This is a genomic window from Tunturiibacter gelidiferens (assembly GCF_013410115.1).
Lineage (GTDB): Bacteria > Acidobacteriota > Terriglobia > Terriglobales > Acidobacteriaceae > Edaphobacter > Edaphobacter gelidiferens.
This window is the reverse complement of record NZ_JACCCV010000002.1, coordinates 1,786,663-1,902,005: the sequence shown is the minus strand read 5'-3', so window position 1 is coordinate 1,902,005 and position 115,343 is coordinate 1,786,663. Positions and strand designations below refer to the sequence as shown.

Annotated in this window: 103 protein-coding genes and 1 tRNA gene (2 of these 104 only partly in view); 58 read left to right on the top strand and 46 right to left on the bottom strand. The window is 58.5% G+C overall.

Annotated features, from left to right (window positions below; translation table 11 throughout):
• Both fdhF and HDF12_RS20010 read right to left on the bottom strand, forming a co-directional pair.
• Positions 1–1,915, bottom strand: partial view of a formate dehydrogenase subunit alpha gene (gene fdhF / locus HDF12_RS20015; RefSeq protein WP_179586289.1) — the 5' portion only. It extends 1,112 nt beyond the left edge of the window; 1,915 of the gene's 3,027 nt are visible here — the first part of the coding sequence; its start codon is at positions 1,913–1,915; the stop codon falls past the left edge of the window.
• A 172-nt stretch (positions 1,916–2,087) separates the two neighbouring features.
• Positions 2,088–3,476 carry a CCA tRNA nucleotidyltransferase gene (locus HDF12_RS20010; protein WP_179586287.1) on the bottom strand — a complete coding sequence of 463 codons (1,389 nt, stop codon included), beginning with the start codon at positions 3,474–3,476 and terminating at the stop codon, positions 2,088–2,090.
• A gap of 20 nt (positions 3,477–3,496) precedes the next feature.
• Here HDF12_RS20010 and tsaD point away from each other — a divergent pair, with 20 nt between their 5' ends.
• The 4 genes from tsaD to HDF12_RS19990 all read left to right on the top strand — a co-directional run bounded on the left by tsaD (position 3,497) and on the right by HDF12_RS19990 (position 8,787).
• Positions 3,497–4,738 carry a tRNA (adenosine(37)-N6)-threonylcarbamoyltransferase complex transferase subunit TsaD gene (gene tsaD, locus HDF12_RS20005; RefSeq protein WP_179586285.1) on the top strand — a complete coding sequence of 414 codons (1,242 nt, stop codon included), beginning with the start codon at positions 3,497–3,499 and terminating at the stop codon, positions 4,736–4,738.
• Between the two features lie 113 nt (positions 4,739–4,851).
• Positions 4,852–6,333 carry a cysteine--tRNA ligase gene (gene cysS / locus HDF12_RS20000; protein ID WP_179586283.1) on the top strand — a complete coding sequence of 494 codons (1,482 nt, stop codon included), beginning with the start codon at positions 4,852–4,854 and terminating at the stop codon, positions 6,331–6,333.
• Positions 6,334–6,382: 49 nt separating this feature from the next.
• Positions 6,383–7,138 (top strand): hypothetical protein, encoded by a 756-nt coding sequence (locus HDF12_RS19995; protein WP_179586281.1) that lies wholly within the window; start codon positions 6,383–6,385, stop codon positions 7,136–7,138.
• A gap of 32 nt (positions 7,139–7,170) precedes the next feature.
• On the top strand, positions 7,171–8,787 hold the full coding sequence (locus tag HDF12_RS19990; protein ID WP_179586279.1) for a formate--tetrahydrofolate ligase: 1,617 nt from the start codon (positions 7,171–7,173) through the stop codon (positions 8,785–8,787).
• A 134-nt stretch (positions 8,788–8,921) separates the two neighbouring features.
• Here the strand turns inward: HDF12_RS19990 and HDF12_RS19985 are convergent, their stop codons facing one another.
• Together HDF12_RS19985 and HDF12_RS19980 are read right to left on the bottom strand one after the other, a co-directional pair.
• Positions 8,922–9,494, bottom strand: a complete 573-nt coding sequence (locus tag HDF12_RS19985) for a cupin domain-containing protein (protein ID WP_218892511.1) — start codon at positions 9,492–9,494, stop codon at positions 8,922–8,924.
• A 54-nt stretch (positions 9,495–9,548) separates the two neighbouring features.
• Positions 9,549–10,514, bottom strand: coding sequence for an EamA family transporter (locus HDF12_RS19980; protein WP_179586275.1), 966 nt, complete (start codon positions 10,512–10,514; stop codon positions 9,549–9,551).
• A gap of 75 nt (positions 10,515–10,589) precedes the next feature.
• Between HDF12_RS19980 and HDF12_RS19975 the strand changes: the two genes are divergently transcribed.
• A complete protein-coding gene (locus HDF12_RS19975) occupies positions 10,590–11,300 on the top strand; it encodes a hypothetical protein (protein ID WP_179586273.1) in 711 nt (236 codons plus the stop codon).
• 25 nt (positions 11,301–11,325) lie between these two features.
• On the opposite strand, the gene HDF12_RS19970 is transcribed toward HDF12_RS19975, so the two are convergent.
• Together HDF12_RS19970 and HDF12_RS19965 are read right to left on the bottom strand one after the other, a co-directional pair.
• Positions 11,326–13,989, bottom strand: coding sequence for an ABC transporter permease (locus HDF12_RS19970; RefSeq protein WP_179586271.1), 2,664 nt, complete (start codon positions 13,987–13,989; stop codon positions 11,326–11,328).
• Positions 13,986–14,327 (bottom strand): PadR family transcriptional regulator, encoded by a 342-nt coding sequence (locus HDF12_RS19965; protein ID WP_179586269.1) that lies wholly within the window; start codon positions 14,325–14,327, stop codon positions 13,986–13,988. The genes HDF12_RS19970 and HDF12_RS19965 overlap by 4 nt, the downstream gene beginning before the upstream one ends.
• A gap of 599 nt (positions 14,328–14,926) precedes the next feature.
• On the opposite strand from HDF12_RS19965, the gene HDF12_RS19960 reads away from it, so the two are divergent.
• Positions 14,927–16,366, top strand: coding sequence for an acetyl ornithine aminotransferase family protein (locus tag HDF12_RS19960; protein ID WP_179586267.1), 1,440 nt, complete (start codon positions 14,927–14,929; stop codon positions 16,364–16,366).
• 211 nt (positions 16,367–16,577) lie between these two features.
• Here the strand turns inward: HDF12_RS19960 and HDF12_RS19955 are convergent, their stop codons facing one another.
• From HDF12_RS19955 to HDF12_RS19945, 3 genes are all read right to left on the bottom strand, one after another.
• On the bottom strand, positions 16,578–17,402 hold the full coding sequence (locus tag HDF12_RS19955) for an SDR family NAD(P)-dependent oxidoreductase (protein ID WP_179586265.1): 825 nt from the start codon (positions 17,400–17,402) through the stop codon (positions 16,578–16,580).
• A gap of 130 nt (positions 17,403–17,532) precedes the next feature.
• Entirely contained in the window at positions 17,533–19,161 is a 1,629-nt protein-coding gene (locus HDF12_RS19950; protein ID WP_179586263.1) for a hypothetical protein, read from the bottom strand.
• Between the two features lie 135 nt (positions 19,162–19,296).
• Positions 19,297–19,887, bottom strand: coding sequence for a TetR/AcrR family transcriptional regulator (locus tag HDF12_RS19945; RefSeq protein ID WP_179586261.1), 591 nt, complete (start codon positions 19,885–19,887; stop codon positions 19,297–19,299).
• A 358-nt stretch (positions 19,888–20,245) separates the two neighbouring features.
• Here HDF12_RS19945 and HDF12_RS19940 point away from each other — a divergent pair, with 358 nt between their 5' ends.
• Positions 20,246–21,754, top strand: coding sequence for a hypothetical protein (locus tag HDF12_RS19940; protein WP_179586259.1), 1,509 nt, complete (start codon positions 20,246–20,248; stop codon positions 21,752–21,754).
• A 202-nt stretch (positions 21,755–21,956) separates the two neighbouring features.
• Here HDF12_RS19940 and HDF12_RS22065 read toward each other — a convergent pair whose 3' ends face one another.
• Both HDF12_RS22065 and HDF12_RS19930 read right to left on the bottom strand, forming a co-directional pair.
• Positions 21,957–22,220: a hypothetical protein gene (locus tag HDF12_RS22065; RefSeq protein ID WP_218892510.1), complete on the bottom strand. Its 264-nt coding sequence runs from the start codon at positions 22,218–22,220 to the stop codon at positions 21,957–21,959.
• A gap of 367 nt (positions 22,221–22,587) precedes the next feature.
• Complete coding sequence (locus HDF12_RS19930) at positions 22,588–23,124, bottom strand: hypothetical protein (RefSeq protein ID WP_179586255.1); 537 nt, start codon at positions 23,122–23,124, stop codon at positions 22,588–22,590.
• A gap of 254 nt (positions 23,125–23,378) precedes the next feature.
• On the opposite strand from HDF12_RS19930, the gene HDF12_RS22550 reads away from it, so the two are divergent.
• From HDF12_RS22550 to HDF12_RS19915, 3 genes are all read left to right on the top strand, one after another.
• A complete protein-coding gene (locus HDF12_RS22550; RefSeq protein ID WP_373563972.1) occupies positions 23,379–23,975 on the top strand; it encodes a winged helix-turn-helix domain-containing protein in 597 nt (198 codons plus the stop codon).
• A gap of 66 nt (positions 23,976–24,041) precedes the next feature.
• On the top strand, positions 24,042–24,989 hold the full coding sequence (locus HDF12_RS19920; RefSeq protein WP_179586253.1) for a hypothetical protein: 948 nt from the start codon (positions 24,042–24,044) through the stop codon (positions 24,987–24,989).
• Between the two features lie 627 nt (positions 24,990–25,616).
• Entirely contained in the window at positions 25,617–26,675 is a 1,059-nt protein-coding gene (locus tag HDF12_RS19915; RefSeq protein ID WP_179586251.1) for a hypothetical protein, read from the top strand.
• A gap of 34 nt (positions 26,676–26,709) precedes the next feature.
• On the opposite strand, the gene HDF12_RS19910 is transcribed toward HDF12_RS19915, so the two are convergent.
• From HDF12_RS19910 to HDF12_RS19895, 4 genes are all read right to left on the bottom strand, one after another.
• Positions 26,710–27,795 (bottom strand): GGDEF domain-containing protein, encoded by a 1,086-nt coding sequence (locus tag HDF12_RS19910; RefSeq protein WP_179586249.1) that lies wholly within the window; start codon positions 27,793–27,795, stop codon positions 26,710–26,712.
• Between the two features lie 157 nt (positions 27,796–27,952).
• Positions 27,953–29,035, bottom strand: a complete 1,083-nt coding sequence (gene moaA, locus HDF12_RS19905; protein WP_179586247.1) for a GTP 3',8-cyclase MoaA — start codon at positions 29,033–29,035, stop codon at positions 27,953–27,955.
• A gap of 384 nt (positions 29,036–29,419) precedes the next feature.
• Positions 29,420–29,704 carry a hypothetical protein gene (locus HDF12_RS19900; protein WP_179586245.1) on the bottom strand — a complete coding sequence of 95 codons (285 nt, stop codon included), beginning with the start codon at positions 29,702–29,704 and terminating at the stop codon, positions 29,420–29,422.
• 173 nt (positions 29,705–29,877) lie between these two features.
• Positions 29,878–30,150 carry a hypothetical protein gene (locus HDF12_RS19895; protein WP_179586243.1) on the bottom strand — a complete coding sequence of 91 codons (273 nt, stop codon included), beginning with the start codon at positions 30,148–30,150 and terminating at the stop codon, positions 29,878–29,880.
• 143 nt (positions 30,151–30,293) lie between these two features.
• Here HDF12_RS19895 and HDF12_RS19890 point away from each other — a divergent pair, with 143 nt between their 5' ends.
• The 6 genes from HDF12_RS19890 (at position 30,294) to HDF12_RS19865 (ending at position 35,580) form a co-directional block, all read left to right on the top strand.
• Positions 30,294–30,476 (top strand): hypothetical protein, encoded by a 183-nt coding sequence (locus tag HDF12_RS19890; RefSeq protein ID WP_179586241.1) that lies wholly within the window; start codon positions 30,294–30,296, stop codon positions 30,474–30,476.
• Positions 30,473–31,204 carry an SIMPL domain-containing protein gene (locus HDF12_RS19885; RefSeq protein WP_179586239.1) on the top strand — a complete coding sequence of 244 codons (732 nt, stop codon included), beginning with the start codon at positions 30,473–30,475 and terminating at the stop codon, positions 31,202–31,204. The genes HDF12_RS19890 and HDF12_RS19885 overlap by 4 nt, the downstream gene beginning before the upstream one ends.
• A 52-nt stretch (positions 31,205–31,256) precedes the next feature.
• Positions 31,257–32,069: an acyltransferase gene (locus HDF12_RS19880; RefSeq protein WP_179586237.1), complete on the top strand. Its 813-nt coding sequence runs from the start codon at positions 31,257–31,259 to the stop codon at positions 32,067–32,069.
• Positions 32,070–32,363: 294 nt separating this feature from the next.
• On the top strand, positions 32,364–33,065 hold the full coding sequence (locus HDF12_RS19875) for a site-2 protease family protein (protein WP_179586235.1): 702 nt from the start codon (positions 32,364–32,366) through the stop codon (positions 33,063–33,065).
• Between the two features lie 329 nt (positions 33,066–33,394).
• On the top strand, positions 33,395–34,504 hold the full coding sequence (trpS, locus tag HDF12_RS19870; RefSeq protein WP_179586232.1) for a tryptophan--tRNA ligase: 1,110 nt from the start codon (positions 33,395–33,397) through the stop codon (positions 34,502–34,504).
• 5 nt (positions 34,505–34,509) lie between these two features.
• Complete coding sequence (locus HDF12_RS19865; RefSeq protein ID WP_179586230.1) at positions 34,510–35,580, top strand: segregation and condensation protein A; 1,071 nt, start codon at positions 34,510–34,512, stop codon at positions 35,578–35,580.
• Between the two features lie 196 nt (positions 35,581–35,776).
• Here the strand turns inward: HDF12_RS19865 and HDF12_RS19860 are convergent, their stop codons facing one another.
• Positions 35,777–36,388 (bottom strand): PEP-CTERM sorting domain-containing protein, encoded by a 612-nt coding sequence (locus HDF12_RS19860; RefSeq protein WP_179586228.1) that lies wholly within the window; start codon positions 36,386–36,388, stop codon positions 35,777–35,779.
• 382 nt (positions 36,389–36,770) lie between these two features.
• Between HDF12_RS19860 and HDF12_RS19855 the strand changes: the two genes are divergently transcribed.
• From HDF12_RS19855 to msrA, 6 genes are all read left to right on the top strand, one after another.
• On the top strand, positions 36,771–38,375 hold the full coding sequence (locus HDF12_RS19855; RefSeq protein WP_179586226.1) for an inorganic phosphate transporter: 1,605 nt from the start codon (positions 36,771–36,773) through the stop codon (positions 38,373–38,375).
• Between the two features lie 203 nt (positions 38,376–38,578).
• Positions 38,579–39,838, top strand: a complete 1,260-nt coding sequence (gene scpB, locus HDF12_RS19850) for an SMC-Scp complex subunit ScpB (RefSeq protein ID WP_179586224.1) — start codon at positions 38,579–38,581, stop codon at positions 39,836–39,838.
• Positions 39,838–40,020: a hypothetical protein gene (locus HDF12_RS19845; RefSeq protein ID WP_179586222.1), complete on the top strand. Its 183-nt coding sequence runs from the start codon at positions 39,838–39,840 to the stop codon at positions 40,018–40,020. The genes scpB and HDF12_RS19845 overlap by 1 nt, the downstream gene beginning before the upstream one ends.
• A 178-nt stretch (positions 40,021–40,198) precedes the next feature.
• Entirely contained in the window at positions 40,199–40,804 is a 606-nt protein-coding gene (locus HDF12_RS19840) for a hypothetical protein (protein WP_218892509.1), read from the top strand.
• A 173-nt stretch (positions 40,805–40,977) separates the two neighbouring features.
• Complete coding sequence (locus HDF12_RS19835; RefSeq protein ID WP_179586220.1) at positions 40,978–41,931, top strand: pseudouridine synthase; 954 nt, start codon at positions 40,978–40,980, stop codon at positions 41,929–41,931.
• Positions 41,932–42,154: 223 nt separating this feature from the next.
• Positions 42,155–42,631 (top strand): peptide-methionine (S)-S-oxide reductase MsrA, encoded by a 477-nt coding sequence (gene msrA / locus HDF12_RS19830; protein ID WP_179586218.1) that lies wholly within the window; start codon positions 42,155–42,157, stop codon positions 42,629–42,631.
• An 86-nt stretch (positions 42,632–42,717) separates the two neighbouring features.
• On the opposite strand, the gene HDF12_RS19825 is transcribed toward msrA, so the two are convergent.
• Both HDF12_RS19825 and HDF12_RS19820 read right to left on the bottom strand, forming a co-directional pair.
• Positions 42,718–45,231: an ABC transporter permease gene (locus HDF12_RS19825; protein WP_179586217.1), complete on the bottom strand. Its 2,514-nt coding sequence runs from the start codon at positions 45,229–45,231 to the stop codon at positions 42,718–42,720.
• Positions 45,232–45,504: 273 nt separating this feature from the next.
• Complete coding sequence (locus HDF12_RS19820; RefSeq protein ID WP_179586215.1) at positions 45,505–46,050, bottom strand: hypothetical protein; 546 nt, start codon at positions 46,048–46,050, stop codon at positions 45,505–45,507.
• A 421-nt stretch (positions 46,051–46,471) separates the two neighbouring features.
• Between HDF12_RS19820 and HDF12_RS19815 the strand changes: the two genes are divergently transcribed.
• From HDF12_RS19815 to HDF12_RS19780, 8 genes are all read left to right on the top strand, one after another.
• Complete coding sequence (locus HDF12_RS19815) at positions 46,472–47,995, top strand: DEAD/DEAH box helicase (protein ID WP_179586213.1); 1,524 nt, start codon at positions 46,472–46,474, stop codon at positions 47,993–47,995.
• A gap of 106 nt (positions 47,996–48,101) precedes the next feature.
• Positions 48,102–48,617: a VIT1/CCC1 transporter family protein gene (locus tag HDF12_RS19810; protein WP_179586211.1), complete on the top strand. Its 516-nt coding sequence runs from the start codon at positions 48,102–48,104 to the stop codon at positions 48,615–48,617.
• A 124-nt stretch (positions 48,618–48,741) separates the two neighbouring features.
• On the top strand, positions 48,742–49,881 hold the full coding sequence (locus tag HDF12_RS19805) for an acyltransferase family protein (RefSeq protein ID WP_179586209.1): 1,140 nt from the start codon (positions 48,742–48,744) through the stop codon (positions 49,879–49,881).
• A gap of 119 nt (positions 49,882–50,000) precedes the next feature.
• Complete coding sequence (locus HDF12_RS19800; protein ID WP_179586207.1) at positions 50,001–50,300, top strand: acyltransferase family protein; 300 nt, start codon at positions 50,001–50,003, stop codon at positions 50,298–50,300.
• Positions 50,291–51,079 (top strand): acyltransferase family protein, encoded by a 789-nt coding sequence (locus HDF12_RS19795; protein ID WP_373563971.1) that lies wholly within the window; start codon positions 50,291–50,293, stop codon positions 51,077–51,079. Before HDF12_RS19800 ends, HDF12_RS19795 begins: the two co-directional genes overlap by 10 nt.
• A gap of 189 nt (positions 51,080–51,268) precedes the next feature.
• On the top strand, positions 51,269–52,906 hold the full coding sequence (locus tag HDF12_RS19790; protein ID WP_179586203.1) for an ABC-F family ATP-binding cassette domain-containing protein: 1,638 nt from the start codon (positions 51,269–51,271) through the stop codon (positions 52,904–52,906).
• A 238-nt stretch (positions 52,907–53,144) separates the two neighbouring features.
• Positions 53,145–53,546 (top strand): DUF2237 family protein, encoded by a 402-nt coding sequence (locus HDF12_RS19785; RefSeq protein WP_179586201.1) that lies wholly within the window; start codon positions 53,145–53,147, stop codon positions 53,544–53,546.
• Positions 53,547–53,819: 273 nt separating this feature from the next.
• Entirely contained in the window at positions 53,820–57,206 is a 3,387-nt protein-coding gene (locus HDF12_RS19780) for a TonB-dependent receptor (RefSeq protein ID WP_179586199.1), read from the top strand.
• A gap of 100 nt (positions 57,207–57,306) precedes the next feature.
• Here HDF12_RS19780 and HDF12_RS19775 read toward each other — a convergent pair whose 3' ends face one another.
• Together HDF12_RS19775 and HDF12_RS19770 are read right to left on the bottom strand one after the other, a co-directional pair.
• Positions 57,307–57,630 carry a hypothetical protein gene (locus HDF12_RS19775; RefSeq protein ID WP_257025749.1) on the bottom strand — a complete coding sequence of 108 codons (324 nt, stop codon included), beginning with the start codon at positions 57,628–57,630 and terminating at the stop codon, positions 57,307–57,309.
• A gap of 439 nt (positions 57,631–58,069) precedes the next feature.
• A tRNA-Arg gene (locus tag HDF12_RS19770) sits at positions 58,070–58,146 on the bottom strand.
• 123 nt (positions 58,147–58,269) lie between these two features.
• Here HDF12_RS19770 and HDF12_RS19765 point away from each other — a divergent pair.
• Positions 58,270–58,842 carry a DUF2911 domain-containing protein gene (locus HDF12_RS19765; RefSeq protein WP_179586195.1) on the top strand — a complete coding sequence of 191 codons (573 nt, stop codon included), beginning with the start codon at positions 58,270–58,272 and terminating at the stop codon, positions 58,840–58,842.
• 55 nt (positions 58,843–58,897) lie between these two features.
• Here the strand turns inward: HDF12_RS19765 and HDF12_RS19760 are convergent, their stop codons facing one another.
• From HDF12_RS19760 to HDF12_RS19710, 11 genes are all read right to left on the bottom strand, one after another.
• Positions 58,898–59,179: a hypothetical protein gene (locus HDF12_RS19760; RefSeq protein ID WP_179586193.1), complete on the bottom strand. Its 282-nt coding sequence runs from the start codon at positions 59,177–59,179 to the stop codon at positions 58,898–58,900.
• A gap of 1 nt (position 59,180) precedes the next feature.
• Positions 59,181–60,725, bottom strand: coding sequence for an aminomethyl-transferring glycine dehydrogenase subunit GcvPB (gene gcvPB, locus HDF12_RS19755; RefSeq protein ID WP_179586191.1), 1,545 nt, complete (start codon positions 60,723–60,725; stop codon positions 59,181–59,183).
• A 14-nt stretch (positions 60,726–60,739) separates the two neighbouring features.
• Positions 60,740–61,075 (bottom strand): hypothetical protein, encoded by a 336-nt coding sequence (locus tag HDF12_RS19750; RefSeq protein ID WP_218892508.1) that lies wholly within the window; start codon positions 61,073–61,075, stop codon positions 60,740–60,742.
• A 3-nt stretch (positions 61,076–61,078) separates the two neighbouring features.
• A complete protein-coding gene (locus HDF12_RS19745; protein WP_179586189.1) occupies positions 61,079–61,423 on the bottom strand; it encodes a hypothetical protein in 345 nt (114 codons plus the stop codon).
• A 2-nt stretch (positions 61,424–61,425) separates the two neighbouring features.
• Positions 61,426–62,769: an aminomethyl-transferring glycine dehydrogenase subunit GcvPA gene (gene gcvPA / locus HDF12_RS19740; RefSeq protein WP_179586187.1), complete on the bottom strand. Its 1,344-nt coding sequence runs from the start codon at positions 62,767–62,769 to the stop codon at positions 61,426–61,428.
• Between the two features lie 3 nt (positions 62,770–62,772).
• Entirely contained in the window at positions 62,773–63,162 is a 390-nt protein-coding gene (gcvH, locus tag HDF12_RS19735; protein WP_179586185.1) for a glycine cleavage system protein GcvH, read from the bottom strand.
• Between the two features lie 49 nt (positions 63,163–63,211).
• Positions 63,212–64,348, bottom strand: a complete 1,137-nt coding sequence (gene gcvT, locus HDF12_RS19730) for a glycine cleavage system aminomethyltransferase GcvT (RefSeq protein ID WP_179586183.1) — start codon at positions 64,346–64,348, stop codon at positions 63,212–63,214.
• Positions 64,349–64,606: 258 nt separating this feature from the next.
• Positions 64,607–65,173 (bottom strand): hypothetical protein, encoded by a 567-nt coding sequence (locus HDF12_RS19725; protein WP_179586181.1) that lies wholly within the window; start codon positions 65,171–65,173, stop codon positions 64,607–64,609.
• A complete protein-coding gene (locus HDF12_RS19720) occupies positions 65,173–65,622 on the bottom strand; it encodes a hypothetical protein (RefSeq protein ID WP_179586179.1) in 450 nt (149 codons plus the stop codon). The genes HDF12_RS19725 and HDF12_RS19720 overlap by 1 nt, the downstream gene beginning before the upstream one ends.
• A gap of 69 nt (positions 65,623–65,691) precedes the next feature.
• Complete coding sequence (locus HDF12_RS19715; protein ID WP_257025748.1) at positions 65,692–67,320, bottom strand: acyl-CoA mutase large subunit family protein; 1,629 nt, start codon at positions 67,318–67,320, stop codon at positions 65,692–65,694.
• A gap of 71 nt (positions 67,321–67,391) precedes the next feature.
• The gene (locus HDF12_RS19710) at positions 67,392–67,898 is read right to left on the bottom strand and encodes a hypothetical protein (RefSeq protein WP_179586177.1); all 507 of its coding nucleotides are present in this window, start codon (positions 67,896–67,898) and stop codon (positions 67,392–67,394) included.
• 460 nt (positions 67,899–68,358) lie between these two features.
• On the opposite strand from HDF12_RS19710, the gene HDF12_RS19705 reads away from it, so the two are divergent.
• Positions 68,359–68,679 (top strand): hypothetical protein, encoded by a 321-nt coding sequence (locus HDF12_RS19705; RefSeq protein WP_373563970.1) that lies wholly within the window; start codon positions 68,359–68,361, stop codon positions 68,677–68,679.
• 218 nt (positions 68,680–68,897) lie between these two features.
• Positions 68,898–70,187 (top strand): glucose-1-phosphate adenylyltransferase, encoded by a 1,290-nt coding sequence (glgC, locus tag HDF12_RS19700; protein ID WP_373563991.1) that lies wholly within the window; start codon positions 68,898–68,900, stop codon positions 70,185–70,187.
• A gap of 188 nt (positions 70,188–70,375) precedes the next feature.
• Here the strand turns inward: glgC and HDF12_RS19695 are convergent, their stop codons facing one another.
• Positions 70,376–71,164: a hypothetical protein gene (locus HDF12_RS19695; RefSeq protein ID WP_179586171.1), complete on the bottom strand. Its 789-nt coding sequence runs from the start codon at positions 71,162–71,164 to the stop codon at positions 70,376–70,378.
• 171 nt (positions 71,165–71,335) lie between these two features.
• On the opposite strand from HDF12_RS19695, the gene HDF12_RS19690 reads away from it, so the two are divergent.
• Both HDF12_RS19690 and HDF12_RS19685 read left to right on the top strand, forming a co-directional pair.
• On the top strand, positions 71,336–71,548 hold the full coding sequence (locus HDF12_RS19690; protein ID WP_179586169.1) for a Sec-independent protein translocase subunit TatA/TatB: 213 nt from the start codon (positions 71,336–71,338) through the stop codon (positions 71,546–71,548).
• Between the two features lie 260 nt (positions 71,549–71,808).
• Positions 71,809–72,615, top strand: a complete 807-nt coding sequence (locus tag HDF12_RS19685) for a polyphosphate kinase 2 family protein (RefSeq protein ID WP_179586167.1) — start codon at positions 71,809–71,811, stop codon at positions 72,613–72,615.
• A 389-nt stretch (positions 72,616–73,004) separates the two neighbouring features.
• Here HDF12_RS19685 and HDF12_RS19680 read toward each other — a convergent pair whose 3' ends face one another.
• The 3 genes from HDF12_RS19680 to HDF12_RS19670 form a co-directional block, all read right to left on the bottom strand.
• Positions 73,005–73,886 (bottom strand): EamA family transporter, encoded by an 882-nt coding sequence (locus tag HDF12_RS19680; RefSeq protein WP_257025824.1) that lies wholly within the window; start codon positions 73,884–73,886, stop codon positions 73,005–73,007.
• Positions 73,887–73,917: 31 nt separating this feature from the next.
• Positions 73,918–75,228, bottom strand: coding sequence for a VWA domain-containing protein (locus HDF12_RS19675; protein WP_179586163.1), 1,311 nt, complete (start codon positions 75,226–75,228; stop codon positions 73,918–73,920).
• A 93-nt stretch (positions 75,229–75,321) separates the two neighbouring features.
• Positions 75,322–75,516 carry a hypothetical protein gene (locus tag HDF12_RS19670; RefSeq protein WP_179586161.1) on the bottom strand — a complete coding sequence of 65 codons (195 nt, stop codon included), beginning with the start codon at positions 75,514–75,516 and terminating at the stop codon, positions 75,322–75,324.
• Between the two features lie 187 nt (positions 75,517–75,703).
• On the opposite strand from HDF12_RS19670, the gene HDF12_RS19665 reads away from it, so the two are divergent.
• Positions 75,704–76,741 (top strand): VWA domain-containing protein, encoded by a 1,038-nt coding sequence (locus tag HDF12_RS19665; RefSeq protein ID WP_179586159.1) that lies wholly within the window; start codon positions 75,704–75,706, stop codon positions 76,739–76,741.
• Positions 76,742–76,983: 242 nt separating this feature from the next.
• Here HDF12_RS19665 and HDF12_RS19660 read toward each other — a convergent pair whose 3' ends face one another.
• Positions 76,984–77,556 (bottom strand): GNAT family N-acetyltransferase, encoded by a 573-nt coding sequence (locus HDF12_RS19660; RefSeq protein ID WP_179586157.1) that lies wholly within the window; start codon positions 77,554–77,556, stop codon positions 76,984–76,986.
• A gap of 477 nt (positions 77,557–78,033) precedes the next feature.
• Here HDF12_RS19660 and HDF12_RS19655 point away from each other — a divergent pair, with 477 nt between their 5' ends.
• Complete coding sequence (locus HDF12_RS19655) at positions 78,034–79,032, top strand: aldo/keto reductase (protein WP_179586155.1); 999 nt, start codon at positions 78,034–78,036, stop codon at positions 79,030–79,032.
• A 96-nt stretch (positions 79,033–79,128) separates the two neighbouring features.
• Here HDF12_RS19655 and HDF12_RS19650 read toward each other — a convergent pair whose 3' ends face one another.
• On the bottom strand, positions 79,129–79,374 hold the full coding sequence (locus HDF12_RS19650; protein ID WP_179586152.1) for a hypothetical protein: 246 nt from the start codon (positions 79,372–79,374) through the stop codon (positions 79,129–79,131).
• A 101-nt stretch (positions 79,375–79,475) separates the two neighbouring features.
• Between HDF12_RS19650 and HDF12_RS19645 the strand changes: the two genes are divergently transcribed.
• Entirely contained in the window at positions 79,476–80,177 is a 702-nt protein-coding gene (locus tag HDF12_RS19645; protein ID WP_179586150.1) for a 1-(5-phosphoribosyl)-5-[(5-phosphoribosylamino)methylideneamino]imidazole-4-carboxamide isomerase, read from the top strand.
• 218 nt (positions 80,178–80,395) lie between these two features.
• Here the strand turns inward: HDF12_RS19645 and HDF12_RS19640 are convergent, their stop codons facing one another.
• Together HDF12_RS19640 and HDF12_RS19635 are read right to left on the bottom strand one after the other, a co-directional pair.
• On the bottom strand, positions 80,396–80,698 hold the full coding sequence (locus HDF12_RS19640; protein WP_179586148.1) for a hypothetical protein: 303 nt from the start codon (positions 80,696–80,698) through the stop codon (positions 80,396–80,398).
• A gap of 64 nt (positions 80,699–80,762) precedes the next feature.
• Entirely contained in the window at positions 80,763–81,533 is a 771-nt protein-coding gene (locus HDF12_RS19635) for an AAA family ATPase (protein WP_179586146.1), read from the bottom strand.
• 151 nt (positions 81,534–81,684) lie between these two features.
• Here HDF12_RS19635 and HDF12_RS19630 point away from each other — a divergent pair, with 151 nt between their 5' ends.
• Positions 81,685–82,476, top strand: coding sequence for a hypothetical protein (locus HDF12_RS19630; protein ID WP_179586144.1), 792 nt, complete (start codon positions 81,685–81,687; stop codon positions 82,474–82,476).
• 254 nt (positions 82,477–82,730) lie between these two features.
• Here the strand turns inward: HDF12_RS19630 and HDF12_RS19625 are convergent, their stop codons facing one another.
• A complete protein-coding gene (locus HDF12_RS19625; protein WP_179586142.1) occupies positions 82,731–83,444 on the bottom strand; it encodes a hypothetical protein in 714 nt (237 codons plus the stop codon).
• A 439-nt stretch (positions 83,445–83,883) separates the two neighbouring features.
• Here HDF12_RS19625 and HDF12_RS19620 point away from each other — a divergent pair, with 439 nt between their 5' ends.
• Positions 83,884–84,549, top strand: a complete 666-nt coding sequence (locus HDF12_RS19620) for an acyloxyacyl hydrolase (protein WP_179586140.1) — start codon at positions 83,884–83,886, stop codon at positions 84,547–84,549.
• Between the two features lie 44 nt (positions 84,550–84,593).
• On the opposite strand, the gene HDF12_RS19615 is transcribed toward HDF12_RS19620, so the two are convergent.
• Complete coding sequence (locus HDF12_RS19615) at positions 84,594–85,154, bottom strand: GNAT family N-acetyltransferase (RefSeq protein ID WP_179586138.1); 561 nt, start codon at positions 85,152–85,154, stop codon at positions 84,594–84,596.
• Between the two features lie 11 nt (positions 85,155–85,165).
• Entirely contained in the window at positions 85,166–86,119 is a 954-nt protein-coding gene (gene trxB / locus HDF12_RS19610; RefSeq protein WP_179586136.1) for a thioredoxin-disulfide reductase, read from the bottom strand.
• Positions 86,120–86,203: 84 nt separating this feature from the next.
• Between trxB and HDF12_RS19605 the strand changes: the two genes are divergently transcribed.
• The 4 genes from HDF12_RS19605 (at position 86,204) to HDF12_RS19590 (ending at position 91,719) form a co-directional block, all read left to right on the top strand.
• Positions 86,204–86,404, top strand: a complete 201-nt coding sequence (locus HDF12_RS19605) for an allantoinase (protein WP_179586134.1) — start codon at positions 86,204–86,206, stop codon at positions 86,402–86,404.
• 90 nt (positions 86,405–86,494) lie between these two features.
• The gene (locus HDF12_RS19600; RefSeq protein WP_179586132.1) at positions 86,495–87,262 is read left to right on the top strand and encodes a hypothetical protein; all 768 of its coding nucleotides are present in this window, start codon (positions 86,495–86,497) and stop codon (positions 87,260–87,262) included.
• Positions 87,249–90,185, top strand: a complete 2,937-nt coding sequence (locus HDF12_RS19595) for an IPT/TIG domain-containing protein (protein ID WP_179586130.1) — start codon at positions 87,249–87,251, stop codon at positions 90,183–90,185. The genes HDF12_RS19600 and HDF12_RS19595 overlap by 14 nt, the downstream gene beginning before the upstream one ends.
• 151 nt (positions 90,186–90,336) lie before the next feature.
• Positions 90,337–91,719: an NAD(P)/FAD-dependent oxidoreductase gene (locus tag HDF12_RS19590; RefSeq protein ID WP_179586128.1), complete on the top strand. Its 1,383-nt coding sequence runs from the start codon at positions 90,337–90,339 to the stop codon at positions 91,717–91,719.
• Positions 91,720–91,817: 98 nt separating this feature from the next.
• Here the strand turns inward: HDF12_RS19590 and HDF12_RS19585 are convergent, their stop codons facing one another.
• A complete protein-coding gene (locus tag HDF12_RS19585; RefSeq protein WP_179586126.1) occupies positions 91,818–92,687 on the bottom strand; it encodes an aldo/keto reductase in 870 nt (289 codons plus the stop codon).
• A 3-nt stretch (positions 92,688–92,690) separates the two neighbouring features.
• Entirely contained in the window at positions 92,691–93,566 is an 876-nt protein-coding gene (locus HDF12_RS19580) for an MBL fold metallo-hydrolase (protein ID WP_257025747.1), read from the bottom strand.
• A 330-nt stretch (positions 93,567–93,896) separates the two neighbouring features.
• Here HDF12_RS19580 and HDF12_RS19575 point away from each other — a divergent pair, with 330 nt between their 5' ends.
• Positions 93,897–94,835, top strand: a complete 939-nt coding sequence (locus HDF12_RS19575) for a YihY/virulence factor BrkB family protein (protein WP_373563969.1) — start codon at positions 93,897–93,899, stop codon at positions 94,833–94,835.
• Positions 94,836–94,837: 2 nt separating this feature from the next.
• On the opposite strand, the gene HDF12_RS19570 is transcribed toward HDF12_RS19575, so the two are convergent.
• Entirely contained in the window at positions 94,838–96,721 is a 1,884-nt protein-coding gene (locus HDF12_RS19570; protein ID WP_179586122.1) for a M61 family metallopeptidase, read from the bottom strand.
• A 125-nt stretch (positions 96,722–96,846) separates the two neighbouring features.
• Between HDF12_RS19570 and HDF12_RS19565 the strand changes: the two genes are divergently transcribed.
• The 3 genes from HDF12_RS19565 to HDF12_RS19555 all read left to right on the top strand — a co-directional run bounded on the left by HDF12_RS19565 (position 96,847) and on the right by HDF12_RS19555 (position 101,126).
• Entirely contained in the window at positions 96,847–98,898 is a 2,052-nt protein-coding gene (locus HDF12_RS19565) for a M13 family metallopeptidase (RefSeq protein ID WP_179586120.1), read from the top strand.
• 95 nt (positions 98,899–98,993) lie between these two features.
• Entirely contained in the window at positions 98,994–100,442 is a 1,449-nt protein-coding gene (locus tag HDF12_RS19560; RefSeq protein WP_179586118.1) for a sodium:solute symporter family protein, read from the top strand.
• A 327-nt stretch (positions 100,443–100,769) separates the two neighbouring features.
• The gene (locus tag HDF12_RS19555; protein ID WP_179586116.1) at positions 100,770–101,126 is read left to right on the top strand and encodes a hypothetical protein; all 357 of its coding nucleotides are present in this window, start codon (positions 100,770–100,772) and stop codon (positions 101,124–101,126) included.
• A gap of 141 nt (positions 101,127–101,267) precedes the next feature.
• Here the strand turns inward: HDF12_RS19555 and HDF12_RS19550 are convergent, their stop codons facing one another.
• Positions 101,268–102,254, bottom strand: coding sequence for a 2-hydroxyacid dehydrogenase (locus HDF12_RS19550; protein WP_257025746.1), 987 nt, complete (start codon positions 102,252–102,254; stop codon positions 101,268–101,270).
• 268 nt (positions 102,255–102,522) lie between these two features.
• Here HDF12_RS19550 and HDF12_RS22545 point away from each other — a divergent pair, with 268 nt between their 5' ends.
• The 10 genes from HDF12_RS22545 to HDF12_RS19505 all read left to right on the top strand — a co-directional run.
• A complete protein-coding gene (locus HDF12_RS22545) occupies positions 102,523–102,939 on the top strand; it encodes a carboxypeptidase-like regulatory domain-containing protein (RefSeq protein WP_373563968.1) in 417 nt (138 codons plus the stop codon).
• Positions 102,869–105,973: an outer membrane beta-barrel protein gene (locus HDF12_RS19545; RefSeq protein WP_257025745.1), complete on the top strand. Its 3,105-nt coding sequence runs from the start codon at positions 102,869–102,871 to the stop codon at positions 105,971–105,973. Before HDF12_RS22545 ends, HDF12_RS19545 begins: the two co-directional genes overlap by 71 nt.
• A gap of 24 nt (positions 105,974–105,997) precedes the next feature.
• Positions 105,998–106,939: a metallophosphoesterase family protein gene (locus HDF12_RS19540; protein WP_179586114.1), complete on the top strand. Its 942-nt coding sequence runs from the start codon at positions 105,998–106,000 to the stop codon at positions 106,937–106,939.
• Positions 106,940–106,997: 58 nt separating this feature from the next.
• Positions 106,998–108,143: a phosphatidylinositol-specific phospholipase C1-like protein gene (locus HDF12_RS19535; protein WP_257025744.1), complete on the top strand. Its 1,146-nt coding sequence runs from the start codon at positions 106,998–107,000 to the stop codon at positions 108,141–108,143.
• Between the two features lie 262 nt (positions 108,144–108,405).
• The gene (gene efp, locus HDF12_RS19530) at positions 108,406–108,981 is read left to right on the top strand and encodes an elongation factor P (protein WP_179586112.1); all 576 of its coding nucleotides are present in this window, start codon (positions 108,406–108,408) and stop codon (positions 108,979–108,981) included.
• Positions 108,982–109,073: 92 nt separating this feature from the next.
• Positions 109,074–110,141, top strand: a complete 1,068-nt coding sequence (locus HDF12_RS19525) for an NADH-quinone oxidoreductase subunit B family protein (protein WP_179586109.1) — start codon at positions 109,074–109,076, stop codon at positions 110,139–110,141.
• Positions 110,142–110,172: 31 nt separating this feature from the next.
• On the top strand, positions 110,173–111,765 hold the full coding sequence (locus tag HDF12_RS19520; RefSeq protein ID WP_179586107.1) for a PAS domain-containing sensor histidine kinase: 1,593 nt from the start codon (positions 110,173–110,175) through the stop codon (positions 111,763–111,765).
• A gap of 3 nt (positions 111,766–111,768) precedes the next feature.
• Positions 111,769–112,458 (top strand): response regulator, encoded by a 690-nt coding sequence (locus tag HDF12_RS19515; protein WP_218892507.1) that lies wholly within the window; start codon positions 111,769–111,771, stop codon positions 112,456–112,458.
• 337 nt (positions 112,459–112,795) lie between these two features.
• Positions 112,796–113,860, top strand: a complete 1,065-nt coding sequence (locus HDF12_RS19510) for an NADH-quinone oxidoreductase subunit B family protein (protein WP_179586105.1) — start codon at positions 112,796–112,798, stop codon at positions 113,858–113,860.
• 21 nt (positions 113,861–113,881) lie between these two features.
• Positions 113,882–115,343: the 5' portion of a nickel-dependent hydrogenase large subunit gene (locus HDF12_RS19505; protein WP_179586103.1), read on the top strand. The gene runs 335 nt beyond the window's last position; only the first 1,462 of its 1,797 coding nucleotides appear in the window; the start codon lies at positions 113,882–113,884; the stop codon falls past the right edge of the window.

Sequence of the window (115,343 nt, the reverse complement as noted above, 5' to 3'; positions counted from 1 at the left end):
CCTCGAACTTTGCCCGGACCTCCGGGTCATCTACCTTCTGATAGCCGCTGAAGACATTCGGCATCGACCCGTAGTCGCTCGCTCCCTGCACATTATTGTGGCCGCGCAGAGGATAAGCTCCAGCTCCGGGCCGCATGTAGTTTCCAGTGACCAGCAGCAGATTCGAGAGCGCCGTCGCCGTATCCGATCCGCCGCAATGCTGCGTCACGCCCATCGCAAACAGGATGCACGTCCCATCCGCCGCCGCAATCTCATGTGCCACAGTCGTCAACGTGGCAGCGGGAACGCCGGTAATCTTTTCCGCATACTCCAGGGTGAACGGCTCAAGCGACTTCTTGAACTCATCGAAATGATTCACCCATTTGTTGACGAAGTCCATCTTCGCCAGGCCGCTGTCGATGATGTACTTCGACACCGCACACATCCACACGGCGTCGGTCGACGGGTTCGGACGGAAGAAGATATCGGCGCGTTCGGCCATCTCATGCTTGCGCAGGTCGGCGACAATCAGCCGCTGCCCACGATGCTTATGCGAACGCTTCACCCGCGTGCAAAGTACAGGGTGATTCTCCGCAGGATTCGCCCCAACGATCAACACCAGCCCGGCTTTTTCGATATCTGCAATCGAACCCGAGTCGCCGCCGTAGCCAACGGTGCGCTGCAGTCCCATCGTTGCAGGGTTCTGGCAGTAGCGAGCGCAGTTGTCGACGTTGTTGGTGCCGATCACCGCGCGAGCCAGCTTCTGCATCACGAAGCTCTCTTCATTGGTGCACTTGGAAGAGGCGATAAACGCCAGCGCATCCGGCCCATGCTCGTTCTTGATGCGTTTGAAGGTGTGCTCGATGATGGCGAGTGCCTCGCTCCACTCGATCTCGCGGAAGCTCTCTCCATCGCGCAGCAGAGGCTTCACCAGCCGATCATCGGAGTTGATATGACCCCACGCGAACTTGCCTTTCACGCAGGTCGAGATCCCATTCGCAGGTCCATGTGTCGGCTCTATCTTCAGAATGTGACGTTCCTTGGTCCATACCTCGAAGCTGCATCCGACCGCGCAGTAGGTGCACACCGTCTTGGTGCGCTTGGTGCGCTCGTTGCGCATCTCCGACTCCATCTCGGAAAGCGACAGGATCGGCCCATATCCGATCGGCGGCTCGACACCCTTCACCACGTCGATCATGTTGTTCAACGTAGCGGCCGGGAGGTCGGTCATGTAGCCCGCTTCGCCCAGCATCGACTTCTCCATCAGCGCGTTGCACGGACAAACCGTCACGCAGTGCCCGCATGAGACACAGCTCGAGCCCTCGATCTGCGTTCCGCCATCCCACAGCACCCGCGGATGATCGCTCTCCCAGTCGATCGACAGCGTCTCATTCACCTGCACGTTCTGGCACGACTCAACACACCGCCCGCACAGAATGCACTGGTCCGGATCGTAGCGGTAGAACGGGTTCGACATGTCCTTTTCATACGGCTTCCGCTTGTACTCGCGGTGCTGGTGCTTCACATCCAGAACCGCCGTCGTATTGTGGATCGTGCAGTTCTGATTGTTGTTGTCACATACCGTGCAGTACAACATGTGATTCTCGAGGATGCGGTCGAAGGCCTCGCGCTGTGCGATGTCGACAGTCTCCCCGGCGGTCTCCACCTTCATTCCCGCGACGACTCTGGTCGAACACGCCCGAGCCAGCTCTCCATTCACCTTCACCAGACAGGTGTCGCAGCTTTCGATAGGCCCCATCTGCTTCATGTAGCAGACCTGCGGCACAGGCTTCTGTGCACTCACCGCGGTGCGCCGATTCAGCAGGTCGATCAACAGTTCACCGGATCGCCCAGGCACCTGCAGTCCATCAATGGTCAACTGTGTATTCGGAGTGTGCTCGGCAGGAGTGTTCAGCAGCGATTTCGTAGTAGCCATAGGCCCTCTAAGATGCAAAGCAGAATAGCAGGCGATGCTCTGTCTGACCACTCCATCTCTCTCAACATTACACCCGAATTCGCGATGACAAATTCGTTACAAAAATGCACCGGCAAACGCTTCTGTCGCATCCAAACTGGCTCGGCTGCCAGACAACTTTTTCATGGGGAGTCTACGCGTCGCGCGGTTCACCCCACCGCGCCCTCACGACGGCCAGACCCTCTTCGGTTGTAGTCGCTAAACCCTCAAGCTGAGCATCCTCCGCAGCCTCCAGCATCTCTTTAAACTGCGGGCTCGGGCGATATCCCGCAGCAATCAGATCCCGTCCCGTTACGAGCAGCTTCGGTCGCATCTCTTCGACAGGTGCGGCTTCATACCGGTCCTTCGCAAACTCGTACAGCCGAAGGTCCCCATGCGCCGACATGCAATCCATCCAGTGCAGCCCAAGATGTTCGTCGAACTTCGGCAGCCGAAGAAACCGTTTCAGCGTCGACTCGCGCATCTGCAGAATGTCTCCAAAGCGCATGTGGTTCTTCACCAGTGCGACGATATGCTCAGTGTCTTCATTAGAAAATCGCAGCCGCGCAAGAATCGTCTCGGCGATGCGGACTCCCACCTCAACGTGTCCATCGAACCGGATGCGGTCCCCCGGCTTCTTGGGATCAGGTGGACGAAATGTAGCAGGCTTGCCGATGTCGTGCAGCAGCGCTCCCCACGCGAGCGTTGGCGATACACCCGGCTTCAGCTTCTCAAGCAACAACATTGTGTGCACCCACACATCGCCCTCCGGATGAAACTGTGGCGGCTGCTCTACGCCGCGCATCTTCACGGCCTCAGGCAGAATGTGCTGCAACAAGCCGTACTCATACAGCATCTCGAACGCCCGCCGCGCATGTCCCTCCGTCAACATCAGCGTCAACTCATCGCGAATCCTCTCCAGGCTGACCTGCGTAATCTCTGCTGCCAACTCCTTGACCGCCGCAGCAGTCGCGGAATCTATTTCGAACTCCAGCCGAGCCGCAAACCGTACTGCCCGCAACATCCGCAGCTTGTCTTCGCTGAAGCGATCCTTCGCAGTGCCAATAGTCCGCACCCGATGCTTCGTCAGGTCCTCACGCCCACCAACGAAGTCAAGAATCGCCTCCTCGCCCGGCCCTGCCAGCGGATCGAACAGCATCCCGTTGATCGTAAAGTCGCGCCGCTGCACATCCTCACGCGGATCGGTCGAAAACCGCACCGCATCCGGCCTCCTCCCGTCGCTGTAAGCCCCATCATGCCGAAACGTAGCGACCTCAGTTGCAATCTCGCCGCCGTTTTCATCTGGCGTGCAAACCAGCACCACCCCAAAGTGCGCACCAACCGAATAAGTCTTCGCAAACATGCTCATTACCACATCCGGCGTCGCGCTCGTCGCTACATCAAAGTCCTTCGCCTCAACTCCAAGCAGCAGATCCCGCACGCAACCACCCGCGAAGTAGGCTTTATACCCCGCCGCTCGCAGAGACACCACGATCTCTCGCGCTGCCCTGTACCTCGAGTTCTCGCCCCAAAGCTCGCTCATGCTTCCCCTATGATAGAGAGATGCGCGAAAGTCCCCAGTGTGGCGAAACGAGTGGCCAAGCAATCGGCACCGGCCTCATCCTCGGCATCGAAAGTTCCTGCGACGAGACCGCAGCCGCTGTCGTCCGCGCAGGCAGCGAAGCCCTGTCAAATGTCGTCGCCTCGCAGATGTCGCTCCACGCAAACTACGGCGGTGTCGTTCCCGAACTCGCCTCCCGAGAGCACTTGCGCAACATCGTACCGGTCGTCCGCGAGGCCATGTCCCGCGCCAGCGCTGCGGCTGGTCATCCAGTCACCTTCTCCGACCTCGACGCCGTAGCCGTCACCGCAGGTCCTGGACTCGCCGGAGCACTCCTGGTCGGCATCACCTACGCGAAGGCGCTCACCTTCGGCCTCGACAAGCCCCTCATCTCCGTCAACCATCTCGAAGGCCACATCCACGCCGTCCTCATGGAGACGCGTCAGTTAAACGAACTTCCCATGGAGCTCCCCTTACTCGCGCTCGTCGTCTCCGGCGGCCACACTCACCTCTACCTCGCCACCCACGAGCAGGGTGGCGAGACCAACTGGACCTATCGCAACGTAGGCCGCACCGTCGACGACGCCGCCGGCGAAGCCTACGACAAGGTCGCCAAGCTCCTCGGCCTCGGCTATCCGGGCGGCCCCTGGATCGACGCCCTCGCCCCTCACGGCAACCCCCGCGCCGTCCCCTTCACCTTCGGCGAGATCAAACATCGCGTCCCTCGTGAGGGAGTCACCAACAAAAAAGCCCCCACAAACACCGAAGGCCCGCACTTCGACTTCTCCTTCAGCGGCATTAAGACCGCAGTCCTCCGCTATGTCGAAACCCACAACATGCGCGACAGCATTGAAGCCCGACGTGCTGTCCTCGCCGCCGACCCAACCCTGACCCCAAAGTCCGAAGCTGTCATCAAGCTCTGTGACCAGCAGACGCTCGACCTGATCGCCTCCTTCCAATACGCCGTCGTCGGTAACCTCCAGCGCCAGACCTTCGCCGCCGCCGAAGCCCTCGGCGCGCGCAGCATCGTCGTCTCCGGCGGAGTAGCCGCCAACAGCGAACTGCGCCGCCGCCTTCAGGCCGAAGCCGACCGTCGCAACCTCCCCATCGCCTTCCCGTCGTTAGCCCTCTCCACCGACAACGCCGCCATGATCGCCGCCGCCGCGTGGCCAAAGCTCCTGGCCCGGGACTTCGCCTCCGAAGACCTGGGCGCAACCCCCCAGCTCCTCCTCGGCCAGCAGTAACCCTCGCTCGCCAACAATTCGTCCGGCTAAATCAGCTAAAATCATCAGGGAATCTCAAGCGAGAGCAGTCTGCACCGCGCCACGAGCCGGCTGCGGCAGGATACTAGAGCAACGTGGCAACCATAGAACTCTTCAACACCCTCGGCGGAAAGATCGAAACCCTCGCCCCCGTCGACCAAAAAGCTCTGCGAATGTACTGCTGCGGTCCCACCGTCTACGACTACGGCCACATCGGCAACTTCCGCACCTTCCTCCACGTCGACGTGCTCCGCCGTGTCATTCGCCAGCAGGGCATTCCTGTCGAGCACGTCATGAACATCACCGACGTCGATGACAAGATCATCCGCAACGCAGCCGCCGCCGGCGTCCCCATCGCTCAGTACACCGAAAAGTTCGAGCGCGCCTTCTTTGAGGACCTCGATGCCCTTGGCATCCAGCGCCCTGAGTACATCTCCCACGCCACCGCCTGCATCCCCGACATGGTCTCGCTCATCGAGCAGCTCGCGGCCAAAGACATCGCTTACCAGGCCGAAGACGGCTCCTGGTACTTCCGCATCGCGCGCTTCCCCGACTACGGCAAGCTCTCTAAAAAAGACTTTGACGGCATCGAAGACGGAGCCCGCGTCGACCTCGACGAGTACGAGAAGGATGCTGCCCGCGACTTCGCCCTCTGGAAGGCCGTCAAACCCGGCGAACAATCTTGGGAGACAGCACTCGGCACCGGCCGCCCCGGCTGGCACATCGAGTGCTCCGCCATGGCCACCAAATTTCTCGGCGAGAATATCGACCTCCACGCCGGCGGCGAAGATCTCATGTTCCCGCACCACGAGAACGAGATCGCCCAATCCGAGTCTGCCTCCGGAAAGCCCTTCGTCCGCCACTGGATGCACGTCCGATTCCTGCTCGTCGAAGGCAAGAAGATGTCGAAGTCCGAGGGCAACTTCTACACTCTCCGCGACCTGCTCCTCAAAGGCCACCGCGCCTCAGCCATCCGCTTCCTGCTCATCTCCGTGCCCTACCGCCACCAGATGAACTTCACCTTCGACAGCCTCATCGAATCGACCAACGCCATCGACCGCCTGCGCACCTTCCACCAGCGCATGTTGAAGGGTGGCTTCTCTCAAGGATGCGACCAGGCCCTCTCGCTGCTCACCGGTGAGGCAAGGATGGCGTACACCATCGCCCTCGCGAACGACCTCAACACCGCGGAAGCCCGCGCCGCCATCTTCGATCTCGTTCGCGCAGCCAACACCGCTGCAGACACAGGCACACTTCGCAGCGAAAACGCCGCCGAGATCCTCGACGTCCTCAATCTCTTCGACGCAGTCTTCGCCGTCCTTGAAGACAAGGACGCTGCCATCACCCGCGCCGCGCTCGCGTGGGCCGAAGCCGAGGGTCGCATCGACGAAGCCGCCCCCGAACTCGTTGCCACGCTCGCCTTCTCCGACTCCGATATCGACGCCCTCGTCGCCGAACGCACCCAGGCCAAAAAGACCCGCAACTTCGCCCGCGCGGACGCCATCCGCAACGACCTGCTCGCAAAGGGCATCCTAATCGAAGACTCCAAAGATGGCGTCCGCTGGAAGAGAAAATAAATAAGCCGGAAGAGAGCACTTCGTAAGACAAGCCGCTGGAGCGGAATCAATGACCTTCACAACCCGTACTCTCGTCGCAAGTTTATTCCTCGCTGCATCTCTTACCGCAGCCGCTCAGACCCCGGCCTCCAACACCACCGAGTGGGAGAACGAAGCCCTCAAGTTACGGCTCTTCTATCCCTCCGACCTCGTCAAGTCCGACCCCGAAAAGGTGTTGCACGACGGCCACCTTACCCTCTTCAACATCGACAACCCAAAGCTGGCCGCCGAGACCCACTGCCTGCGCCCCGCACTTTTGCTTGAACTTCCGCAGTCCGGCCCAGCGCAAACCACTGAGACTCAACCCAGCGCAGACGGCGGCACACAGGTCACCATCAAACCCGCCATCACCGCATCCATCCTTCTCGCCGAACTCGATGTTGACTGCCTCAACGCCGAGCACGAGAGCAGCAGCACCACCCTCCTCGCAGACCTCGCCGAGATCGTCACCAAGGTCCCCGGTATGAAGCCCATTGCACAGCCCTCCTGGTATAACGTCGGTTGGCAGAAGGTCCACATGGCTGCTGCGCAAGGTCCGGCGCCGACCCCGCCTCAAACCGCCGATCAAAAAGACTCCCAGCCCATAGTTCCTCAGCCGCTTTACACCATGGGCCTCTCCACCAACTGGAATAGCCATTTGCTCGTCTGGTACTTCTCCTCGAACAACATCGACACGCTCAATCGCATCACCAAGACCACCGTCCGCTTCGGCCGCGCCGAGGCCGCGCCGCTCTATCCAGTCCCCATGGGCACCGCAGCCCCATAACTCCTTCAAACCTTCGCCATCTTCTGAGGCCCATGACCAAAGATCTTCTCCCCATCGAAGCCATCGTCGAAAAGCTGAACCTGCCCGAAAAGTACGTCGAACGCCTCGGCCGCTACGGCGCAAAGCTCACCCTCGATCTCCTCGACGACCCCACCTTTCCCGTGCGCGGCAAGTTCATCCTCGTTACTGCGACCACACCCACCCTCTCGGGCGAAGGCAAAACAGTCACCTCCATTGGCCTCGTGCAAGGCCTCGAAAAAATCGGCAAGAAGGCCATCATCACCTCGCGCGAACCCTCCCTAGGCCCGGTCTTCGGCATGAAAGGTGGAGCCGCAGGCGGCGGCCGTTCCCAGGTCGAGCCCGCAGAAAAAATTAACCTCCACTTCCACGGCGACTTCCACGCCATCACCTCTGCGCACAACCTCCTCGCCGCGCTCATCGACTCGCACCTCTTCCACGGCAATCCACTCGAACTCGATCCCGATGCAGTCACCTGGCCCCGCACGCTCGACATGAACGACCGTGCTCTCCGCCACATCATCGTGCAGGCAGGCGGCAAACGCGACGGAGCCAATCGCCACACCGGCTTCCTCATCACGGCCGCCAGCGAAATCATGGCCATCATGACGCTAGCTACAAGCCGCGAAGACCTCCGCACCCGCCTCGGCCGCATTGTCATCGGCGCCACACGTGCAGGGAAACCCGTCCTCGCCGAAGACCTCAAGGCCACAGGCCCCATGATGGCGCTCCTCAACGAAGCCATCCTGCCAAACCTCGTCCAGACCACCGAAGGCACGCCCGCGTTGGTCCACTGTGGCCCATTCGCCAACATCGCCCACGGCACCAGCTCCGTTCTCTCGCAGCAGATGGGCCTTCGCCTCGCCGACTACGTCGTCAACGAAACCGGCTTCGCCTCCGACCTCGGCTTCGAAAAGTACATGGATATCGTCATGCCGTCGTCCGGCATCAAGCCCTCCGCCGCGGTTCTCGTCACCACCGTGCAGTCGGTTCGCAACCAGGGTGCGGGCGACCTCGAAGCCGGCTTCGAAAACCTGAAGAAACACATCGCCATCGTGCGCGGCTTCAACCTTCCCGCCATCGTAGCCATCAACCGCTTCCCCAACGACACCGAAGAAGAGCTGAAGTTCCTCGAAAAGTATTGCGAGGCCCAGGGCGCAGCCTTTGCACTCTCCGAAGCCTTCGCGAAAGGCGGAGCCGGAGCCACCGCACTCGCCGAAAAAGTCGTTAGTGTCATCGACGCCAACCCCAACGTCGTGCCCACCAGCACCTACGCCCCAGGCGCCTCTGCGCTCGAAAAAATTATCGCTGTAGCGCAAAAAGTCTACGGTGCAGCGAATGTTAAACTCACACCCCAAGCCGAAGAAAAACTAGCCCGCTTCACAAGGTGGGGCTACGGCGCGCTTCCCGTCTGCATCGCGAAGACACAGTATTCCCTAACCGATGACCCCAAACTCATGGGCGCACCCACGGGCTGGACCCTCCACATCTCGGACGTCGTTCTCTCCGCTGGCGCAGGCTTCCTCGTCGTCATCTCGGGCAGCATGATGCTGATGCCCGGCCTGCCCAAGTCCTCCCGCGCCATGGACATCAACGTCAACGCAGCAGGCGAGATCACCGGCATGTCCTAGCCCCGCTTCTAGGCTCCTGGAGCAGCCATCCTGAGCGAAGTCGAAGGATCTGCTGTTGCTTCTGTTTTTTGCTTGTTCTTTTGTTTGTCATTTCGCAGCGCAGCGGAGAAATCTGCTGATACTGGGCCCGCTCTTTATGGAATCCAGTTCGGCCCGATAAACTCCCGCAGCGTCTTTGGCGTGGCCCAGGGCGCTGCCCCCGCAAACCGCTTCACCCACTCCGTACCCTCGCCAATCCTCACGCGATCCGGCGTAAACTCCGGCGAGAGCGTATTCACCATCAGCGCGAAGCTCGCTCCCTCGTGCAGCCGCAGTGCCTTCCAGCAACCACCCGGCACCGCAACGACCGGCCTCTGCCCCGCCGCATAGTCGAACCCCAGCGTCACCTTCTCCACACGTCCCTCCGGATGAAAGATGAAGTAGTCCACCGGCCCGCCCTCCACCAGAATGTGCGTGTCGTCCGGCTCCAGCCAGTGCAAGTAGTTGATCGGCCTCTCCCGCGTAAGCATGTAGTAGTTCTGGCTCTGCACCGCGAGCATGCGTCCGCCCACGCTCACCTTCCGCGTAGAGACTCCGATGATCCCCAGATATCCCGACTCCTTCGGCAGTACCGACAGCTTCAGCGTACGGATCAACTCCCTCGCGCGTGCGTCCGTAGCCGCCGGAGTCGCAGCCTGCATCCCGCTCATCGCTGCTACACACAACACCGCAAGCAAAAATCTCCTCATGGCCGCCAGACTAGCAGACCCAAGCCAGCGAAACTAAGCCTCTTGCCCAGCGGCAATATCATCATTCACCACCGACGCAGCGCCGCTCTTCATCTTCGAGCTGGTCACCAGAAACACCGCCACCAGAATCGCCGCCATCCCCACGTACTCCACCGCGACAAAGCGCTCGTGCAGAAGGATCACCCCAAGAACGACGGCAATCACCGGATTCACATACGCATACGTCGCCACCTTCGACACTGCCACATGATCCAGCAGATAGACGTACGCGCTGTAAGTAAGAATCGATCCAAACGCCACCAGATAGAGCGTTGAAGCCCAGGCCTGCAATCCCCACTGCGCCCCGTGGTATCCCTTCGTCGCCACCAACATCAGCACGTTGAACACTCCGCCAAAAAGCATCTCCCACCCCGCCGCCGCAAATCCGCTAATCCGAAAAGTAGACCGCCGCGAGATCACCGACGCGCTCGTCCAGCACATCGCGCCGCCCAGCGTCACTCCAGCCGCTACGATCTGCCGCGAGTCGCCACGCAGTCCCTCCCGCAACCCAGGCCACAGCAGAAATACGAGTCCGACAAACCCGATGCAAACGCCGACCCATCCCTTCACACGCAGCCCTTCCCCTCTGGGCAGCACAATCTCAATCAGCGCCGCATACAAGGGCACCACCGCCACCAGCAGCGCCGCCAGCCCCGTCGGAAGATACTGCTCCGCCCAGATCACTGACGTGTTCCCGCACCCCAGCATCAGTACCCCAATCACCACCAGCCGCACCAACTCCTGCCGGTTCGGCCACATCTTCCCCTTCACCACAGCCGACGCCACCAGCATCAGCACACCAGCCATCAGAAACCGCACGCTCCCCAGCACAAACGGCGGCAGCACCTCCACCCCATACCGCATCGCCAGGTACGTCGATCCCCAGAAGAGATAGACGCACGCGAAACACAGCAGAATCTTCGTTCGGTTGGGCGCTGAAGTTGCCGAGTTGACGGGCATTCTTCAATGGTATCGCGCCTTTGCCTCGGGTCCCCGAGCCTGTATTCAGAGCCCGCCCGGTGCTACGATAAGGAGATGGTGCTTCGTCGTGCGGCCTCATTGCTCATCTTTCTTGTCTGTGTCTCGGCACTCTCCCAAGCTCCCGACCAGTCCTCCGCTCAGCCCAATCCCAACCTGCCGCGAAGCTTCCACGACCAGGATCTGAACATCACCTACTTCTATCCCGGCCGTTTCGTCCCCGACCCCGCAAGCGTCGAAAGGACCCCGGCTCAAGCATCTTCCAGCTCTACCACCACCGCGACGCCCAAGTGCGCCCGCTCCACCTTCTTTGCCAACTCGGTCACCTCAGCCGACACCGCATCCTTCGTCCTCTCCACCATCGACAACACCTGCCCCAACGTCCTCCGCGGTGCCACCACGCTCGGCCCCTTTATCCGCGAACAGATCATCCGCCAGCTCAAGCAGTACGGCGAACCCACCGTCACTCAGGAAGCCACCCGCTACACCATCGACGGCCATCCCGCAGCCATCGTCCTGGCCTCGGTCCCCATGCCAGCCGCCGCCGGCAAGATCCCCCAGACCACCTACGCCGCCAAGGCCTGCTTCCTCGGCAATATTCCCGTCAAGGCGAAGAAGAAGTCCGACCCAGCCGACCCCACGCGCCACGTCCTCTGCTTCGACTACACCACCCTGCACAGTGATCTCTACCATCTCCTGTTCGCCTTCAGCCTGCAGTTCGACAACGACACCCCTCAGCCCATGGTCCCCGGCAGCGTCATCCGCTAGTCTTCAACAAGACGAAGCCCAGACTTTATTCCTCCCGCAACAGGATCAAAGGATCGGTCCCCAGCGCACGCCTGGCCGGAACGCATCCAGCCAGCAGACCAAGGAAGAGCATCGTCAACAAGACTCCGCCCAACACGATCGGATCCCACGGCGTAGCCTGAGACACGATAAAAGCAATCACCTTACCCGCCGCCAGTCCCAATAACAGTCCCACAGCCGAGCCGAACGCCAGCAGCCGGAACGTACGCCCCAGTGCCGCATGCAACAGCTCTTTCTTTTGCGCGCCTAAGGCAATGCGAATCCCAAACTCCCGCAGCCGCTTGCTCACAGAATACGAAGCCATGCCGAAGATCCCAACTACTGACAGCATCGCGCCCATCACCCCCAGCACGCCGAGCGAAATCGTCGCCATCCGTGGTCCAAATAGAAACGCGTCCAGAGCTTTATAGCGCGTCTGGATATAAACCGGCAGTCCGGCATCCATATTCCGCAACGTGTCTCTGATAGCCTGTGCCAGCTGCTCCGGATCGCGGCTCGACCTCACCACGAGATACGCCGAGTTGGATGGCGATTGCAGAATGGGAAGAAACATCACCGGCTGCGGATCTTCCGTGAGGCTTGCATATTTTCCATCCTCCGCCATCCCCACAACCTGAATGCGCGCTCCATCCGGCATCTTGAAGTACGCGCCCATAGCTTTCGCTTCGGAGCCAAAGATCTTCCGCGCGAACTGTCGATTCACTACGGCGACGCGCGGTTTGTCTCTGTTCTCCTGCCAGGTGAAGGCTCTTCCCGACACCAGCGCTGTACCTGCCGCCTGAAAGTATTCAGGCGAGACCTTGAACATCAGCGCATCTGACGCAGCATTCGCAGGCCGAAGATCCGTCGTACTGTCGGCGAAGACATTCGAGTCCGGTTGCGCATCCCCCAACGGCACCTGATCGGCCAGGCCCACGGACTCAACGCCAGGAATCGCCGCCAACGCATCAATCATGCGTTTTTGCATGGGCGGCACTTTGTCGCCCCGGTAGCCCGCCATATTTAAGTCTGTCTCAACCAGCATCGTGTTCTGCAGCTCGAAGCCGAAGTTGTTGTGCAGCGAATGCGCCAATCCGCGCACGGCGACGATCGAAGAAGTGACAAGAACGGCACAGATTGCAATCTGCACCACAAGCAGCAGATCGCGGAAACTCATCCGCAAGCCAAACCTGCCGCGCTTCGTCTCGACGCTGCCACCCTTCACCGCCTCATACGGATCGGTGCGAAGAACCTGCCCCACCGGCACTGCGCCGAACAGTAATCCACTGGCCAACGCCAGAAACAAAGCAACCGCGTACACCTTTACATCCGGATTTACGGACATATGAAGCGGCCACCGGGAGATTGGCTGCCACACGCTCAACGCCCTCAACAACACCACGCTGCCTGCAAGTCCAACTGCCCCGCCCACCAGCGAAATCAGTACAGCCTCTGCAAAGAGCCCACGCAGAATCCGTTTGCGGCTCGACCCAAGCGCAAGCCGCAGAGCGATCTCACGCGATCGATCAGCAGCGCGCGCGGCAAACAGGCTGCCGAGGTTGGCACACGCAGCCAGCAGGATCAATCCCGCCAACAACATCAGTGCCGTCATAAACGTCCGCACCGGCCGGCCAATGTAATCCCCATAAAGACCCGGACGCGCTAGTTTAAAACTCATCTTGGGATCGTCTTTGGGATAAGCCTTCTCAAGAGAAGCTCCCACCGAGTTCAGATCCGCAATCGCCTGTGCCGGAGTTACTCCCGCCTTCAGGTGTCCCAACGTCATAAAGACCCAGCGATCGCCCCGGTTGTTTAGGTCGTTCTCATCGAACTGCGCGTGATTCACAATCGGCACAAAAAAATCCGGATTGAAGAACATCAGGGTGCCATGAAACTCAGGCGGCCCCACCCCGATGATGGTGTAGGGAAATTTGTTCAGCCGGACGACGCGACCGATGACGCCGGGATCGCCCTGAAAGTGGCTGTGCCAGAAGTCATAGGTCAGCACAATGTAGGGTGCGCTGTTCGGTCCGTGCTCATCGGAGCCATGAAAGAACCGGCCCAGGTACGGTTTAAGTCCAAGAGCATCGAAGTAATTTCCGGTGGCCTCATCGACCCAGGCGCGTGAGGGATCGTTGCCCGTATCCAGCGCCGCCTGCATGACGTTGTAAGCTGCCAGACTCTCAAAGCTGTGGTTGCGGTCCCGCAGATCGAGATAGTCCGGATAGGACTCGGCCATGTCGTTGCTGGACAGGCGCCACAGCCCGTAGAGGCTCTCCGACTGGGGCACATTCAGCGGCCGCAGGATGAACGCGTTCAAGACCGCAAACACAACCGCATTCGCCCCGATCGCAAACGCCAGCGTCAGGATCGCAACAACCGCAAAACCTGGTTTCTTGGCCATCCTGCGCAGCGCGAAACGAATATCCTGAAGCAGCCCTGCGCCGAATTGGCCGCCAAGCGCCTCGCGGCTCTCTTCCTTCAATCGTTGATACCCACCAAACTCGATGCGCGCACGACTCTCTGCCTCCGCGCGCGGAAGACCACCACGCTCAAGATCATCGGCACGATGCTGAATGTGCGAGCGAAGCTCCTCGTCGATCTCACGATCAATCTCAGCACGATGAAACAGCGTCGAAACAAAGGAGCGTAGAGAGGCGAAGGGTCTCATATTTCCTCCGGTTGCGTAGCAAGTGCGCTGGCGATCGCGGTAGCCAGACGGTTCCAGCTGTCCGTCTCTTCCTGCAGGCGCTTACGACCCACTGCAGTCAACTCGTAAAACTTGGCCCTGCGATTGTTCTCGGAAGTTCCCCAGTCCGCCTTCAGCAGACCCTGCCGCAGCAGACGAAACAACCCCGGATACAAAGCGCCTTGCTCAATCAGTAGCGCGCCGCCCGAGATCTGCTCAATGCGCAGAAGCACGCCATAGCCATGCAACGGCCCAAGCGAGACCGCGCGAAGAATCAGCAAATCAAGTGTGCCGGGAAGAAGTTGGGCCTGGGTGGTCAAGTGTCCCCCTAAGATGATTAGGAGGCTAGACCCACTTCCCTAAGCTGTCAAGGAGAGTTTTTGTCCTGCCGGACGAGCCTCCTGCGCGGAGCGCGGTTACTTCGTGACGGGTATACCGGTCTTGGCAGCGCCAGCAGCATAGGGTCTCCCGCTGGTCGGCATCATCATCTTCCCTCCGACCAACGGGAGGACCACGCGAAGCTCTAAAAAGGCGTGCGAACGCCCGCCTCCCGCGTAGGGAGCCCGTCCGGCAGGACACCGGTGTTCGAGTGTCACCACGATAAGGTATACTCACCGCCAAAGGCAGACTCCCCAATGAAATCGCTGTTCGACACAGCCCGGACCAATCGCAGCGCAGCTTTCCAGTGCCGCTCCAGGCGCCACCAGATGCCGCGTCGCCATCTCCGCGTCCTGCCCAGCCTCACGCGACCTAGTCTCTTCGCCGGCGACTAAGCGCAAAAAACCCTCCAGCCGGCGAAGTCCTCGCCACCAGCGCAAACCGTTCTCTCTGCAACCACAGAGCGCCACCGTCCCTCATCCGGACGGACACCAGCACGGACGGAAAGACCAAACGCACCGCTGCCCCCAAGGAGATTCGCATGACCACCCTGACCGAAAAGACCCTCGAAGACCTGAAGCAAAACTCCGCACAAGGCGTCACCCCCGCCGCCGGCGAAGCCATCCGCTCGAAGCACTACGCCGAGTTCGGCCCCAGGCTCAAGACCGCCCTCCCTGGCCCCAACGCCAAAAAGATCGTCGCCGACGACGACCGCCTCATCTCCCCCAGCTACACCCGCAGCTATCCAATGGTTGCAAAATCAGGCCGGGGCATCCGAGTCACCGACGTCGACGGCAATGAGTTCATCGACTTCGCTGCCGGCATCGCTGTCAACTCCACCGGCCATTGCCACCCCGAAGTAGTCAAGGCAATTCAGGATCAGGCCGCCGAACTCATCCACATGTCCGGCACCGACTTCTACTACGAAAACATGACCACCTTCGCCGAGCGCCTCTCCGCTATCGCGCCCATGCCCGGCCCGCACAAGTTCTACTACGGCAACTCAGGCGCCGAAGCCGTGGAGTGCGCGATGAAGCTCGCCCGCTACCACACCGGCCGTCAGAACATCATCAGCTTCTTCGGAGCCTTCCACGGCCGCACCATGGGCGCGCTCTCGCTCACCGGCTCCAAGCCCCAGCAGAAGCGTCGCTTCGCCCCCTTCGTCCCCGGCGTCCACCACATCCGCTACCCCTACGCCTATCGCGGCTGTCCCAACGGCACGCCAGAGGAGCAGGAAGCGTTCGCCCTCGACTGCGCCCGCTACATCGAAGACCGCCTCTTCAAGACCATCCTCCCACCCGAAGAGGTCGCCGCCATCATCCTCGAGCCCATCCAGGGTGAAGGCGGCTACGTCGTAGCTCCCACCAACTTCCTCCAGGAGATTCGCCGCATCTGCGACCGTCATGGCATTCTCCTCATCGCCGATGAGGTCCAGTCCGGCGCCGCACGAACAGGGAAGTGGTGGGCCATCGAACACTCCGGCGTCCAGCCCGACATCGTCTGCATCGCCAAAGGCATCGCCAGCGGAATGCCGTTGGGCATCTGCATGTCCAAGGCCGACGTCATGGACTGGGTTCCCGGCTCGCACGCCAGCACCTTCGGCGGCAACCCCATCTGCATCGCAGCTGCCCTCGCCACCATGGACATCCTCGAGCGCGAAGGTCTCCAAAATGCCGCCACCGTAGGCGAAAAGATGCTCGACCGCCTCCGTACCTGGGTCCCCAAGCATCCGACCGTAGGCGACGTCCGCGGCCGCGGCCTTATGATCGGCGTCGAACTTGTCAAAGACAAGCAGTCCCGCACCCCGGTAGGCCCCATGCGCGACAAGGTCGTCGATCTAGCCTTCGAGCGCGGCCTCTTGATCCTCGGCTGCGGCGAGACTACCATCCGCCTCTGCCCCCCGCTCATCGTCAACGAGCAGGAGGCTGAGGTCGCCCTCGACATCCTGGAAGAGTGCATCGCTCTCGCTGCCAAAGCCTGAGTCCTGCCGGACGGGCTCGCTACGCGGGAGGCGGTCACTTCGTGACGCGTCTACCGGTCTTGACAACGCGAGAGCATAGATCCTCCCGTTGGTCGGAATCAAAATGCCGACCAACGGGAGGCCCCGCGCCCCTAACCCACCCGGACAAGGGTATACAAGTCACGAAGTGACCGCGCCGCGCGCAGCGGGCCCGTCCGGCAGGACAGTGCTCTTACGAGCGCACTCCATACCGCTTCGCCGCATGCTTATGCGAGAGGTTCGGCCCCAGCGCCACACGAGCAGCATTGAACTTCTCCCAATCCGCAACATCAGGCAGTGCCGGAATCGTAACCAGCTCGCCGCTATCAAACGCAGCCAGAGAAGCGTCCACCATCTCCTCCGAGCTCATCACAATCTCCGACGGCAGATTCTCATGCCCGCCAATCCCCGCACGGCCCCAGAACTCCGACGCCGTAGCCCCAGGCAGCACCGCCTGCACCTGAATACCCTTGCCGCCCACCTCTTTATGCAGCGACTGCGTAAGATTCAGCACATAAGCCTTCGTCCCGCTGTACACGCCATTCAGCAGCTCCGGAGCCACTGCAACAACCGAAGAGATGTTGATGATCGCGCCCTTGCCTCTCGCCAGAAACCCTGGCACCACCGCATAGGTCAGCCGAGTCAACGCCGTCACGTTCAACTCAATCATGTTCTCCAGCTCATCGATCTCCGAGTCCACCAGCGAAGTCGTCCCGCCAAATCCCGCATTGTTCACCAACGTCGTAATCGATTGATCCGAGCGTAGCCGCTCCTCGACTTTGCGCAAATCCGCCTTATTCGTAAGGTCTGCCGCGAGAACATCAACCGAACGGCCAGTCGCCGAAGTCAGCGAAGCCGCCAACTCCTTCAGCTTCTCGCCATTGCGAGCCACCAGGATCAGGTCATAGCCGCGGCGCGCCAGCCGATCCGCATAAACTGCACCGATTCCCGTCGATGCGCCGGTGATAAGAGCCTTGCCAAGAGTAGTGCCTTTAGAAGAAGTAGCTGAGGTAGTCATAAAGTCTCCGTCCCTGCGAAAGTGTGAACCAGAAACTGATTCGCTTACCTTAGAGTAGACCGGTTGGTTAGTAGATTCAAAAAGAGACTCTCTCCTACAAAGAAAGTCTTTCTTTCTCGTCCTAACTCTCCTAATCCTGTCCGGACACGCCACTGCGCGCTTCGACCAGCTCCCGACGTCCAGGTAGGTCGGCACGCTCGGCAACCTTGAGCAGCTCGTTGAAGTACCTCTTCGCCCCCTGTTGATCGCCGCTGCTCTTCGCCGCCTCAGCCGCCCCATACAGGGACCAGAAGCGATTCGGCTCCCTCTTGAGTGTCGATTCAAACTCCACGAGCGCTTCAACGGGTCGCTTCGACTCCAGCAGCAGCTCTGCCAGCAGCTCGCGTGCCGGAGCGAGTGGCCCTGGCGTAACCACACTCTTTTCGGTCGCGTCCTCCATCTCGGCAGCTCTGCGCATTCCGGCCAATGCGTCCTCGGATTGTCCCTGCGAAGACGCCAGCCATGCAACAACTTCCAATCGCTGAATCTCCACCTGATTCGCCCAGAAGTCCTCTTTCATCGTGTTCAGCCGGTCGCGACACTGCGCCAGAGCATCGATTGCAGCACGTGCCGCCGCAGTGTCCTTCAAATGCGCAGCCCCCAGGCCTCGGGCAAAGTAGGTCATGGCCTCGGTGTAAGGAAGCGGACTTGGCAGCGGCTGGAGCTTTGCAGCGTTCACCCAGTCCCGCCGTTCCAGATCGTATCGAGCAGGTATCGCCGCCCTCGCAAAGTAGGCCGCCGTTGCCCCGCCCGCTCCACCAATCTGCATCTTCGGATCGAAGCGCGAAAAAATCTGATCAGCCGACTCCACCACACGCCTCGATGCATTGTCCTGGGCCGTCTGCAGATAGGCGTACTCCAGATAATCGCTCGCATGCAACTCGTCCGCCGGCTGTCCTGCGTTGCGTGCAGCAGCCGCAGAGGCAACATTAGCGTCAATCGAAGCCTGCCAGTCTCCCACTCGCGTAAACGTATGCGAGGGCATATGCAGCGCGTGAGGAGTTGAAGGCGCAATCTCGCTATAGTGCTGCGCCGCTCCAGCCGCCCGTGCAGCCAGCGGTGGAACGTCATACGTGTGGATGATGTAGTGCGCCAGCCCAGGATGATCGGGATACTGAACGTACAGGCGATCCAGTATCTCGCCGGCCTTCAGTTGCCGGGCATAAGTCTTATCAGTCGGTTCCGCGGCGGAGGATACAGCCAGCGCATAGAAGATGGCCGCCTCAATGTCCTCAGGGTAAGCAGCGCTCACCGCAGCCATCGCGCTCTCATACGCCAGTTTGCGAGAGCGCTGATCGACAGTCGCTGTGTCGGTATAGAGACGCGCAACAGCCTCGAGATAAGCAAGCTCCCGTTCAGCCTTCGGATGTAATCCTCGTCCCTGCTCGACTGCCTTCAGACCCGCATCAAGTTGTGCCTGCGACTTGATGCCCGTAGCGAAGGGATTGCCCCAGTCGCTCAATGCAATACCCCAGTAAGCCATCGAACACGTCGGATCGCTCCCAAGAATCCCATGGAACGCTTCAATCGCACTCGCAAATTGAAACGAATGCATCAGCGCCACCGCCCGATTGAACTGCGGCTGCACTGCACTGCTGCATGACGTGCTGAAGCTCACCGTCCCCAACTTCTCGGAGGTGCCGTGATGGCCTACCTGCGCGAAGTCCACCGCCGACAGCATGGCAAGAGCCACAATAGACAAGGTGAAGCGAGTTTGCATCCCAGTTCGCATCGTAGTCACTATCGCCGAAACATAGTCAGCGCGCGATCGACTCGATCATAGCCCACACTTACCGCGGAACGTTACCGTGGGCAGCCCGGGCATCTTCCTCACCAGACTCAAGCGCAGGTCAGCCTACTTCTTCAGCAACACATCAAACGCAAAGTGAAGAAAGTTCTCAAGCGGCCTGTCGCTCTTCTCCGCCTTCATTCGTATCAACGACCCCTCATAGCTGTTCAACAGAAACCCCGCCAAAGCGTCCGGATCCGTAGCCTTCGCCAGATCTCCCCGCTCCGCCGCCTCACGCAGCACATCGGCAACGCTCTTCTGCCAGACCGCAAAGACCCCCTTCAGTTCTGACCGCAACCGCGGGCTGTGGTCCGCAACCTCGAGGCTGAGATTCCCCACCAGGCATCCACTGATCTCTCCGCGTTGTCCAAACACCGAGATCAGCTCTTCAAAGTACCGCCGCAGCCGCTTCAACGGAGCAACCTTGCGATCTCCAAGTACCCGCTCCGATCGCTCCGCCTCGCCCTTTGCGTAAAGGTGAAACACCTCCACGGCAAACTCCTCCTTGCTCGGAAAGTAGTGGTAGAACGAGCCCTTGGGAACCTTCGCCAGATCGAGCACCTCCTTCACCCCGGTCGCGGTATATCCGGTCGAGCGAAGCCGCTCCAGCCCCACCGCAAGCAGATGATCGCGAGTTGAGGGCGGTGCAGTGCCCATAGCTAATCGATAATAGACTGGTCGTCTAGCAGAGTCAACGAATGTTCGCAATATCAATTCCCGTTTACTAACCTGATCCATAGACACTGTCTAGACTGTCTTTTTTTCATCCGTTTTTAGACGAATTGCCGTGCTGACCACTAGGGAAGGCGATCTCCTCAGCGTCAATCACACGTCAGACGAGTTCAGCGCTACAGCTTGGCTCGGCCCATCGTTCGGGGCCTCGCGAATTAATTTCTAACTAAGTGTTCCGCAGAATTGACGGTCGGTATCTACGGTGCTATACCAATTACCGACCTTGGGCCACCGGCTTCTAAATTCACAGAGCGGGGTGTTTGCCATGTCCGTAGCACGCAGAATGCTTCTCGTTAATGCGGCCCTGAGCTTGTTGATCTTCTCGTCAGCTTCATCAGCTCAGTCGTTCAAGCCCATCGGCGGCCTGGACTGTAATGGCCATAGCAAAATTCAAAAACCACTCAGACCACAGGATACTTGCACTGACTTTCACGATGAATACGGCAAACGGGGCTACGACAACGGTTATTACATCGGGCATGACGAGCCGAGTGTCGGTTTCATCTCCACGGTTCCTCACTCCGGTAACAATGTGCAATGGGAGTTCACGTTGCCGCGTGAACGCCCCGTGCCGGCTACTCAGTCTTTCGAGAACTTCATCACGTTCTGGCTCTCCATGGCGCTCTGCGATCCTAATTCAGGTTTTGTGCGCGGGCCTTGCATCCCGGATAGCGACAAGAACAATCCCACCTCTGCTGGGTCTGCATTCCTCGAGATGCAGTTCTATCCCCCCGGCAATCCCCCCTTTATCACCCAGATCAGTTGTGACCTGACCCACTGGTGTGCGTCGCTGCACATCAACAGCCTCGAAACGATGGATAACGGAGATCTCAATCCCAATTGCACTGAGACTACGAACTTTGCGTTCATCCAGACCGATGGAATTCCTATCGGGCCGCCCGGTCCCAACACTATGACCAACGCGAGCTACATTCCAAACAGTCGTACCTTGCTGATGAACCAGGGCGACCGGCTGCGCGTCACCATCCTCGACGTACCGGGCGATGTCCTGGGAGGCGTAATGACGATGATCCAGGATCTCACCACGGGTCAGTCCGGGTTCATGGTAGCTAGCGCCCACAACGGCTACCAGACCACGAATCCGAACACCTGCGTCGGGACAAACTTCAGCTTCCACCCTGAGTTCGACACTGCGAAGTTTGGCAACTTTACTTCCTGGGCCGCACTGCAAGCCAATGTCAATTTTTCCATGGAACTCGGTCACTTCACCCCCGGCGCCCATGGCGACAACGATTCCGACGACGCGCCGTGCTTCCCAGGACCCACGGTCGCTGGCTGCTTAAACTTCGCCACAGGAGGGGACATCGATTTTGACGGTAGCTCCTACTTGTTCGACTGGCCAGATGGCACGCGCAACAACGCCACTTCGGTTGCAATCCAATCTGCCAAAGGTGGCGGCATCGGCCCACTCAGTCCGTCTGACGATACTGGCAAATACGACCAGCCCTTTCCAATCATTCAGATCGAGACCGACGTCGCAGCCTCAGAAAGCACCTGCAAACCGAACGGAGTCGGCTGCGTCGTCCCGCCAGTGGGCGCACAATTCTATCCCTTCTACGCGATAACAAAGAACGGAGGCAACGACGACCGCTACGATGACCGAGAAAACTGCACCTTGGTCTTCGGCAACTTCACAAACCCGGACTTCAATACTTTTGGCCGCGATTCGCAGTATGGCACCTCCAACCTGTATTGGTTCTTCGGTCAGAACACCAGTGGCCCGCGAACCAATCCATGCATCCCGCATCCGAAGGGCCAGGACGAGCGTTGACGCTTCCTTTGCTTAGTTGAGTGAATCCTCTCTGTATGGAGCTCCATTCGAGACGTTTTGTACGAATCGGACGGAGCTCCATCTGACCAGGCTTTGCGTTCCCGAGCGCCTCTCCGTCCTCGGAGCGATCTTCCAGGCAGGCCCGCCCGCTCCGAGCTTCTCAACGTGTTCTATGGGCCTTCGCTTGGCGGGACGGCCTACATCAGATAACTGCGCGAAGGGCAACCGTCATGCCTGCACGTGCGGTCTTGAGAGCACCAGCGACCGTCTCACCGGCGGCGATCGTGTGTGCGAGTGCCGATCTCCTTCGTTTTCCCGGATGCTCGAAAGCGACGGTCTCTATCCCACCACCGAAGAGTGTGTGGCTCGCTTCCAGCCCATCGAGTGCGGCGTTCAACTCCGCGACAACGGCCTCGGCCTCATCGGCAACGACGATCACTTCCACACTGATTTTCTTGTATAGCATCGGAATACCTCTGCCTCCAATCTTATGCCTCCCGGTTCCAGGCAGACCGCAAGCGATTAGCTGCAGGACGACTTCCGGATTGCCGACTACACACCCGGAACCCAGAAGAAGCAACCAATATCGGGCTTCAATGCGTGCTAGGTCTCCTGATATCGCCAATTGAGTTTCGGAATGGGCGCTTCGGTGAAGACTGGCCGACTTTCATGAATGCGCAGAATGTCGATAGCAATCAGGTAGCGGATGTCCGGACCGGTCTCATTCTCGTGTCCCGGAAGAACGAGGCACCACTCGGCTCACCTCCGACGCGCTAGAGGAGCCTGCCTGAGTCCGACAGGCTCCTGGTGATCGCAGAGGAGTTTTGTATCCCTCATCGCTCATGCGGCAGTTCAGGGAAGAGCTTTTTTGCGTTAGCAGTTAGCACCGCCGGCACGGTGGCGCCACTAGCGAGTACAAGCGACGTAACAATCGCACGACCCTCTCGCGCCTTGTCCACATAGACAATGGAGAAGGTGGCGGTGCGGACCAGGGTTCCCGATGCGTAGACGCCGACGGTGAGTGTGCCGGTGCAGTCAGCGTTCACTGTGCCGGTCCCCTTGAGCGTGACGTTTGCTAGGTTACCGTCCGAGCTGCTCGTCGCCGTTCCCGACAGATCTCCCTTGGCGTCGAGGGTGTATCTCGCGACGGCGGCAAAGGGAACCGCGCCTGTTGCAGGGATGACCGTCCCCGTTTCGGTGTATGCCCACTCTCCTGCTACATCGGCTTTTGAGCAAGTCGTGTCACGCAAAGAGTCTCCCCCAACATTTGCCTCAGTTTGCGCTTGCACAAGTTGAGTGGATCCCATCCATAGCATGCCCGCTGCGGCCATAATGGCTACGATGTTGCGAATACGATTCGATCCAGTCATTGAGTCCCTCATTGATCTCTCCTTTAGTCAGCCGGCAACGCCGAAAACCCGTCGGTCTTCAGTCGCGTCCCCAGCAATCTGTAGGAAACTCTAGCCTTTCCACGGAGCCGGTTCCATGCATGGCGAGTCATTGGAAGGTCAAAAGAAAGTCAATAGTTAAGTGCTTTAGCCGGAGTAATTTCCTCGCGCTTCGTCCGGGGGACTAGACTGATGCGATGCCGACACAGCCGGACTGAGGAGGAAGGGCGCGAACTGTGAACGATACCTCCCATCCCTCTCAGCGAGTCCGCTTTGGAATCTTCGAAGTTGACCTTCGAACGGGAGAGCTGTGGAAGTCGGGGCGAAAGCTGAAACTGACGGGTCAGCCATTTTCCGTTTTGGCCATTCTGCTGGAGCGGCCGGGCGAAGTGATCAGCCGAGAGGAGTTGCAACGGCGGCTTTGGCCGGACACGTTCGTCGATGTCGACCACAACCTGAACACTGCGATCAACAAGATCCGCGAGACACTGGCCGATTCCGCGGAGAGGCCGCGTTTTGTTGAAACGCTATCCCGCCGTGGGTACCGATTCATCGCTGTTGTAGGAAGCGCTGACTTGGAGACGAAGACACAATCTGCTGATGCCAGTGTGCACTCCAGGAGCCGGATGAAGAACACTTCGCGCTCTCGGCCCGACGATGGCTTCTGGATTGCTGTGCTGCCATTGAAACTGAGCGACGCCGATGCTGACCTCGCTGATCGTGCCACCGCGCTGATCGAGGAGATCGTTACCGGGCTATCTCGTTTTTCCTATCTTCGCGTCATTTCGGTCAGCTCCACTTTGCAATACGCCGGCAAGTCGGTCGATGTGTGAGCGGCTGGCAGGGAGCTTGGAGCACGCTACGTCATCGAAGGCAGCCTTCGTCACGCAGGCGCGAGAGTGCGCGTCGCAGCGCAGTTGATCGATTGCAATTCAGGAGTTCATCTCTGGGCCGAAACGTATGATCGGCCCTTTTCCTCACAGACTGCGTATGATTTATTTGATGACGTCGTTCCGCAGATTGTGTCGACCATCGCAGATACGCATGGCGTTCTGACGCGCAGCATGAGTGAGGCACTCCGTACCATGGATCCGTCCAGGCTAAGCCCGTACGAAGCGGTGCTTCGCAGCTTCGCACATTTTCAGCGCGTCAGTGCCAAGGAACATGGTCCAGCAAGAGCGGCACTGGAACGCGCGGTCCAACAAGCGCCGAACTATCCTGATGCCTGGGCGATGTTGTCGCTCCTCTACAAGGAAGAGTTCACGCATAGATTCAATCTTCTTCCGGATCCCCTCGGCAGGGCTCTCGCGGCCGCGCAGCGTGCGGTGGAAGGAGCGCCGTCAAATCATCTCGCTTATCATGCGCTGGCGTCCGTCGAGTTCTTTCGCAAGGAGCTGGATTCCTTCCGAATTGCGACGGCGCGGGCTGTTGCTCTCAATCCGATGGATGGATTCACGCTTGCATACCTCGGGTTTTTAATTGCTTACGCGGGCGATTGGGAGCGTGGCGGCGACTTGTCAGCAAAGGCCCGAAGCTTGAACCCTCACCATCCTGGTTGGTATTGGTTTGTACCGTGCTTCGAAGCATATCGCAAAGGCGAATACAAAACGTCACTGGATTTTGCCCACAAGGTAAATATGCCTGGCTTCTGGCGCACTCAACTCGCTATCGCCGCGAGCTCCGGGCAACTCGGCCGAAAGGCGGCAGCGAACGAGGCCCTGCAGACTCTTCTGATTCAAAGGCCCGACATTGCCAAATTTCCTCGCGAGGAGTTAGCGATCTGGTGGCAACCGGATATGGTCGAACACCTGATCGTCGGCCTCCGCAAAGCTGGCCTTGAGGTATAGGGGGCGACGTCGGGTCACATTGCGACAGTTTTAAAACAGAACAATCGAGGCGGCATAACGGTCAGCAAGTAACTATCCAGCGACGTGGAAAGGAATGCTGATGATCGTGTGCCGCAGTTAGCGACAATTCGCCGATGCGCCTTCCGAGCAGCACCGTCGGAGAAGCGTCCAAGATGTTGTGTTGTGAACGGTTAACGGGCAAACAGGAAATTAATCCACTACTTAATTTCACTCAGACCAGAAACCACCTGCGCTAGAATCTCGCGAGATCGTCAGGTCGCATCGACGGCCTCGAGCGCCGAAAAACCTGTCAAGCCCCTGACTGCATAAAACCCGCTCCAGACGGGCCGATTCGTGTGGCGTATACACCCCATCCCGCCCGCTATAATGGATCTAGACGGTCCGCCTCGGGTGTTGCCGAGGCTTCTTTGCGTAAGGCAGCCATAACTCTCTCATTTTGAATATTTTGCGAGTAAGTCCTTTGGATGGAATATTTTACAGCCACTACCCTCCCGCAAGTTAAACAAAATAATAGACTTCGCCGCAAGATACCCCCACCCCCCGGGGGGAGGGGGATGGCCCCACTCCGACAAACTCGAGCCTGCGTCTAAACTGTGGAATCACTAGATGGATCATCCACGCCGCACCACAAAATTCGCCGCAATTCTCCTCGCCGCCACCATCAGCGCGCCACAATCTCTCCACGCTTTGCAGCAACACACCACCGCGCTCGAGCCAGATAACTCGGCGCCACATCGCACCCGCCTCATCCTCAAGGATGGCAGCTACCAGATCATCATGAGCTACCGCATCGTCGGCAGCGTGGTCCACTACGTCAGCGCCGAGCGCGGCGGAGCCGAAGAGGAGATCCCTCTCAACCTCGTAGACCTCGATGCCACCAAGCGCTGGGACCGCCAGCACTCTCAGCCCACCGCAACCGCCGACAACCCCCAGCCACCCGCCATCGACCCCGAACTCCTCAAAGAAGAAGCCGACCGCGCCGCCCTCACTCCAGAGGTTGCCAAGGATCTCCGCCTCCCGGAAGAGGACAGCACTCTTGCCCTCGACACCTACCGTGGCACCCCGGAGCTGGTCCCCCTCGCCCAGACCGACAGCGACCTCAATCGAAACACGGGACACAACCTCCTCAAGGCCGCCGTCAACCCCCTCTCAGCCTCGCACCAGATCGTCGAGCTCAAAGGCGAGACCTCGCCCATCCAGCTCCACGTCAAAGACCCTGTCCTCTACCTCCGCATCGGAGACGAGAGCGTGGGCTCGACAGCCGGTACGCCCCTGACCGTCGACACCCATGGAGCCACCAGCCATGCCGCAAACGACCCCGTCGGCGGCTCTCCCAACAGTCGCTACGTCATCGTCCGCGCCGACGTCCGCAGGGGGGCCCGGGTCATCGCCAGCTTCCGCATCGGCCTCCTCGGCGGGGTGCAGCACCAGGAAGACGTAGTCGAAACCACCACGGAGCTGCTACCCGGAGGACACTGGCTAAAAATCACCCCGAAGGAACCGCTCGACTTCGGTGAATTTGCCCTCATGGAAGTCCTCTCAGACAAAGCCGTCAACCTGGGAGTCTGGGACTTCGGCGTGCACCCGGTCTCCCCCGAAAACCGCGACGTCCTAAAGCCCGAGCCCCGTCGGGGTGTCACGCTCGAACACCGCGGCCCCGGCTAGCCCCCGCAGAAAAAGAATTTTAGTCAGGAATTGCCTAGTTGCGGGGAATGGAGTCGCGCTCGAGAAACATTCCCGAAACTTCCCGCCGTGAGCCGCTGACGGATCTGGCTGTCTCTGCGCGTCCGATCATACCCTTGCCTGCTACCGCAACATTGTCGCGCGTCACCTTGGCCTCATACATCATCGTATCGGCCGCTCGCAGGATCGTCTGAACCGTATTTCCGTCCTCAGGATAGGTTGCCAGCCCAAAGCTTCCCGAGAGGCTGAGCGAAAGCCCTGCTCCCTCCAGAAAGCGCGCCGACCGCAGATCCTCGCACAGTGCCATTGTGGTCCCGCTCGCCGCTGCCTTCCCCATCCCCGGCAGCAACGCGACAAACTCGTCCCCGCCATAGCGAAAAGCCGCATTGTTCGGACCAAGGCTGCGTCTCATCAACCCGCCAATCTCCGCCAGGAGCCGGCTTCCAATCAGATGGCCATGGGTATCATTTACCGACTTGAAGTGATCCAGATCGACAAACATCAGACTAAATACCTGCCCCCGAGCCACCTCTTCTTCGAGCATGGTGTACAGGTGCCTAGCATTGAAAAGTCCCGTCACGTCATCCGTGATGGTCAGCTCCTGAATCAAAGTCATAGACCGCGCGTTCTGAATCGCGATCGCAGCGTAATCGCACAGAATTCTTAGAAACGAGATCGAGTGCTCCGACAGCAAATCCAGCTTGCTGTTCAGCAGTTGAATTACGCCCAGTGTCTTATCCCCGGAGCGAACCGGCACGCAGGCGATCGACTGGATCTTCAGGTCAGGATGCTTATTGGCAAACGCTGACCAATGCGGATCAAGCGCCACATCCGGCACCACCAGAGGATTTCCCGTCGACGCCACCCAACCTGCAACTCCCTCGCCCAGCGGTACCCGCAATCCCTTCAAACTTTCGGCATTCTCTCCCACCGCGATCGCGTAATACAGTTCGCCCGACTTATCGTCCACCATCAGCAGCGACCAGCGCTCAGGCCCGAAGAACTGGGCCATCTTATTCATGATGGCTCCCAGTATTTCTTCCAGTTCAAGGCTCGAAGTCAGCGCGCGCGCAACGTCATGGAACACTCGAAGGTGATCCATTTGACGACTTTCGATCACTTCAAACTGCCGCCTGTCCTTCAATCGCTGTCCCCGTACCGTATGTGCATTTTTTTGCACATATTACATATCAGCCTCTCATAGCTCCCGCAATAATTCAACAAAAGTTCGCGACAGAAACGCACAAAGACAGCGCTACTCACCCGCCGATATGAACCATACTGCGCGATGGCTTTTCAAAACCTGGTTCACCAATGTGATGACGTGCTTCCTTCCGCATCACGATCCTGCGGATATACGCTGCCAGCTCCTCATCTGTTCCGCCTCGCAGCATCTCGCCATATAAGTCGTGGTCGCTCTGCGAAAACAGACAAGTCCTAATCTTTCCGTCTGACGTCAACCTCACTCGGCTGCACTGCCCGCAGAAGGGGCGCGACACTGGTGCAATAATCCCTATCTCTCCCAAGCCATCGTCAAAGGTGAACCGCTTCGCCGTCTCGCTAGCCGCATGCGGAGCCAATTCCACCAGAGGACGGAACGCATTCAACCGCTCCACAATCTCGTCCATCGAAACGACGGACTCCCTCTTCCAGCTTCGATCTTCCTCAAGGGGCATCCACTCGATGAATCGGACGATGACTCCTTCTTGCCGCGAGAACTCCGCAAACTGTTCAATCTGTCCATCGTTGAACCCGCGCAGCAGCACGCAATTCACCTTGACCGGTCCCAGTCCCACGGCCTGCGCCTTACGAATCCCAGACAACACCTTTTCATAGCTCCGCGGAACCCGCGTAATCGCGCTAAATGTCTCTGCATCCACAGCATCCATGCTGACAGTTACGCGATTCAGCCCCGCATCCTTCAGAGGCTGAGCCAGTCCCTCCAGCAAATGCCCGTTCGTCGTCAGGGCGATATCCAACGGATCGCCGAGTTCGCCGGCAAAGCTCCCATCGGGGAAAAATGCCGTCCGCATGTCAGCCATTTGGCGAACCATCTCCACCAGGCCCGACTGCAGCAGGGGTTCTCCCCCGGTCAGCCTTACCTTTTCCACTCCAAGTGAGACGAAGACACGAACCATTCTCAGGTAATCTTCAATCGAGAGTTCGGTGAACTGGGCTCCTTCGTTGCCCGTGCGGCAGTAGACGCACTTGTAGTTGCAGCGATCAGTTACCGAGACGCGCAAGTCTGTAATAGACCTGGCAAACTTATCTCGCAGCCTACCCGGAGCCTGAAAAGCCTGCTCCTCCAACTCCAGAATCGCGGTATTTCCATCGCCAATCATCAAGAGACGTACCTGGATGCCAACTACTTCATTTCGCTACAAACTTTAGATGCAATGGGTCAGAAAGCGAATCAGTATCATCGGAAACTCACCAGTATCATTTGTTGACCCAGACGATTGCGCTTGAGCCACGCGCAACAGCGCACTAGTTTTGTAATTCATGTTTTTGTCGTAGCACGTGTGGATCTTCCCGGAATGCGGCTTCTGCCGCTGCACAGCTCTGCAACCGGGGACACATCTGAATAGAAAAGGCAATCGCAGCTGGTGTCCCGCGTTGGCCAATTCTAACGCGCAGAATATCAGCATCTCGGTCGTTACAACAGCATTTGTGATGCTTAACTCTTAAATCACGCAGAAAACACGAGAGTTGTGCACTTTGACGTTTTAGTAGCTGAGAAACTCGTTGCTGCCACGTTTCAAGCGAACTCCCACAATGCCGAAGACCAGCGCAGCGGCGAAGGTGATCGCATTCCAGTAAACGACGGGATGCGCCCAACCCGGCGACAAGGTCAGGTCTTGTCCGCTCCACAAGGTCAGCAGGGTAGCCACAATCAGGCTCTGCAAGCAGAGCACTAGAAAAAGCTGGCCACGACGGCGGCGTTTATCCAGCCGTTCTACGTCATCCGGCGTCAAATTGCGTTCTTCGATTGGAAGCAGTGTATTCGCCATCGCGTTCTTGGTCTCCCGGGTCTTTCCTGTTCAAATTCCAGCTCGAGCCAAGCAGGGCTCCTGGAGCGTGAGTCTAAGTTTGTATTAAATCACAGCCTGCGCGGATCATCCCAGCCCACGAAAAAAGTCTTTGCCGGTAGCCCAGATCAGTACTCAGGAGCCGCAGTGATCGGCTAAATGAAAGCCACCGACTGAATCCCCACGACGTCGAACCGCTTGCGGCACCGGACGTTCTTGCAGCCCATCGGGTCATCGCGGCGGACCATGTAGCTCTGAGCTTTCGCAAAACGCGCCCGGTCGCGATCATCGGCACCTCTCGGAAGCTGCGCTTTCTTCCTTCGCACCACCCACTCGATCTGGTACTCCCCCTGCTGTCCGCAGTGGGGACACGTCATCACATGGGTCCGCTGCTCTGCCCGCTCATCAAAAAAGTCCCGCTCTTCCATCCAACACCTCATCCGGTCTTCGATCCCAAACTGCAGTTCGATTCCCCTCTGCAATCCTGCCTGAGAAGCCCCCTTACAAGCAAGAGTCATGCATAATCACGCAGGGGGCCCCGAGCCCGGACCGACGCAGGGAAGGAAAACCGATGAGCAAGCCCAAAAAAATGGTCTTCTCCAAAGTCAAGGCGGTAAAGGCCAACGCCCGAGAGCGTGTAGGCACTCCACCCTCTGAGCGTGTCCTGCCCGACCCCAAGCAAAAGCTGGCTGCCAGTCCCAAACACAAACCTACCCTGGCCGACCTACTCAACTCCTCAGGAGAAGATCAATGAGCATCCTCTGCCGCGCCTCCATCGCTCTGTCCGCAGCCTTCCTGGTCACAACAGCCTCAGCCCAGACCATCCAGGTCAACAAGGAGAATCGCACCATTGCGATCACAGCCACGGACAAGGTCATTGTTCTCGCCGACGTCGCGACCCTCCACATCGGCTTCATCGCCTTCGGTCCCGACAACGACTCTGCCTACGCCGCCGGCTCCCGCACCTCCAACGCCATCGTCAAGGCCCTCACCACCGCCGGCGTTCCCAACGACTCCATCGAGAGCGAAAACCAAAACGTCTCCCCGGTGCAGGAGTACCAAATCGACAAGCTCACGCCAGCAGAGAAGGCCCAGCGCAAGTTCCAGGTCACGCAAAGCTGGACCGTTCGGACAAACGCCAACGAAGCCGCTAAAGTGCTTGATCTCGCCGTCAAAGCCGGAGCCAATCAATCCGGACAGATCGACTGGAGCCTCAAGGACGAGAACGCTCCCCAGTCCGAAGCCGCAGCCAAGGCACTCCAGCGCGCCCGCGTCGTAGCCGGTGAGATGGCTAAAGGCCTCAACGCCAGCCTTGGCGCTCTCCTTTACGCCAGCAACGAAACCCAGGCGGAGCCACCGCGTCCGCTCATGCGCGCCATGGCCGCTCCTGCCATGGCAAAGGCCGACGTGGCCCCTCTCGCCATCAACCCACGCCAGATCGAAAAAACCGCAACCGTCTATGCCGTCTTCGCCATAGAATAGGCGAACCAAAGATTCGCCAGTCCTCCACCGGACGAAAGACAGCGAGGGAACCATGCCAATCCACACGTACCGCGAACTCAAACCCACTCCCGAAGCTGAGGCCCTCTACCGTCGCTGGTTAGCCAAACTCAACGACGAGTTCACCCGGCAGCAGTCGCCCGACCGCCGCTCCGAGGTCGTCCGTGACGAGCTTTACCAGATCTACTTCGGCCGACCCCACGGCGGGCACATCAAAGCCGTCCTCAATAGCGAACTCGCCATGTACTGCCTCTCCGAGAGCTTCGACCCCCGCAACATCACACTCGAACCCGAGTACTACGGCGACGTCGATGCCGAGCAATACGCCATCCGCAAGCCGCTCATCTGGTTCTGGCAGATGTTCGACCGCTCCCCTCTCGGCCTGAACCACTGGCTGGGCTTCCGCTTCCGGTGCATGCTTGGCCGCCATATCTTCAGGCACCTCGGCAAGCACGTCAAAATCTTCCACAACGTCGAGTTCACCTACGGCTACAACCTCACCATCGAAGACTCCTGCACCATCCACAAGAACGTTCTGCTCGACGACCGCGGCGAGATCATCCTTCACGAGGGAACCAGCGTCTCCGACTACGCCAACGTCTACTCGCACACCCACGACATCAACAACCAATCGAACATCACCAACAAGGTGACCGAGCTCGGCCCCCGCGCCCGCATCACGTACCACGCCACCGTACTCGCCGGAGCCAACATCGGCGAAGACGCCATGCTCGGTGCGATGGCACTCGCCACCAAATCCGTGCCACAGGAGACCGTCTCAGTCGGCATCCCGGCGAAGGCAAAGATCCGCAAGCAGGCCACTCAACTGGCCGCAGAAACCCTTTAGGACCAGGCGGTGTTCGACTAAGCGTCAGTCTCTTATTCTGATGGTTGCCCGCTTCGCTTTAGCATCTGCGGTTGCCGTTGTTGTTGCTCGCCCTTTTGTTGTCATCCCGCAGGGATCTGCTGTTTCTCTTGGCGTTGCTTTATGACAAGGCCGCTTTTCCCGAGGAGATAATCACTACAAACAGAGCCAAGCAGTCACCTTGTAGGAGCTTCCCCCGTTCGTCCTTTACCTCCGTCTCACCGTCGCAGCATCTTTACGGTCTTCTCACGCGATCTTCAGTAAACTTGAGCCTGTATGAATCAGGAAGTTGTCCTCATCGTCTTTCAGGTCGTCGTTCTGGTCCTGGCGTTCAGCATCCACGAGTCCGCTCACGCCTGGACCGCATGGCGTCTCGGAGACCCCACTGCCAAGATGCTCGGACGCGTCACCCTCAACCCTCTCAAGCACCTTGATCCCTTCGGCTCTGTTCTCATGCCGCTGCTGGCTCTGGTCTATCATTGGCCGCTCATAGGCTGGGCGAAGCCGACCCCTGTCACCGCCCGCAACTTCAAGAACTACAGGCGCGACGACATCCTCGTAACCCTCGCCGGCCCCGCAAGCAACCTGCTCTCAGCCACTGTCGCGCTCATTTTGCTCGTTCTCATCAAACACGTCGTCCCCGGCGGCGTTCTTGCGATCGGCACTGCGATGGCGCTCGCCTCGCACATCCCCGGCATCGCCACCGACAATCTGCCCGCGCTCTTTCCCATCGCGCTCTTTCTCTACTTCGTCATTCTGATCAACCTTTTGCTCTTCGTCTTCAACTTGATTCCCATCCCACCGCTCGACGGCAGCCATGTACTGCGTCATTTCCTTCCCTACAAAGCCCTTCAGGTCTACGACCGCGTCGGCATGTTCGGCATGATCATCTTGTTTTTGGTGGGCGGAAGCTTTATTTTCAGCGTCTTCTTCACTCCGCTGCTGAATACCTTCAACCACATTCTGTTCACCTTGTAGACCAGATGTTTTGTGGAAAAAATGTGGACGCTACAAGGAGGGGTTTTCCCTGGTTTTCGGGCATTTTTGAGGGGGTTTTGGAAAAAGCGGGTGGTTGGACGTGGTTTTTTGCTGGTGTAAACGTGGTGGAATGCGTGGTAAACGTGGTGCGTTGACTGTCGTTTTTCGCAGCTGAAAAAATACGCCACGAATCTCAACTATTTTTTCGCTGCCTGCGCTTTTGCGGGATTAGTTTTTCGTTGCCTGTTTTTTGCCGGCCGAGGCTGGCTCCGGCAGAGGCAGCTCCGCCATTGTCGGCTCGAATCATTTACCCTTAGCTCTTGATCGCAATGACTAAAAATACCAACGACTCCCTGACGTCTTCACGTCCCCGCGTTCTCAGCGGCATGCGACCCACGGGCCGTCTCCACCTCGGCAACTACATGGGCGCGCTCTACAACTGGGTCCAGCTCCAGCGGCAGTACGATTGCTACTTCTTCATCGCCGACCTCCACGCGCTCACCACCGACTACGCCGACCCCACAGCCCTGCGCCAGAGCATCCGCGACGTGGCCCTGGATTTTCTAGCCGCCGGTCTCGATCCCGAGGTCTGCACCGTCTTTATCCAGTCGCACGTTCCCCAGCACGCCGAGCTGTTCACCCTCTTCAGCATGTTCACGCCGCTACCCTGGCTTGAGCGCGTCCCCACCTACAAGGACCAGCAGGAGCAACTCCGCGAGAAGGACCTGAACACCTACGGATTCCTCGGCTACCCCCTCCTCCAGGCCGCCGACATCCTCCTCTACCAGCCTGACTACGTCCCCGTCGGCCAGGATCAGGTCGCCCACGTCGAGCTGACCCGCGAGGTCGCCCGCCGCTTCAACGCCCTCTACTGCTCCCAGCCAACACCCGCCATCGAGAAGGCCCGCGAAGACCACTCCGACAAGGAGATTCTCACCGCAGAGCTCTCCGCTAATGCCGTCGTGACCGGCATCCTGCCCGAGCCCAAGGTTCTCCTCACTCCGTCGCCCAAGCTACCCGGTCTCGACGGTCGCAAGATGTCCAAGAGCTATGGCAACACGCTGATGCTGGCCGAACCCGAGGCGGACCTTCGCGCCAAGCTGAAGACCATGGTCACCGACCCGGCGCGCATCCGCCGTACCGACCCCGGCAATCCAGACATCTGCCCGGTCTTCGATCTGCACAAAGTCTTCTCCACTGAGGAGACCCAGCAGAAGGTTCGCGAAGGCTGCACCACTGCAGGCATCGGCTGCATCGAGTGCAAAGGCTGGGTCGCCGATGCGATCGTCCGCGAGATCGCTCCGATCCAGGAGCGCCGCCGCGCCCTCGAAGCTGACCCCGGCCAGGTCGACGCCATCCTATGGGACGGCTCTGCTCGCGCCCGCCACCGCGCCATCCAGACGCTCCAGCACGTCCGCCAGGCCATTGGCCTCGAATAACAACCATGCCAGACGAAACCCTATCTCCCCAAACCGCCGCCGAAGAGGCAAAGCCCGAAGAGCAGACCGTCGCCCCGTCGGCTGAAGTAGTCTCCGAAGACTCACGCTCAGAAGCTGCGGCCGATTCGGCGATAACCGTCGCCTCGCCTGAGGTGATCGATCCAGCGGCTTCCGAGGTCGGCGAGCCCTTCGCGCTTCAGCATCCGCCTGTCCCGCCCCCACCACCCGATCCGAAGCGTATCGCCAAAGATAAGGACAGGGAGAAGGAAGAAGCGTCGCAGTCGCCCTTCTCCGTCACGGTAGGGCAGGTCTACGACGGCCCGCTCGATCTTCTCCTCGACCTGATTCGCAAGCAGAACATCGACATCTACGACATCCCTATCGCCCGGATCACCAGCCAGTTCCTCGAGTACACGCATCACCTCAAGCAGGTCGACGTAGACGCAGCAGGCGAGTTCATCTACATGGCCTCGCTGCTGATCCACATCAAATCGAAGACGCTGCTCCCCCGCGATCCTTCGGACGTTCTCAGCGGCGATCCAGAAGACCCGCGCCGCGAGCTGGTCGAGCGTCTGCTCGAGCACGAACGCTTCAAAGCCGCCGCGCAGATGCTTCTCCAGAAACAGCAGATTGAAGAGGCCACCTGGACCAACTCCGGCCTGAGAAACTTCCGCCGCGACATCGGCGAAGCGGGCGCACCCACCCTCGATGAGGACCGCGAGATCGCTGCCGACACCGTCGACCTCGTCCGCGTCTTTCAAGACATCCTCATCCGGCTTCGCGAGCGCCCCATCCTCAACGTCGACGAGGAATCCGTCACCGTCGCGCAGATGATCGACTACGTCAAACGGCGTCTGTTGATGGAAGACAAGCCCGTCAGTCTGAAGCGCCTGCTCCACAACACGCACACCGAGCGCGCGCTCATCTGCATGTTCCTGGCGATGTTGGAACTGGTGCGTCTGCAGGCGGTGTTATTGCACCAGCCGGACCCTCAGGGCGACATTCTCATCAAGAAGACTGAGAACTTCGACCAGGTCTTTACCGATCAGGCTCAGGCCCGCGACGACTGGCGTTGACGCTATCCGTCCTGCCGGACGGGCGCCCTGCGCGGGCGGCGGTCACTTCGTGACGTGTGTACCGGTCCTGGTGGAACGAACGCCGTAGGTCCTCCCGTTGGTCGGAAAGAAAGATGGCTCACGACCAACGGGAGCGCCAACCGAAGGGGTATTCAAGTCACGAAGTGACCACCGCCCGCGCAGGGCGCACTCCCACCTAACGATTCGCTCTGCGGCGAACAGCGGCGGTGAACCATAGCAGACCTGTCCCCACCAGCAACAGGCTGCCCGGCTCGGGAATCGGCGATATGGAAGTATCGACAGCTTCGAAGATCTGTTCACTCTGCCCATCGGTCCAGGCGAAGTCACCGACCGAGTTGAGAAAGACCTGGTCGGCCGAACCGCCGTGAAGGAACTGGAAGTTATCTCCCGACCCGATGTAAGTCCCGTTCATATCGCCATTCGGGTTGTACAAGGTCCCCAATCCAACGAGGCCGTGATTGCAGACCTTCTTTGATGCGTTGAAGCCCACCGGGGTGGAACTGCACGGAGTCCCGTCGTCATAAACAAGGTCCGGAGGAGTGGCGCTAGGGGCTCCCGCCACGCCGTCGACATAGGTCACGTAACAGGTGAAGCTCCCAAGACCGCACGAGTTGTCCTGGAAGACCACCACAGCACCGGCGGTGTCCAGGCCATAGATACCCCGGCCATTGTCATCGCCCAGATCGAAGATCGTGTAGGAGTCGGCAGCTGCCGGTTTTGGACACACAAAAAGGGTGACTGCGAGGAGAGCGGCCGAGGCGCTGAGCCAGTGTGCAGGACGTTTCATGGGAATGACCCTCGAAAAGTTGAATTATAGTACTGATTTTTGACTGCGGTGACGAACGATAGTTGTAGCTCCGCGGAATCCTAAAAGGCGGTCTACCGCCGTTTCGAGGGAATGGTGCTAATCGCAGCGATTGCGTTACAGAGCCCCGGCGGTTATGGCTTGCCGTCCGGGAAGAACTTGTCCCCACACGACCAAAGTCCCCGCACTGCAAACTCTTGCAAACAGTGAGCCATTACCCATCTCTCGACCGCTGGCCCCCGCAGGGGTCTTGACTTTGAACGGGTCAAAAGAACTTATGTTTCACGTCCCCGTAACACTCCATTCGCAAACCGAGCCTATCGTCAGCCTCACGCACTCATCTTGAATCCTAGGCAAAACCACTATGGCCACTCCTGTAATACACCCCACCGGCTCATTACTTGACCAGAAGATGGGAAAATCGTCGCCGGGAAAGATCGGCGCCATTATCTTTGGCGTCCTGCTGATCGGCGGTCTAGGCTACATTGCCAACCGTCTCTACTCCGATCTTCTACCTGTCCATGAAGGCTCAGCCTTCCCGTATATCCTGCTGGGTCTGGCGTTGTTCATCGCGCTCGGCTTTGAGTTCGTCAACGGTTTCCACGACACAGCCAATGCGGTCGCGACCGTCATCTACACTCACGCGCTCGAACCGCACGTAGCGGTGGTCTGGTCCGGCCTCTGGAACTTCATCGGCGTGCTTACCAGCTCGGGTGCGGTCGCCTTCGCCATCATCTCGTTGCTGCCCGTCGAGCTCATCCTGAAGGTGAGCAAAGGCTCCGGTTTTGCGATGGTCTTCGCGCTTCTGATCGCGGCCATCCTGTGGAACCTCGCCACCTGGTGGAAGGGTCTTCCAGCATCGAGCTCTCACACCATGATCGGTTCGATCATCGGCGTCGGTGTTGCGAACCAGTTGATGCACGGCACCAGCGGCGTCAGCGGCGTCGACTGGGAGCAGGTCACCAAAGTCTTCAAGGCGCTGCTCATCTCGCCCTTGGTTGGCTTCGGCTGCGCGGCTCTGGTCTTCCTCTTGTTGAAGGCTGTTCTGAAGGATCCACGTCTCTACGAAGCGCCCAAGGGTGCCGAGCCACCGCCGTTTTATATCCGCGCTCTGCTGGTGCTCACCTGCACCGGCGTCAGCTTTGCCCACGGCTCGAACGATGGCCAGAAGGGCATGGGTCTCATCATGCTGATCCTCGTCGGCACGGTGCCTACGGCTTACGCCCTCAACCACACCGTGGGCGTCAACCAGGTTCAGACCTTCGCAGCCGTATCCCAACAGGTGATCGGAGCAATCGGCAACTACGTTGATCCCAACACCACAGTCGCCGACAGTGCTCCCGAGCTCGAATCCTTCGTCAGCACCCATAAGTTCAGCCCGCACACCATGCTTGCCTTGCAGGAGATGGTGGGCGACATCCGCAATGAAGCCACCCAGTACAAGTCTCTCGGTGCCGTGCCTTCAGGTATGCAGTCCAACGTTCGCAACCAGATGTATCTCACCAGCGAGACGCTTCGCCTGATGCCGAAGTACGGTCCCAAGATCAGCGACGGCGACCAGAAGATCCTGAAGAACTACAAGGGCCTGTTGGACAACTCGACCAAGTTCATTCCGCCGTGGGTCAAGGTCGCAGTCGCCCTCGCGCTTGGTCTCGGAACCATGATCGGCTGGAAGCGCATCGTCGTTACGGTCGGTGAAAAGATCGGCAAGACCCATCTGACCTACGCGCAGGGACTGTCGGCCGAACTCGTTGCCATGTTGACCATTCTTGCTGCAGACCAATATGGTCTGCCGGTAAGCACAACGCATGTACTCTCCTCAGGTGTGGCTGGCACCATGGCTGCAAATAAGAGTGGCCTGCAGGTGTCCACGCTGCGGGATATCGCCCTGGCATGGGTCTTCACTCTCCCGGTTGCGGCGCTGTTGTCAGGCTGCCTCTTCTGGGTCTTCAATCTAGTGGCGAAATAGCACTTCACACAGTCGAGCAAAGAGCAGGCCCGCAAAATAGCGGGTCTTCTCTTTTTGTTGACTGCGGAATGATTGCTTTCTGCAGTTCACAGGCGATTCCGACACATCTGCAGCGCCGGCAGCCCGGCTTTTACAACGACTTATCCGCATCGTAGGGAGGATCACCCTGGCGTTGGTATGCTTAGAAGTACACCAACGAGACTATGAGCCTTAAAGCAAAGATCGAAGCCGTCATCTACGCCTCAGAAGAACCAGTAACGCTGGCCCAGCTCGCCGGCCTCCTCGGCCACGAAGCCCAGGCCGAGCTTGACCACTTCGACTCAGCTCAGCACTCTCTTGCGCTCGACGCTGCCGAGTCTTCTCAGGCTCCGCGCCCAGTTGACGAAGACGATCTCAACAACGAGGTGCTCTCCGGTCCCGCTTCGGACGAATCCGGGTCTCACGCCGAAGAGCAGACGCAGGAAGCGCTCGAGGCACGTCACGCCGAAGCGCTCGAGCATCATCTCCACGAAGCCGCCGTGCAGGAAGCTGCCCACGCCCGTGCGTTGCGCGAACACGCAGCAGCAGATGCCGCTGCCATGAGCTCGTCAGATGACCTTGAAGTTCCAGTCGAGTCCGACGGGCATGAGGTCCCACAGACATTCGAGGCATCGGCCGCAACAGAACAGGGAAGTGAATCTTCCGCCGAACCTGCGCCCGCTGACAAGGACGACAAGAAGCTAGCCCGCGAGGCCAGGGAACGGGAGCGCCGTCTCCGCGAATACTTCCGCACCATCCTCGATGAGCTCATCGCCGACTACGTCACCTCCGACCGTGGACTCGAGATCCGCGAGGTCGCCGGCGGCTACCGCCTGGCCACCAAGCCCGAGTACCACGACGCCGTCCGCGGCTTCGTCAAATCCCTCAAGCCGCCGCTGAAGCTCTCGCTCCAGGCCCTTGAGACCCTCGCCGTCGTCGCCTACAAACAACCCGTGACCGCTCCCGAGGTCTCCGAGATCCGCGGCGTCGACTCCGGCGGCGTTCTCGGCTCCCTGATGACCCGCAAACTCGTCGCCACGGCTGGCCGCAAACAGGTCATCGGCCGACCCATCCTCTACAAAACCACCAGGGACTTCCTCCTCCGCTTCGGCTTGAAAGACATCAACGAGCTTCCCAGCATCGAAGAGTTTGAGAAGATGGCCGGCGAGCTGTCCGAGCAGGAGGAGATCCCCATGGAGCATCACGCACCCGAATCCGCAAGCGACCTCGAACGAGAGAAGAACCAGACCGAACCCCAGGCCGACGGCGACAGCAACGAAGGCGAGAGCACCGGCGAGACTGTAGCCGATGAAGCCATCGTCGACGCGCGACTCTCCGGCCTGCCCCCCAACTACGACACCGACCAGGTCGTCGACGGCGAAGACTCTCCCGCCCTCGACGCTGAGATCCAAAGCGAGCAACGGCACGACTCTGAGGAGGGTTAATGACCCATTCCAGCCTCGACCCTGACCCCGATCCGCTCGACTCTCCCGACAGTCCGGAAGACCACGAGCCAGACACCGTGGCCACCCCGGAGGGCGACGCCGAGGATCTGCCCGACGCGCCTCTCAAACCGGCCCCACGCGGCATGCAGCGAACCCGCTTCATCGACACCAACAAGCTCTAGCGGACGCAAGATCTAGCGGACGAAGAAAAGCCCAGCCTGACGCGCTGAAACGCGAACACCTCTGGTACGCTGTTGCTGTTATTGGGGGCGGCAACTTCACGCAATACGATCGTTGCGGCATCACCTTTCGTCTCCCGCAGTCTGCTACGTCGCTTCAACTCCGGCCCGCAGGTACTTCATGATTGCCTCGATGACCGCAACACCCACGCAACCCAATCCCGAACTCTATTCGCACGTCAAAGTCGTCATCTCGATCATCGTAGGCCTGGGTATTACAACCCTGCTCAAAGGCTTCGCGCAGTTTGTCCAGCATCCCAAGCGCGCCAAAGCATCCCTCCTTCATCTCGGCTGGGCCGCATCGCTTCTGCTTTGGATCATTCACTTCTGGTGGTGGGAGTTTCGTCTTGCCATGGTGCAGCAGTGGACCTTCGCGATCTACTTCTTTGTCATCCTCTACGCGATCCTCTTCTACTTCCTCAGCACCCTGCTTTTTCCATCCGACCTCGCGGACTACACCGGCTACGAAGACTACTTCCTCTCCCGGCGCAGGTGGTTCTTCGGCTTTCTCGCTGCCACCTTCCTCGCTGACATCATCGACACCACCCTCAAAGGCGCAGCCTATCTCCACTCCTTCGGCCTCGAGTATCCGATTCGAATCGCCGCCTATCTCGTCGTCTGTGTCATCGCGATGATCACCAAAAATCGGCGAACGCAGCTAACGCTTCTTACCCTGTCCGTCCTCTATCAGATCTCCTACATCGTCCGCCTCTATGCCACAGAGTAGGGCAGAGACGATCACATCTTCGCGGTCAAGCCCGCGGCCTCCGACGCGGCCAGTCGCAGCAGCCCTGAAGCCCAGAGCCCATCGGCGCGCGGCCTCGTATGTTCCGCGCGATACAATCAAACCAGCAGCACAGACCGCGATGAGCAGCCCCGCAGTCAGAAAGACGGAAACACATGACGAAGTCCACCTCCGCCCCAAAACCCGACGCCAACGAAGAACCCAAAGGCGACCGCCTCCAGAAGATCCTTGCGCAGGCAGGTATCGCCAGCCGCCGCAAAGCCGAGGAGATCATCCTCGAAGGTCGCGTGCAGGTCAACGGCGTTATCGTCAACACCCTCGGCACCCGCCACGACGCACTCAAAGATCACATCCGCGTAGACGGCAAGCTCCTTCACGGCCCCGAGCAGCAACGCTACTACATGCTCAACAAGCCGCGCGGCTACGTCACCACGCTCGACGATCCCGAGAAGCGACCCACCGTCATGCAACTTATGGCGAAACAAAAGTCCGGCCCATATGGCGACAACGTTCGCCTCTACCCCGTAGGCCGCCTCGACTATCTCAGCGAAGGCCTCATCCTGATGACCAACGATGGCAACCTCGCCAACGCGCTCTCGAAGGCCGCAGCTGGAGTGGAAAAAACCTACCTCGTCAAGATCAGCGGAACCCCGCCTGCCTCAGGTCTCGACCAGATCCGCCGCGGCATCATGATCGACCGTGGTCGTCTCGACGAGGTCCGCAGCGGCCGTCGCGACCGCATCATCACCTCCCCCGCCAAAGTCGAACTCGTTCGTGGCGGCGACAACCCCTGGTACGAGCTCACCCTCATCGAAGGCCGCAATCGCCAGATCAGAAAGATGTTCGAAGAGATCGGCCACCACGTCGAAAAGATCCGCCGCATCGGTTACGGTGCACTTCGTCTCGACGTCCCGCCAGGCGAGTTCCGAGAGCTTACTCTCGGCGAAGTGACGGCACTCGACCGCGCAGCGAAGGGCAAAAAAGTCGTCCCCAAAAAGAAGACGCCCGAGTTCGCGCAGCTTAAATCTCCTGCAAAGAAAAGGTTCTCGAAGCCCCGCCGGCAACCCACCGGCACCAAGTCAGCAAGTCGTCCACGCCGTCCAAATTAGTCTATTGTCCATCCGACATTCACTCCTTCGTAACCACATTCAGAGAACGTTTGTCTAACGAAGTACCTGCTTGGTACCCCTGTTTTTCTACGACCTTTGATCGCTTGACACACCTCTCTCGACACGCTCAGAATACTCGCGCTATTAACCTTTCGGGTGATGACAATCGCAACCCGAAAGCATCCAATCAAGAGCAGCAAGGATGTAGTCAAGGAGCAGCAGAGTGGCAATTGAAAAAGCAACATTTGGAGCAGGATGTTTTTGGGGAGTAGAGACCCGTTTTGGCGAAATCACAGGTGTTATCGACACAGCCGTAGGATACGAAGGCGGCAGCCTCGAACACCCAACCTATAAAGAAGTCTGTAGCGACCGCACCGGCCATGCGGAGGTCGTCCAAGTCACCTTCGATCCATCTCGCGTCTCCTACGAATCATTGTTGGACGCCTTCTTCGCTCTCCACGATCCCACCCAGGTCAATCGCCAGGGTCCGGACTGGGGCACACAGTATCGCAGCGTCATCTTCACCCATAGCAACGAGCAGTTCGCTCAGGCCCGCGCGAAGATCGCCGAGCTCAGCGCCGCAGGCTCTTACCGTAAACCCATCGCAACCCAGGTCGTTCCTTCCACCACTTTTTGGAAGGCCGAAGAGTATCACCAGAGGTATCTTGAAAAGCGTGGCATGGTGAGCTGCCACATCTAAACCTCATCCAACTTAAATCAAAAACGGCGTCAACGATTCCATGTTTTCGTTGCCGCCGTTTTCTATCTCTGGCCAGCCAGAGAAACCTACTCCGCACGTAGCGCTATTGTTGGGTCAACCGAAGACGCACGTTGCGCAGGCACAATCGCCGCAAGGACAGCGACCACGGCGATCAACAAAATCACACCGGCCAGCGTAAGCGGATCTGCAGACGAAACTCCAAACAGCTGACTCCGCAAAAGTCTGCCCAGCAATACCGAGCAGGGTATCGCCACCATCACTCCAATTCCGGCCAGCCGCAACACATCCACTAACACCAGTCGGGACACCCCGAGCCGCGAAGACCCCAGCGCTATGCGTATCCCAATCTCCCGCGTACGCTGCGCCATCGAGTATGCCAGCACCCCGTACAGCCCAACCGCCGCGAGCATCGTCGCCAGCAGGCCAAACGAGATCGCCAACAGCTCGATCATCCGTTCATTCCCCAGCGTCGTATCAATCTGCTCCTCCATCGTGCGCAGCTCATCCACTGCGAGGCCTGGATCAATCTGTTTCATCGCCTGCCGAACCATCGCGAAGCTTTGTTCCGTAGGCGTAGCAGTCCGAACATAGATATAGAGCTGTTCCGCGAACTTTGACTGTTTCAGCGGAGAGTACAGTGTCGGCAAGGCCGCGTCGCGAAGATTAGCGTGCTTCGCGTCTCGCGTAACCCCGACGATCGTCATGTATTCTCCCTTTTTGCTGTCGCCACCCACAACGCGCTTCCCCACTGCAGCAGCAGGGTTGGTGAAGTAGTGCTTCGCGAAGCTCTCGTTCACAATCCCAACCATCGGATGCGTCGCATCATCGTCCTCGCTGAAGCTGCGTCCGGCCAGCACCGGCTCCTGCATCGTGTGAAAGAAGTTTGCGCTCACGTAAGGGATCTCAATCGGGAAGTCCTGATCCGGAGGAGCGGTGTAACCCTCTATCGTCACGTCTCCGGTATGACCTGTTTCTGCTAGCTCCGCATCGTTGGTAGCGCCCACAGCCTGCACTCCAGGCAGCGCCGCCATGCTCTCCAGAATCTGTTGGTGCAACGCCGGGACCTTCTCCTTCGCATACCCGGACAGCAGAGGGTTGATGTGAAACGTAATCAGGTGCGATGTATTGATCCCCGTGTCGACGTGCCGCAGGTTCTGCATCGTGCGGACAAACAACCCGGAGCCCACCAGCAGCAACACGCTCAGCCCCACCTGCAGCGAAACAATCAGACCTCGAAAACTCAGCGTCCTCCCCGACGCCGTCGTCGTCTGCTGCTTCAGCGAGTTCACGATATCGGGCCTCAACAACTGCACCGCAGGCGCGAGGCTGAACAGAATACTGATAGCCACAGCGATCGCGAAGTTGAAGATCAGCAACCGGCCATCGAGCGTTGTAGAAAACGCAGTCGGTCCATCCGTGCTTAGCCGCTGCACCAGCACACGCAGGCACATCGGCGCGATCAGCAACCCAGCCACGCCTCCAGCAATACCAATCAGGACGCCTTCCAGTAAGAGTTGCTGCACAACACGTCGCGCATTCGCGCCCAGCGCGTAACGCAGCGAGAACTCCCGTACTCGCGCCGCCGAACGCACCAGCAGAAGGCTGGCCACATTTACCGCAGCGATCAGCAGCACAAGCAACGCCATCCCCATCACCGCGTACAACGGCTTTTCGAGCGACTCCCGGCTATACGACAGCCCACGCGAACCAGGCGCAACCAGCAGCTGGCTGCGGGTCAGATACTCATCGACAAACCGCTGCGACTTCGTCCCAAGCGCCTTCAACTCCTCCGCGCGCAGCGCATGCCACAACGGCGCTAGTGCGACCTGCGCGTGCTGCGCCGTATCTCCCGGCTTCAAACGCCCAACGATATTCATCCATCGGTCCGTGTGGTCCTGCAGTCTCTTGCCCTTGCCCGGAATCACCACATCCAGCATCGACATCGGCACGAACACATCTGGAACCTGCCCCCAAACAGCGCTCTGAAATCCGGGAGCCGCTACACCAGTAATCTCAAACGGCGCTCCGTTGATTGAAATCGTCTCTCCGACGGCGTGCACGTCCGATCCCATGTGTGTCTGCCAGTAGTTGTAGCTCAGCACCGCGACTGGATTGCCTCCGGGCACGGTATCGTCGCTCGCCGTCAGCAGTCGCCCCTGCGCGGCCTTCACTCCGAGCACGCTGAAGTAGTTCCCGCTGACAACCTCCCCATCCACGAGCTCCGAGACTTTGTTCCGCGTAATCCCCACTCCAACCGGCGCGGTTGCAATCAGCCCGTCGAAGACCGCCGTTCCCTTGTCGCGAAGATCCCTGTACATCGGGTATGAAAACGATTGCTCCACCCCCGCGCCATGATCGCTCGAGTGACCTGCCCAGGCCTTCCCTGTGCCGCTCAAAACCACCAGCTGCTCCGGCGCACGCACCGGCAGCGAGCGCAGCAGTGCCTGGTCCAGCAGCGAGAAGATGGCCGTGTTGGCACCCACGCCCAGCGCGAGTGTCAAGACAGCAGTCACTATGAACCCCGGCGACCGGCGGATCTGGCGAAGCGAAAAACGAAGGTCCTGCAAGAATGAGTTCATCTCTGTCTCTTCCCCCGAGAGCGGGTGACACGCTGCCTGCGGTGACATCGCCGCTAAGCGGTTGGTCGGATGCAGTTAAACTGCCAATCCCGTACACGCCCAACCCATTACAAATAAAAGAGCGTCTGATTCCACGCCACACCAAAGCTGTTCATCCGCGGAACCGCCTGTTCATTTGCGGACGCGATTCATCGAACTCAGTGGCCATTGTTCATAGGTAGTGGGTCAATTTGAAATCCGGGCAACCAAGTTACCTATAACCCCGTTTTTCATTCAGAGGTATGTTGCTGCTAGCAGGGTAGGGTTGATGCTGCTTCCAGAGCGAAGTTCTTGCACCAATGCCGACTGGCTGCGAATCAGCACCTGCTCTTCCGTAAAGAGAAGCCCCACGATGTTTTCATCGATCAGCTCAGCGCAGAGAAGCCCGAGCAAGCTATAGAACTGATCTCTAATTTCTCCCACGGGTATTCCTCCAGGACATGCGTAGGTGATGGAGGAGTGCGCCCGATGCGAAGCCCATTGTGGAAGTTCTTGCCCGCCTAGCGCGGATGTATCGAGCCGACGATCGAAGAACTGCATGGTGATGAACATCTCGTTCAGTTTGATAACTGCGCCTTCACCATCACTCACCGAAGTAGCGAAGAATTTCACGGGATCAAGGTCCCGCCTCCACCCTTTCTTCATTGCTTGTGAGAGCCTCTCGGTTGTAAAGCTTTCAAACCGCTCTTGAAGAAAAATGATGCTGACGCCGCTCACTGCTCTTTCTGCCGACTTGGAAGAATCAGGCTTACGTGACCAAAACTTCCACATGATCGCCATTCTAGATCGGTATTTCTCCCGCAAAGTCGCTTTTCCGGCAACTTTTGTCGTTGCAAAACTGATTCGCTACCTCTTGAGCGCAGCCGCAATCGTCAATCGCACTGCCACTGTGGTATGCTGATCTTGTACTCTGACTAAAAGGAGTGCGGGCACCGCAGGCAAAGACTCTTCATGGACTTCGGAGTTTGGCCAGAGACTGCGATTCGCCTCATCCCACCGCATACCTTCCCGCACTTGGAAGTCGCGCTGGTTGCTCTGGCTGGAAGACCCGTCAACGGACGAGTCTCGCCGTGCAGCAGCAGCGCTTCGATACCCGACAGCAATGCTGACTAATTGAAATCCATGATGCCGCGCTGGCATCCCTGCACCCCTATGCCGTTCTATAACGCCCCTCTATCCGGGCCACCAGACAGGAAAAACTTTGAACTCTGCAACTCTAGAACAGAACGAACAGATCGCTCCAAACCAGCAGCACTCCACCCCCGAAGCCAACGCAGGCGTCGCGAATCTCGCAGGCCTCCCTCTCGTTGAGGACGTTCGCTTCACAGACTTCAACATCTCGGACTCCCTCAAGAATCGCCTCACCAGCGCCGGCTTCACGATGCCGACCCCGGTTCAGGCCAAGGCCATCCCCCCCGCCCTCGAAGGCTCCGACATCCTCGCCACCGCCTCTACGGGCACCGGCAAGACTCTCAGCTTCCTCATCCCGATGATCCAGCGCATGGATGCCAACTCCGTCCCCAGCACCAAGGGCAAACGTGGTCCCATCCGCGCCCTCATCCTGCTGCCGACGCGTGAGCTCGCCATGCAGGTTCTCGAGGCCTACTGGAAGCTCGTCCCCGGCTCGAAGAATGACGCAGTCCTCGTCTGCGGCGGCCTCTCCGAGAACAACCAGCTCGATCAACTCGACCGCGGCCCCCGTCTCGTCGTCGCCACTCCTGGCCGCCTCGAAGACTTCCTCCGCCGTCGCGAGATCAACATCAACTCGGTCGAGATGCTGGTCCTCGACGAAGTTGATCGCATGCTCGACATGGGCTTCCTTCCCGCCATCCGCCGCATCGTCGGCGCGCTGCCGAAGACCCGTCAGACTATGTGCTACTCCGCGACCCTCGACGCGAACATCCGCGAGATCGTCCGCGACTACGTCAACAAGCCAGTCCGGATCGAGATCGGCCAGACTTCCAAGCCGTCCGACCGCGTTGAGCTCCGCGTCTACACCGTCATGCAGGACCAGAAGCTCGGCCTGCTCGACCAGATGCTGAAGCAGGAAGAGGGAACCTTCCTCGTCTTCTCGCGCACCAAGCACGGCGCCGACCGCATCTCGAAGAAGCTAGAGAAGCTGGGCCACGACGCGGACGTGATCCATGGCGACCGCAGCCAGTCTCAGCGCACCGCCGCTCTGAAGGGCTTTGCCAACGGCCGTCACCGCGTCCTCGTCGCTACCGACGTAGCCGCCCGCGGCATCGACGTGCAGGATATCGCCCATGTCGTCAACTACGACCTGCCCAACGCCTCTGACGACTTCGTTCACCGCATTGGCCGGACCGGCCGCGCGGGCAAGAAGGGCGTAGCCACAACGTTCGTCATGCCCCAGGAGCGTCACGACGCCCGTAAGCTCGAGCGCGAACTGAAGATAAAGTTCGAGTGGCGCGAAGCCGATAAGAACCTTGAGAAGGAGGTCCGCAACGCACCCCTCGACACAACAGCTCAGGGTCAGGACCTCATGCAGCTTGAAACCCGCTCCTGGAAGGGCAACGATCCTGTCACACCGATGACGACGCCCAGCGCCAACTACGGCGGCAACAAGAGTGGATTCCGCAGCCGCAACGGCGGTGGAGGTTTCTCTGGTGGACGCAACTCCGGTGGCCGTGGCCCCGGCGGTCGTCCCAGCAGCAACAGCCGCCCCGGCAGCAGCCGCTCCGGCCCAGCCCGCCGCGGTCAGTAACTCCCGGCACTCAGACAAAGACGCTCCGCTCTGCCAGCCAACCAGCCGCAGAGCGGAGCGTTCGTCTTTCCATCGCGGTATCCTGAAGCTCCACCGGATCAAACCAATGTCAGAGAATATTCCCAACCTCACCGAGTTCAGCGAAATCGTCGGCAACGACAAAAACTTTGTCCTGCGCATCGTCCAGCCAGGTCTAGCCGGTCTCATGGACGGCTCCGTCTCCACCTTGGCACCTATCTTCGCCACCGCCTTCGCCACTCACAACTCCCGCACCGTCTTCCTCATTGGCGCGGCATCCGCAGTCGGCGCGGGCATCTCCATGGCTTTCTCCGAGGGCCTCTCCGACGACGGCGAGCTCACTGGCCGCGGCAACCCCATCTTTCGCGGTCTCGTCACCGGCCTTATGACCTTCATCGGCGGGTTCCTCCACACGCTCCCATTTCTCATCGGCAACGTCCATACCGCCCTCACCTGGGCCTACGCAGTCGTGGGTGTCGAACTGGTCGTTATCGCGCTCATCCGCCATCGTTACTTCAAGACCAGCTTCGCGCTCTCCTGCCTTCAGGTCATCGTAGGCGGTGGCCTGGTCTTCGCCGCCGGTGTTCTCATCGGCCAGTCCTGAACCACCGCCTTCACTAGGGACCGCCTCGAACTCTTGGTATCCTCGAAGAGCGGCTGCACCCGCCGTTCCACGGAACTCCTCTCCCGCCTCTCGAATCGGCTCCGCCAAACAGTTCGGGGATGTAATGAAACTTCGCCGCATCACAACGCACGGAAACTGGATTCCCGAAATTGACGGCCTCCGTTTCGTCGCCATCGCTGCCACCTTGTTCGTACACATCCTGGCCGAAATGGTGAACCGCAGCGGTCAAACCTTCTCCGCGCTCGCTCAAAAAGATGTTCCCGAACTCGTCGAACGCGGCGGACGCGGCGTGCTCCTCTTCTTTGCCATCAGCGGCTTCATTCTCGCGCAGCCTTTTCTTCGCCAACATCTGCTTCATGGCCAGGCCGTCTCCATCAAGGCCTTCTTCAAACGCCGCCTGACCCGGCTTGAGCCGCCCTACATCCTCTGCCTTCTCCTCTACGCTCTTGTCCTTGCCATCTACGAGCATCACCTCTTCCCGCTTCTCCTGCCCCTGATCGCTCACATCTTCTATCTGCACAACTTCACCAACCTTCCCCCTATCAACTTCGTCACCTGGAGCCTGGAAGTGGAGGTACAGTTCTACATCCTCGCCCCCGTCCTCGGACTCCTCTACGCTATCTCCTCCACCCTCGTCCGTCGCAGCGCCATCGTCTCGCTCATCGCCGCCAGCACAGCGTTCCAATACCTCACCCACGGCACCGCCTCCTGGAACCTTCCCGGTCAGCTCCAGTTCTTCCTCGTCGGCTTTCTTCTGGCCGACCTCCGCGCGACCCGCACCGAATCCACCACCAGCCGCTGGTGGGACCTCGTCAGCGTAGTCGTCTGGGTCGCCATCTTCGCCCTGCCCACCTCCTACACCTCCCTCTGCCTCCCTCTGCTCATCCTTCTCGCCTACCTCGCCACCTTCAACGGCCCCGCCAGCCGCCAGATCTTCCGCACCCCATGGATCGCCCTCACCGGTGGCATGTGCTACTCCTTCTACCTCATGCACATGATGGTTATCTCCATCGCATTCCGCCTCACCCGCAGGCTCCTCATCCCATCGAGCCTTCCCATCAGCTTTCTCATTCAGGTCATTCTTCTTGGCGCCAGCATCTATGTCTTCTGCACCGCCTACTTCATCCTCATCGAGCGGCCCTGCATGGACCCCAAATGGCCCCACAAGCTCGCCTCAAAGCTCTCCAATCTAAGTCGTCCGCGCAGGGCCGTCGTCGTCGAAACCAGCGTCGAAAACCGCTAGTTGTCGGTCGCAATTCTTCAAGTCGGCTGCAGCCAGCCGCCTCGCTATCGACGCAGATACCCGAACCGCACTGTCGACGCCCTCCCGTCATGCAGTTCGCATCCCGTTACAATCCATTTATGTCCAGGCCAAGCAAGCTCCAACTCGACTTTATCGATGGACTTCGCGCTATCGCGGCCTTGTACATCCTCTTTCATCACGCTCTGCAGTCCACGGGATATTTTCCGCCGGCGCTCCATTTCATGGGACGTGGGCACGATGTGGTCGCGATCTTTATCACGATTTCAGGGTTTTACCTCGCACTTCCCCTTGCTCAACGGGGGAACTGGAACCTCGAGGCCACTCGCTTCTACCAGAAACGAATGCGCCGCATCCTGCCGCCATACTTTGCGGCGATCGGTGTCGCTCTGTGCTGGTAGCTGCGTTCTATAGCTACAAAAGCCATCCTCAAGACTATCTGGGCAATCCCTTGAGTTGGTCGATGATCGTATCGCATTTGTTGTTAGTGCAGAATTGGATCCCATCTCAGCTGACGACACTTGACAGACCCTTCTGGACGATCGCGGTCGAGTGCCAGATTTATGTACTCTTTCCGTTGTTAGTGTTGTTGTGGCGCTACGGAGGGAGATGGCTGACACTCGCAGTGGGTTTTGTCGTGGCTCACGGAGTTTTTTACGCGACCCACTACGGTGGCAACGCAAACTTTCTCTTCCTCTTTGTAGTCGGAATGTTGGGTGCGGAGCTCGCTTTCTCTCATCAACTCAGGAGATGGCTTGGACCCGCCACTCTGCTGACCGTGGTCGCTTATCTCGTGTTTATTCAGAGGCCCGGCAGCTCCTTTGTCATAGCAGATATCCTGGTGGCCCTCAGCGCTGCATTTCTCATGGCATATCTCACTCAACACCGCGATCACTGGGGAAACAAGGTTCTGGGAGCGAAGCCGCTGGCCTGGATCGGCACCTTTTCGTACAGCCTGTATCTCGTGCACTCATTCCCCGAGGTGATCGTAGAAAGATGGATTCTCGCCTCAAAGGGCGGCATCTTCGCTGATTCCAATAGAAATGCAGCGATCTTGATGATCTTTGTCGTGTCTCCAATCGCTATTGCGGCAAGTTACGGATTTCATCTCGTCTTCGAGCGCCCGTTCCTGACCCAGAAGCGTAAGGAGGCTGAACAGAGGCTGGCCGCTAGAGTATGAACCTTGAGCTGGCGACAGCCTTCCGCGCTCGATAGGTGCTCAACGCGTGTATCGGAAAGCGACGTGTTTGCTGTTTTAGCGTTAGGGGGAATATTCGCGATAGGGTGTATCGAACTTCGCGTTTCTCAGCGTATTCACAATGTCTGCGAGGCAAACGGCGCAAAGAAACTGTAAAATGAAAGTAATACCATGATCTCAGTATCCAACGTCACTATGCGCTATGGCTCGAAGCTCCTCTTCGAGGATGTTTCAGTCACCTTCACCACAGGCCGACGCTACGGCCTCACCGGCCCCAACGGCGCCGGCAAATCCACCTTCATGAAGTGTCTCACCGGCGAGATCGATCCTCAGAAGGGCACGGTCGTACGCCCAAAGAAGCTGGGCGTACTGAAACAGGATCAGTACGAATTCGACGCCTTCCGCGTGGTCGACACCGTCATCATGGGCAACAAGGGCCTCTGGGCTGCGCTTGAAGAGCGCGAGATCATCTACGCCAAGCCCGAGATGACCGACGAAGACGGCTCCCGACTCGGCGAGCTCGAAGGTATCGTCGGCGACGAAGACGGCTACGAAGCCGAGTCCAACGCCGCCGTCCTCCTGCAAGGTCTCGATATCCCCGACGAGCTCCACGAGCGCAAGATGTCCGAGCTGCAGGGCGGCCAGAAGGTTCGCGTTCTCCTCGCCCAGGCCCTCTTCGGAAACCCACAGGCGCTCCTCCTCGACGAGCCCACGAACTACCTTGATCTCGAGTCCATCCACTGGCTTCAGGACTTCCTCACCCGTTATAACGGCACCGTCATCACCATCTCGCACGACCGGCACTTCCTCAACAACGTCTGCACCCACATCGCCGACATCGACTACGAGACCATCATCACCTACAACGGTGGCTACGACGACATGGTCCTCCAGAAGACCAGCATCCGCACCCGCATCGAGAGCCAGAACGAACAGCGCGAAAAGAAGATCGCCCAGCTCAATGACTTCATCGCCCGCTTCTCTGCCGGCACCCGCTCCAGCCAGGTGAACTCCCGCAAAAAAGAAGTAGAGCGCCTCGCAACATCAGAGCTGGCCCGCTCCAACATCGCGCGCCCGTTCATCAGCTTCAAGATGGAGCGCCCCTCCGGGAAAAACGTCCTCGAGTTCGAGCAGGTCAACAAGTCCTACGAGCAGAAGGACGGCAGGACAGAGCATGTCATCAAGAACTTCACCGCCTCCGTCACACGCGGCGACAAGGTCATCCTGATGGGCCGCAATGGGCAAGGCAAAACCACACTCCTCAAAGCCCTCCTAGCGAACGGCCCCGGTATTGAAGAGTCCGACGTCTCCATCGACTCCGGCACCGTCAAGTGGGGACACGAGGTCTCCATCGGCTACTTCGCACAGGATCACAAAGGCTCGATCCAACTCGGCATGACCGCCTCCGACTGGCTTCACCAGTTCGACCCCCAGGCCACCAAGGAAGACATCCGCGGCATCCTCGGCCAGATGCTCTTCAAGGGCGAAGAGGGACTCAAGAAGACCGACGCACTCTCCGGAGGAGAAGCCGCACGTCTGCTCTTCTGCAAAATCATGCTGCAGAAGCCGAACGTCCTCGTGCTCGACGAACCCACCAATCACCTTGATCTCGAAGCGATCAACGCGCTCAATCAGGCGATCCAGAAGTACGAAGGCACGGTCTTCCTCGTCACGCACGACCAGGATCTGATCGAAGAGGCCGGCACCCGCATCTGGCACTTCGAAGGCGGCCCCACCGACTTCCATATCACCGATCACAAGGGACCGTACGAGGAGTACCAGCAACAGCTCGCCATCGCTGCAAAATGACGTCCTGCCGGACGGGCCCGCTACGCGCGGGGCGGTCACTTCGTGACGCATGTAGCGGTCCCGGCAGGATGGACCTCGATGGTTCTCCCGTTGGTCGAAATCAATCTATTCCCCGACCAACGGGAGGACTACGCGAAGCTTTAAAAAGGCGTGCGAACGCCCGCTCCGCGCGCAGCGGGCCCGTCCGGCAGGACGTATTCTTTCCAAAAGTGGGATACTAGAGCCGTACAGGAGTCTCATGCCCACCGTAGAACCCATCAAAAACCGCGGCAAAAACGTCCTCGGCCAGCCCCTCGACATCTGCGGTTGCGAGCCCATGACCGGCTTCTACCGCACCGGCTGCTGCGAGACCGGCCCCGACGACCACGGCGTCCATACCATCTGCTGCGTCGTCGACGCGTCCTTCCTCGAAGCCTCCAAGGCCCTCGGCAACGATCTCAGCACCCCCATGCCGCAATTTGGCTTTGAAGGCCTCAAACCCGGCGACCGCTGGTGCGTCTGTGCCGCTCGCTGGCTCCAGGTCCAGCAAGCCGGAGCAGCCTGCCCCATCATCCTCGAAGCCACCCACGAGAACACCCTCAAAATCGTCCCCTTCGAGCTCTTAATCCAGTACGCGGTCATCCCCAGCCAACTCCACTAGCCACTTTTCTTCTCACACAAAAACACCACGGGATATCTCAGCCTCCTCGTAAAGAGGCGGCCGGCGAGGGCGTTTTGTCGCCTGATGCCAATTCCGACGCTCAAAAGGTCACTTGACAGTCCCCACCCCAAAGCCTGAGTGTTTAAGTACTACAACAAAGTCATTTTAGGTTGCACGCGAACGTCTCCGGAAGACACGAAACCCGGATTCCAATAGCCGCTAACCCTTCACACACCGTTCCTTTTTTAATCGGTGTTTCAGGAGCCAGTACATATGAAACGTCCCTCCGTCTCTAACGGTTTGCTCGCGTGTGTCGCAGCAGCCCTCCTCGCGTCCCTTAGCTATCCCGTCGCCGCCCAGACCGCCGCAGTTGGCAACATCGCCGGCACGGTCACCGACACCTCAGGAGCTGCCATCCCCGGCGCCGCCGTCGTCGTCACCAACGTCGACACTGGTGTCTCCCGCTCCATCACCACCGGCTCCGATGGCTCCTACAGCGCCACCTTCCTCCAGCCCGGCCACTACGAAGTCGTCCTCGGCGGCGGTGGCTTCGGCAAGATCGACCGCAAGAATCTAACCGTCACCGTCGGCCAGGTCCTCACCGTCGACGCCGCTCTGCCCACCGCCTCCGTCTCCACAGAGGTTCAGGTCTCGACCGAGTCCCCAATTATCGACACCGACAAAAACCAGATCTCGCAGACCATCGACCAGCACCTCATCTCCAACTTGCCCGTCAACGGCCGCCGTTGGGATAACTTCGTGCTCGCCACCCCCAACGTTGCCCCCGACGGCAACACCGGCCTCATCAGCTATCGCGGCGTCTCCGGCCTCTACAACACCAACCTGGTCGACGGCGCCAACAACCAGCAGGCCTTCTTCTCCGAGGCACGCGGCCGCTCCATAGGTGCCCCCTACGTCTATCCGCTCGAGTCCATTCAGGAGTTCCAATCCAGCGTCAGCGGCTACTCGGCTGAGCTCGGCCAGGCTGCGGGCGGCATCGTCAACGCGATCACGAAATCAGGAACCAACCAGTTTCACGGCGACGTCTTCGAGTACTACCGCACTCCCGGCTGGAACGCCCTTGACCCCCTCAACAAGTACAACGGGAACCTCACCCACAATCCGTTCCTCCTCAATCAGCCCGTAAAGACACAGAACCAGTTCGGAGTCTCGATCGGCGGACCCATCCTCAAGGACAAGCTCTTCTTCCACTTCACCTACGATGGCTACCGCAAGGTCAATCCCATCACCTATCTCTCCACCTACAACTCCGCGACCACCAGCGTAGCCAACCTTACTCATCTCTGCGACGGCGGCACCACCTACGTTTCGGACGCGGGAAACATCTACCCCACCACCATCACCGGCGTCAGCGCGGCCCAGTGTTCGCAGGCGGTAGGCTTCATCCAGACCAAGCTCCTCGGCTCCTTCGCGCGCAATACCAAGCAGGACATCTACTTCCCGCGTCTCGACTACCAGCTCAGCTCGAAGACCCACCTCTCGGCCAGTTTCCTCTTCGAAAACTTCAAGCAGCCCAACGGCTACAACACCTCCACCACCGTCAACAACGGCTCGGTCACGCAGAACGGCGGAGTCAACTTCCACCAGCGCTACGTCGTGGCTAACGCCGAGACCCAACTCACCTCCAACTCGGCCAACGTGGTCCACTTCCAGTGGTCGCGCGACCTTGAGACCGCCAGCACCAACTCCGGCGGCCCGGCTCTCAGCATCGGTAGCTCCACGGTTGGCGTCGCGGCCTATGGCGAGACCTCCGCCCTTCCCCGCGGAGCATTCCCTGACGAGCACCGCATTCAGATCACCGACATCTACTCCACCATCTTCGGCAAGCACTCCGTCAAGCTCGGCGTAGACGTCAATCTCATCCACGAGCAGATCGCCAACCTCTTCGGCGGCGACGGCAGCTTCTCCTACTCCACCGGCACCGTCGAAGCCGAATTCGCCAACTGGATCCAGGACGTCTATCAGGTCAACGGTGGCCGTCACTATAGCTCCTTCTCCCAAACCACCGACCCCATCACTGGCATCGGCGCAGATGACTTCTGGAACAAGAACCTCGATATCTTCGCCGAAGACGACTGGAAGGTCACGCCAAAGCTCCTTCTTTCGCTCGGTGCGCGCTACGACGTCCAACTCGTCCCCCAGCCCGACCGTCCCAACACGACCAGCACTCCGGCCTTCAACGCCACCTCGGTCATCAACACTGACTACCACATGGTCGCGCCCCGCATCGGCTTCGCCTGGAGCCCGCACGAGGGAACCGTCGTCCGCGGCGGATACGGGCTCTTCTTCGGCCTGACCTCCAACTCCACCTGGTACACCCTGCGCCGCGAAAACGGCGTCTACCAGCAGCAGTTCAGCACTCGCACCTACAGCCCCAGCGGTACATACAGCGCAATCACCGGCGCTCCCGCCGGCGGCCCCAACCGTAAATTCAACGGAAACTCCGGCGCAGTTTACGATAGCTTCGCACCGCAGGGCGGCATACCAGCCTTCACGCCTCCCGGACCAGCTCCCATCAACCAGGTCACCGGAGCCCCAACGCCCGCCTTCAACCCAGGCCTCCCAGCGTCCACCCTAAACATCCGTGGCGCCGCACCCAACTTCCTCAACCCCTTCACCCACTCCTATGACCTGGCAGTCGAGCAACAGCTTCCGCTCCACTCCACCCTCTCCATCGGCTACGTCGGAACCCGCGGCATGCGTCTTCCCATCTTCGTCGACACCAACGTGGACCCCGTCAACGGCGTCATCTCGAACCGCCCCTACTACTCATCCAGTGCATCCGGCGTCACCCCTATCATCGTTCCCATCTACACCAAGCGTCTCTCCACTGCCACCGGCTCCATCCTCACCGGCCAATCGGACGTCAACAGCTGGTATCACTCCATGGCGGTCTCCGTTCGCAAGCCCCTCAGCTACGGCGTCGAGGTCCTCGCCAACTACACCTGGGCCAAGACCATGGACGGAGGACAGTCCGGCGCACCTAACGGTACCTTCAACGGCACCGACGCTCCTCTGATCCCCTTCGCCGAAGGTCACCGTCAGGGTCGCGGCGCAGAATATGCCCGCTCCGACATCGATCAACGCGGCCGCTTCGTCGGCTCCATCGTCGCTACGTCGAAGCTCCCTATCGCTATCCGCTACGCCGCCTACGCCGCCAACGGCTGGCAGCTCTCCGGAAGCTACACCGCACAGACTGGATTCCCCGTCACCGGCTTCATCAACGGGACCATCTCCTCCGCGCTTGGTGGGGGCGACGGCGGTGTTACCGGCGCAGTCCTCACCTCCGGCACCGGAACCCGCGTCCCCGACCAGATCGCTCGCCGCAACGCCTTCACCGGTCCCGGCGTCCACAACTTCGACTCGCGTATCTCTCGCAGCTTCCCGGTGCACGAAGGCATGGCAATCGAAGTCGCAGCCGAGGCCTTCAACCTCCTCAACCACCGCAACATCCTCTCGGTCAATAACTCGCTCGTCAACTACACCGCAGCCTCCACCTCGACCTCGCCGACCAGCTGCAACTTCCCCGGATCGTCAGGCTGCTTCGCTCCCAACCCATCCTTCGGAACCCCAACCAGCACCTCCAACATCCTCTACGGACCCCGCCAGATCCAGCTGCTAGGCAAGTTCGTCTTCTAACCAACTCAAACGTAACCAGCAACAGGCAAAAGGCGGCGGCCCCGGTGTAATCGGAGCCGCCGCCTTCCCCTTTTAACTAGCGAAAAATCGCTTGAAACAACTAGTGAACAGTCCGATTGCCCGGCGAGACTTCCTGAATCATCCAGAAGAGAAAAGCGGTGGACAATCCAAAGAGCAACCATCCATTGAGCGCCTCAATCGGTCCCAGCAGTCGCCAGCGATCTTCCAGAAACAGATTCTGATGTCCGTATGTTGTCATCGCGCCGAACGAATAGAGCATCGCAGCCTTCGGATCTGGGAGAGCACCAATGACGTAGTAGGCGACAGCCCAGATGCTGGTCTCTATCCCGTGCATAAGAGTTAAGACGAGAGTTGTAGCACCCATCACCACGGCAAATGCGGGCGTTCGGTGGCGGCGCTTCATAATATTCTGTGAAATCCGCAGCGACCTTTGGCTTATGAGCCCGAGGCCCAGCACATGAATAATCACTGTTATTACGATCAAAGGACAGCCCCATAACCAGTCTGCGCGCCAGGGCGCAGGAGATTCCATGAGAAAGCCGGAAGCTACGTGCGCCATGCTCATTCGGACCCTTCCTAAGTGGCTATCGGGGCAAGTTACCGCAGATGCCGTTGCTCTCTTCTTTGCCACGCACGCTTCTTCGAGCGAAATGGAATCGGCGCAACTGCATGCATTCCGTTCGCGACGAAGTAAGAAACAAAATAGTTAGAAAAGTTCGCCTGGGATATTGGTAAAACTCTCAGTCCCTGACGTTTCTGGTAGAGGGAGACTGGAGACACAAATCTCCTTCGTCCCGCAAAGTCAGCTTTGGAGGAACTGGCCATCTATATCGATGTGGGGGTGGTGCGCCCGAGAAGATTCGAACTTCTGACCTACAGCTTCGGAGGCTGCCGCTCTATCCAGCTGAGCTACGGGCGCATACCTCTAGCCTAGCACGATCGCCCCTGGTTGACAGCCCGAGCCCACCCAGTGGAGCATCAACTCCAGCACCGAAAAGCCTTCCTAACCGCAGCCCAGCGCATCACGAAAGAGAGACCAAGAATGCACCTCCGCTCCCTCGCCCTAGCCGCCTGTTGCACTCTCCTCACCACCGCAACCACGCTCCAGATCAACGCGCAGAGCGGAGGCGTAAAGATGGACAGCGCTCAACCGTCGGCAAAGCCCCTCGCCAGCCCCGCCGCCACCGCCGAGGTCAGCCTCAACGGCAAGCAGGTCACCATCAAATACAATTCGCCCCGCCTCAAAGGCCGCACCATCGGCACCACCATCGTCCCCTACGGCCAGGTCTGGCGCACCGGAGCCAACCCCGCCACCACCCTCATCACCGCCACCAACCTGAAGATTGGCACACTCGATGTCCCCGCCGGCACCTACACCGTCTACACCCTGCCCAACGCCAGCCAGTGGCTGCTCATCGTCAACAAGCAGACCGGCCAATGGGGCACCGAGTACTCCGAAGCGCAGGACCTCGGCCGCACGCCCATGACCAGCCAGACCCTCCCCGCCTCGCAGGAAAACATGTCCATCTCCTTCGAACACACCAACGGCGCCACCACCGAGCTCCACGTCAAATGGGCCACCACCGACGAATATGTAACCGTCAAAGCTCAGTAAGCGAACTCAGCGATTCAAGACCGACGGAATAAGTCGAAGCGGCGAGTAGAGATCCCTACTTCGCCGCCTCCTTCTCCAGTTCGAGCCGATCCAGCCTCAACCGTTCCATCACCGAGGCCACCAGCTCCTTCGCTCCGTTCAGATTCATCAACACTGCCTGCAGATCCAGCGCCGGAATCGCAGGATTTCGCGTACTCGCGCAATAAACCCCATGCTGCCCAATCAGGATCAGCGCATCGGTCAGCACATCCAGCGTCACCGCCAGCCGCCCACGCGCCTCTCCCATCATGAACTCGTACTTCTCAAGCTCGTCCTGCCGATCGTAGAAGACGGACACGCTACCACTCCTTCGCGGCCGTATCGACCAGCACAGGCTCCGCAGCCACAGGGGCCTTCCAGCGCAGAATCGGCTTCCTCGCCGCCGTCGTCTCATCCAGTCGCTGCAGCCGCGTCGTATGCGGCGCCGTCTGCACCAGCTCAGGATTCTCCTCCGCCTCACGCGCAATCTGTTTCAGTGCATCGATCAGCAGATCAAGCTCCTCGCGACTCTCGCTTTCGGTCGGCTCAATCATCATCGCGCCGTTGACCACCAACGGGAACGAAACCGTATACGCATGGAAGCCATAGTCGATCAGGCGCTTGCCCATATCGCCTGTCTTCACGCCGTTCTTCGCCTGAATCTTGTCCGAGAACACAACCTCATGCAGCGACCGCGTCTTGTACGGCAACTCGAACGTGCCCTCAAGCTTCGCCCGAATGTAGTTCGCATTCAGCACCGCATCTTCGGTCGTCTGCCGCAGCCCATCCGGCCCATTCGCCAGAATGTACGCCAACGCTCGCACAAACATTCCAAAGTTGCCATAGAACATCCGCACACGGCCAACACTCTGTGGCCGGTTGTACTCCAGCCCAAGCGTTCCATCAGCCTTCGTCACCACAATCGGCGTAGGCAGAAACGGCTCCAGAATTTTCTTGCAAGCTACCGGCCCCGACCCCGGACCACCGCCTCCATGAGGAGTAGAAAACGTCTTATGCAGATTCAAATGCATCACATCGACGCCGAAATCTCCTGGCCTCGTCTTGCCCACCAGCGCATTCATATTCGCGCCGTCCATGTACAGCAGCGCGCCCTTCGCATGAAGAATGTCCGCAATCTTATGAATGTCGCTCTCGAACACACCAATCGTCGAAGGATTCGTCAGCATCAGCGCAGCCGTGTCTTCATCGACCATCCGCTCTAACTCAGCCACATCCACCATCCCCTGCGCATTCGACTTCAGGTTTGCAACCTCATACCCGCAGACCGCAGCCGTAGCCGGATTCGTCCCATGCGCCGAGTCGGGAATCAAAATCTTCTTCCGCGGATTGCCCTTCGACTCGTGATAAGCCCGCACGAGCAGAATCCCCGTAAACTCGCCATGCGCCCCCGCCGCCGGCTGCAGCGTAATCGCATCCATGCCCGTAATCTCAATCAACGCCTCGGACAGCGTCTGCATAATCCCCAGACAGCCTTGCGACAGCGACTCCGGCTGATAGGGATGCGCCTCTGCAATCCCCTCCAGCCGAGCGACGGCCTCATTCACGCGAGGGTTGTACTTCATCGTGCAGCTCCCCAGCGGATACATGCCAAGATCAATCGCGTAGTTCCACGTCGAAAGCCGTGTGAAGTGCCGGATGATCTCGATCTCGCTCAGCTCCGGCATCACGCCCAAGTCGGTACGCACTGCGTCGCCCAGCAGCGCAATCGAATCCACCGCAGGCACATCCAGCTCCGCCAGCCTATAAGCCTTCTTCCCAGGCGAAGACTTCTCAAACATCAAATCTTCGTTCTGATTCGTGTGCGTCGTAGCCTTCTTCGGCGTCCCTACGAACTTTTCAGACATAATCGCTCAGCTTTCTATGTGTGCGTCTGTTGCTTCAGCTCTGGTTTCTTTCGAATCTCAGTCCAGTACTCTTCGCGAACGTCCTCATCAATTTCAGTCGCAATATTCGTAGCGTACAGTGAATCTCCGCCCCTCTTCTTCGGTCCCGAGATCCAATAGGGTTCGGAGGTTGCAACATCGAAGTAGTTCGCCTTGAAACCATTTCCTTTCAAGCTTCGAAAGGCTTTACCTGCGTAATAGACTGTGTCGCCCGTTTTTGAGAAAGTGACACGTCCGATTCTTCCCGGCCCGGTCAATCCATCGCCTTTGTACTCGATGTACATGATCTTGGGCTTGATCGAATGAGCCATCGCCTAGAACTCCTGCGCATCCGCTGCGCCTCCGGTCTCCGAGTAGCTCCCCGACTCCGGTCCATCCAAATCTTCTTCCCGCAAAGAAAGCCCAAATACCGTGCCATTCTCAAACTCAATCGTCAGCGCATTGCCCTCTTCAAGCGATGCCTCCACGACCTTGTCATTAATCTGCGCGCACAGGGCATTCCGATACTCCGGCTCTCCATAAGCCACCGAAAACTCCGGAAACAACACATGCGGCCACGCATAAAACGTCAGGAGAGGAGCGTCAAAACGAAGCTGCAAAAAATCCTCAACAAACTCAACCGCCTTCAGCTCCTCGCCCACAATCGCCGACACATCCATCGCTAAGCCTTCTTGCCTGCAAGCGCCGTCGCAACCGCATCCATCTGCTTCCGCGTCGTCAACTCCGTCGCACACCACAAACTCGCATTCGGCCCGAGCTCCGGATACCACTTCGCCAGCGGCAATCCACCGATGATCTTCTCCCCAAGCAGAGCTGCGTTCGTCTCTTCCGCGCCCTTCGGCAACTCCAGCACAAACTCGTGAAACCGCGGCGCACCGTCAAACAAAACCTTCGCGCCAGCAGAGGCACCAAGCACGCTCTGCAGATAAGCCGCCTTCGCAAGATTCTGCTCCGCCAGCTCCTTCATCCCCTGCTTCCCATACACGCTCAGGAAGATCGTCGTCATCATCGCAACCAGCGCCTGATTGGTGCAGATGTTCGAAGTCGCCTTCTCCCGCCGAATATGCTGCTCGCGCGTCGACAGCGTCAGCACAAAACCGCGCTTGCCGTCTATATCCTTCGTCTCGCCGATCAGTCGTCCCGGCATCTGCCGCAGAAACTTCTCCTTGCAAGCAATCACGCCGCAGTAAGGCCCGCCGTATCCAACCGCCACGCCATACGACTGCGCCTCCAGCGAAACAATATCCGCCTCAGCCGGCGGCCTTACAATTCCCAGCGACACCGCCTCCGCAATCGAAACAATCAGCAGAGCGCCCTTCGCATGAGCAACCTCTGCAATCGCCGCAACATCTTCAATCGTCCCGAAGAAGTTCGGCGACTGAATCAACACGCAAGCCGTATCCTTCGTAATCGCTGCATCGAGCGCCGCAAGATCCGCGCGCCCATTCGCCGAGTATCCAACCTCAACGGTCGGAATCTCCTGGTGCTGCGCATACGTAGCAATCACCTCGCGGTACTCCGGATGCACCGTCCGCGCAATCACCGCGCCATCGCGGCCGGTCACGCGCACCGCCATCATGATCGCCTCAGCCGCGCCGGTCGAGCCGTCATACATCGACGCGTTCGCAATCTCCATCCCCGTCAGCTCGCAGATCATCGTCTGGAACTCGAACATCGCCTGCAGCGTTCCCTGCGAGATCTCCGGCTGATACGGCGTGTAGCTCGTCAGAAATTCACCACGCTGCACCAACGAGTCGATAATCACCGGCCGATAGTGCCGATAAACTCCCGCGCCCAGAAAGCTCGAATAACCAACCGCATTATTCTCCGCAAACTCGCGAAAGCGATCCAGAATCTCAGACTCCCCATGCTGCCGTGGAATCTTCAGATCGCGCTTTAGTTGAAACTCCGCTGGAATCGTAGAAAACAGATCGTCGATCGACGCGACGCCAATCTCGGCAAGCATCTCCTCGCGATCCACGGGGGACTTCGGCAAATAGCGCATCTTTTAGTGTCCGGTCTCTTCGCTGGTAAATTTCTCGTAGTCCGCCGCGGTCAAAAGTCCATCGACCTGCTTCGCATCCGCAAGCTCAACCTTCAACAGCCAGGTCGTATTCGCATCCGTGTTGATCTTCTCCGGAGCGTCTTTCAACTCTTCGTTGATCGCCGTCACCTTGCCCGACACCGGCGCAAAAAGATCCGACACAGCCTTCACCGACTCCACCGACCCGAAGCTCTTTGCAGCCTCAACCGTATCGCCCACCTTCGGCAGATCGACAAACACAATGTCGCCGAGCGAGTTCTGCGCGTAGTCCGTGATGCCGACGGTTCCAATGTTGCCGTCGACCTTGATCCACTCGTGTTCCTTCGTATAGCGGTAATCCGCAGGATAAGCCATTCGTCGTTCTCCAGAAAAAGTGTGTGTAACTCAATTGTAGATGCTGCGGCTATGCGGATTTCTTCGCCCGTTTATAGAAGGGAAGCGGAACAACCTTCGCCTTCACCATCTGGCCGCGAATCTCCACGGCAACCTCGGTATCAAGCGCGGTGTATTCCACAGGCACATAGGCGATGGCAATATTCTTTTTCAAAAACGGCGACGGCGAACCGCTGGTAATCTCGCCAAGCCGCATTCCTTCAACCGAAAACACGGTATATCCATCCCGCCCAATCCCGCGCTCGATCATCTCCAGCCCAACGAGCTTGCGGCCCGGCCCACCCGCCGCCTCTATCGCCAGCAACGCGGCGCGCCCAACAAACTCCGGCTTGTCGAGCTTCGCATACCGCCCCAGCCCCGCCTCAAACACATTGATCGTGTCCGAGATCTCATGCCCATACAGCGCCATTCCAGCCTCGAGCCGCAGCGTATTCCGCGCCCCCAGCCCACATGCCAGAATCCCGAACTCAGCGCCCGCCTCCAGCACCTCGCCCCACACCCGCGCGCTCGTCGGCTCATCCGATGGAATATAAATCTCAAATCCATCCTCGCCGGTATATCCCGTGCGAGCGATCATCACGTTGTGCAGCCCGCACACCTGCCCCCACGTGAACCAATAGTTCTTGATCGTGCTCAAATCCGTCGAGGTCAGCTTCTGCAGCGTCTGCGCGGCTCTCGGCCCCTGGATCGCAAGCTGCGTGTAATAGTCGCTGAAGTCGTTCACATGCACGCCCGGCATATGCCCTATCGTCTGCCGCACCCACTGCACATCCTTCTCCCGCGTCCCTGCATTAATCACAATCAAGTAATCATTCTCCGAAAGCTTGTGCACGATCACGTCATCAACAAAAGTCCCATTCGGGTACAGCATCGCCGAGTAGTGCGCCTGCCCAACCGCCAGCCTCGAAGCGTCGTTCATGCAAAGATGCTGCACCGCTGCCAGCGATCCCGGCCCACGCAGTTGAATATCCCCCATGTGCGACACATCGAACACGCCCACCGCCGTCCGCACCGCCATGTGTTCCGCAATCAATCCGCAGCAATCCACCGGCATATCCCATCCGCCGAAGTCGACCATCTTGGACTTAGCTGCCCGGTGCACCGCGTTCAGTGCTGTCTTGCGAAGTGGTGTCATTGTCTCTGCCATGGGCTACTTCCTTCTATCTCTCTCGTGAATGCTGACCACTAAAACGATAGCATCCGGCACCCGCATTCAACCACCCGTCCAGATTCGCGCTTTCACCCAATCAATGCATCCCGTTCCCCAAAAACTTCGTCAACTTCCCCTGAATCAAGCACAAGGCTCGCGCCGCTTCATCGAAGCATCGCTGGAGATGCAGACGCAAAGAGTGGTGGGATGTCTCACACTCTTTCGAAGCCTCCGTGCGCAGCAGCACGCTCCGGACTACTCTCTCGCAGACTGCGCCCGCACTGTCTCCACCCGCTGTTTCAAAGCCTCAAAACCAGTGTCCGTCACCTTACCCGAGGTCTGCCACCGCACGCCGCCCTGTCCATCAACAACGAGAACGTAGGCATCCTCTGCACTGGAGTATCGCGCAATCGTTCGCCACTCTGCCTCATGGGAAAAAACCGGCAAAAAATGCGGCTGTTCTGCTTCCGGCACGCCGGACTTGATCGACTTCACGACCATACCGCGAATTAGCTGCGGCACGGACTCTAGCACCGGCATCTGGAAGTACATTACGTCGTGCGAGTCGCGATAGCTCTGGGCTAGCCGCTGTCCCCAACCTTTGCAGACATCGCCTGAGCTCTTCGAAAAGCCGAGCACCAGCACGCCGACCCCACCTTTCAATTGCTGCGGCAGAGACACCGGTCGCCCGGCAAATGTAGTCCCTTGGAAACTCGGAATCCTCACCGTTGCAACCTGACCCGCAGGCGACGGCACGAACCATCCGGCTAGCAGAATCCCCAGTGTCAGCCTCCACACCGCTCCTCCAAACGTAGTCCGCATCAGCCCAGCACCTTCACCGTCCAGAACAGAAAAACCAGGGCATAGCCATTGATCAAGGCGGTCCGTAACCAATGGGTCCTCAAAATCTTTGCCAGGTATGGACTCTCCGGTCCGCGTTCATCCCTTGCCAGCCGGCCCTGCCACCGTCCCCAAAACGCAGCCGTCAGAAGGATCGAAAGCGACTGAAACACCAGCGCCGCCCACCCACACCACCCCGGCGAACCGACCGGGTGGTACCAGAGCAGCGCGATGTTGCCCAGAAGGGCCAATCCCACCGGGGCAAATATCCAGTACGGAATCTTACGAAAGTGGACCATTTGCACATCGTGGAACTGTGCACGCCCGATCAGCTTCCACGTCCGGAAGATGTCGATCTCATGGGCCCAGATCGTTCCAACGTTGTAGAACGCAAGGGCAAGATTCAAGAGAAGGAATACGCTCGCGCTCATAATCCAATCCTCCATCCGATTGTAAAAACGAAGGCGGCGCCATTCACCCGCCAGGCTTCTTGCCGCGCTTCATACCACAACACTCTCCCTATACTCCCCAAACACCCGCCGCAGTGCATCCGCCAGCTCGCCCACGGTCGCCATCGCCTCTACCGCTTCCACAATCCTCGGCATCAGGTTCTCCCCGCTCCGGGCCGCATCTTCCACGCGTCCCAGAGCCGCAGCATGAACCCCCGCATCCCGTCGCGCCCTTAGCGCACGAACACGCTCCACCTGCCGCCCCTCCAACGCTTCATCAATCCGCTGAATCGGCACCGCAACCTCCTGCTCGCTCCCAAACTGATTGACCCCAACCACAATCGCCTCCTTGGCATCCACCGCTTGCTGATACCCATAAGCCGCATTTTGTATCTCACGTTGCACATATCCACGCTCAATCGCCCGCAGCATCCCGTACTTACCTCCCAAATCAAAACGAGCGATCGTAGCCAGATACTCCTCAGCACGCCGTTCAATCTCATTCGTCAGCGACTCCACATAGAACGATCCCGCCAGCGGATCAACCGTCTGTGCAACCCCACTCTCATGCGCCAGAATCTGCTGCGTCCGCAGAGCAATCCTCGCTGCATTCTCCGTCGGCAAAGACAGCGCTTCATCGAACCCATTCGTATGCAGACTCTGCGTCCCACCCAGCACCGCCGCCAGCGCCTGCAGCGTCGTTCTCACCACATTGTTCTCCGGCTGCTGCGCCGTCAGCGTAGACCCCGCCGTCTGCGTATGAAACCGCAGCATCCAGCTCCGCTCCTTCTTCGCGTCAAAGTGCTCCCGCATAATCTGCGCCCACATCCTGCGCGCTGCACGAAACTTCGCCACCTCTTCCAGCAGATTGTTATGCGAGTTGAAGAAGAAACTCAATCGCGGAGCAAACGAATCCACATCCAGCCCCGCATCAATCGCCGCCTGCACATACGTCATCCCATCGGCCAGCGTAAACGCCACCTCCTGCACCGCCGTACACCCAGCCTCTCGCATGTGATACCCCGAGATCGAGATCGTATTCCACTCCGGCACCTCGTCGGCCGCCCACGCGAAGATATCCGTCACCAGCCGCATCGCATGCGTCACGGGATAGATATACGTCCCGCGCGCAATGTACTCCTTCAAAATGTCGTTCTGAATCGTCCCACTCAGCTCTTTGATCTTCGCCCCCGTCCGTTTCGCCACGGCGACATACAGCGCCAGCAGAATCGATGCCGTCGCATTGATCGTCATCGACGTCGAGATCGTATCCAATGCGATTCCATCGAACAACCGCTGCATATCCTCGAGCGAATCAATCGCCACCCCGACCTTCCCCACCTCACCCAGCGCCAGCGGCGAGTCCGAGTCATACCCAATCTGCGTCGGCAGATCGAAAGCCACACTCAAGCCCCCTCTGCTCTTTGCTCCAGCCCCATGCGCCAGCAGAAATTTGTACCTCTTATTCGACTCCTCCGCATCGCCCATCCCCGCATACTGCCGCATCGTCCATAGCCGCCCGCGATACATCGTCGGCTGAATCCCCCGCGTAAACGGATACTCCCCCGGCTCGCCCACCATCGCCGCAGCATTGAAGCCTTCAAGATCCTCAGCCCGATAGACCAGCTCCACCGGAATCCCGGAGCTCGTCTCCGGCTGCTTCAAGTCCGCCTGCTTCAAATTGTTTTTCCCGTCGTCAGACATGCCGAACAAGTGTACCCGTCCGCACACCTCCCCAGCGACGGCGAACGTTAGCTCCGCTTGCCCCTGCGACTCGCCTTCACAAAACTGCTGAAGCAAAAATATCCAAACACCACTGCCATCGCCACCGCCAGCAGCAAATGCATATGCGCGTCATGATTTCCCGCTGCCTCGTGCCACTCCCCACGCATCTTCCACGCATTGCTCACCGCAAACACCGCGAAGATCCCGAAGAAAACCCCGGTAAACTCCAGCCAAAGCTGATTCGAAGCCTTCACAAACGGGCCCCAGATGGCCTCGCCAAATCGCTTCCCGCCGCGCTTCAAACCCTGTCCCGTCTGCACCACCTGTGCCGTCGTCCGTGCCGCCTTCTCCCCCAGCCGAGCGCCCGACGACTCCGCCTTGCTCCGATCCTCGCTCCCCCCAGCAACCTTAGCGCCCGTCGTCTTTCCGGCAGAGGGGTTCGGCGCCGTCGCCGCGTCCACCGCCGTCACCAGCGTCTTAGCCGCCAGCCGAGCCCCAATCCCAAGCGCACGACCGAACCGAACCGAATCCATATCCAGAGTGTAGCCGTTCCCCCTTGCATCGACGAAATCATTCCCACCCCGACCGCGCCGCTTTCATCAACTTTTACCTTCGCCCGGCGCATCGTTTCCCCGAAGATCGGAATCAGACACAAATAGGGGGCAACACGATGAAGAATACTCTTTGGATGATTGGCGGATTCTGTGCCGCAGCTGCTGGTTTTCTGGTCCTCGGATGCCGCCGCACCCCAACCGTAGAGCTTCTCTCCCACAGATTAGAAGACACTTGGGCCGACCATCACACTGTTGTTGAAACCACTTAGCTTCCTATACCACCTCCGTGCAAGAAATGCCGTTGCAGCGGAAACCGCCATGGGCGTATTCTTTAATCAGTGGTAGCGATTCAGACATACCCGCAATGCCGTTCCCGCCGGTCACCTTCGCTGGGAATACCCGATGCGTGGAGTAGTTCGAACGATAGGGCAGCCTGGAGGTGGCATTGAATCAGAAGGTCAAAAACCTGATACAGAAACTTGGCGAAGCAATCCACGAGTCCGTCTCGGAGTCGGAGGATATAGCAGGCGTCGTCAAAAACATCCGCGAACAGGGTTTTGATGTCCTCCTCATGCTTGAGGCCACCATCGGTCTCAACGAGGTTGAGGCAGAAGCCGATGAGGCCACCGATGCTGCCGACGAAGGCATCGAGGGGCCATTCACCTCAAACGACGTAACCTTTCTGAAGTCCTTGCGCATTAGTCTCACCGAAGACGAACCAACAGACACCACCGACTCGACTGACATCACCGAAGCCTGAGCACTGAAGTCTGACCACTGAAGTCCACGCAGTCCCTCATGCGACGAGGTCCAGGCTCGCATAAGTCGGGCTTCCTCGCCTCTGCTGCGCCCCCCACATTCCAAAGTCAATCTCTCCATGGTAGACTCGCGTTTCCCTGTAACACGTGGGTCGCTTTGTGCATCTGACTGACGTGCTACGATGCTCAGCCGCCTAACGCAGAAGTCGGAGTCCGGAAGATTATGAGAGATACCCTTGGTGTTCTACTCGCTGGTGGTGCTGGCGAACGGCTCTTCCCCCTCACCCGCGATCGCGCAAAGCCCGCCGTCCCCTTCGCCGGCCAGTACCGCATCATCGACATCACCCTCTCCAATTGCATCAACTCCGACCTCCGCCACGTCTACATCCTCACCCAGTACAAGGCCCTCTCCCTAAACCGGCATATCCGCGAGGGCTGGGGCACTGTCGTAGCTAACGAACTCGGCGAGTTCATCGAGATCCTGCCCCCCATGCAGCGCGTCTCCAAGTCCTGGTACCAGGGCACCGCCGACGCCGTCTACCAGAACATCTACTCCATCGGCTCCGAAGAGCCCAAATACGTCCTCATCCTCTCCGGCGACCACATCTACAAGATGAACTACGCCCTCATGATGCAGCAACACGCCGACTCAGGAGCCGACGTCACCATCGCGACCCTGCCCATCAAGCCGGAAGAGGTCTCTTCCTTCGGCGTCGTCGAAGTCGCCCGCAACGGCGAGGTCACCGGCTTCGAGGAGAAGCCAAAGGAGACCAAGCTCCGCTCGCCCTTCAACCCCGACATGGTCGACGCCTCCATGGGCATCTATATCTTCAACACCGACGTGCTTATCCCCGAGCTCATCAAGGACGCCGAAGACCCAGACTCCAAGCATGACTTCGGCCACAACATCCTGCCCAACATCCTCGGCCGCGTCAAAATGCGCGCCTACAACTTCGTCGACGAGAACAAGCAGAAGGCTCTCTACTGGCGCGACGTCGGTACCCTCGAGGCCTACTACGAGGCCAACATGGACGTCGCCGGCGTCACCCCTACCTTCAACCTCTACGACAAATCCTGGCCCATGCGCACCCGGCCCTATCAGTACCCGCCCGCCAAGTTCGTCTTCGGCGAACCCGGCCGCACCGGCATGGCCATCAACTCCATCGTTGCCGCAGGCACCATCGTCTCCGGAGCAGTCGTGCGCAACTCAGTCGTCTCGCAGGACGTCCGCGTCAACTCCTACGCCGACGTCGACTCCAGCATCGTCTTCTCTCACGTCAACATCGGCCGCCACTGCCGCATCCGCCACGCCATCATCGACCGCGACGTCCACATCCCCGACGGCACCGTCATCGGCTACGACCCCAATGAAGACAAGAAGAACTACTTCGTCTCCCAGAGCGGCCTCACCGTCGTCACGCGCGACTACTCTGTCTACGAAAACCCCGTCTCCCCCGAGTTCCTCAACCGCGACACGCCCGGCAAACCCGTAAATGTAGGCCAGGAATAAAGAGGGCCATCTCTCCCGACCAACGGGAGGGACCAGGCATTCCATCCACCGCGACAAGGTATACAAGTCACGAAGTGACCGCGCCACGCGCAGTGGGCCCGTCCGGCAGGACTGGTCTTTTAATTACGGCCAAAAAAAAGAGCCGCCAGTCAGGCGGCCCTACTCTCTCGTTCGAGCTTCGATATCCTCTACCGTTTCCCCATCCGATAAACCACACCACCAGAGATCGCAAAGAACTCCCGCGTCTCAGTCCCGAAGTGCTCCAGAATCAAATCCGGCGAAAGCCGAATCGCCCAGTTCTTCGAGCGGTTGATATCGATGCTTCCGCCGAGCGCCGCGATCGGCTTGGTCCGGTTCGTATAGAGTCCGGTAATCTGCGAAAACGTCGGCTGCCCCGGCTGCCCTGGCCTCAGGTCATCGTCAAAGGTCCCATGCGCCACGCCGCCATAAGCGTGATAGTTGATCGCGACATACTGATTCTTCGGTCCACGATACTGCGCACCCAGCAGACCCATATTCATGTAAACCAGCGGGCGGCTCAGGTTGTACGGCAGCCCCTGCGCCTGGCCAAAGACCGGCGTCGTTCCCGCCTCGCCCCGGTATTCTGCGCCGACTCCAACGTGGTTGGTGAACCAGTGATCCCCTGGCAGCCAGTAGGTCGCCAGAAACTCGCCTCCACCCATATTCATCCGCTGCGGCAGCGACTGACCGGCCTGGAAGTTCATGAAGTTTATTCCGACATAGAACTCATACTTATTGTCGTAGGTCACCGGCGCCGCCAGGGCGATCTTCGTATTTGAGATCGGTACCGTGTTCTGCGTCGCTTGCGGCGTGGCCGAGGACGAAGTAGCCTGCGCCCGGCTCCATGTCGCGCCCGTCATCAGTAAACCCGTTGCCAACACTCCAAAGAATGCGCGTTGTCCCGTTCTCCGCGCCCCGGTCAACTTCCATGCACCAATCGTCTTCAATCGCAACATCCGTCTCCGCGTCTCTTCCAGCATCTGCTACTGCATTTCCTTCAGTTACCAAGATATAACGTTCAGCCAACATCTGCTTTGTCCCTTGCCGCGTATCTATCGACAGCGCGCACCTGTGCGACAATAGTGGGTGGCAGTCGGCGCACGCGCCAGGCTGCAGGGAGAAACAGTATGGGCGAACTATTTACACCAACACATCTCATCGTCATCGCCGTAGTCGTCCTTGTCCTCTTCGGCGGCAAAAAACTGCCTGAGCTCGGCAAAGGCCTGGGCGAAGGCCTCCGCGGCTTCAAGGACGGGATGAAGGGTGTCACCGACGAGGTCAACAAGCCGACCGAGACCACTCACGGCGTCACCCCCAAACCCGAAGAGTCCGTCAAGTAATTCGACTTCCTCCCCGCGATCCAACCCCTCTTGATAGATGCCGATCACTGTGTCCTGCCGGACGGGCCCGCTGCGCGCGGGGCGGTCACTTCGTGACTTGTATACCGCTTCGCGTGGTGCTCCCGTTGGTCGCAAGCTGGATTCCGTGCCGACCAACGGGAGGCCCAATGCATCCTAACCACCAGGACCGGTAAACACGTCACGAAGTGACCGCCCCGCGCAGCGGGCCCGTCCGGCAGGACAAAACGAGGCTCACTCGCATGAAGATCAAATCCCCCTATCTCATCAAGCCGAACGCGCACGTCCGGCTCGCAAAAAAGTCAACCTCAGGTACCGGCAACTACAAATCCGAAGAAGCCGCCGCAGCCGTCCTGGTCAAGCACCGCACCCAGCTCGCAGACCTGCAGGATGTCTTCTACGCCAGCCAGAACAAGGCCCTGCTCATCGTCCTCCAGGGCATGGACACCGCCGGCAAAGACGGCACCATCAGCCACATCTTCTCTGGCATCAACCCCCAGGGCTGCGACGTCGCCTCCTTCAAAGTCCCCACCCCGCTCGAATCCCGCCACGATTTCCTCTGGCGAGCCCACGCCCAGGTCCCACCCCGCGGCATGATCAACATCTTCAATCGCTCTCACTACGAAGACGTCCTCTCCCCCCGCGTCCACAAGATCATCACTGACAAGGTTATGCGTCGCCGCCTCGACGACATCAACGAGTTTGAGAGCATGCTCTTCGATAACGACGTCCTCATCTTAAAGTTCTATCTGCACATCTCGCATGACGAGCAGACCCGCCGCCTCCAGTCCCGCATCGACGACAAACAAAAACACTGGAAGCTCTCCGAGGCCGACCTCCACGAGCGCAAGTTCTGGCCTCAATACATCGACGCCTACGACCGCATCCTCTCCACCACCAGCCCCAAACATGCCCCCTGGTTCGTCATCCCTGCCGACCACAAGTGGTACCGCAACATCGCCATCTCCACCATCCTCGTCGACGCCATGCAAAGCCTGAAACTCAAATTCCCAAACCCCACGGTAGACGCCTCAGCCATTAAGCTCTAGCCGCTATACCGCGCTCTCACCAGCAGCTGTTGTCGTTGTTCTCGCAGCTGCTCTTGCCGTTGCTGTTGCCTGTTCTTTTGGTTGTCATCCCCGCAGGGGATCTGCTGTTGCTGTCGTCGCTGCCGTTGCACTTGCCGTGGCCGTTGCACTTGCCGTTGTTCTTGCCGCGGCCGTTGTTCTTGCCGTGGCCGTTGCACTTGTCGTCGCCATTGCACTTGCCGTTGTTCCTGCCGTCGCTGTTGCCCTTGCCTTGTGATAGAGCAGGGCTTCAGCCCTGCGTCAAAAACCCGCCGTAGAGCGGCTTCCTCTCTGCCGAAGGCTGGAGCGAAGCCCAAAGGGCGAAGCGACAAAAACATTGCCGTTGTTTGTTCTCCTCTACAACTCCACCACTAGAGCGTAACCATCACCACCGCCGCCGCCGCCACGGCCATCCCCAGCCCTTGCCTCCGAGTAGGCCGCTCCCGCAGCATCCACGCTGCCAGCAGAATCGTCGAGGCCGGGTATAGCGAAGCCAGCACCGCCGCCACATCCAATCTTCCGGCCCTCGTCGCAGCCAGAAACAGCAGATTCCCCGAAGTATCCAGCAGCGCAGTTGAGAGCGCCCACAGCATCACCCTTCCGGTCACCACCACCTTCGCCCCACCCCTCTTGCTTGTGACAGACCTTGCCAGCAACATCAGCATACAAACCGAAAGGCTCCCCATCCTCGCCGTCGCGAGCGGCCAGATCACGCCAGTCGTTCCAGCTAGTTTCAAAGCAACGAAATAAACTCCAAAGCCGACACCGCCGGCGATTGCCAGCCAGAAAGTTCCGGTATCTGCAGGCTCAGCCTCGGCATTATCCCCCGCCGCGATCAGCCAGATCGCCATTCCCGCCACTAGAAATCCCGATATGTGCAGCAATCCCGGCGACCCCTCCATCGCCGCTGACACAGCTGCGGGTATCGCCGCTGCGAGCAACCCACTCAGCGCCGCCGAAGCCCCCATCGCCCCGCGCGACAGTGCGATGTAAAAGGCCGTCAGCGACGTGCCACCTGCAACTCCCGCCGCAAGTCCCCAAACTAGCGGCGCACCATGCGGAAACTGATCTCCCCGCAGAAGTGCCACGGTCAGCAGCACACTGAAGCTCATGGCATGGCTCAACAGGATCACTCGCAGCGCGGCGCCCATCGAGCCGCCGGCATGTTTCACGCCCATGCCACCCGAAAAATCCCCACCACCCCACAGCACTGCGGCAGCCAACGCCAGCAGCGCATTTCCATGCACCAGCATCTCCATCAAATTCCGATCAGGCCACGCGCTCTTACTTGACCGACACAATCCCCGCCGGCCGCGTGTCGCCCGCCGTTGGGTAGTAGCCCTTCTTCGCAATCACCGTCAGATTCGGCCTCAACACCTTCACCTCAAGTGTCCGGTACTTCCCATCGATAAACGGCTCATGCGTGTAGTAGCCGACCGTATATTGCGTCCGCACCTCTTCCGCAATCTTCGCAAAGCTCGTCTCGATGCCCTTCTGCCGGAACTCACCATCGAAGTTCCCGCCCGTAGCATTCGCATACGCCGGCAGAATGTTATCCCGCATCTGCAGCGGCAGGTGAATCCGGTCCAGGAACCCAATCACCGGCAGCGACGAATCCCCCACCAGCGTCCCATACACCGCAATCTTGTTCGTGTTCAGATACTTCACCACCTGCGAAAACTTCGCCGTGCTTCCATACTCGCGCCCGTCGCTGATCACATAGATAATCCGCCGCCGACCAGTCTTGGTCTTCGACAACGCCGTCGCCGCCGCCAGAATCGCGTCGTTCAGCGTATGCACATCCCGCGGAACATTCTGAATCCCCAGGATGCTCGTTCCATGCGTAGCATTCGTGTTCGGGTCAGTGTGGCTATCCTGCCCACCGTTGATATTAATGTTCTGCCCCAGCGGCCCCGCGGTATCGTAGTAGATCGGCTCACGCCCCGTCACCTTCGACCGCTCCAGTACCGCCTGCAAACGCGCACTCTGCGCCCCGGTAAAGTCCGTCTGCATCTTCGGCCCGTTGTTATACGTAAACACCGAGACCTCGTCATACGGCGTAAACGCGCCCTGCAACGCAGCCAGCGAATTGTTCACCTTCGCCATGTTGTCGTACGTCATGCTCTGGTCGATCACCAGCGCCACCGACAACGGAAACGGATCGACCGTAAACAGATCCAGCTTCTGCCGCAGGTTATTCTCATACACGCGCACATCCCGCCACGTCAGTCCCGGCACCAGCCGCTGCTTATTGTCCTTCACCGTAAACGGCACTTCTACAAAGTTCGTCTGCACCCGCAGCGTAAACGCCTCAGGCCCCTGCCCACCCGTAGGAATCTCAGGCGGCGGCCCTTCATCCTGCTTCTGCGCCGCGCTCTCCGGCAGCCTGCTCGGCACTCCGCCATCCTGAGCAGGAGCCGAGTTGTCTCCAGCCGACTCCGGCGTAGTTCCCGCCCCCGGCGTCACCGGCCCAACCGGCAGAGCCTGCGGATTCGGAGCATCAGGAATCGTCTGTGGTTTTGGCCCATCGGGGATCGGCTGCTGCTGTGGTGCATCCTGCTGCGCCTGCGTCAGTGCCGGCTGTCCAGCCATCATGCACGCCAAAGCCCCTGCCAATATACTGTTCCTAACCACGCGAAAATCCCCCATACTCTCCAGCCGGGCCTTCACAACCCAAAGCTTCACGAACTACAAGACTATCAGCGCAACATCCCCGCCGCCATCCCCATCCCGCAGGAATCCAGCCGCCCCGCCATGCCCTTGGACGCCCAGCGGCCTCACAAAGTTACGCCCCAACGCCTTCTCCGCTCCTAATTCCCCACAACGACACAGTCCATCCACCACCACGCAGCCCATCCACCACCACCCTGAAAGAAGCGTCATCTCGACCGAAGTGGTTCACAGTCTCATCGTGAACCACGCAGTGGAGAGACCCCCGCATTTGCTCTTGTAGTTGCTCGTTCTTAGCCGTTGCCTGTCCAAAAATCAGTAAATCAGTGCCTCCGCGCCCATCTGCGTCAAGCCGCACATTTTCCTAAGACTCACCCCCAACTTCGTCGTCTAATAAGGTATGCGCTCCCCCTGCCTCGCCGCCGTCGCCCTCGCTCTCAGTCTCACCCCCGCCCTCCACGCGCAGGAGGCACCCTCCCCCGGCGGCCCACCCCCCGCCAGCGACGCCGCCGCCCAGCCCGTCGACATCGGCGACACCCAGACCCTCAAGGTCCAGGTCAACCTCGTCAACGTCTACTTCTCCGTCCGCGACAAGAGCGGCTTCATCACCAACCTCCACAAAGACGACTGCAGCATCCTCGAAGACAAAGCTCCGCAAAAAACCAAGAACTTCACCCAGGAAAAAAATCTCCCCCTCACCATCGGCATCCTCCTCGACACCAGCGGCAGCCAGCGCAACGTCCTCCCCCTCGAGCAGCAGTCCGGCGCCGAGTTCCTCAAAGACGTCCTCACCCCCAAAGACGAAGCCTTCCTCATCTCCTTCGACATTAACGTCAACCTCCTCGCCGACTACACCAACAGCCCCCGCGAGATCAAACGCTCCATCGACTCAGCCGAGATCAACACCGGTGCAGGCACCGGCTCGGTCACCGGCAACGGCACCGCCCGCGGCACCCTCCTCTTCGACGCCGTCTACCTCGCCGCCCACGACAAGCTCCGTCAGGAGGCCGGCCGCAAGATCCTCGTCCTGCTCACCGACGGAGGCGACCAGGGCTCCCAGGAAACCCTCAAGACTGCCACCGAAGCCGCCCAAAAGGCCAACGCCATCGTCTACGTCATCCTCCTCTCCGACCGAGGCTTCTACGGCGGAGGCTTCGGCATCAACCTCGCCGACACCGGCGAACGCGACATGCAGAAGCTGGCCACCGACACCGGCGGGCGCGTCATCAACGTAGGCAACAACGGCAAGAAGCTTCAGGAAGCCTTCGACCAGATCCAGGACGAACTCCGCACCCAGTACCTCGCCAGCTTCACTCCAACCAACGCCAAAATCGACGGTACCTTCCGCACCCTCAACATCACCTGCCAACCCGGCCAGAAGATCCAGGCCCGAAAAGGCTACTACGCCCTCGCCGACGCCCAAGGCAAAGACGACTAACTCAAGGTCGCACCCCGAGCGAGTTATCCAACCTATCCACGTCATCCTGAGCGAAGTGGCTCACGGTTTGTGAGCCACGCAGTCGAAGGATCCCCGTATTTCGTCTTTGCCTTGTTGTTGCCTGTTCTTTTGTTGTCATCCCCGAAGGGGATCTGCGGTTGCGGTTGCCGCTGTCGTTGCCGTCGTCGCAGCCCTTGCCGTTGCCATCGTCGCAGCCGTTGCCGTTGCCTGTCCTTTTGTTGTCATCCCGCAGGGATCTGCTGTTCCGCTCGCAGCAACGGCCGAAGAGGCAGCCGATAACGCACCGTTCCCGCCTCTTCTCCATCTCCATCAAAGACCATCCCACACTTCTCCATCACCCGGATCGAAGCCGGTATCGAAGGAAACGTGTGTGCGATCACACTCTCAATCCGCTCGTCTTCTCTCAGATACTCAATCAGAGCCCTGGCCCCCTCGGTGGCAAACCCTCGGCCTTCAAACTGCGGCAGCATTCCATATCCAATCTCACACTCCGACGGACGATCCGCCTTGGTAAACGCGCCCAGCGAACCGATCAAAGTGCGAAACCCATCCGGACAAACCAGGCCGACATACCGCTGCCAGCCAAGCTGATCCGGATGCTCCTTAAGCTGAGTCAGCATGAAATCGTAGACATGCGGCTCCCAGTTCTCATGGGGCCAGTTCGTCGGGACAACACATCGAATAAGTTCGCCAAGACGGCCTTCACCGGCCTGTTCCGCCCTCAGCATCTCGGGCGTAATGGAAATGAGCGATAGACGAGACGTAGCGATATCGTCAACAAATCGAAGCAACATGGGGGAATCTCCTGAACACGTGTGAGAAAAGCAGGTAGGCACAATCCGGCTCAACCACTCCGGAGTCACGACCGCTGCACGCACATCCGATTCAGGCAATCATAGGCAGGCCAGAATTCTAGCACCCTACGCTGCTCAATCTCAGACCCTCCCGGCCATAATCCTGTCAAGCCCCAAAACCATGCAACTCTCTCATTCGCAAGCACATCCACGTGGCGCATGAGTTATCCCCAACCGGCTATACTTAATCAGAAACTCGAGAAGAGGGTAAAGCTCTCTCGCTCTTGCGCTTTGGCATCCGGCTAGGACCGTAAACCCAATGGTGTGACGAATTTGCACGTAACTCGTTTGAAATGAAATATTTGCAGCGATAGCTTAGGCTTAAGTATCTGATAATAAGTGATTTACACGCGGGTAATAGGGGGGTAACCCTCTCGGGATTGGCAGAATTAATCAGGACAAACCGAAGGAGACGGCATGGAATACGTGAATCTAGGTAAGACTGGCCTGAAGGTCTCGCGCATCACCCTCGGTTGCATGTCCTACGGCGTCCCTCCCGCTGGCCCCCTTCGCCCCGGTAGCCACGCCTGGGCCCTCAACGAGGCCGACAGCCAGCCCTTCTTCAAACAAGCCCTCGACCTCGGCATCAACTTCTTCGACACCGCCAACATCTACACCGTAGGCTCCAGCGAAGAACTCCTCGGCCGCTTCCTCAAGGCCAACACCAGACGCGAGAACACCGTCATCGCCACCAAGCTCTTCTACGCCTTGCATGACGACCCCAACGCCAAGGGCCTCGGGCGCAAACAGATCTTCTTCGAACTCGACCAGAGCCTCAAGCGTCTCGGCACCGACTACGTCGACCTCTACCAGATCCACCGCTGGGACTATGAGACCCCCATCGAAGAGACCATGGAAGCCCTCCACGAGGTCGTCAAATCCGGCAAGGTCCGCTACATCGGAGCCTCCTCCATGTACTCCTGGCAGTTCGCCAAGGCCCTCTACGTCGCCGACCTCCACGGCTGGACCCGCTTCGTCTCCATGCAGAACCACTACAACCTCCTCTACCGCGAAGAGGAGCGCGAGATGATGGGACTCTGCCAGGCCGAAGGCATCGGCGTCATCCCCTGGAGCCCGCTCGCCCGAGGCCGCCTCGCCCGCGCCTGGAATGCCGAGACCACAAAACGCAACGACACCGACCAGTTCGCCAAAGCCATCTACACCCCAACCGAAGATGCCGACAGAAAGGTAATCGACCGCCTCGGAGAGCTGTCAGACAAGCGAGGCATTTCCCGCGCCACACTGGCCCTCGCCTGGATGCTCAGCAAACCCTACATCACCTCGCCCATCGTAGGAGCCACCAAACCCAACCACCTCACCGACGCCGCAGCCGCCCTCTCCGTCAAGCTCACACCGGAAGAGATAACGTCCCTGGAAGAACCCTACATCCCCCACCCCGTCGTAGGCTTCAGCTAAGGCCGCAGCGGTCTCTGCAGTTGTGGTTGCTCTTGCAGTTTGAGTTTCAGTTGCAGTTCAGTTGCAGTGTCGTTGTTGTCGCTTGCCCTTTTGTTGTCATTCCGCAGCGAAGCGGAGGAATCTGCGGTTGCTGTTGTCGTTGCTGTTGCTATTGTCGTTGTCGTTGTCGTTGTCGTTGCTGTTGTCGTTGTCGTTGTCGTTGTCGTTGCTGTTGTCGTTGCTGTTGCTGTTGTCGTTGCTGTTGCTGTTGTCGTTGCCGTTGCGGTTGCGTTGCTGTTGCCTGCCCCTTGTTGTCATTCCGCAGCGAAGCGGAGGAATCTGCTGTTCCTCCACCAACCCCATACCGTGTCATCCTGAGCGAAGCCTCTCACAGCCTCATCGTGAGAGGCGCAGTCGAAGGACCTGCATTTTGCTCGGAGCGGGAACCGAAAAGAAAGAAGAAAATGTTAATACCCTCAATCGACCTGATGGGCGGCCGTATCGTCCAGTTAGTCCAAGGCGAAAAGCTCAAGCTGGCCTTCGACGACTTCGAGTACTGGATCGAGCGCTTCCAAAAGTACCCTCTCGTCCAGTTGATCGACCTCGACGCGGCCATGCGCCTGGGCAACAACCGCGCCCTCATCGAGATGATCGCGAAGCGTCTCCCCTGCCAGGTAGGCGGCGGCCTGAAAACCGCCGAAGACGGCAAGCTTCTCCTCGAGGCGGGAGCCAAGCGAGTCATCTACGGCTCCAGCCTCTTCCGCCCGGCCGAGCCCGACCACATCCGCCGCCACAAGCTCATCTATCTCGAGTTCGCCGAAGGCCTCAAGTCCTCCCTCGGCGAAGAAGCACTCGTCTTCAGCGTCGACACCAAGGCTGGCAAAGTCGCAGTCAAAGGCTGGAAGGACTCGGTCGACCTCACCCCGGAAGAAGCCATCACCTGGCTCGAAGACTACTGCGCCGCCTTCCTCTACACCCACGTCGACACCGAAGGCACGATGCAGGGCTTCCCCCTCGACGTAGCCGCGATCCTCAGAGCCTGCACCGCCAAACAATTAATCGTAGCCGGAGGAATCAAAGAGCACAGCGAAATAGAAGCCCTCGACGCAATGGGAGTCGATGTCGTAGCCGGAATGGCTGTCTACTCCGGCGTCATGGAAGCATAGCAATCATTACTCGACCAACGGGAGGACCCAAGCACTTCGCCCTACCAGGACCGGTCACAAGTCACGACTTGAAGATAGCTGCTTCCGCCCCCAATTTCTGCAAGTTCCTCATAAGCGAGATAAAGCCTTACCGTGGAGGGGATTTTACCGTTTGGCCCCTGCACAAACTCGACATCAGAGACAACACAGGATTCTCATTCCAGTCATTCACTACTCTTCTATTGGCGACATTGAGGTGGAAGATCAATATGGGGAGACCCATAGAGGAAGTACATGGAGAGCTGATTTTCTTCCATTTTTCCTGAAACTCGAACGGGGGCCTCCATATCAAAGATCCAGGAAGCGCGTCCTTCGAGGTAATGTTCGAGGAGGAGGATCTTGTAGGAGAGACGGGAGCGCTGGAGACGCTCCCTTTTTACCGAGAAGACGTCTTGAAGATCGTGGAACTCTTTGAGGAGTTCGTGGAATCGTGATTGACTTGACCACACCACTAGCTTATCCACGTTTTGTGGACTTGACATGGAGTTTTGCTGGTTTTTTGGTGGTGTGATGCGGCTGGAATTTTCGCCTCGGGAGGAGCGAGGACTATCGCTTGTCGGGTTCCTCGAACAGGGAAGGGGTCTCATGGAAGAGCTCCTGCAGGAAGCTTTCTCGGTCGCTGGTGAAGCGGCGGACGATTTGAAGCGGCGCGGTGTCTTCGTAGGAGATCTCGTGGAGGTGGCCGTCGTCGAAGGAGAAGATCTGCGCGCCGGGGTAGCCGAGCAGGACAGGAGAGTGGGTGGAGATGAGGAACTGGGCGTCCTTGTAGCGGCGAAGGGTGTCGTGGATGAGGATGAGGAAGGAGAGCTGGCGCTGCGGGGAGAGGGCGGCTTCGGGTTCGTCGAGGAGGAAGAGGCCGTTGCGGGTGAACTTGTGCTCGAGGAGGGTGAAGAAGGTTTCGCCGTGAGAGCGAGTGTGGAGGCTTTGTCCACCATACGATTGGAGGATCTGGCCTGATCCTCCGTCTAGTTCGTCCAGGGTTGAGGCAGTGTTGAAGAAGCTTTCGGCGCGGAGGAAGAAGCCTGCTCCGGTGCGCTTGTCGAAGGAGAGGCGCAGGGCTCGCACGAGAACGTCGGTGGAGTGGTTGTGTTCTGTCGTGTCATTGCGGATGTTGCGGTTGCCGCCTTCGGGGCCGAAGCCGTAGTGTGCGGCGATGGCTTCAAGGAGAGTCGATTTGCCGGTTCCGTTCTCTCCGGCGAAGAAGGCGATGCGGGAGTGGATCGATATCTCGGGCAGGGAGGCGATGGTGGGGACGGAGAAGGGGTAGGCGGTCCAGTCTTCCACTCGTTCGCGCAGGAGGGTGATCTTTTTCAGCATGGGATTGGTTCGGAACTCGACTCCTTCAGCATACCGGCGGGCGCGAGATCGTAGAGTTGTTTTCGCCCAAAGGCGCAACGACAGAACTCCATCCTGGGAATGCCGATTCTGATAAACTCCTCGCCCCGAAGTTTGGAGATGGAGGTTTGCGATGAAAAAGCTCTTGTTTGTTTTAGGACTCGCGGCCCTGTTAACACCTATGCTGGCGGCGCAGAGCGCCTTCGACGGCACCTGGAAGATCGACATGAACACGGCCGATTTCCCCAAGAAGCCGGATGTGTTCCTGCTGCAGAATGGCACGTACGAGTGCAAGACCTGTACTCCGCCGTATTCGATCAAAGCGGACGGTACAGACCAGCCCGTCACCGGGCATCCCTACTATGACAGCGTCGCCATTAAAGTGGTGAGTGACCACGAGATCGAAGAGACGGACAAGAAAGGCGGCAAGGTTGTCACCACTTCGACCGCGACCGTGTCGCCAGACGGCAACACCATGAGGTTCACCTTCAGTGACAGCAGCAACACCAACGGCGGTCCTCCGGTGACCGGCAAAGGCGAAGCGACACTGGTGGTAAAAGACCCGGCGGGATCGAATGCAATCTCCGGTTCGTGGCGAACCACCAAGATAGAAGGCCTGTCGGACAATGCTACGGTGTGGACTTACAAAGTAAGCGGTGACGAGATCACGATGACGACTTTGACCGGCCAGACTTACACCGCCAAGCTGAATGGCGCGGACGTGCCGATGAAGGGCGATCCGGGCGTAACCAGCGTGTCGGTGAAGATGTTGGGAAAGGACACGCTGGAAGAGACGGACAAGCGCGACGGCAAGGTGATTGGCGTCTTCAAGATGACGGTTGCAAACGATGGCAAGACCGCCAAGGCCATCTTCGACGACAAGCTGCAGAACAGGACGACCACCTCGGATGCGACGAAGCAGTAGGCTCGCGGTTTCTTGCGATGCACCGCCTGTCTTCAGGGGTTTTTGCGTTGATGTTGATGTAGAGCATAGCAGTCGCAGAGTCAAAGACGATATCAGGGATCTCTCCACTGCGTCGCGCGATAAGACTCGAGCGACTTCGGTCGAGATGACGAATAACAAGGCTAGCGATAATACAAATTCCCCTCGACATCCACAGGGGAACCGCTTTAGCGATAGGTTCGAGTTAGTCGTCTTCGTATCGACGGCGGCGATTCTTAGTCTGCGACCATCAGCTCTCCCGGCACGATGGGGCGAGTGCGTGGGAGCGCACCCCGATAGGCGGCGAGGCCCATGAGGAGGAGGGCACAGGCGAAGATGGCGAGCTTCGCGAGGCTTGCGGTGCGGGTCTCGGGGAGAGTCTTCCAAAATGCGAGGAGGAGTGCCTGCGAGATCGTGACGGCCCAGACGGAGCCGTAGAAGTAGCGGCGCTCTGTGCCCTCGCCTTTGGTCGAGAGCCTCACGCGTGGCAGTACGCCCACCGCTCCCAGCAGCAGGATCGTTCCGCATAGCGGGAAGTAGGCGTAGCGGTAGATCTGCTGCATGTACCAGTGGCCGGTCGCTGCGGCGATCAGAAGTCCGCTCAGGTTCAGGAGTGCAAAGCTGAGTACCGCGTTCCACGCGAAGGTATAGCAGACGCGGCGGTAGAGGGGATTTGGCTTGTCCTCGTCGAAGCGAAGGATGTAGGGCTGAGGCTCGGAGCCTGGCAGGCGTCCGAGTAGAGCGGCGATGCCGGTGCCGATCAGAACTGCAATTAACCATGCCAGATTGCCCCGTCCGAAGCCGTGGGCGAAGAGGGAGAAGGTCAGCGGGCCGGGGGCGAGAAAGAACACCCAGATCCATATGGGCCAGTGGGCAAGGCGGTAGAGAGCGGTGTTGCGTTCCCTTATCTTTCGTCTCTGAGAATATTCGACCTTGCCACTGTATTGCATAGGCGTGAGTCTCGCAGAGGTGCCGAGGGCACGTCAACGGGGAGAGTCATAGCGCTGGACCGGTCTGCTTTCGGCGGATTTGCGGCGTGGCGGGGACGTTTTCGATAGGGTTCGTGAGGAGTATGTCCACTAATGGAGGGTTTCAAGTGGGAGGGCAGAACAAGAGGGGTTACTGAGGACGGATGAAAAAAAATCTTTGTTGCACGGACTTGAACTTATAATTGCTGCTCGTTCGTATCATTCTGCGCTTTTCGGGCCCGATCTAATTGACTAATGGGGGGACCTATTGGCGAGCAGACGAGGTTGTGAGTCCGTATTTGTCCTGTGGGCGAGCGAGCGCAGCCTGGCCGGAAACCTACGCCTCTCTTGTCTCTCCGTGCTGGCTGCTGTTTGTCTCCTTGGGTCGCGACCGGCATGTTCCCAAGAGGCGGAGATCCCAGTGTTGACCAATGCTCCGCTGGCGACGAAGATCACCGCTATTACTGACACCGCGCTGGCGAAAGACATTGTAGTGGCTACGAAGACGCCCCGTGGCAAGCCGCCGGTGGAGAGTGAGATCTCGATTTCGGGAATGTTTCCGGATGGCGATTACAGGCTGTTTAGTGCCACGGTTCGCTGCAATGCGTGGACGGTGGGTGTGGAATACGACCGTCATAGCTGGGGTCACTTTATGGGGTCGCGGATGGACTACGTGGTGGAGGTTCTGCCATTTGTTCTTTTGAGTCAGCCTGCGGTCTCCGATTTCTGGGGAAATGCAAAGAGCCCGAATCAGGAGTTGGTGCATGGGTTGTCGATCTCTCCGTTTGGTTTTCGCTGGTTATGGCGAAACGACAAGGCGGTGAGGCCGTACATCGTTGGCAAACTGGGGACTGCGGTGTTCACGAAGAAGGCGTTTTCGCCGAATGCGAGCTATGCGAATTTCAATGTTCAGGCTGACTTTGGGGTTTTGATCAAGATGACGGAACGGGTCGATTTGCGGGTGGACCCGTTCGTGTTTTTTCATGTGTCGAATGGCTATCTGGCAGCGAGCAATCCTGGAATGGATGAACTGGCGACGAAGATCGGGATCAGCTACCGTCTTGGGAAGAAGAATGAGGTGAGGTGACGGCGACGCTGTTCCAGGGGGTTGGCCGGTGGGATTGGTCAGGTTCAGCGTTGGGTTTTGGGATGCGTCTCGCGCCACATTTCGAGGGTCAACTCCCATTGCTCCGATGGCAGACGGCCTGACACGTAATCATCATCGGTCTGGGCGATGCAGCGCATTCCCTGACGGAGGGAGATGGCTCGTGAGGCTGCGTTGTCTCGCGCTTTCTTTATTCGGAGGATGGGCTGTTGCAGATCTTCAAACCAGAAGCGGGTGACCTCTGCTGCGGTTTCGGTCATCAGGCCGCGGCCTTGCCACTCGCGTGCGATCCAGAAGCCGCGATTGTTGTCGCCGTCGCGCACGAGGCAGATGGAGCCGATGACTTTCTGGCGGGGATCATCTTTGAATCGCAGCATCCAGTGCCACTCTTCACCGCGTTCGATGGCGGGGAGCGCGGTGTCGCGGTAAAAGGTGTGGACTCCGTCGTTGGGAAAGGGCCACGGGACCTTGGCGTTGAGCTGCCGGACGATCTCCCAATGGGGGAAGATTTTCTGGACCTCCGGGGCGTCGGAGAGCTGCAGAGGCTTTAAGAGTAGACGGGGTGTCTGGAGGATCGGCGTCGGCACGCTCGTCCTCCTTACCTGCCGTGTTCTTCGAGGTACTTTTCGACCTCGAGGGCGGCCATGCAGCCAGATCCGGCTGCGGTGATGGCCTGGCGGTAGCGGCGGTCCTGGATGTCTCCGCAGGCGAAGACGCCGGGGATGATTTCGCCATTGAGGGTGGTGAAGACGTTGTTGCGGGTGAGGATGTAACCCTCGGAGTCGAGGTCGATCATGCCCCGGAAGGCTTCGGCGTTGGGGATGTGGCCGATGGCGAGGAACATGAAGGCGACGGGCAGGACGTATGCTTCGCCGGAGACCTTGTTTTTGACGCGGAGACCCTTGACATCCTTTTCTTCAACGCCGAGAACCTCTTCGACGACGGTGCTGGATAGGAAGCGGATGTTGGGGTGAGCCATGGCGCGATCGAGCATGATCTTGGAGGCGCGAAACTTTTCGCTGCGGTTGATGATGGTGACCTTGGAGGCGAAGCGGGTGAGGAAGAGAGCCTCTTCCATGGCGGTGTCGCCGCCACCGATGACCGCGATCTCCTTGCCTGAGGCGAAGAAGCCGTCGCAGGTGGCGCAGGAGGTGACGCCGTGGCCGATGAGGGCCTGTTCGGAGGGGAGGTTCAACCAGCGTGCGCTGGCTCCGGAGGCGATGATGAGGGTGCGGGTGTGGATGGTCTCCTTGCCGAGGTTGAGGGCGAAGGGACGCTTGGTGAGATCGATGGAGCTGAGGTGGGCCAGACGCAGCTCGGCTCCGAAGCGGATGGACTGCTTCTTCATGTTCTCGATGAGGTCGGGGCCCTGGACGCCCTCGGGCCAGCCGGGGAAGTTTTCAACGAGCGTGGTGATGGAGAGCTGGCCGCCGGGCTCGTGGCCTTCGAGGACGAGGGGCTTGAGGTTAGCGCGCGCTGTGTAAATGGCAGCGGTGAGTCCGGCGCACCCGGAACCGAGGATGACAGTGTCGTGCGTGATGTTTTCGGGCATATAAGCTCCACTAGTGTAAATGCGCTGCGGACGAAAAAGATGCAAACCGGCGCTTTAGGTGCGTTTGGTGAAACAATTGAGGTTATGGCAAACCTGACCTTGGTGTATGGAATGAGGCTGTTACCTGCGGATGAGATCGCATCGGTGGGCGAGGCGCCCGTAACGCTGAAGAACGGTAACGAGGCGCATGTGACGCTGCATGTGCTTGAAGGCAGCCGGGAGGAGATTGAGGCTCAGCTGCGAATGAGTATTGACGCGTTCTTCGACTTCTACCCGGAGATCTAACTACCGGAGTTGGCGCAGTGTCCGAAAACAGGACAACCGTTCGTAACGTGACTCTCCTGACGAAGAACAGGGAGAGGACGGAGGGACGGGATGGCCTGCATGGCTGGAATGGCCTGGATATTGCGAGTTTTCGCTGGGTTGCGCGCCGTTGTCGTGGTCTCGCTGCTGCTGACGACTGCGATAGCGTGGGGTCAGGCGACTTCAACTGCAGGGTCGCAGACGGTCACGGATGTCCTGCACGAGATGTCGAATCGTGCGGATGTCATCTTCATGGGTCAGGTGCTGGCGGTGCGTCTTCCCGGCGGTACCGGGCCGGCTTCGGGGATCGTCGAGGTCGATTTTCGTGTCGATCAGGCGATTCGGGGGTGCAGAGCCAGCGAACCGTATGTTTTGCGAGAGTGGGGTGGGCTTTGGGCAGGGAATAGCCAACGGTATCGCGTGGGGCAGCGGCTGCTTATGCTCCTGCGTGCTCCGAGCGCTGCAGGTCTGAGTTCGCCTGTTGGCGGACTTGATGGAGCGATTCCGATTCGCCAGAGCACAAGTGTGGCTGCGGTGGCGGATCGTGCGACAACGGCGCCGTCGTTGCCGTTTGTCGATCTTCGCTGGCTGGGTGCGAGACTGCCGCGGACCATCTCTTATCGCAGTGAGCCGGTGCGGCCAGCGAGTACATTCCCCCAGTCGGGGGTGGCTCAGCAACAGGTCGTTACAGCGGGTTCAGCTGTCAGCGATGTGTCGATGATCACGCCGCTCGGGTATCGGAGTGCGGCGGATGCGTCGACCCCCGCGCAGCAGGCGTCGGTGGATGTGGTGCTGGGGTTGTTGAGCTCGTGGCAGAAGGCGCAGCATGTTACGCCCTGACACCGGCTCACGAACAAAGGTGCGACTGCAAACCCTCTGCAAGCTAATGATCTGGTGGTTTGCAAGCGCCGCGACCGTTTGGGCCGGGGGGCCGCGCTGGGTAACGGGGCCGCCGTACTTTACGACCTCGGGGGTTCCGGTGGTCTGGTACACGAATCAGCCGCTTTATTTTACGGACCCGGGCAATTTGAGTTCGACGGTGAACCACGCGGCTGCGGATGCTCTTGTGGCGGCTGCTGCGGCGGTGTGGAATGTGCCAACCGCGAGCCTGGTGCTGTCGCAGGGCGGCGCGTTGGATGAGCATGTCAGCGGAGCCAATACTTTTCTTGGAGTGAATGGGCTGATCTTTCCGGCCGATGTGCAGAGCAGCAACTACCTCGCCAAGCAGATTGCAGTGATCTACGACAGCGATGGGTCGGTTACCGATCTTCTGCTGGGCAATGGAGCGAGCGACCCTTCGGGATGTCTGCAGAATGGCGTGACCGAGAGCGTCGATTCGATTGTTCCGGCTGGTTTCATTCAGCATGCGATTCTCGTTCTCAACGGCCGGTGCACTGGGCCTTCTCCTCAGCAGCAGATGCAGTTGCAGTATCAGCTGATGAGGGCGTTTGGCCGCGTGCTTGGCCTGGGGTGGTCGCAGACGAACGACAACGTGTTTACGGATAGCCCGCAGCCTACTTTTAACCAAGCCATGCACTGGCCGGTGATGCATCCGATCGATATTATCTGCGGCCCTTATAGCTACCAGTGTCTGCCGCAGCCGTTTACGTTGCGGCCGGATGACCTGTCGGCGCTGGCGCAACTCTACTTTATTGCGCAAGGGCAGTCGGGTCTGGGGAAGACGGACAGCCTGTTGAATGCGAATCTGGTGCAAGGACATCTGAACTTTGCCACTGGAGAGGGGATGCAGGGGGTTAATGTCGTTGTGCGCCGTTGGCCGCAGTACACTTTGCCGGCGCAGATTGAAGACTGGTATACCACTTCTTCTGTATCGGGCTCTCTGTTTCGCCGATCGAACGGTAACCCTGTGACAGGTTCCGACTCGTCGTTCGAAGGAAGCGAGGGGAGTCAAAGTGGCTTTTACGAGGGTTATTACATTGTTGAGCGGGTGCCGATGCTTCCTGGCGATTGGCAGATTTTGATCATGGAGACCGAGGCTATCAATCCTTTGTATACGGGGGAATTTGCCGTCGGACCATATGTTGCCAATACTGTTGAGCCCTCCGGGTTGGACCCTGTGCTTCCGGAAGGAATTCTGGGCAGCTATACGCAGGCGTATCTGGACTTCTTACCAACGAACTCGGCGAACTCCTGCGATTCTGGCGCGGACGGAACGGAGGCTGCTCCGGTGGCTGTGGCGTCGCAGGGATTGTGGTCGGGTTTGCTTTGCGGGTATGGACACTCCGCCTGGTCTTCGCTCTCGGTCAAAGCGAACCGATCGCTTACGTTTGAGGTGACGGCGGAGGATGAGCAGGGATTCTCGACAACCGCAAAGGCGATGCCGGTGATTGGAGTGTGGCATACGACCGATGCTCTGGGCTCTCTGCCAGGGGTTGCCGGCGCGGGAGAAGCTTTTAATGGCGCGGCTAACGGCATGACCATGCTGACGACCGCCTTTACGCAACCAAATCAGTTACGAATCGCAATCGCCGATCAGCGTGGAGACGGGCGACCGGATTTCAACTACCAGGCACGCGTGCTTTACGCGGATTCGCTGAGCCCTGCTACTGTGAGCGCTGCCGGGGGCACGATCACGATCAATGGAATGGGCTTTCGCACGGGAAATGCTGTGACGGTCAACGGTGTTTCCGCAACGGTTTCGAGCTGGACCGCGAACACGATTGTGGCTAAGGCGCCATCGATTCACGCTCTCGGCTCAAGCACTGCGCTGGTGGCTGATGTAGCGGTGACAGATCTTTCTACAGGTGGGACGACGGTGATGACCCAGTCGCTAAGCTACGCTGCGCCGATGCCTTCGCTCAGGCTGGTGAGTGCGCCATCGGGTCTGGTGCAGCTTGCGCAACCTGCGTCGACGCCATTTGCCGTTAAGGTGCTGAACGGCGATGGAGCGACTCCGGTTGTGGGCGAGGCTGTCACCTTTACCGCTAGTACCGGCATGGTTCAGTTCTCCGCTTGCGGAGCAGCAAGTTGCACCATCAACACGGACGCGAACGGCGTGGCATCGACGCTGGTGACTCCTTTGAGTGCGGGCCCGATTACGCTGAAGGCGGCCGGAGTCGATGGCATGGCCGTTGCTTCTTTCACTGCGGCGGTGCGTGTCCAGACCGTGACGGCGGTACAGGCGATGGAATACATTGTCGCGGGTGCGACCGTTGCGTGGACTCCAGAGGTCAGCGTGAACGATAACTTTGCCTCTACTGCAGGGGTGCCGGTTGGCTGGCAACCGACGTCGGGACAGGTCGCGGTGACGCCGGCGAGCTCTGCTGTGAACTCGCAGGGGATCGCGCAGACCCTCGCAACGGCTGGTCCGTTGGCTGCTGGGGCTCAGGCGGCTCTGTCTGGCTGTGCCTGGATGAACGTCTGTGCTTCGTTCACTACGGTGGGCGTCGATCTCGCGGACCTGCGCGTGATTGCGGTGAGCGGAGCCAATCAAATTGTTTCTGCGAACGGTACGATCACGCCGGTTGTCCTGCAGGTTACGGATACGGCGTCTCGTCCTGTTGCCGGGGCTGTGGTTCAGATCTTCCAGACTGTGGACGCCTGGCAACCGGCGTGTCCGGATAGAGGTCGTTGTCCGATCGCGCCTGTCCTCGCTTCGTCGCAGACGTCAGCTGTCTCCGATATGAACGGTCTCTTGACGATTATCCCGCAGCAGATTTCGGCTGTGGGCGAGACGACGAATCTCGCAGCGGCTACGGGTACACAGGGCTTTATTTCGCTCACGTTACAAAAACAGCCTTGATTTTTCGTCCCGATCCTTTCGTCCTGAGATGCGCTTTTCTGTAACTCCTTCGAGAGAAGACCGTCGAACTTAGGCAGCAAAGCAACGGACAACGCCGAACGGCTCAATTCGGCATCAGATAATGGACACAGCACACCGAGGAGCCTGAACGATGGCGATATCAGCGGCAGCAGCGAGCGGACCTGCACGAAAGCGAGTTGTGATTCTGGGGGGAGGCTTTGGCGGGGTCAATGCGGTGATGGCCCTAGGTAAACTTCCGGTCGACGTAACTCTGGTAGACCGTAGAAACTATCATCTGTTTCAGCCTCTGCTGTACCAGGTCGCGCTGGCGGTGCTCTCTCCGGCCGATATTGCGCAACCTATCCGCTCGCTGGTGCGTGATCACCCTAACGTCGATGTTCTGATGGATGAGGCTATCGGCTTTGATCTGGCGCTGCAGCGCGTTCATCTGAAGACCGGCGTGCAGCTCGAGTACGACTACCTGATCATCGCCACGGGTTCGACGCACTCTTACTTTGGCAGGGACGACTGGGCCAAGCTTGCTCCCGGTCTGAAGACCGTTGAGGACGCGACCGAGATTCGCCGACGGGTACTGCTGGCCTTTGAACTGGCGGAGCGGCAGATGATGGAGGCCGGAACGCATCCGGCGTTGAACTTCGTCATTATCGGCGGGGGGCCGACGGGGGTGGAACTTGCGGGCGCGATCAGCGACATTGCGCGGCTTTACATGGCACGGGATTTTCGTCATATCGATCCTTCGATGGCGCAGGTTCTCATCCTTGAGGGCGGGCCTAATATTCTGGCCGCCTATCCTGAAGATCTGCAACGGAAGGCGCTGGAACAGCTCGCCGAACTTAAGGTGAAGGTGCGCACGGGCGCTCATGTCAGCGATGTGCAGCCCGGCTACGTGATGGTTGGCGAAGAACGTATCGACGCGGTCGTTACGCTGTGGGCGGCGGGTGTGCAGGCTTCGCCGCTTGGCAAGCTGCTTGGCGTGGAAACCGATAAGCGCGGTGCGGTGTTTGTCGATGGATATCTGAACCCACCGGGGCATCCGGAGATCTTTATCTGCGGCGATCTGGCTCACGTCGAACAGGACGGGAAACAGCTGCCAGGTGTGGCGCAGCCTGCGATGCAGATGGGCCGTTATGCCGCGAAACGTATCGGGAGACTGGTTGCCGCAGGACTGGGCAGCGATGGGAGCGGCAAGGACGAACAGTTTCGGTACTTTGATAAAGGAGACATGGCTACGATCGGGCGCAAGGCGGCGGTGGCCAACATCGAGTGGCCGTTCAAGGCCCATTGGAGCGGCTTTCCGGCTTGGATGACGTGGCTGCTCGTTCACATCTTTTTTCTCATCGGCTTTCGGAATCGGCTTGGTGTCTTCAGGCAATGGGCGTGGACGTACCTGACCTTCAGCGATGGCGCGCGGCTGATTACCGGCTCGCAGGAGCTGCCGGGTTGGAATTCACAGGAGGACCACGTAGGTCCTCTTACTACCAAACCTCTGGATATCAATTCGCCTAAGACTTAGCGGGGCATGAGCGAGTTCGCTACCTGGCGGAGACGATCGAACGAAATGAAAAGAGCCGCGCGCTGGCGGCTCTTTTTTGGTAAGCGAAAGGCTGTTCGTTATTTTGCAGAGTCTTCGATCTCTTTCCATTCGGCCGCAGGTAACTTGACATCGGCTGCGGCTACGTTTTCTTCGAGGTGCTGTACGGACGTCGTACCTGGGATGGGCAGCATGACCGGGGACCGATGGAGCAGCCATGCCAGTGAGAGTTGTGAGACAGTCGCATGGTGCTTCTTGGCGGCGGAGTCGAGCTTGCCACCAGGTTGAGCGAGTTTGCCTGCTGCTACCGGGAACCAGGGGATAAATCCAATATTGTGCTTGGCACAGTAGTCGACGACGTCTTCGTGCTGGCGGTCGCCGATGTTGTACTGGTTTTGCACGCTTACAATCTCGACCACCTTGCGGGCCTGGTCGATCTCGTGAGGTTTCACTTCGCTCAAGCCGATGTGGCGGATCTTGCCCTGCTGCTGGAGTTTTTTCATCGCGCCGAGCGACTCTTCGACGGGCACCTTCGGGTCGATGCGGTGGAGCTGCCAGAGGTCGATCCGCTCAACTTTCAACCTTCGCAGGCTCATTTCGACTTGTTGGGTAAGGTACTCCGGGCGTCCTACAGGGAGCCACTTATTCGGACCTTGCCGGGTTAACCCGCCTTTGGTTGCGATGACGACGCCTTTCGCGTAGGGAGACAACGCTTCCCCGATAAGTTCTTCGCTGACGTCCGGGCCGTAGGCATCTGCTGTGTCGATGAAGTTGATGCCGAGTTCAACGACGTGCCGCAGTACTTTTTTTGCACCTTCGATGTCTTTGGGCGCACCCCAGATTCCGTCGCCGGTGATCCGCATCGCGCCGTATCCCATGCGGTTGACCGGGAGGTCCCCGCCGATCGAGAACGTTCCGCTTGCTTTCGCATTTACAGTTGAAGTAGCCATACGTTATCGGATGCTCGTTGCCGGACAAAGGTGCATCGTCTCGCCCTCCGCAAGAATTTTTAATTTCCCTTCAATACCTAGTCTTTCAGCTTCTAATTCGAGTCTTTGAAGGGGCTCTTCCATGGGCTCCCGGCCCAGACGGAAGGTACCGTAGTGCATCGGCACCATTTGCTGTGCACCCAGATCAACGAAACCGCGTAGAGCCTCTTCCGGACTGGTGTGAACAGAGCGGTAGCTGTCTGGAAAGTAAGCACCGATCGGAAGCAGGGCCACCTCTGGCCTGAGTCTGGCCCCGATCTCGCTGAATCCATCGAAGTAAGCCGTATCGCCAGAGTGATAGACCGACTGGCCGCCGCCTTCGACAACATATCCGCCGTAGCCTCGATGAGTATCGCGAAACATCCGCGCGCCCCAGTGCTTGCAGGGGGTCATCGTTACCTTGAGGCCTTGCACTTCAATCTGCTCCCACCAGGCCAGACCGTGGATTCTGGAGAAGCCTAGCCTTTCGACGAGATCCTCGACGCCGCGGGGCACGATGACCTCAGGGGTCTGTCCAGTGAGCTTCCGCGTTGCGCGAATGACGCGCCGGAGGGAGGCCATGTCGAGATGATCCATGTGCGCATGGGTTAGAAGGACTATGTCGATGGCGGGCAGCGCGTCGACCACGACGCCGGGACGCCGCTGCCGGCGGAGTACGATCAACCGCTTTGAAAATACTGGGTCAACGAGCAGTTTTCGTCCGTACACCTGAAGGAGAAACGACGAGTGCCCAATGAAAGTGACTCCGAGTTCGTTGGGTCTTACCAACTCAACTGGCCGAGAGGTCCCGGTCATCGGCTGTTCGTGGCTCTCGCGGACCAGCCGCCAAAGCTGCTCCATCTTTCGTACTGCAAACGGTCTGGCTCGCCATGCTCTCTGCATTCATCTCACCAATAAATAGATGCTCGATCGTGATCTTATGCACCAGAGCCCGGTGGAAAACAGTCATGTTGCGGCTACCTTAGCGCTTGGCGCGGCATCTAGCTTGGCAGAACGCTCGTTTGAACGCCCTCGGTAAGTCATCGAGCGGGCTAGAGGGAGCGCACTATCTCATCTGTCGACCCAAAACTCGATCCGATTAGCGGTGCACGGATTCAGCGCCGAATCTGGGATCTTGTGTCTCGTTCTCCACTTCATTCCCTATGGAATCTTGAAGGGATCCCTGTCAGTGTGGTCGCTAAGCATACCTGGAGATCTCTTCTCGACGATAACCTGGTAGGCCGGGCTGCTGAACTTGGCTTCTACTTTATCTTCGCCTTGTTTCCCAGTCTGTTTACTGCGACTGCTTTGTTAGGGTTAGCAGCGCGCTCCGCGTCGCATATTTATTACTCACTGCTGGGTTATCTTTCGATCGTTATTCCGCATGACGCTATGGGTATGGTGCTGGGCACCTTCAACGAGACGACGGCTGCAGCTACAAGCGGGAAGCTTACCTTTGGGCTGGTGGCGGCGGTTTGGAGCGCCTCGGTTGGTTTCTCCGCGATTCAGGACTCGCTCAATGTCGTCTACAAGGTCAAGGAGACTCGCTCTTACTTTGCCGCGAGATTCTCCGCCATCGGAGTGACCGTTCTTCTGATGGGGCTGGTTACGCTGATGCTTGCTTCGCTCCTGGGAGCAGACTTCTTAGCTCGCCTCTCGCACCTGCACATCTACGACCACTTTCTGGCTGCGCTTGTGGCGCTTGTAGCACGCAGTTTTGGCTGGCTGTTTGCTGTCGTTTTGCTGTCTCTATTTTTCGCAGTCATCTACTACTTTGCCCCGGATGTGAAACGGAGCCAGTGGCACTGGCTTACTCCTGGCGCTGCTATCGGAATTGTCGGGTGGCTGATCACTTCGACTGGTCTCCGGCTCTATGTTCACTTCTTCAACAACTATTCGGTGACGTATGGTTCTCTGGGTGCGGTCATCATTCTTCTTACGTGGTTCTATTTGACGGGACTCATGCTGTTGCTGGGGGCTGAGATCAACAGCGAAATAGAAGCCGCCGCTGCGGCGAAGCGTCTGCTCCTTCTCGAGCAAAACGACCTCGCCGCAGCGGCGGCTTCGGTTACGGAAGCGTCAACTTCCACAACAGGATCTTCCGCTGCTGCTCCTAAACCTGCAGCGTGATCCTACTTCGCCGCTGGCTTCAGAATGTCATCCAGACGATCCGGTACAGAGGGGACGCGCTCCAGCATTGGATAACGCTCGCCTTCGTGATAGTCCAGCTTGAGTACCTTGTAATAGCCCGTGTTCAAGACGATTAGCTCGACAGATGGACCGGAGTCCTTCGCATCGTGTATGGCCGCCTTGAGCACATCAGGGGTGTAGGCGCGACCGTTTGCGGCGACGATCTTCATTCCCGGGCCGATGCCGCCCTTGTCGGCTACTCCGCCCTTGAGAACATCAGAGATATTGCCGGCCTTGTTCGCGTGCAGGCCGATGGAGTACCAGAAGTCGAAGGACTCACTCTGCTGGTCTTCGAGCGCGCTCCAGGAGTTGGGCTTGTCGGTGTAGGTGAGCTTGTATCCACCGTTTTCGAGGCCACCGAGCGGCGCGTGGTACGAGTTTGAGTCGAGGCGGGAACGCAGGAAGGCGGCCCAGTCGTTCGCGACCACGCCATTGAGGCCTGCAACGACATCGTCGAAGGTGTAGGGTACGACCTTCGGCCCTGTGTCTCCGCCGAGTCCGTGGAACTTCGCGACGAAATCGTCGATGGTTTTCTTGCCGTTAGTCATCTTGCGGATTGTGGTGTCGACATCAAGCCAGACGAGTTCGCCCTCGTCGTAGTAGTCCACGCTGAGACGCCAGTTGTCCCATCCGCCACCTGCGGCGTAGAGGATTTGCGCGGCGGTCGCGGTGTCCTGAATATCGCGCCAGGTGCGGCCGGGACGGTTGTCATACTCGGCCGCGATGGTGGAGAGACGCTGCTTGTACTGGTCGGGGGTCCATATGCCGCAGCGTGCGGCGAGCACGTCGCCGAGGTACTCGGTCAAACCCTCGTATACCCAGAGGAGATCGCCCTCCATGGGCTTCTGATAGTTGCTGGTTGCGAGGCCAGCGGGCCGGCGGTATTTGCCATTCCAGCTGTGAGTGAACTCGTGCGGCAGCAGCAGGCCGGCCAAGACAAACTCGCGATCGTCAGTGAAGGTGGTTGCCATCACGCGGTCATCGCTGGACTGATGATGCTCGAGGCCGAAGTGCGCGACCTCGTCGCTGAGAGTTACGAGGAAGTGATAGGAGCCGTAGTGGCGAGACTTATAGAGAGCGCCGGTCTCGCGCACCAGCTTGTCGAAGTCGGCGATGTGCTCCTTCGAGAGATTGAGCTGTTCGGGGCCGTCGGCTGCCATGTCGAGGTAGTGCTTCGGCGAGATCTCGGGAGCGAGGGGGATTTCGCGGAAGTATCGGCCTGCGAGGACGGGGGAGTCGATCAGTTGCTCGAGGCTTACGGTCTTGAAGGTTGATGTCTGACCGGAGCCGCCATCTTTGTCCAACGCGGTTCCGAGGTTCCATCCGCTTGGCAGCTTTACCGATGGAGTGAACATGACCTGGCTTGCGTCGGTGTCGGCAGGGTAGACCAGCAATGTGTTCCAGCTGAGGAGAGCAAGGTTTTCGCTGGTCGATCCGCCTGCGGAGAATCCTGAAAGGGCCGACGATGCGAGGAAGTCGATCTTCATCTCAAGCTGCGTGACGCCCTGAGGTACGGTGAGGTGATAGGCGAACATATCGATCTTGTCGCGCTCCCACTTTACGGGTTGACCGTTGGCGGTGATGAAAAATCCGGCCATATTTTCAATGGGGCCGGTGGGTCCGTGCTCTCCGGGAATCCATTTGGGATAGACGACGGTCATGGGCCCGGCTGTCACCGGCATGACTTCTATTGCATGAAGGATCTTTCGTGGAGCATCTGTGAGATCGACACTTAGGGTGATTGGCGCGGTCTGCGCCCCAGCCATTGAAACGCTTACGGTTGCTGCCAGAGCCGCTCCGGCACACTTTTTCCAAAAACCAGCCATTGTTCCGCCTTCCGCTTCCTTTTTTGTAACAGGGATCAGTCTAACGCCGGTGCACGGCCCCAGGGACGAATCGAACGTGCTTTGCGAGGGTTTTTACGGTTAGGATGGTGCACACAGGAGAACTCATGCTCTCGAAAGTTCCGGTCGCCCTGGCGGCCACTGCGTTATTGCTCGCCGCGATCCAAGTACCCGCGCAAGAGGCCGCTCAGCCTCTTCAATCGATGCCTTACTCGCCATCGCTTGATCTGTCGAGCCTAGACCGCGGGGCGGACCCTTGCGTCGACTTTTATAAGTTCTCCTGCGGTGGGTGGGAGAAGAAAAATCCGATTCCTCCGGACCAATCTGGCTGGAGTGTCTACGCGAAGCTTGGCAACGAGAATGAACAGTTTCTTTGGGGCATTCTCGAGGCGGATGCCAAGGCGGCGAATCGCGACGCAGTGCAGCAGAAGGTCGGCGACTATTTTGCCGCATGCATGAACACCTCGGCGATCGATGCGCTGGGTGTGAAACCTGCACTGTCGGGTCTGGCGCGCATCGATGCCCTGAAGACGCGGCCCGAACTCGTTAGGGCGATCAGCTCACTGCACCATGACTACGCAGGTAGTTTCCTGTTCGAATCGGGCACAGATCAGGATGCGATCGACTCGTCGCTGGAGATCGTGGCGCTTGGGGCGGGCGGACTTGGTCTGCCTGATCGTGACTATTACCTGAAGACGGATGATAAGAGTGTAAAGCTGCGTGAGCAGTATCTTGCCTACATCCAGAAGCTGCTCACGCTGGGCGGTGAGTCTGCAAATCAGGCAAAGCTCGACGCGGATGCAACCCTCCACATTGAGACGGCGCTTGCCAAGGCATCGCTTACCAGGGTGGACCGACGCGATCCGCATAAGACCTATCACATGATGACGATTAGTGAACTGAGCAAGATCGCGCCCGCCTTTGATTGGCCAAGTTACTTTGAGATGCAGGGAGCGCCAGGTGTCGCGAAGCTGAATGTGGCGCAGCCGGAGTTCATGAAGGCAGTGCAGACGGAGGTTTCGACCGAGTCTGTTGAGGCACTTCGTGGTTATCTGCGATTTCACTTTCTGACAGCCGCAGCGCCATACCTTGCTCGCCCGCTGGAGCAGACCGACTTCGACTTTTATTCGACAACGCTGCGCGGCGTTCCTGCAATGCCGCCGCGCTGGAAGACCTGCACGCGTGGAGTGGATCGTGACCTGGGTGAAGCGCTGGGACAGGAGTTCGTCAAGCGCACATTTTCTGCCGATACAAAAGCGAAGACGCAGCTGATGACGGAGCAGATCGAGGCTGCGATGAAGCAGGAGATCGAGAATCTCGACTGGATGAGCCCCGCAACCAAACAGAAGGCTCTCCGCAAGCTGCATGTGATTCGCAATAAGATTGGATACCCGAACCAGTGGCGTGACTATACGACGCTAGAGATAAAGTCAGATGACTACATTGGCAATGTTGAGCGCTCTTATCGGTTCGAAGACGCGCGACAGTGGCACAAGCTGGGTAAGCCTGTGGACTTGAATGAATGGGGAATGACGCCACCTACCGTCAATGCCTATTTCAACCCACAGATGAACGATATCAATTTTCCTGCCGGCGTGCTGCAACCACCGCTGTACGACACGAAGCTGGATGACGCGCCAAACTACGGGAACACCGGAGCAACAATCGGCCATGAGCTTACGCACGCCTTCGACGACGAGGGGCGGCAGTTCGACGACAAAGGCAATCTTCGCGACTGGTGGACGCCTGCGGACGCCAAGGGTTTCGAGGACCGTATTAACTGCATTCGTGGTCAGTACGCAGAGTACATCGTTGTGGACGATATTCACATCAACTCGAAGCTGACCAGTGGCGAAGACGTTGCCGACCTGGGCGGGACGTTACTCGCTTATATCGCATGGAAGAAGCAGACTGCCGGGCAGCAGTTGGTGAGCGCGGACGGATTCACTCCGGATCAGCGTTTCTTCGTTGGGATGGCGCAATGGGCTTGTGAGAATGAGCGTCCCGAGGTGCTGCGGGTTCGCGCTATCACGGACCCCCACTCGCCAGGGTATGCGCGCATCAATGGCGTGGTTTCGAATATGCCGGAGTTTCAGAAGGCCTTTAGCTGCAAAGCAGGTCAGCCGATGGTGCACGCGCCCACCTGCAGGGTGTGGTAATACGACAGAATTTTTCCCGTGGCCGACGGCTCAATCTCCAACGCGAGGTCACGGGTGCGAGGATCGGCTGCCAGACAGTACACTGACCTAACCTAATGAATCTCTACGCGATCGTTCTATCGGTTATTGTCGTCACCCTGCTCACGGTTTCGCTCACACGTCTTGGTAAGGTGAAGACAAAGGCAGACTATCTTGTGGCAGGCCGCTCGCTGCCCGCCTTCGTCCTGGTCTTCACGCTGTTGTCGAGCTGGATCGGCTCAGGGTCGCTGCTCGGCGGGGCGGAAAACGCCTATAAGCATGGCTTCGCGGCGCTTTGGCAAGGAGGTGGTGGCTGGGCGGGCCTGCTGCTGATCTACTTCATCGCCCCACGTGCACGAAAGTTCGCACAGTTTACCATTCCCGATCTGCTCGAGGCTCGTTACAACCAGGCGGCACGCGTGCTTGGCGTCATCGCGATTCTCTTCTGCTACACGGCTGTTACGAGCTACCAGTTTGTTGGTGGCGGCGATATTCTTCACTTGATCTTCCCGGACCTGATAACCGCCGACTTCGGCAAATACATTATTGCTGCGTTCGTCATCGTTTTTACTGCGATTGCCGGCATGGCATCTGTTGCCTACATGGATGTTGCGATCGGCCTTCTTGCCACTTTTACGATGCTTATAGCGCTGCCTATCCTTGTACATCACGCCGGGGGATGGTCTGCGGTCCATTCGAGCCTTCCCGCAACTCATTTCCAGGTGCTGGGCGATCTCAGATTCATCCAGGCTCTTGAGCTTTTTCTTCCGACTTGTCTTTTGCTGCTTGGAAATCAGTCGATGTATCAAAAGTTTTTCTCTGCCAAGTCGGAGAAGGATGCCACCCGTGCGGTTGTTGGGTGGATCGTCGGTACCGTCATCCTGGAGACTGTCATCGTCGCCCTTGCCGTCACTGGGTCTAGCCTCTTTCCTGGCGGAGAGGTACACGCACGCCCCCGCGAGATTCTCGCTTACCTTGGGTTGCATGGTTTCTCAGGGTCCGCACCGCTTCGTCTGCTGGGCGCGCTGCTGATGGGAGCCATCTTCGCGAAGATCATCTCCACAGCGAATAACTGGCTCTTCTCGCCGTCGACTAACCTCGTCAACGACATCTATCTTCGCTATATCAACCCGCAGGCTTCGAACACGAAGACTCTCGCCGTCTCTCGTCTGATGGTGGTCCTGCTTGGTCTATGGGCGCTCTACCAGTCGCTCCATATAGAGTCGGTGCTGAAGAAGTCGCTTTACGCCTATACGATTTATGGCGCTGCTCTGACGCCGGTCATCCTTGCAACCTTCTACTGGAGACGCGCGACTGCAGCGGGTGCCGTGGCCAGTATTGCGGTGGGCACGTTCGTTACGGTCTTCTGGGATACCGGCTTTGTCCACTCTCATCTGCCGGCAGTCATCAGCGAACGCGACGCTATTCTTCCAGCACTGCTTGTCTCTCTGCTGTGTCTGATCGCTGTCAGCCTATTGACCAGCCCACCGACGGAGAAGCAACTCCAACCATTCTCCGAAGCCTGACAGCAATTCTTTTTGCGGCCTGATGACGATATTGTTCGATACTTACGACATCGCTCCCCAGCTAGGGCGTAATTCTCTGAACGAGGCGACGCCATCGACAAGGTCGCACAAAAGATAGATGAACTACCGACTGGCTCCCGACCTCGCGGCAATGCCCCCTTCTCAGTGGGCGGCCGCGAAGCCTTTTTTCTGCCTGGGCCGGCGCCGTACTAAACAAAAGCGCCAGAGTGCCCTAAGCTTCTAATTCAAGGAAAAGTGAATTTTCACACTCACTTTTTTCAGTCTGCTGCATCCTATTCCAGTACACATTTTCAACAGGAGATTTTTATGGCACTTGAGACCCTAACCTTCGACTTCAACGCAACCTTCTTCCCCCTGGGTCTGAATTTCCTTGCCGCCTTTGAAAACAGCTCCCTTGATATGGTCCTGCAGGGCTCCACGGCCGATTCCTTAAGCGCCGCAAAGAAAGCACTCGAAGATGAGGATGACGAGTTTGAGGACGACGACGACGAAGAGGAAGACGACGAGGATGAGGATGGTGAGTACGAGGATGACGACGAAGAAGTCGATGACGAAGAAGATGAGGATGAGTACGAAGACGATGACGAGGAAGATGAGGATGACGACGAAGAAGACGACGATGATGACGATGTCGACGAGCTTCAGGTTGGACGGAGAGGGTAACCCTGCCGATCGGAACTCGTTCTTTGGAACCGTACAACTGCTGGCCTGCCTACCTCAGACGCGCGTTAGGCCAGCGCCTCCCCTCATCCTTAAAACGGTGGTCTAAGCGAAAACGGTGGTCTAAGCGGTCGGGAGCGAGGGCTAGTAACCTGCCTTGGTTACGATGTTTTTCAACTCTTCTCCAGTCAAAAAACGCCTCTCCTGCTCTGCTCCGAAGCGGAATGCGCGGTGGATGAACTCAGGGGTCGAGCTACCCACGTGCGGCGTAATCATGCAGTTGGGCGCCGACCATAGAGCGTGGGCTGCCGGTAGCGGCTCTGGGTCCGTCACATCCAAAACCGCCCTGATTCGATGCTGTTCGAGCGCCTCAATTAAAGCCTCCGTTACAACTACGGGGCCTCGCGCCGCGTTGACGAGAAGGCCTCCATGCTTCATCAGACTAATCTCTGCTGCTCCAACCAATCCACGCGTCTCCGGAGTTAGAGGCACGATGAGAACGACGATGTCGGCCTGCGGCAGGAGGCGATGCAGATTGGTCACGGCGACGATCTCCGGCTCTTTGCGGGGGTTACGCGCCAGCCGCAGAATCTTCGCGCCGAAGGGTTTTAGACGGGTTTCGATCGCCGCACCGATCGACCCATAGCCGACGATCAGCACGGTCTTTCCTGCCAGATCCTCTCCCAGAATCTGGTACTGTCCGACCTGAACGCCGGCTTCGTTCAAAAAATCGTCCGATACGGAAGCTTGACCTTTCCATTCCTGACGTAGCTGCAGATCGCGATAGCGTGGAACTCTCTTCAAGGACGTGAGGATTGCGGTGAGGACCCACTCGGAGGCCGAGATGTCGCGGATGCCGCGCCCGTCGCAGAGTACTATCTCCTTCGGCAGCCAAGGCCTAATCCAGTCAACGCCCGCCATCATCGATTGCACCACCTTGACGCCGCGCAAACGGGCGAAGGTCTCCCGGGCATCTTTGCGTGCGAAGACCAGGATCCAGAAGTCAACTTCGAGAATCGCCGATGGTCTGCGGGGAATTCGGACGATTGCTGCTTCGCGAGGAAAATCTACCAGCAACTGCGGAGCAAGGTTCTCGTCGACACCGACACGCACCATTGCATGAGTGTGCATGAAATCTGGTCCGGAAACAAAGCGAGGACCGAGGAAATTCACGATTCTGTAGCGTTGGTGATATCTGATATACGCAAATTGCGCACTATAGTGGGTTCATGTGCTCAGAGGGAGCAGTACACCCTCACTGAGTTATCACCCGTATCTCTTATTAAAACTTCTGGAGTGTCTGTGAAACGCTTTTTGCTGTTTGTTGTCGCGGTTTGTTTTTTCCTAATAGGATCTGTCTCGCTGCCCGCAGTTTGAGACCGCCTCCGTCCTTGGGTATGTGCGCGATTCCTCAGGGGCGACCCTCTCCGGCGCAACCGTTTCCCTCGTCAACCAGGAGACCAAGGCTCAGGTGACCGCGCAAACCAATGATCAGGGCGCTTATCAGTTTACGGATGTAAAGATTGGCCAGTATCTGGTGACTGCGCAGGCGAGTGGGTTTGATGTCAGCACGACACAGATATTTACCGTTACCGTCAACGCTCGACAGCGCGTCGATGTGGCTTTGAAGATCGGATCTAATAGCGAGACGGTGACCGTCGGCTCCGCTGCGGCGTTGCTTGAAACAGACAGCAGCGAACGTGGGCAGGTTATTGGAACGCGCGAGGTTGAAAATCTTCCGCTGAATGGTCGCGCCTACGCTGATCTCGCCGCTGGTCCCGGGTGTGCGTCGGAATATCCTCGAGAATTCGACTGACAGCAGCCGCGACGCGAGTTTCAATGTTAACGGTCAGCGCAGCGAATTCAATAACTTCCTGCTTGATGGTTTGGACAACAACGCATACGGCACCTCAAACCAGGGATTTTCTAATCAGGCTATCCCTCCATCACCAGATGCCATCAACGAGTTCCGCGTCGAGACTGATAACTATAGCGCCGAGTACGGCCGGTCTGCCGGAGCCGTGATCAACGTCAGTATACGTAGCGGCTCAAATCAGTTCCACGGCAAGGCCTACGACTACATCCGTAACACCGTCTTCAACGCTATCGGGCCGTTTACTCCTCCGACCAATCCGTTGACGGGCAAAGCGCAAAAGCCAATTCTGATACGTAACCAGTTCGGTGGCACGTTCGGGGGGCCAATCTGGAGGGATCACACATTCTTCTTTGCAGACTACGAGGGAACGCGACAGGTCGTCCATGCATTCAATGTGGCCACTATCCCGACAGCGAACCAACTCGGAACCAGCCCGCTCGCGATTGCGAACGGCGGCTACACCTTTCTAGCAGCCGTGAAGAACGCAAACGGATCCTTTGGCGGAGCCGAGAGCGGTACTCCGGTGCCGCTGCTCAACCCGCTTACAGGTCAGAAGTACACCAACGGTGTCATTCCGTTCAACGATCCCTCGGTTTCGTCTTTTGCAAAAGGCGTGCTGGCTGCGCTTCCTGCGCCGAATGTTCCCGGCAGTCCTTTCGCCAACAACTATGCCTCGCTGCCGTCAGACACCATCAACGACGACAAGGGGGACATTCGCGTCGATCAGACTTTCAGCCAGCGCACCACTGCGTTTGTCCGCTACAGCCAGCATCAGGGCAAGATCGTTTCGCCACCCAACATTCAAGGGCCTGCCGGCGGTAATAGTAATGGCACAGTCAATATTTTCAACCAGCAGATCGCCGGCGGCGTGACTCACATCTTCAATCAAAACTCGATCCTGGATGCGCGTTTCGCCTTTACCCGAACGGATGGCGGCAAGAGCCCTTATGGTGCGAATCTACCTAGTCTGATGGACGGCATTCCGGGGCTTCCGACAGATCCGCAGGTGGTTCGCAGCTTGAATGTGCAGAGCGTCAACACGTTCTCTCAGTTTGGAAACCAGGGAAGCAACCCTCAGTTTCAGAATCCTTATATCTACAATCCGAAGGTGAACTACACGTGGATCCGTGGACACAGTACCTATAAAGTTGGCTACGAGTACCAGTCGATCTTTACCACGATCGATGACTTCAACCCTGTCTTCGGTCAGGATACCTACAATGGTGGTTTCAGCTACACCGGCGCCTCGACGGCAACGCTCAGTGCGGCGGATACTGGCACCAAAGAGGCTGCTGCACTGGCTGACTTTATCTTCGGCGCACGCAGTGCCTACCAGCTCAACAACTTTGTTATCGTCCACGTGAATCAGAGGATGCATTACTTTTATCTGCAGGACGACATAAGACTCAGCTCTCGCCTGACCGTCGATGCTGGTTTACGTTACGAGTTGGTGACGCCGCAGTGGGAGTCACACAATCTGCTGGCTAACTTCGATCCGACCACGGATTCCCTTATCCAGGCTTCGTCCGGTTCCCTCTACAACCGCGCGTTGGTGAATACGCCGAAGCTGGATTTCGCTCCTCGCCTGGGTCTTGCCTACTCCGTCGATCAGAAGACTGTTATACGGGCTGGATACGGTATCAACTTTGCGCAGTTCAATCGCGAAGGCGGCGAGAATCTGCTTGTCTACAACCTGCCTAACATCGTCAACACTAATGTGAATCAGATCCCCTCGTTTGCGAATCCGGGCATTGTCGGCACAGCTAAGACGGAGTCCGTCTGTACGGCGGCACAGTTGGGAGCCGCTTTCGATCCTGCCAATCCGACGCCTTGTTTCAGAACCACGATGCAAGGCTATCCCACGGACTTTACCAGTCCGTCGATTGTTACTGCGGCCAGCAACGCCAGTACGCAAGCTCGCTATATCCCCAAGAACCTGCCTACGGGTTACGTTCAGAGCTATCACCTGACGGTACAGCGTCAGCTTGGTCCTTCCACCACCTTCGAGGTCTCCTACGTCGGAGAGCATGGCGTGAAGCTTCAGGTTCTCGCAGACTACAACCAGGCGAATGCGAATCCCGTTACGGCAACCTGCAATGGGAACCTCGTGACCTCTGGCTGCGTCAATCTGCTGAACCAGAACCAGGGGCGCCCGCTGAAGACATTCACTACGATCGAAGAGACGCTTCCCGCCGGCTTCCTCGGCTATAACGCGCTGCAGACAAAACTGGAGCATCGCGCCGGACACGGTCTGTATCTGCTCAACTCGTTTACTTACTCGCGGGCGCAGGACAACGCCAGCGGCCACCTGGATACTCCGAACGGTGATAACTCGCGCATCAATCTCACCAACCCACTTGGGGAACGTGGACCGTCGGCCTACAATCAACCGCTGAACGAGATTCTCACCCTTGTCTATGATCTGCCCTACGGCAAGGGCCGCATGTTCGGAGGCAGCGCACCGCTGCTTCTGCAGGAGGCATTGGGCGGCTGGCAGATCACGGCTATCAACAGCGCCAGCAGCGGCCAGGCAGTCAATGTAACTTATTCACCCGATTCTAACCAGTCCGTCAGCACCATTCTTAATCAACGCCCGAATCAGATCAGCAATGCGGCCGTGCTGCCCAAGTCGAAGCGAGTGCGTGTGAACGGTAACCAGGGCATCACAGCGCTCAATCTGAACGCCTTCAGTCTGCCGGACCAGAACCACCCCTACGGCAACGCCGGCCGAAACTCCATCCGGTTCGATCCCTTCTATCAACTCGACCTTGGTCTGCATAAGAGCTTCGCTCTCTATTCCGAAGGCACGTCGTTTGACTTCCGCGTCGAGGCATTCAATATCCTCAACCAGACGAACCTTGGCTTTCCGGGAAGCAGCACTTATAGTCCCACCTCCACCAGCTTCGGTGTCGTCACCGCTGCTACTACCGGTCCGGCCCGCATCCTGCAGTTTGCCGGGAAGATCATTTTCTAAGCAGAACTCAGAGGATCTTTCGTCATGGATAGAAGAAGATTCGTCTCCCTCGCCGGTGCTTCGCTCGGTAGCCTGCTCACTCAGAGGCTATGGGCGGAGCAGGTCCGGATGGCTGCCTCGCTCGACAAGTTCTACTTCGCGCTTGTCGCCGATACGCATATCATCGACGACTATTACGTCAAAGGTAGCGAGAACGGAGCGGAGGACAACGAGAGCATTCTGCTGACGACACCTCGACTCACTTCGGCTCGCGATCTCATTAACTCCTTGAACCCGGCCATTAAGCAGGTTTTCCTGATCGGCGACTACTTTCACAACTATCCTTCGACGGATTATGACTTTTACTTCAAGAACAACACGCGGCTTGACAATGCGAAGACGATCACGGACGGGTTCAAGATGCCGGTGCATCTTGGCTTCGGAAACCACGATTACGACGTGCGGAGAGTTTCGCGGGAGATGAGCCATTGTCTCTTCGAAGCCAAGTTCAACACGAAGCCGTACTCTGTGCTGGACTACAAAGGTTACAAATTTGTCCACCTGAATAACTTCCTTGGTGGCACGCAGGATCACACATCTTCAGAGTTCAACCCGGGGATCGGCTCGCTCGGCGAAGAACAGCTTCACTGGTTTGAAGCCCAGCTGCAGCAGCACAAGCCTACCTTCGTTTTTGTCCACTACCCGCTGATTCAAAATAAGGCCACAGAGTTCGCTGATTATGGGCTGCAGCCGCTACTGGTGAAGTACCAAGAGACGATTCAGCTAGTCGTCTCCGGCCACAAGCACAAGTGGATCGACTATGGCCGCATCTATGGCCCGCAGCACTACGTCATGGCCGCCACACGTTATGATCCCAATGCGTACATGCTCATGGAAGTCGACACGAAACGGGCCACCTGGCGCTTCTTGAATGAAAGCCTCGTCGACTGGTCTACGCACTATAGCAAGTCCTACCGCGCTATCTAGCGGGAAGACGCTTCGATTGCGATAACTTGAAAGCTCCACGGAAATCAAAGGATACAGATTGCGCTCTCTCTCCTTACGCGTCTTTTCGGCAATGGTTCTGTCCGCATCTCTCGGCAGCAGTAGTTATTTCAACGCGCAGACTGCGGCGGCCGATGGTGCTCTCAAACTCAACCAGATCCAGGTCATCGGCACGCACAACAGCTATCACGCGGGGATTGCGTTGAGTGAGTCGAAACTTTGGCAGGCGAAGTACGCCGATGCGTACAAGGGACTCGACTATCAGCATCAGCCGCTGCAGCAGCAGTTTGATAGCGGTGTTCGACAGATTGAACTGGACGTTTATGCCGATACCAAAGGTGGGCGTTATGCTCATCCGTCCGGTCCCCTGACGGTCGCGGCCGCCAACCTCCCGCCTGACCCCGACTTCGATCCTAACGGGGTGATGTTGAAGCCGGGGTTTAAGGTTATGCACGTTCAGGACGTGGACTATCGCAGCACTTGTCAGCCATTTATTGCATGCCTCGAGCAGGTTCGCCAGTGGTCGCAGGCTCATCCGAAACACATTCCAATCTTCATCCTCGTTGAGACCAAACAGGGCTCTCCGGGGAAGCTCAAGCTTACTGAACCCGAACCATTTACCTCTGCCACTTTTGACGCACTCGATGCCGAGATCCGTTCCGTCTTTCCGGCCAGCGAACTGATCACTCCTGATGATGTGCGCGGCCACTACGACACGCTCAATGAAGCGGTTCTCGCGGGCAACTGGCCAAGCCTCGACAGCGCGCGAGGGAAGGTTATTTTCCTGATGGACCAACGCGCTGTAGGTCCTGTCTACGTTGCAGGTCATCCTGCTCTACGTGGCCGCGTTCTCTTCACTAATTCCGAACCTGGCGAGCCCGATGCCGCGTTTATCGAGCGCAACGACGGTCCTGCAGCGGATATCACATTGCTCGTTCGCAAGGGATATCTCATCCGCGGTCGCACCGACTCGGACACGAAGCAGACTCGTGCCAACGACACCACGATGCGCGACGCTATGATTGCAAGCGGAGCTCAATTGCTGAGCACCGACTATCCTGTCAACGAACCCGCTCGCTGGCCAGGGAATTATGTTGTCACGCTTCCTGGAAAGGCGGTCGCGCGATGCAATCCGATCAGTGCTCCGACCTGCAACAGTGGTTTGCAAGGGGACTCAGCTAATTAGCTCCGTTAGCCTGTCTGCCGAGCGATCTGTTGCGTTACGGTTTGATGGTAGGGCGTGAGAAACGATCCCGTTAAGTCAGTCCCATGGAGCCGGTAGTTCGTGGCTCGGTCGCGACGTTTTGCATGCCTCGAAGGATTGTAGCGTTGGCCAAACGAAACTGATGCTGTGCCTCCCTGCTATCCTATGGTCATTCGCAGTTTAGGCAATGAAAGAGCTAAGCCAGCTGCAAAATCTGTACGTTGACTTTGTATTCGAGGAAATTATGGCTGCATTGATCGACGCCATCGATGTGAAACGCAAGATGTTCTTTGAGTTTGAAAACGTTCCGTTCTGCTGCCTGGAGGCTGAGATTTCTACTCCGACGGCTCGGGGCGGCCAGACGCTGGTCCGTTTGAGAATGCGTAACATGCTTACGCGCGCAGTCTTCGACAAGACGTTCAAGGCCAGCGACAAGTTCAAGGAGCCGGACCTGGAGACGGTTGGGGCATCCTATCTCTACAGCGACGGAGATGGCTCGTACTTTCTGGACCAGGAGAGCTACGAAACTCTCTCCCTCAGCGATGAGATTGTGGGGGATGCACTGGACCTGCTGGTTGAGGGGGTTCTGATTCAGATCGACAAATATAACGGTAATCCAATCGGGCTGCAGCTGCCAGTTCAAGTGGAACTGTCTGTTGCGTACACCGAACCGGGCGTTCGCGGCGACACTTCGAGTGGCAGCGTGACCAAGCCAGCCAAACTGGAGACGGGTGTGGAGATTCGCGTACCGTTGTTCATCAAAGAAGGCGAAAAGATCAAGGTGAACACAGAGACGCGGGAGTTCGCCGGGCGGGCCTGATTCGTCGGAGCGCTGTTTGCGGAGTCCCGGGTCTCTCGAAGAGATTGATAGACGCCTGACTTGCCTAAGTTCTCTTTCGAGCACAAGATGTTATGGAACGTCTTGCCGGAACGCAATCCCGAGGGGGATTCGTGGAGAGCTGGGATCAGCATTCACCGCCGATCAAAGAAATCAATGTGCTTTGGATTGCTGCGGGGTTAGGTTGCGACGGAGACACAATCGCGATGACGGCCGCAACGCAGCCCAGCATTGAGGATGTTGTCCTAGGGGGAATTCCCTGGATCCCAAAGGTGAACTTCCATAACCCTTTTCTATCTATTGAAGTTGGCGAAGACTTTCTGCGCTGTTTCCATCTGGCTGCGGCGGGCAAGCTGGAACCCTTCATCCTTGTTGTTGAGGGCTCCATCCCGAATGAGAACAATAAACCGGAGGGATACTGGGCGTCGCTGGGCACAGATGCGACGACCGGGCAGCCAATTACAACGTGCGAGTGGATCGACCGGCTGGCCCCCCATGCCTGGGCGGTGATTGCCGTTGGAACCTGCGCGACGTACGGCGGAATTCACGCGATGGCGGGCAATCCAACCGGGTGCATGGGGCTTCCTGACTATCTCGGATGGCGGTGGAGATCCAAGGCTGCAGTCCCGATCGTTTGTGTTCCGGGCTGTCCTGTCCAGCCGGACAACTTTATGGAGACTCTGCTGTATCTGCTTTACATGGCTACCGGACATGCACCTATAATTCCCCTCGATGAGCAGTTGCGCCCCACCTGGCTCTTTGGAAGCACGGTGCATGAGGGTTGCGATCGTGGCGGTTACTATGAGCAGGCGCAATTTGCAGAGCAGTATGGATCGCCGTTGTGCATCGTAAAACTGGGTTGCTGGGGCCCCGTCGTTCAGTGCAATGTTGGCAAGCGTGGATGGATGGGCGGGATTGGCGGATGCCCGAATGTAGGCGGCATTTGTATTGGGTGCACGATGCCAGGATTTCCGGATAAATTTATGCCATTTATGGACCAACCACCCGGATCGCTTCTCTCGTCAGCAGCTGTTCAGACCTATGGACGAGCGATTCATGCACTACGCAAATTCACTCAGGCATCGCTCAATAAAGTGCCAAGCTGGCGGCAGCAAAGTATTTCCCCGGGCCAACAACGCTGACTAGGAAGCGCCAAGCCGAACGGAGCGAAGAATGGCTTCACTTGCTAAGGCCGAATGGAAAGACCGTGAGGTTGGCGTTGAAAACAGCGCGCTGCTGCCAGACCTGAACGAGGCGGAGGCGGTTCTGCTCGAGTTAGCAAGTCTGTTCGGGGGTAGAATACAGTCTTCACCCTCCGAGAGTGAGCAGCCAACTGGGGACCCATCCACGCAGACCCCTGACGCTCACACTTCGAGCCTCGAAGCCAAATACCGCGCGCTACTTGAACAAATTCCTGCCGTGGTTTTCATGGTCTATCTGGATCGCGGCATCAGCGAGGCATACGTCAGCCCTCAGATCGAGGAGGCACTCGGGTTCTCGCGAGAGGAGTGGCTGGAAGACCCTATTCGCTGGTATGAGCACATTCATCCGGACGACAAGCAGCGCTGGAGCCTGGAGGCCGCGGGCATGTTTCTCTCCGGCAAACCGCTGCGGTCGTCCTATCGGGTCATCGCACGCGACGGACATGTGATCTGGTTTCACTGCGATGCGAAGATGATGCGTCGGCCCGACGGCCAGCCCTGGTTCATACACGGTGTTGCCTTTGATATCTCTGACCTGAAGCACACAGAGGAGGCGCTCCACCAGGAGCGCAACGTCGTCTCCGCCATTCTCGACACTGTCGGCGCGCTGGTCGTTGTTCTCGATCCGGATGGACGCATCACGCGATTCAACCGAGCCTGTGAGCTGACGACCGGGTATTCGCTGGAGGAGGTCAGGGGCAAACGCATCTGGGATTTTTTTCTCGTGCCTGAAGAAGTGGAACGCTTCAAGTCGATCTTTTCGCAACTGAGCGCGGATCTGCTGCCGGAGGACTACCAAAGCTATTGGGTTACTCGGCATGGGACGAAGAGACTCATCGCCTGGTCAAGCACCATGTTGCCGGGTAACAACGGAACACCCAACTACATCATCGCAACCGGCATCGACATTACCGAGCGCGAGCAGTTGGAGAAAGCTCTCCTGAACATTAGCTCAAGAGAACAACGACGCATCGGTCAGGACCTGCATGACGGTCTGGGGCAGCATCTGACGGGCATCGCCTTTATGGCGAAGGTTCATGAGGCTAAGTTGGCGGAGAAACGCCTGGCCGAGGCCAACGATGCAGCCAAGATCGTCCGATTGGTGAATGAGGCGATTTACAAGACCCGAGAGTTGGCCCGAGGTCTACTACCCGTTGTCTCCGATACCCATGGGCTGATGTCAGCGTTGCTGCTCTGGGCTGCGGAGGTAGAGGATATCTTCGGAATATCCTGTCGTTTCGAGTGCGAACCTGCCGTTTTGATCTATGACGACGCGATGGCCACCCACCTCTACCATATCGCTCAGGAGTCAGTGAACAATGCTCTGAAGCATGGCCGCGCACGCAAAATACTTATTCGTCTGTCTGCTGAGAATGACCGCGGTACATTGTCGATTAGTGACGATGGAGCCGGCATCGAAGAACGTCGCGAAAACAGTCAAGGCATGGGACTTCACATCATGAACTATCGAGCGGCCATGATCGGCGGAACGCTAGAGGTTGCGCCCGGGCCACTCCATGGAACGACCGTGACCTGTATCTTCCCCCTGAAACCCGGTACGTAGCCTATGGCTTTGACAAACATGCCGGTGCAGTCTTATGCGGGCAAGAGAACCGTCTTCGTAGTCGACGACCATCCACTTTTGCGCCAGGGACTGGCCTTATTGATTAACCAGCAGCGAGATCTTGAAGTCTGCGGCGAGGCCGAAGAGGCGCAGGCTGCGATGCAGGCGATCTCTCAGAAGAAACCAGACATCATGATCGTGGACATCTCACTCAATGGTCCGGACGGGCTGGATCTGCTCAAAAACATTCGAGCCTCTTATCCAGATCTGCCTATATTAATTCTCTCCATGCACGATGAGGCCATCTACGCAGAACGTGCCCTGCGCGCGCGTGCGAACGGCTACATCATGAAGCAGGAGGCTACGGAGAAGGTGCTGATTGCCGTGCGCCGCATACTTGGCGGCGAGGTATATCTGAGCGATCGTATGGCCAACAAGATGCTTCAACAGTATATTGGCGGCTCTCCGGCAGCGCTCCACTCTCGAATCTCCACGCTCTCTGATCGCGAGTTGGAGGTGTTCTGCCTGATCGGCGAGGGCCGCGGCACGCGTGAGATTGCTGAGGAGTTGCACCTCAGCATCAAGACTGTCGAGACGTATCAGGCACACATCAAAGAAAAGCTTCGCCTGCACAGCGGGCGAGAGCTGATCCAGCATGCAATTCAGTGGAAGATCGACGAGAAGACAGGTTGAGTTCCTGTGAACTGCCAAAATTAGTTCTGTTGGGGCTAGACGGCGCGACGTTTCGTTCCTGTCATTTCTTATCTCTGAAACCAATGCGATTCGCATGGCAAACGTCTTTCCGGAATTCACATCAGGTAATCCCCTAGCCCCATTTAAGTAAGAAGTACGAGAAAGAAATAGGGTCAGTCCCGCTTGCGGGTTCTGCATGCCGACCTCTCTACTGGCTACGCTTCGCGGATCGCCGGAGAGTCCTGTCCAAGCGACTAGCGCCTCAGGTTTGCGTTTCACAGCGCGGCCTGCATCTTCATGCAAGACCAGCCCGTATCCGAAGAGGAGAACCCAGGTTATGGCTCAAGAAACAGTTCCTTACGGTCGAGTCACTCAGAAGAAACCTGCTGTTGCTGAACTGCATATTCTGTGGATCACCGCTGGTCTCGGTTGTGACGGAGACTCCGTATCCATCACCGCAGCTACACAGCCAAGTATCGAGGACGTTCTTCTGGGAGCGATTCCCGGCCTGCCCAAGGTCCACCTGCACAATCCTGTGCTCGCGTATGAAAATGGCGATGATTTTCTGAAGTACTGGTACATGGCAGAGCAGGGAAAGCTCGAACCTTTCGTGCTGGTGGTGGAAGGGTCTATCCCCAACGAAAAAATCAAGAAGGAAGGCTACTGGGCAGCTTTGGGCACCAATCCGAACACAGGACAGCCGATCACGACCAATGAGTGGATCGATCGACTGACACCCAAAGCGCTTGCCGTCGTGGCCTGCGGGACCTGTGCCACGTATGGCGGAATCCACGCCATGGAGGGCAATCCCACCGGCTGTATGGGACTGGCCGATTATCTGGGATGGGATTGGAAGTCCAAAGCTGGTCTTCCGATCGTGAATGTTCCAGGTTGCCCGGTGCAGCCTGACAATTTTATGGAGACACTTCTCTATCTTCTTTATCAGGTGGCCGGTCTGGCGCCGATGATTCCTCTCGACGATCAGCTGCGGCCAACCTGGCTCTTCGGCAAGACAGTACACGAGGGTTGTGACCGAGCGGGGTACTACGAGCAAGGCGACTTCGCGACTTCTTATGGCTCGCCGAAGTGCATTGTGAAGTTGGGATGCTGGGGTCCTGTTGTTAATTGCAACGTACCCAAGCGTGGCTGGATGGCCGGGATCGGTGGTTGCCCCAATGTGGGCGGCATCTGCATTGGCTGCACCATGCCCGGCTTCCCGGACAAGTTCATGCCGTTTATGGACGAGCCGCCCGGAGGCAAGCTGTCGAGCACAGCGGTGAGCGTTTATGGCAAAGCGATTCGAGCGTTGCGCAAGCTGACGAACGACACGGTAAATAAAGAGCCGAAGTGGCGTCATCCTCGCGCCGAACTAACCACTGGCTACCACTCCAATTCCTACTAACGAAGCCAAGGAGAGATTACGATGGGCACGATTACCGCTGTACGTACAGAGGCAGAGGCCGACAAGAGCCAATTGGTAGAGATGAATTGGGATCCAATCACCCGGATCGTCGGCAGTCTCGGCATCTTTACCAAGATTGATTTTGGCAAGCGCAAGGTTGCGGAGTGTCACAGTACCTCTTCCATATTTCGCGGCTACAGCATCTTCATGAAGGGCAAAGATCCGCGCGACGCTCATTTCATTACCAGCCGTATCTGCGGCATCTGTGGCGACAACCATGCCACGTGTGCGACCTATGCACAGAATATGGCCTTTGGTGTGCGGCCGCCGGCGATCGCGGAATGGATAGTGAATCTAGGCGAGGCCGCGGAGTACATGTTTGACCACAACATTTTCCAGGACAATCTCGTCGGCGTGGACTTCTGCGAGAAGATGGTGAAAGAGACCAATCCGGGCGTCTGGGAGAAGGCAACTAAGACCGCTGCGCCGCACGCGGAGCTACATGGATTCCGCACCATCGGCGACATCATGACGGCGCTCAATCCTTTCACGGGGTCGTTCTATCGCGAGACTCTCCAGGTGAGTCGTTATACGCGCGAGATGTTCTGTCTGATGGAAGGCCGTCATGTGCATCCCTCCACTCTGTATCCCGGCGGCGTGGGTACGGTGCCTACTGTGCAACTGTTTACGGACTACATTGTGCGGCTGATGAAGTACGTGGAATTCATGAAGAAGGTTGTGCCACTCCATGACGATCTCTTCGACTTCTTCTACGAAGCTCTGCCCGGCTACGAAGAGGTGGGCCGTCGGCGGATTCTTCTCGGATGCTGGGGCTCGTTCAATAATCCCGATGTCTGCGACTACACCTATCAAAAGATGACGGACTGGGGCCGCGGTATGTTTGTCACGCCGGGCGTAGTGGTCGATGGAAAACTAGTGACGACGGATCTGGTGGACATTAACCTGAACATTCGCATTCTGCTTGGGAGTTCGTACTACGACGATTGGCAGAACTCCGAAACCTTCGTCAGGAAGGATCCTCTTGGAAATCCAGTTGATCAGCGTCACCCTTGGAACCAAAGCACGCTACCGAGACCGCAGAAGCGCGACTTCAAGGACAAGTACACCTGGGTGATGTCACCGCGTTGGTATGACGCGAGGACGAAAGACTATCTTGCACTTGATACGGGCGGAGGCCCGATCGCGCGCTTCTGGGCAACCGCGCTGGCCGGCATCGTGGACATTGGATACGTGAAGGCAACCGGGCACAGCGTCAAGATCTACCTGCCAAAAACTGTATCTCTCCCCGAGGTAGAACTCGAGTGGAAGATTCCCAAGTGGAGCAACGCCATCGAGCGAGATCGCGCTCGCACTTACTTCCAGGCTTACGCTGCGGCAGCTGCGCTTCATTTCGCAGAGCAGGCGTTGGCGGAGTTGCATGCCGGCCGGACGAAGACCTGGAACGACTTCAAGGTGCCCGAGG

Excerpts from the sequence above, each read along its gene's own strand:
- HDF12_RS19650 (WP_179586152.1), bottom strand. The coding sequence starts at position 79,374 with ATGGGGTTGGTGGAGGAACAGCAGATTCCTCCGCTTCGCTGCGGAATG.
- HDF12_RS19910 (WP_179586249.1), bottom strand. The coding sequence starts at position 27,795 with ATGGATCACCTTCGAGTGTTCCATGACGTTGCGCGCGCGCTGACTTCG.
- HDF12_RS19785 (WP_179586201.1), top strand. The coding sequence starts at position 53,145 with ATGCCCACCGTAGAACCCATCAAAAACCGCGGCAAAAACGTCCTCGGC.
- HDF12_RS19585 (WP_179586126.1), bottom strand. The coding sequence starts at position 92,687 with ATGGCTACTTCAACTGTAAATGCGAAAGCAAGCGGAACGTTCTCGATC.
- gcvPB (WP_179586191.1), bottom strand. The coding sequence starts at position 60,725 with ATGTCTGAAAAGTTCGTAGGGACGCCGAAGAAGGCTACGACGCACACG.
- HDF12_RS19885 (WP_179586239.1), top strand. The coding sequence starts at position 30,473 with ATGAGCATCCTCTGCCGCGCCTCCATCGCTCTGTCCGCAGCCTTCCTG.
- HDF12_RS19940 (WP_179586259.1), top strand. The coding sequence starts at position 20,246 with ATGCTTCTCGTTAATGCGGCCCTGAGCTTGTTGATCTTCTCGTCAGCT.
- HDF12_RS19580 (WP_257025747.1), bottom strand. The coding sequence starts at position 93,566 with ATGGAGCAGCTTTGGCGGCTGGTCCGCGAGAGCCACGAACAGCCGATG.
- HDF12_RS19660 (WP_179586157.1), bottom strand. The coding sequence starts at position 77,556 with ATGTTGCTTCGATTTGTTGACGATATCGCTACGTCTCGTCTATCGCTC.
- HDF12_RS19745 (WP_179586189.1), bottom strand. The coding sequence starts at position 61,423 with ATGGATGTGTCGGCGATTGTGGGCGAGGAGCTGAAGGCGGTTGAGTTT.
- HDF12_RS19860 (WP_179586228.1), bottom strand. The coding sequence starts at position 36,388 with ATGAAACGTCCTGCACACTGGCTCAGCGCCTCGGCCGCTCTCCTCGCA.
- HDF12_RS19545 (WP_257025745.1), top strand. The coding sequence starts at position 102,869 with ATGGTCGCGCCTACGCTGATCTCGCCGCTGGTCCCGGGTGTGCGTCGG.
- HDF12_RS19835 (WP_179586220.1), top strand. The coding sequence starts at position 40,978 with ATGACGAAGTCCACCTCCGCCCCAAAACCCGACGCCAACGAAGAACCC.
- HDF12_RS19805 (WP_179586209.1), top strand. The coding sequence starts at position 48,742 with ATGAAACTTCGCCGCATCACAACGCACGGAAACTGGATTCCCGAAATT.
- HDF12_RS19655 (WP_179586155.1), top strand. The coding sequence starts at position 78,034 with ATGGAATACGTGAATCTAGGTAAGACTGGCCTGAAGGTCTCGCGCATC.
- HDF12_RS19625 (WP_179586142.1), bottom strand. The coding sequence starts at position 83,444 with ATGCAATACAGTGGCAAGGTCGAATATTCTCAGAGACGAAAGATAAGG.
- HDF12_RS19630 (WP_179586144.1), top strand. The coding sequence starts at position 81,685 with ATGAAAAAGCTCTTGTTTGTTTTAGGACTCGCGGCCCTGTTAACACCT.
- HDF12_RS19565 (WP_179586120.1), top strand. The coding sequence starts at position 96,847 with ATGCTCTCGAAAGTTCCGGTCGCCCTGGCGGCCACTGCGTTATTGCTC.
- HDF12_RS19800 (WP_179586207.1), top strand. The coding sequence starts at position 50,001 with ATGTCCAGGCCAAGCAAGCTCCAACTCGACTTTATCGATGGACTTCGC.
- HDF12_RS19775 (WP_257025749.1), bottom strand. The coding sequence starts at position 57,630 with ATGAAGCGCCGCCACCGAACGCCCGCATTTGCCGTGGTGATGGGTGCT.
- HDF12_RS19970 (WP_179586271.1), bottom strand. The coding sequence starts at position 13,989 with ATGAGACCCTTCGCCTCTCTACGCTCCTTTGTTTCGACGCTGTTTCAT.
- HDF12_RS19680 (WP_257025824.1), bottom strand. The coding sequence starts at position 73,886 with ATGCTGGTGCATGGAAATGCGCTGCTGGCGTTGGCTGCCGCAGTGCTG.
- HDF12_RS19570 (WP_179586122.1), bottom strand. The coding sequence starts at position 96,721 with ATGGCTGGTTTTTGGAAAAAGTGTGCCGGAGCGGCTCTGGCAGCAACC.
- trpS (WP_179586232.1), top strand. The coding sequence starts at position 33,395 with ATGACTAAAAATACCAACGACTCCCTGACGTCTTCACGTCCCCGCGTT.
- moaA (WP_179586247.1), bottom strand. The coding sequence starts at position 29,035 with ATGATTGGCGATGGAAATACCGCGATTCTGGAGTTGGAGGAGCAGGCT.
- HDF12_RS19560 (WP_179586118.1), top strand. The coding sequence starts at position 98,994 with ATGAATCTCTACGCGATCGTTCTATCGGTTATTGTCGTCACCCTGCTC.
- gcvH (WP_179586185.1), bottom strand. The coding sequence starts at position 63,162 with ATGGCTTATCCTGCGGATTACCGCTATACGAAGGAACACGAGTGGATC.
- HDF12_RS19600 (WP_179586132.1), top strand. The coding sequence starts at position 86,495 with ATGGCCTGCATGGCTGGAATGGCCTGGATATTGCGAGTTTTCGCTGGG.
- gcvPA (WP_179586187.1), bottom strand. The coding sequence starts at position 62,769 with ATGCGCTATTTGCCGAAGTCCCCCGTGGATCGCGAGGAGATGCTTGCC.
- HDF12_RS19595 (WP_179586130.1), top strand. The coding sequence starts at position 87,249 with ATGTTACGCCCTGACACCGGCTCACGAACAAAGGTGCGACTGCAAACC.
- HDF12_RS19825 (WP_179586217.1), bottom strand. The coding sequence starts at position 45,231 with ATGAACTCATTCTTGCAGGACCTTCGTTTTTCGCTTCGCCAGATCCGC.
- efp (WP_179586112.1), top strand. The coding sequence starts at position 108,406 with ATGGCTGCATTGATCGACGCCATCGATGTGAAACGCAAGATGTTCTTT.
- HDF12_RS19990 (WP_179586279.1), top strand. The coding sequence starts at position 7,171 with ATGACCAAAGATCTTCTCCCCATCGAAGCCATCGTCGAAAAGCTGAAC.
- HDF12_RS19670 (WP_179586161.1), bottom strand. The coding sequence starts at position 75,516 with ATGACGCTTCTTTCAGGGTGGTGGTGGATGGGCTGCGTGGTGGTGGAT.
- gcvT (WP_179586183.1), bottom strand. The coding sequence starts at position 64,348 with ATGGCAGAGACAATGACACCACTTCGCAAGACAGCACTGAACGCGGTG.
- HDF12_RS19540 (WP_179586114.1), top strand. The coding sequence starts at position 105,998 with ATGGATAGAAGAAGATTCGTCTCCCTCGCCGGTGCTTCGCTCGGTAGC.
- HDF12_RS19665 (WP_179586159.1), top strand. The coding sequence starts at position 75,704 with ATGCGCTCCCCCTGCCTCGCCGCCGTCGCCCTCGCTCTCAGTCTCACC.
- HDF12_RS19865 (WP_179586230.1), top strand. The coding sequence starts at position 34,510 with ATGCCAGACGAAACCCTATCTCCCCAAACCGCCGCCGAAGAGGCAAAG.
- HDF12_RS19605 (WP_179586134.1), top strand. The coding sequence starts at position 86,204 with ATGGCAAACCTGACCTTGGTGTATGGAATGAGGCTGTTACCTGCGGAT.
- HDF12_RS19890 (WP_179586241.1), top strand. The coding sequence starts at position 30,294 with ATGAGCAAGCCCAAAAAAATGGTCTTCTCCAAAGTCAAGGCGGTAAAG.
- HDF12_RS19980 (WP_179586275.1), bottom strand. The coding sequence starts at position 10,514 with ATGCCCGTCAACTCGGCAACTTCAGCGCCCAACCGAACGAAGATTCTG.
- HDF12_RS19765 (WP_179586195.1), top strand. The coding sequence starts at position 58,270 with ATGCACCTCCGCTCCCTCGCCCTAGCCGCCTGTTGCACTCTCCTCACC.
- HDF12_RS19710 (WP_179586177.1), bottom strand. The coding sequence starts at position 67,898 with ATGGATTCGGTTCGGTTCGGTCGTGCGCTTGGGATTGGGGCTCGGCTG.
- HDF12_RS19900 (WP_179586245.1), bottom strand. The coding sequence starts at position 29,704 with ATGGCGAATACACTGCTTCCAATCGAAGAACGCAATTTGACGCCGGAT.
- HDF12_RS19525 (WP_179586109.1), top strand. The coding sequence starts at position 109,074 with ATGGAACGTCTTGCCGGAACGCAATCCCGAGGGGGATTCGTGGAGAGC.
- HDF12_RS19960 (WP_179586267.1), top strand. The coding sequence starts at position 14,927 with ATGACCACCCTGACCGAAAAGACCCTCGAAGACCTGAAGCAAAACTCC.
- HDF12_RS19750 (WP_218892508.1), bottom strand. The coding sequence starts at position 61,075 with ATGGCTCATTCGATCAAGCCCAAGATCATGTACATCGAGTACAAAGGC.
- HDF12_RS19955 (WP_179586265.1), bottom strand. The coding sequence starts at position 17,402 with ATGACTACCTCAGCTACTTCTTCTAAAGGCACTACTCTTGGCAAGGCT.
- HDF12_RS19640 (WP_179586148.1), bottom strand. The coding sequence starts at position 80,698 with ATGTCAAGTCCACAAAACGTGGATAAGCTAGTGGTGTGGTCAAGTCAA.
- HDF12_RS19875 (WP_179586235.1), top strand. The coding sequence starts at position 32,364 with ATGAATCAGGAAGTTGTCCTCATCGTCTTTCAGGTCGTCGTTCTGGTC.
- HDF12_RS19895 (WP_179586243.1), bottom strand. The coding sequence starts at position 30,150 with ATGGAAGAGCGGGACTTTTTTGATGAGCGGGCAGAGCAGCGGACCCAT.
- HDF12_RS19930 (WP_179586255.1), bottom strand. The coding sequence starts at position 23,124 with ATGACTGGATCGAATCGTATTCGCAACATCGTAGCCATTATGGCCGCA.
- HDF12_RS19555 (WP_179586116.1), top strand. The coding sequence starts at position 100,770 with ATGGCACTTGAGACCCTAACCTTCGACTTCAACGCAACCTTCTTCCCC.
- HDF12_RS19790 (WP_179586203.1), top strand. The coding sequence starts at position 51,269 with ATGATCTCAGTATCCAACGTCACTATGCGCTATGGCTCGAAGCTCCTC.
- HDF12_RS19590 (WP_179586128.1), top strand. The coding sequence starts at position 90,337 with ATGGCGATATCAGCGGCAGCAGCGAGCGGACCTGCACGAAAGCGAGTT.
- HDF12_RS19520 (WP_179586107.1), top strand. The coding sequence starts at position 110,173 with ATGGCTTCACTTGCTAAGGCCGAATGGAAAGACCGTGAGGTTGGCGTT.
- HDF12_RS19975 (WP_179586273.1), top strand. The coding sequence starts at position 10,590 with ATGGTGCTTCGTCGTGCGGCCTCATTGCTCATCTTTCTTGTCTGTGTC.
- HDF12_RS19690 (WP_179586169.1), top strand. The coding sequence starts at position 71,336 with ATGGGCGAACTATTTACACCAACACATCTCATCGTCATCGCCGTAGTC.
- HDF12_RS19880 (WP_179586237.1), top strand. The coding sequence starts at position 31,257 with ATGCCAATCCACACGTACCGCGAACTCAAACCCACTCCCGAAGCTGAG.
- scpB (WP_179586224.1), top strand. The coding sequence starts at position 38,579 with ATGAGCCTTAAAGCAAAGATCGAAGCCGTCATCTACGCCTCAGAAGAA.
- HDF12_RS19810 (WP_179586211.1), top strand. The coding sequence starts at position 48,102 with ATGTCAGAGAATATTCCCAACCTCACCGAGTTCAGCGAAATCGTCGGC.
- HDF12_RS19855 (WP_179586226.1), top strand. The coding sequence starts at position 36,771 with ATGGCCACTCCTGTAATACACCCCACCGGCTCATTACTTGACCAGAAG.
- HDF12_RS20010 (WP_179586287.1), bottom strand. The coding sequence starts at position 3,476 with ATGAGCGAGCTTTGGGGCGAGAACTCGAGGTACAGGGCAGCGCGAGAG.
- HDF12_RS19820 (WP_179586215.1), bottom strand. The coding sequence starts at position 46,050 with ATGGCGATCATGTGGAAGTTTTGGTCACGTAAGCCTGATTCTTCCAAG.
- HDF12_RS19915 (WP_179586251.1), top strand. The coding sequence starts at position 25,617 with ATGGATCATCCACGCCGCACCACAAAATTCGCCGCAATTCTCCTCGCC.
- HDF12_RS19685 (WP_179586167.1), top strand. The coding sequence starts at position 71,809 with ATGAAGATCAAATCCCCCTATCTCATCAAGCCGAACGCGCACGTCCGG.
- HDF12_RS19550 (WP_257025746.1), bottom strand. The coding sequence starts at position 102,254 with ATGCACACTCATGCAATGGTGCGTGTCGGTGTCGACGAGAACCTTGCT.
- HDF12_RS19695 (WP_179586171.1), bottom strand. The coding sequence starts at position 71,164 with ATGTTGCGATTGAAGACGATTGGTGCATGGAAGTTGACCGGGGCGCGG.
- HDF12_RS19945 (WP_179586261.1), bottom strand. The coding sequence starts at position 19,887 with ATGGGCACTGCACCGCCCTCAACTCGCGATCATCTGCTTGCGGTGGGG.
- HDF12_RS19950 (WP_179586263.1), bottom strand. The coding sequence starts at position 19,161 with ATGCAAACTCGCTTCACCTTGTCTATTGTGGCTCTTGCCATGCTGTCG.
- HDF12_RS19725 (WP_179586181.1), bottom strand. The coding sequence starts at position 65,173 with ATGCGGACTACGTTTGGAGGAGCGGTGTGGAGGCTGACACTGGGGATT.
- HDF12_RS19995 (WP_179586281.1), top strand. The coding sequence starts at position 6,383 with ATGACCTTCACAACCCGTACTCTCGTCGCAAGTTTATTCCTCGCTGCA.
- tsaD (WP_179586285.1), top strand. The coding sequence starts at position 3,497 with ATGCGCGAAAGTCCCCAGTGTGGCGAAACGAGTGGCCAAGCAATCGGC.
- HDF12_RS19675 (WP_179586163.1), bottom strand. The coding sequence starts at position 75,228 with ATGATGGCTGGACAGCCGGCACTGACGCAGGCGCAGCAGGATGCACCA.
- HDF12_RS19845 (WP_179586222.1), top strand. The coding sequence starts at position 39,838 with ATGACCCATTCCAGCCTCGACCCTGACCCCGATCCGCTCGACTCTCCC.
- HDF12_RS19840 (WP_218892509.1), top strand. The coding sequence starts at position 40,199 with ATGATTGCCTCGATGACCGCAACACCCACGCAACCCAATCCCGAACTC.
- HDF12_RS19515 (WP_218892507.1), top strand. The coding sequence starts at position 111,769 with ATGGCTTTGACAAACATGCCGGTGCAGTCTTATGCGGGCAAGAGAACC.
- HDF12_RS22065 (WP_218892510.1), bottom strand. The coding sequence starts at position 22,220 with ATGCTATACAAGAAAATCAGTGTGGAAGTGATCGTCGTTGCCGATGAG.
- HDF12_RS19645 (WP_179586150.1), top strand. The coding sequence starts at position 79,476 with ATGTTAATACCCTCAATCGACCTGATGGGCGGCCGTATCGTCCAGTTA.
- HDF12_RS19510 (WP_179586105.1), top strand. The coding sequence starts at position 112,796 with ATGGCTCAAGAAACAGTTCCTTACGGTCGAGTCACTCAGAAGAAACCT.
- HDF12_RS19635 (WP_179586146.1), bottom strand. The coding sequence starts at position 81,533 with ATGCTGAAAAAGATCACCCTCCTGCGCGAACGAGTGGAAGACTGGACC.
- HDF12_RS19780 (WP_179586199.1), top strand. The coding sequence starts at position 53,820 with ATGAAACGTCCCTCCGTCTCTAACGGTTTGCTCGCGTGTGTCGCAGCA.
- HDF12_RS19720 (WP_179586179.1), bottom strand. The coding sequence starts at position 65,622 with ATGAGCGCGAGCGTATTCCTTCTCTTGAATCTTGCCCTTGCGTTCTAC.
- trxB (WP_179586136.1), bottom strand. The coding sequence starts at position 86,119 with ATGCCCGAAAACATCACGCACGACACTGTCATCCTCGGTTCCGGGTGC.